This window comes from Stenotrophomonas mexicanensis, from assembly GCF_032911605.1.
In the GTDB taxonomy this organism is placed as follows: Bacteria; Pseudomonadota; Gammaproteobacteria; order Xanthomonadales; family Xanthomonadaceae; genus Stenotrophomonas; species Stenotrophomonas maltophilia_A.
This window is the reverse complement of record NZ_JAWJTG010000015.1, coordinates 1-82563: the sequence shown is the minus strand read 5'-3', so window position 1 is coordinate 82563 and position 82563 is coordinate 1. Positions and strand designations below refer to the sequence as shown.

Here is an 82563-nt window from a genome sequence, read left to right as displayed (position 1 = left end):
CGCCGTAAACCCGTCCCTGGGGGCTCGATGGCGCCATCCATGGCGCCAACGGTCCCGCGCCCCCACCCCGACCGACCCCTGACAGTTTTCGGGCACGTCCAGCCACGGAAAAGAAAAAAGAAGATCAAAAGCAAAAGCAGCCTGGCTGGCCGCTTTTTGTAGAGCCGAGCCCACGCTCGGCTGATTTCAGGCCCGTCCGCGAAGCCGACCGCAGGCTCGGCTCGCGAGCAAGCGCAGCGCGCGACCCGCTTCTGCTGTTCTTTTTCTTCTCCGTGGGTGGTGCAGACCACCGCCATCTGTCAGAGGACGGTCGGGTTGGGTTCGCGGGGGTGTCCGCGGCACGGATGCCGCGGCCAAGCCCCCATGGACGGGTTCACGGCGTCCCCCGCGAACCCAACCCGACCGTCCAGCGCGACGGTTTTGCATTTGGCGACCAAACATCGCCGGCCACGAGGGGCTGCGCCGTTGGCTGGATACTACGGCCACCAGCCACGCCCGAACCGGGCGAAATGATCGGCCGCGCGTTCGAACGGGTTACGCGCACTCACCCCGCCACACAGCAGGTACACCGGCAGGTACAGCGGCCCCAGCACCATGTACTGGTAGACGTGCGCGCGTTCGTGGTCATCCAGCCGGATCAGCGGCTCCACGCCCCACCCCGCCTGATGCGCATAGGTGCGGCAGGAAATGCCCAGGTCATGGCCGGTATGCAGGATCACGTTGCCCAGGGTGATCGCCCCGCCTGGTCCCCACGGCCAGCGATCGAACACCAACGCGCTGTCACGGCGGCTCCAGCGCAGCGTCGCGCCGCCGAGCATGCCGGCCAGTCCACCGATCAGGCCGAGCAGTGAATTGGGGGACGTCCACACCGCGCCCAGCACCTGCAGCGCGCGCAGCCAGACCGGCCAGGGCGTCACGGGAGTCTTCAATCGGCCTCGTTGGGAATCAGCAGCCACAGGATCAGGTAGACCAGGATGCCAGGAAAGGCCGCCGAGCCGATCGAGACCAGCACGAACACGATCCGCACCAGCGTGGGGTTCCAGCCGAAGCGGTGGGCGATGCCGCCCATCACGCCGGCAATCATGCGGTCGTTCAATGAACGCGACAGCGTGCGCGGCGTGGTGTTCATGGCGGTTCTCCTGGGCTACGGGAAAAGCAGTCGAGCAAGGCTCGACTCTACACCGCCCCCATGTCTACGGCGTGCGGTGGCGCAGGGCCTGCAGGCGTGCGCCGAACCAGGCTGCCGCGGTCTGTTCAGGCTGCCCCGGGCACTGGATGCGATAGGGCTTGCCGCTCATGCTGCTCTGGCTGGCGGCGCGCTCGATGAACTGCTCGGCGCTGTCCACCATGTCCTTCTTCAGCAGGTAGTCGTACTTGCGCTGCAGGTGCGACCGCGCATCGCTGCCGTCGTACCAGCTGCCATTGCGCTGGAACCGGCACTGGGAGCCGTCCAGGCTGGAGATCAGCTGGGCGATCTCCCGGCGTGCATCCGTACTGGGTGCGGCGTGGGCAACAGGTGCTGCCAGCAGCAGCGTGGCAAGCAGCAGCGTGAACCGTTGCAACATCATTATTCTCCAAGGCAGTCGAGCAAGCTCGACTCTACAAAAAGCGAAGCAAGCCTTACACGTCGCGCGCCTTCAACCAGCCATCGATCGTGGCCGGCACTTCGCGCTGCGCGCGACCGGACACGTAGATGCCGATATGGCCGCCGCGGAAACTGGACTCGGTGTAGTCCTCGGTGCCCAGACGCCCGCGCATCGCGCGCGAGGCATCCGGCGGCACCAGATGGTCCTGCTCGGCGTAGATGTTCAGTACCGGCAGGGTCACCTTCGACAGATCCACCGCCTCTTCGCCGATCCGCACCGTGCCGTTCATCAGCCCGTTGCCCTGGTAGAACTGCTTGATGAAGTCGCGGAACGCCTCGCCGGCCAGGTCCGGTGAATCGAAGATCCACTTCTCCATCCGCAGGAAATCCTCCAGCGCAGCCTTGTCATCGAGGATGTCGAGCAGGCCGACGTACTTCTGCACGTTCAGGCGGAACGGCTTGAGCATCAGGTAACTGGCATTCATCAGGTCGGCCGGGATGTTGCCCAGCGTGTCGACCAGCAGGTCCACATCTACCTGCCGCGCCCAGTGCGAGAGCATGTTGTCGGCGGTGTGGAAATCGACCGGGGTGACCATGGTGATCAGCTTGCCCAGCTTCTGCCGGCGCAGCGCGGCGTAGCACAGCGCGAACACGCCGCCCTGGCAGATGCCGAGCAGGTCGACCGGTCCACCACCGCGCGCGCGCAGCGCATCGACCGCGCCATCGATGTAGCGCAGCAGGTAGTCCTCCAGGGTCTGGAAGCGCTCCGAGCGATCCGGGTAGCCCCAGTCCAGCACGTAGACGTCCTGCCCCAGCGCCAGCAGCTTCTGCACCAGCGAACGGTCGGCCTGCAGGTCGACCATGTACGGCCGGTTGACCAGCGCGTAGACGATCAGCAGCGGCGTGCGCCTGGTCGGTGACTGTTCGCCGACGAAGCGGTACAGCACCACCTTGTCGTCGCGCCAGACTTCCTCGCGCGCGGTCACGCCGTAGTCCACGTCTTCCACCTGCGGCAGCAGCTTCAGCCCTTCCATCAGCTTGCGCTGCATGGCCAGGGTTTCCTGCATCAGGTCATCAGCGTTGAAGCCCAGCGGTCCTTTCATCGGTCACGCGTCCGCGTGGAAGTACGGGGCGCTGCCTTTGGTGCAGCCTTCTTCGCAGGCGCCTTTTTCGCAGCCGCCTTCTTTGCCGGCGCGGCCTTCTTCGCGGCCTTGCGCGCGACCGGCTTCACCTTCGCCGGCGCCGGCTGTGCCACCGGATCGACCTCGCCCGTACCGGCCATGGCCGCCACCTGTGCCTGCAGGCGGCGCAGACTGCGCTCCAGCTCGGCGATGCGGCGGTGCGCGGCGTCCATCTCACTGCGGGTCGGCAGGCCGATCCGTTCACTCATCTGTTCCACCTCGCGCTGCAGGCCGGCGCGCAGGCGCATCTGAGCGTTGCCCAGCGCGGCATACACCTGCTGGAACGGTTCGGACATGGCGACCTTGGCGTAGGCCTCCTCGGCCACTTCGATCCACAGGTCGAACATCGCGCGGGCGCTGGTCAGCTGGCTGCCCGGCTGCTCGTGCTCGGCCAGGCGCTGCTCGAACAGCGCGAAGGCCTCATCCAGCGCCTGCTTGATCTGATCGACATAGGCGCGCGAATGCTGCTGGTATTCCTCCTGCGCCCGCAGCAGCGCCTGCCAGCGCGCCTGGTGCTCGCGGCCGGGCCCGAACGCAGGGCTCTGCAGCCACGGACCGGCCTGCAGCTGGAACTGCTGCAGCCAGGCGGCAAACTCCGGTACAGCGGCGCCAGCGTGGGTGCTGCCACGGGCGCCCTGCAGCATCCACTGCAGCATGCCGTCGCCCTGCCCCTGCACCGCCTCGCGCCAGGCTTGGGCCACATCGGCACTGCTGGCGTCGCGGCCGGCGAAACGCGCGGCCACTTCCTGCATGGTGCCGTACCAGCTGCCCGCCTGTTCGCGGAAGCGGCGCACGGCATCTTCCGGCGCGCCCTGCCCCTGCTCGGGCAACAGCTGGCCCCACCAGTCGAACAACCGCTGCCAGCTGCCGGGATCGTCACCGGCCGGCGCGCCGGGCGTGCTCGCATGGCGCAGGGCATCGCCCCAGGCGCCGAAGTACTGCCGGGCCAGGGTTTCGAAATCACTGCTGCCGGCGTCGTGGGCCGAGCTGGTCATCGCAGGCCTCCGCAGGGCTGGCTCATGGCTTGGGGATACGCAGGGTCTTGCTGATCATCAGCGACCCGGACAGGGCGAACAACAGCACCATCGGGTGCAGCTGCCACGGGCCGATCTGCCACTGGCCGAACCAGATGTTCTGGCCGATGGCATCGGTACCGGCGGCGATCGCCAGCACGATCACCAGCACCAGGCTGGTCGGGATCGGGGTGCCCTCGAAATACGCGACCTTGCCCTCGTCGCCGGCCAGCGCCTCGGCGGTGACGTTGTAGCGCGCCAGGCGGCTGACGCCGCAGCAGACGAAATAGCTCAGCACCAGCCAGTCCCAGCCGCCCTGCATGCCGCAGGCGTAGGCCAGCGCCGCCGGGGCCACACCGAAGGAGATCACGTCGGAAAGCGAGTCCAGCTCGCGGCCCAGGGTGGAGCTGGACTTGCGCCAGCGCGCGATGCGCCCGTCGAGGGCGTCGAAAATGAAAGCCAGCGGGATCAACGCCATGCCGAACAGCAGGTAGCCGCGCTCGCCGTCCTGCAGGAAGCGCATTGCGGCAAAGACCGCACCGGTGCCGCAGAAAGCATTGGCCAGGGTGAACCAGTCGGCCAGCTGGAATTCGCGCAGCATCGAGAAGTGACGTTTCATGGGGTCTCACGGAGCATCAAGGCCCACAGGTTACCGCGAGCGCCGCCACTGGCGACAGCGCTGGCAGGCCCCAGCCTTCACCGCTCCCTCACCCGTCCTCACCGGCGGTGAATTTTTCGCCACCCATCTTGACAGCCTAGGGGGGTGGCGCCTGTCGCGGCTTATCCACAAAGTTGCCCACGCGTAATCCACACCCCCTGTGGACAACCAGATCTCACCGACTGCGACGCTGGACATTTCCTCATCACCCCGAAGCGGGGTTTCCCTACTTCCCAAGCCACAAGGTCGGCGCTATGGTCACCGGCGGACCCGCCGCCGCCACGTCCGAAACTCTGCAACGGACGATGATGATGCTGGATGCTCCCACTCTGGCCGCACAGCTGCGGCAGCCCCATGGCGAGGCCGCGCTGGCGGTGGCTGACTCGATGAACCGCAGCAACGGCGCACTCAACCTGGCCGCGATCGGGCTGCTGGCCGTCGGTACTGGCGAACGGGTCCTGGAGATCGGCCCCGGCAATGCGGCCTTCGCGCCGCTGATGCTGCGGGCCGCCGACAGCCACTATCTGGGTATTGAGCTGTCCACCGCCATGGTCGAGGCCGGCAACCAGCGCCTGGCCAGCGCCGGGTTGGCCGAGCGTGCCGCGATGCGACACGGCGACGCTCATGCGCTGCCGGTCGCCGATGCCGCGATGGATGCCGCGCTGGCGGTCAACACCCTGTACTTCTGGCCGAACCTGGCGCCGGTGCTGGACGAGATGGCGCGGGTGCTGCGCCGGGGCGGCCGCCTGTGCCTGGCCTTTGGCGACGCCAGCTTCATGCGAAACCTGCCATTTGCTGCCGACTTCCAACTGCATGAGCTGGACGCGGTGGAGCTGGCGCTGCGTGTGTCGGGCTTCCGTGTCTCGGCCTGGCGCAGCCACCGGGAATCCGCAGCCGGAAATGACAGCCAGATCCGCGAAAAGCACTTCCATCTGCTGCTGGCACAGCGGCGCTGAAGTGGTAGAGCCGGCCGCTGGCCGGCTGCCCCGGCATTCCGGATTGCCGGCCAGCGGCCGGCACTACCCAGCCTGCACCCGCCGCCGCCAATGCGCGAAGCAGAACACCTGCATCACCAGCATCGCCAGCAGCCCCAGTGGCCACGCCCACCACAGCCCGGCCAGACCATGCCGCGCCTGCAACCACATCGCCAACGGCAGCTCCAGCAGCAGTACCGCTGCCATGCCCAGCAACGCTGGCAGCAAAACCGTGCCGCTGCCGCGCATTACCCCGACCAGCACCGCGCTGCCTCCCATCGCCAGCACGCCCCATACCACCGTGCGCAGCTGCGATGCGGCCAATTCGCGCACCTCTGCGGCCGCCAGAATCAGCCCGGTCAGCCAGGGCGCCAGCGCCATCACCAGCAGCACCACCACGCTCAGCATCGCCAGCCCAAGCAGCACACCGGTGCGAGCGATGGCGGGCAGCCGTGCCGTACGCCCCGCGCCCATCGCATGCGCCGCGAGGATGGTGGCGGTGATCCCCAGCGACATCGCAGGCAGTTGCACCCAGCTCATCAACTGGTTGACCGCACCGTAGGCGGCCGTGGCCGTGTAGCCGTCGCGGTTGATCCAGCCCAGCAACACGATTTCGGCAATGGCCAGGCTGAGCATCTGCAGCGATGACGGTACGCCGATGCGCAGCATCGCGCGGATGAGCACGCCATCGAAACGGATGGCACGCAGCAGCTCACGTCCCGGCGCCAACGGGTGCCCCATCCTCTGCCACCGCCACATAAGCCAGGCCAGGGCCAGCAGCGAGGCAAATGCCGCCGAGACTGCCGCACTGGCCGAACCCAGCTGCGGCGGGCCGACCCAGCCGAGGATCAGCAGCGGCGTGCACAGCAGGCCGACCACCGTGGCCAGCAGCAGCGCATGCAGCGGTGTCTTCGCATCGCCCACCGCGCGGCTCAGCGCAGTGGCCAGCCACAGCAGGAAGAACACCGGTGCCGTCAGCAGCAGCACGCGTGCGTAGACAATGGACTCACTGAGGACCGCTGCCGGCGTGCCCAACGCCGCCAGCAGTTGTGGCGCGAAACCGCCGCCCAGGGCCATCACCAGCACCGACAACAGCAGGATCAGCGCCACCGCGCTGCCAGCCACGGCGCGTGCCTGCTGGGGGCGGCCCGCGCCCCAGGCCTGGCCGATCAGCACCATCGCACCGGTCGCCAGGCCCATTACCAAGGCCAACAGCAGGAAGAAGACCGGGAAGAACGCAGCCGCTGCAGCCACTGCCTGTGTGCCGAGCAGATGGCCGAGGTAAATGTTGTCCAGCGTGCCTGCGGCCAGCTGCAGCGCATTGGTCAGCAGCATCGGCAGCAGCAGGGTCAGATAGGTGCGCCACAGCGGGGGTGCTGCCGGAGGTATCGGATGTACAGGGGGGCTCATGGGGTTCTCTGGGCAAGGCGCCGCCCTGCCCGGCGTTTCCGCCAGCAAAGCACGCACAGGGGAAGCGGCCCTGGACCCGCGGTCAGGTGGGGCCGTCGCTCAGCAACGGCGCGATGGCTCAGCCGTCGGCGTGGTCCGCAGGATCGTCGAAGGCCAGGCGCAGAGCGTGGGCGCACACATCCGCGGGCCAACTCCGCAACGCCGCTTCCAGGCCCGCGCGGTCATGCGCGAACAGGACACGGATCGCCTCCTCGAAACCCGGCAGGTCACCGGCGATGGTCTGCAGGAAGTGATAGGCACGCTCGCTGTCACGACGCTGGCGGTCCTTGTCAGCACCGGCACGGCTGGCCGCCTCCACCAGCTTGCGCAGCACCACCGAGGCACCGCCAGGCTGCTCGGCCAGCCACGCCCAATGGCGCGGCAGCAAGGTCACTTCTCGGGCGACCACACCCAGCTTGGGGCGGCCACGGCCACGTGGGGTTGCGGGCGCCTCTTCGGCAGTGACGTCGGCATCCGTCCCCACGGCGGCGGGAAACGCTTCGTTTACCCGCGCCAGGAGTTCTGCGTCGCTGCCACGCGTATCGAAATCACGGGTGCGGCCGGTGGCGTTGTCGAACACCAGCAGCGGACCGGCAGCGTTGTCGGCACGCAGTTGCTTCAGCGCCAGCGCGGCCACTTCCGGCGTACCGGAAGCGACCAGGCGATGGCCGTCGAAACAACTGAAGGGAGGAAGTCGGGACGCAGGCATGGCAACGGCATCAGAGGCGATGCGCGAATATTGCCCGGGTAATTCTCTCTCGTCAATATTGCCCGGGTATTAATTAACCAGAAGAGCGTGCCGACCAAAGGTTGGCAGCTACCCGATTTCCCGCTTCACAGGCGGCTGAAGGACCAGCTCACCATGCGCCCGTCCTTGTACGGCATCACGCCGTGGAACGGGCGCGGGTCGGCGTCGAACACCAACGGCAGGAAGTTGCGGTCGCCCTCCCACATCGGCAGGGTGTCCAGCTTGTCCAGATCCACCCACTCCAGCGTGCCCTCGTGGTTGCCGCCGTGCGGGGTGCCCTCGAATCCATCGATGACGAACACGAAACCCAGCCAATCCTCGCCGTGCTTGCCGAAGCCTGGCCAGCTGATGGTGCCGCGCAGGCGCATGCCGGTGCAGTCGATCCCGGCTTCCTCGGCGATCTCGCGGCGCATGCCAGCCGCCACATCTTCGGTGGGTTCGATCTTGCCGCCCAGGCCGTTGTACTTGCCCAGGTGATGGTCACCGGGACGGGTGTTGCGGTGGATCATCAGCACCTGGCGACGATCGGGCGACAGCACATAGCCCAGGGTGGCGACGATCGGGGTGTACGGCATGGGGCAGCATCCAGCGGCAGGTCAGCCGTGGATTATGGCCGATCAGCGCACCAGCGACAGGCGACGCTCGGCAGGCGCACTGGCGCCGTCGGGATCGCGGCGCAGGGTGGCGACACCGTGGCCACGCTCGGCCAGGTATTCCAGCCACTTGCCGAGGAAGGTGTTCATCCGCATGCGGTGGCTGATCAGCTCCGCCGGCGGCGGGTACAGGCCCATGGTGTCCTGCCAGCGACGGCCGACGTAGCAGTGGGTGGTCTCGGCCTGGCGCGCGTCACGGTACAGACGCACATAGGCCGACGGATCCGGCTCACCGGTGACCGGGTCGGCCAGGTCGTAGGTCAGGCGCAGTTCCACCGTGTAGCGGTGGCACTCGATCACGTCCAGGCGGACATCCAGGCCGTCGCCGATCGAGGAAATGTAGCTGCCCGCCACCAGTCCGGCCGGTTCGAACAGACGCACCAGATGGCGGTAGTTTTCCGCGTACAGGCCCATGAGCCAGCTCAGCCGGCTCAGGCGGGGAATGCGTTCGGTGCGGGGCAAGGCTCGGGCCATGGGTCGATCCTACACGTTGGTGCTTCAACGTGGGGGCGCGCACGTGCAAGCCAACCCCTGGGTAGTGCCGGCCGCTGGCCGGCAGCCCCGCATCACGGCCGAGGGTGCATCGACCAGCCGGCCAGCGGCCGGCTCTACCAGACGAGGATCAATACAGCTCGCGCTGCAGCCCCAGCGTAGCCAGCACCTTGCTGGAAATCTCCTCGATCGAGGTATGGGTGGTGCTCAGGGTCGGGATCCGCTCCATCTGGAACATCACCTCGGCCGCAGCCACCTCGCGCTTGCAGGTGTCCAGGTTTGCGTAGCGCGAGTTCGGGCGGCGCTCCTGGCGGATCTGCTGCAGCCGGTCCGGGTCGATGGTCAGGCCGAACAGCTTGCGCCGGTAGTTGCGCAGGCGTGGCGGCAGGCGGTCGCTTTCCAGGTCTTCGTCGGTCAGCGGGTAATTGGCCGCGCGCACCCCGTAATGCAGGGCCAGGTAGATGCAGGTGGGCGTCTTGCCGGCGCGTGACACCGCCACCAGGATCACATCGGCATCGTCGTAGTTCACCGCGATGCCATCGTCATGGGTCAGGGCGAAGTTCATCGCGTTGATGCGGCGGTGGTAGGTGTCGAAATCGACCATGCCGTGGGCCTGGCCGACCCGGGCCAGGCGCGGACTGGCCAGTTCACGCTCCAGCGGCTCGATGAACGGCGCAAACACATCCAGCATCAGCGCGCCGCTGTCGGCCAGGATCAGGCTCAGGCTCTGGTCCACGCAGGAGTTCACCACGATCGGCCGGACCTGGTACCGCTCCCCTGCCGCCTGGATCCGGGCGCAGGCTTCACGCGCTTTTTCGGGGTCGTCGACAAACGACATGCGATCGGTAATGAAGCTGAACCCGGAGAACTGGGTGAGCAGGCTATGCCCAATGGTTTCAGCGGTGATACCGGTTCCATCGGAAACGTAGAACACCGGACGGATGGTCGACATGCGCGCTTTTACCCCCTACGAAGCCTAAAAAGGCCGCCAGCACAAGCTTGTGCCGACGGTACTCTGCCCGGCATCATATCGGCTTCTTCCTACGGACGCGGCCATTCCAGCCCGCCTCGGGCGATGGCCAAACGGAGCATCGCGCTTGAACGAGAACATCCTGTGGTTGCACGAACTGCGTCTGGCCGATTTGGCCCGCGTAGGCGGCAAGAATTCGTCGCTGGGCGAGATGATCGGCAACCTGGCCGGTCTGGGCGTTTCGGTGCCGGGCGGTTATGCCACCACCGCTGAAGCCTTCAAGGACTTCATCGCGCACAACGATCTGTCCAAGCGCATCTTCGACAAGCTGGCCACGCTGGACGTCGAGGACGTCAACGCGCTGACCGCAGCGGGCAAGGAAATCCGCACCTGGGTGATCGATGCCCCGCTGCAGCCGCAGCTGGACCAGGACATCCGCACTGCCTACGCCCAGCTGAGCGCCGACAACGGCGGCGGCGACGTGGCCGTGGCCGTGCGTTCGTCGGCCACCGCCGAGGATCTGCCGGATGCCTCCTTCGCCGGCCAGCAGGAAACCTTCCTCAACGTCACCGGTGCCGACGACGTCGTGCACAAGGTCAAGGAAGTGTTCGCCTCGCTGTACAACGATCGTGCCATCGCCTACCGCGTGCACCACGGCTTCAAGCATGAAGACGTGTTCCTGTCCGCCGGCGTGCAGCTGATGGTGCGTTCGGGCGTCGGTTCGTCCGGCGTGCTGTTCACCCTGGACACCGAGTCCGGCTTCCGCGATGTGGTGTTCGTCACCTCGTCCTTCGGCCTGGGCGAAATGGTCGTGCAGGGCGCGGTCAACCCGGACGAGTACTACGTCTACAAGCCCACCCTGCAGGCCGGCAAGCCGGCGATCCTGCGCCGCTCGCTCGGCAGCAAGGCGATCCGCATGGTGTATTCGGATGTTCCGGGTGAGCGCGTCCGGATCGAGGACACCCCGGTCGAACTGCGCAACACCTTCTCGATCAGCGACGAGGACGTGCAGGAACTGTCCAAGCAGGCGCTGGTCATCGAAAAGCACTACGGCCGCCCGATGGACATCGAGTGGGCCAAGGACGGTGTCAGCGGCAAGCTGTTCATCGTGCAGGCGCGCCCGGAAACGGTGAAGTCGCGCAGCCATGCCACCCAGATCGAGCGCTTCGCGCTGACCGAAAAGGGCGGCAACGTGCTGGCCGAAGGCCGTGCCGTCGGTGCCAAGATCGGCTCGGGCGTGGCCCGCGTGGTCAAGACGCTGGACGACATGAACCGCGTGCAGCCGGGCGACGTGCTGATTGCCGACATGACCGATCCCGATTGGGAACCGGTGATGAAGCGCGCTTCGGCCATCGTCACCAATCGCGGTGGCCGTACCTGCCATGCCGCGATCATCGCGCGCGAGCTGGGCGTGCCGGCCGTGGTCGGTTCGGGCAACGCCACCAAGGTCATCGAAGATGGCCAGCTGGTCACCGTCAGCTGCGCTGAAGGCGATACCGGCTTCATCTACGAAGGCAAGCTGGGCTTCGAGCGCACCACCACCGATCTGGGCAACATGCCGCCGGCACCGCTGAAGATCATGATGAACGTGGCCAACCCGGAACGTGCCTTCGACTTCGGCCAGCTGCCGAACGCCGGCATCGGCCTGGCCCGTCTGGAAATGATCATCGCCAGCCACATCGGCATCCACCCGAACGCGCTGCTGGAATACGACCGCCAGGATGCGGCAACCAAGAAGAAGATCGACGAGAAGATCGCCGGTTACGGTGATCCGGTCAGCTTCTACGTGGATCGCCTGGCCGAAGGCATCGCCACCCTCACCGCCTCGGTCGCACCGAACGCCGTGATCGTGCGCCTGTCGGACTTCAAGTCCAACGAGTACGCCAACCTGATCGGCGGCAGCAACTACGAGCCGCACGAAGAGAACCCGATGATCGGCTTCCGCGGCGCCAGCCGTTACGTCGACCCGAGCTTCTCGGCCGCCTTCGCGCTGGAGTGCAAGGCCGTGCTGCGCGTGCGCAACGAAATGGGCCTGGACAACCTGTGGGTCATGATTCCGTTCGTGCGCACCCTGGAAGAAGGCCGCAAGGTCATCGAGGTGCTGGAACAGAACGGCCTGAAGCAGGGCGAGAACGGCCTGAAGATCATCATGATGTGCGAAGTGCCGTCCAACGCACTGCTCGCCGATGAGTTCCTGGAGATCTTCGACGGCTTCTCGATCGGCTCCAACGACCTGACCCAGCTCAGCCTGGGCCTGGACCGCGATTCGTCGATCGTCGCGCACCTGTTCGACGAACGTAACCCGGCAGTGAAGAAGCTGCTGTCGATGGCGATCAAGTCGGCACGTGCCAAGGGCAAGTACGTCGGCATCTGCGGCCAGGGCCCGTCCGATCACCCGGATCTGGCCGAATGGCTGATGCAGGAAGGCATCGAGTCGGTGTCGCTGAACCCGGACACCGTGGTCGATACCTGGCTGCGCCTGGCCAAGCTGAAGGCGAACGGCTGAGACCGTGATTGCTGAGGGCTGACGTCGCTTTCATCGGCGCCGGCCCATACTTCAGCTGCATGCAAGCCCCGCCTCTGCGGGGCTTGTTGTTTCTGGCGTCTGCGCGCGCCACCTCCCCCGCTGCAAAGGAGCCCGCATGCTCGCCACTGCCCCACCCGCCCCCGCCGCAACACCCTGGTTCCACTCGCTCGATTGGGAACGCCTGCTGGAGACCTACGGCGTGCCATTGCTGGCCGCGATCGTGGTGCTGCTGGTCGGCATGTGGGTGGCACGACGCCTGTCCAATGCGATGCCACGCGCCACCGCGCGCATGGGCGTGGACCCGATGCTGGGCAACTTCCTGCGCAACGTGGTGTACGCCGCGTCGCTGGTGATCGTGGTGGTGCTGGCAATCGGCACGCTGGGCGTGCAGATCACCCCGCTGCTGGCCGTGCTTGGCACCGCCGGCCTGGCGGTAGGCCTGGCGCTGAAGGATTCGCTGTCCAACATCGCCTCGGGCGTGATGCTGGTGACGCTGCGCCCGTTCCGCGTCGGTGATGTGGTGACGGTGGCCGGGCAGACCGGCACGGTGCGCGAGGTACGCATCTTCCAGACCGTCATCACCGGTGCCGACAACCAGCACACCACCATTCCAAACACGCTGATCACCGCTGCGCCGATCATCAACCTGACCGCCGAGCCGACCCGCCGCGTCGAACTGGTGGTGGGCATCGGCTATGAAGACAACATCCAGCTGGCGCGCGACACCGCGCTGGCGCTGATGAAGGCCGACCCGCGCGTGTTGCAGACGCCGGCACCGGACGTAGTGGTGTACGAACTGGGCGCGCACGCGATCAATCTTGGCATCCGCTGCTACGTGAAGTCGGCCGACTGGTTCGGTACCAAGGTCACGCTGCTGGAACAGCTCAAGCTGGGCTTCGACAAGGCCGGCATCAACATCCCGTATCCGCAGCAGGACATGCACCTGTACCTGCACGGCAAGGATGGCGGCGTGGTCGAGGCCGACGCGCTGGTGCGCGACAAGCCCTGATCCCAAACAGAAATGCCGGCCAGCGGCCGGCACTACCCTGCCCCGCGCACCCTGGTAGTGGCGGCCGCTGGCCGGCAACCTCCAGGATCAGGCGGCGACGCTTTCTTCCAGCGTCGCGTAATCGGTGAACCCGACCGCACCACCGCCGAAGAACGTCGCCCGATCAGGCGGGTTCAATTCCGCCCCCAGACGCAGGCGCTCGGGCAGGTCCGGGTTGGCGATGAACGGGCGACCGAAGCCGATCAGGTCGGCCCAACCTTCAGCCAGTGCGTGCTCGGCGCGCTCGGCGGTGTACTTGCCGGCGTAGATCAGGGTGCCCGGGTAGACCATGCGCAGCGCCTGCTTGAACGCCACTGGCATCAGCGGTGCGTCATCCCAGTCGGCCTCGGCGATGTGCAGGTAGCCCACGCCCAGCTCGCCCAGCAGGTGTGCCGCCGCCAGGTAGGTGGCCTGCGGCGTATCGTCCACCGCGCCCTGCAACGTCGTCAGCGGCGCCAGGCGCACGCCAACGCGCTCACCACCGGCTTCTGCAGTCACCGCCTGCACGACCTCGCGCAGGAAACGCAGCCGGTTCTGCAGCGAGCCGCCATAGCCGTCGCTGCGCTGGTTGGCCTGCGAGTCGATGAACTGGTTGATCAGATAACCATTTGCACCGTGAAGCTCGACACCATCGAAGCCGGCGGCCAGCGCATTACGGGTGGCCTGCGCGTAGTCGGCGATGATGCCTGGAATCTCGGCCTCGGCCAGCGCGCGCGGCATCGAGTGCTGGATCATCTCGCCCACGCCCGCTTCCGGGCCGGCGCCGGTGGGGTCGACAAACACCTTCACGCCCTCGGCCAGCAGCGCCGACGACGACACTGGCGCGGCACCACCGGGCTGCAGGGCCACGTGCGAGACCCGACCCACGTGCCACAGCTGGGCGTAGATGCGGCCACCAGCGGCGTGCACGGCGTCGGTCACCTGACGCCAGCCCTGCACCTGCTCGCCACTGTGAATGCCCGGGGTCCAGGCATAGCCCTGGCCCTGCGGGCTGATCTGGGTACCTTCGCTGACGATCAGGCCCGCGCTGGCCCGCTGCGCGTAGTAGGCGGCCATTTCCGCGGTGGCAACGTTGCCGTCGGCAGCGCGCGAGCGGGTCATCGGCGGCATGACGATTCGGTTGGGCAGGGTCAAGGCGCCCAGGCGGTGGGAGGTGAACAACATGGCGGACATCTCTTGCGGGGGGAGTGCCAGCAAGAATGGGGACCGCCTGCGAAAGGCAACAGGCGTGTTGTGGCAAAACAGTTGTGCCCGGCAGGCAAGGATGGCCTGGCATGAAGGCTCATCAATGCATGGCGTGGATCTACTCCAGGCGGGGTTCCATCCTGATCGTGCCATGCGCTACGCGGTCATAGCAGGTGCGCACCACGTCTTCGCCGTACTTGAGCTCCAGCCGGCGCACGATGAAGTGGCCGCGCGCCATGTCCTGGTAGTAATCGGTGAACATCGTATTGAGCGTCGCACCGGCAGCGGCACCCACGATCGGCACCGCCTGTGCGGCGAATTTCTCGGTAACCACCACGCCGAAGCGCGCCGCTACCTTCTCCACCATCTTCGCCAGCAGCTTGCCAGCCTCCTTCGGCGCTACGCCCAGGGTGAGATCGCGGCCGGTCACCACGCGCCCGGCCAGCTCGGCCGACAGATGGCGCATCACATCGGTGGTGAAGCCGCGGGCCAGGTAATAGCCCGTCTCGCTGGCGTCATCGCGCGGCGAGTTGCCGCCCAGCGCGAACACCTCCAGGCAGGCCTGGCGGGTACTGAACTCGGACAGGTCGAAGCCTTCGCTGCGAGCCACGTCGGCCACGGCGCGCATCATGATGGTGGTCGACACCGGCAGTTCGATGAACAGCGCGGCAAAGCCAAAGGCGCCGCCCACCGCACCGGAGGTCGCTGCGGCCAACTTGTGCCAGCGGGTGGACGCCCCCTTGCCGGGGGTGTTGTCCATGCTCCAAAGCGCCGCCTGCGCCGACTTGGTCAGCGCCGCCTGCACGGCGCCATGGATGCGGTTGGAGACCGAGTTGGGCAGCGCCTTCACCGCGAACTCCAGCGGCGTGCCGACCAGATTGGCCATGCGCGCGGTCAGGGTCGGCGCTTCCAGCAGGGTCACCGCCTGCTGCAGGTCAGACCAGTCGCGGGCGTCATGGGCAATGTCGCGGGGAAGCAGGATGGGCTCGTTCATGGCGCTGATCTTAGCGCCAGGGAGTTGAACGGAGGGTAGTGCCGGCCGCTGGCCGGCAACCTGATACACGTCACGAAGGCCGCTGAATTGCCGGCCAGCGGCCGGCACTACCAGTTCGCGAGTCATCCGGTAGCGCCGGGCCATGCCCGGCGTCGCTGTTCAGACCGTGGGCAACCCCGACAGCGCGCCCATGAACTGGCGATAGTGACGCAGCTCGGCAATCGAATCGTGCACATCGCTCAGCGCGGTGTGGTTGCTGTTCTTGCCGACGCCGGCGGCCACGGTCGGCGCCCAGCGCTTGGCCAGTTCCTTCACCGTGGACACGTCCAGGTTGCGGTAGTGGAAGTACTTCTCCAGGCGCGGCATCTGGCGGTGCAGGAAGCGGCGGTCCTGGCAGATGGAGTTGCCGCACATCGGCGACAGGCCGGCCGGGATCCACTGCGCCAGGAAATTCACCGTCTGCGCCTCAGCCTGGGCAAGGGTCACCGTGCTGTCCACCACACGCTGCCACAGGCCCGAGCGGCGGTGCTGGTTGCGGTTCCACTCGTCCATCGCTTCCAGCGTTTCCAGCGGATGGTGGATGGCGAATTCTGGACCTTCAGCCAGCACGTTGAGCTGGGCGTCGGTGACCACGGTGGCGATCTCGATGATCGAATCGTTGTCGGTATCCAACCCGGTCATTTCCAGGTCGATCCAGATCAGTCGTTCGTTGGCCGCGCCGTTGTCCGCCATGTGTCGCCTCGTTGCTGGGCAGGCGCGCGGCCTACCGGTGATGGAAAGAGGCGCCCATCATACCCTTTAGCCCCTCAGCCCTCGCCGGCGTGGTCTTCCAGCAGCAGCGGAGGCTTGCCGCGCTTGGCGCGGAAATAGTTGGTCAGGCGCATGCTGGCTTCCTTGGCCAGTACCCCACCGTGGATCTCCACCCGGTGGTTGTGGCGGGTATCGCCAATGAGGTCGAACACGCTGCCGCAGGCACCGGTCTTGGGGTCGCTGGCACCGTAGACCAACCGTGCAACGCGCGCGTGCACGATCGCCATTGCGCACATCGCACACGGCTCCAGGGTCACATACAGCGTGCTGCCAAGCAGGCGATGGTTCGCCAGCAGTTTTCCGCCCGCCCGCATGGCCACGATCTCGGCGTGTGCGCTGGGGTCATGCGAGGCGATGTTGAGGTTCCAGCCCTCGCCCAGCAGTTGGCCGTCGGCACCGACCAGCACTGCACCCACCGGGATCTCGTCGAACTCGCGTTGTGCGCGCTCAGCCAGCGCCAGCGCGTGGCGCATCCAGTGTTCGTCGGTGTCGTGCACCGGCACACCCAGGGCGTCGGTCATGGCGGTTCTCGCGTGTCTGCAGGGCCAGGATGGCCGCCGGGGCCGCATTGTACGCCCGCAGCCGTGCAGGCGCCGCTAGCGCGCGTCGAAGCGCTCGCGGGCAGCGTCCAGGGCCGGGAAATTGTGCTCGGCCCAACGGTCCAACGCGGTCAGGGTGTCTACCAGACTGCGCGCAACCTCGGTCAACCGGTACTCCACGTGCAGTGGCTTGCCGCCCAGATCGCAGCGCTCGATCAGGCCGTTGCGCTCCAGCTGTCGCAGGGTCTGGGTCAGCACCTTCTGCGAGATGCCTTCGATCTTCCGCAGCAGCGCACCATTGCGTTGCGGGCCCTCGGCCAATGCCGGCAGCAGCAGCATCACCCACTTGCCGGAGATCAGTGCCAGCGCATCGCGCGCCGAGCAGTCGGCGGCATAGACATCTCCAGGAAAGGCCATGGTTACCTCAAGGTGCGTAATTGCCGGGGCATACCGGCACCGCGAGCATGGTCGCACACTCCACGAACACCTCGCCCCATGCGCGCCCTCATCCTGCTTGCCCACCCCGAACCCCGCTCCTTCAACGCCCACCTGGCCGTGCAGGCGGCTGAGCAGCTGCGGCACGACCACCTGCAGGTGGAGGTGGTCGACCTGTATGCAGAAGGCTTCGATCCGCTGGAAGCGGCCTGGCACCATCCACGGCGCCTGCAGCCCGAGCGCTTCGATGCCCAGCGCGAACAACGCTACAGCGCCGAACACGACCAGTTGCCCGCCGATGTGCGGCATCACCTGCAGCTGCTGCAGGCCGCGGACCTGGTGATCCTGCAGTTCCCACTGTGGTGGTTCGCGGCGCCGGCCATCCTCAAGGGCTGGCTGGACCGCGTGCTGGTCTACGGGCCGATGTACAACAGCCGGCAACGCCACGAGCGCGGCGTGATGCAGGGCAAGCGTGCGTTGCTGAGCGTCACCACCGGCTCTTCGGCGCGGGCATGCGCGGTTGACGGCCGCGAAGGCGATACCCGGCTGTTGCTGTGGCCGTTGATGTACAGCCTGCGCTACGTCGGCTTCGAGGTGATGGAGCCGCATATGGTGCACGGCGTGCGCTCAGGGCTTGCAGCGGAACGCGTGCAGGCCCACGACGAAGCATTGGTTGCAGCCACCCTTTCCTACCGCGAGCGACTGTCGCGATGGCGGCAGTGGCCGACCGTGCCCTTCAACAACAGTGAGGACTTCGAGGATGGTGTGGCGCTGCGCGCGGAAGCGACTGCCTACAGTCCCTTCATCCGCCATCGCAACGCCGGATGAACCCGCACCTGCAGGCACGGCCGGAAAGCTTCACAATGCGTATTCCTGTCAAGCACCTTGGTGAACACATGACCACCCTCCGTCCCTCTCGCGCCGACGACGGCGCCGCCCTTGTCGATCTCTGGCGCCGCGCCGTCGACGCCACCCACGACTTCCTCAGTACCGAAGACCGCCAGGCCATCGATGCCGAAGTGGCCGCTTTCCTGCCGCAGGCGCCGATGACCGTCGCCGTCGATGCACAGGACCAGCCGCAGGGATTCATGCTGATCGATGGCACCCACATGGAAGCGCTGTTCATCGATCCGGACGTGCGCGGGACCGGTATCGGCCGTCAACTGCTGCAGCACGCACTGGCCCTGCACCCGCAGCTGAGCACCGACGTCAACGCACAGAACGCGCAGGCCGTGGGCTTCTACCTGCGCATGGGCTTTGTCGAAACCGGTCGTTCGCCGCTGGATTCGCAGGGCCGCCCGTATCCGCTGATCCATCTTCGGCACAAGGCCTGACATCCGTCGGCAGCAGCTGCGTGCTAGCGTGGCTGCTTTCGATCAAGGAATGCCGTGCATGGATGGTGCAAAAGCCCTGCTGACCCTGTTTGCACTGGGCATCAGTCTGGTCTGGATCCTGGTGCCATTCGCCATCTTCGCCGTGCGCAACCTGTTGCGTGAGGTACTGGTCGAGCAGCGCCGTACCAATGAACTTCTCGAGCATATCGGCGGCTACCGCATTCCGAAGCCGCAACCCGAACCGACCGTCTGGCGCGCGCCTTGAGCAGGAACGCGCCAAACCTGGATCAACCCGTCGCCTCGAAGGCCGATGAGTACTGCACCTCGCCCTGTGCCAGCGGAGGCTGCAGGCAAAGCACCTGGAAGTACTCCGCCGGCACGCCCGGCAGCGCCAGGCCCGGCTCGGCACGGAAGCCGAAGCGCCCGTAATAGGCCGGCTCGCCCAGCAATACACAGCCATGTGCACCCTGCTGACGCAGTGCTTCAAGTGCGGCGCGCATCAGGGCCGCACCGATGCCCTGCCCCTGCCACGCGGGCACTACCGAGATCGGGCCCAGACCAAACCAGCCCGTGCTGCCATCGCTGACCGTCACCGGCGACAGGGCAATGTGGCCGACCACCTGGCCCTGAGTTTCGGCGACCAGCGAAATGCTCAACTCCCCGCGGGCGCGCAGGGCGTCGACGATGAACTGCTCGGTGTGGCTGCTGTGCGGGGCTTCGCGGAAGGCGGCCGAGGTGAGTGCATGGATGGCGGCGTGGTCGGCCGTGGTTTCGGTGCGGATCATGCAGTTCAAGAGAACGCCTTTGATAATGTGATGAATGCGTGAATTATTGATTTACGTCGCAGATTCAACCGCGAGCAGCCCCTGCCAGCAAGGCCAACGCGACGCCCGAATCCCCTGTGCTGCAATCGATTCGCCGGAATACACCGCATCGGGCGCGTCAATAAGCCGTCGCGGCGGTGGCGCAGCGTTCCTGACACGCTCCATAATCGAGAAACCTGTCACCCAGGAAGGATATATGGACATGGACGCACGATGCAGGATCAGGCCATGGGAGTAGCGCTCCCTGAAAGGAAAAGGCAGCCGCTGCTGGCGTTGCTCGCCCTTATCCCACTGGCCGCATGCTCGCCCTATGCTGATGCCGAGCGCGACGTCGCCGCTGGTGGGCGCGGCCTGGCCAAACTCAACCCTGCACCAAAGCAGGGCTACGAGCTGGTACTGACACTTAAGGATGCCCCTGGTCCATTCACGGTGGTCGAGGGCGTTGCCCAGTACGACGTCAGCAACCACAAGGACTGCGGCCGGGTCCTGAGGGCGACCGGTACCGCCAGCCGTATTACCAGCCAGGAGCTCGTCACGCTGCGCAAGGTCGGTGAGAACGAGTACCGCGGTACGTTCTACCTCGACCGCATGCAGGACCAAGACTATTACGATCGCGGCGTCTGTCATTGGACACTGACCGGAGTCGGTGCGATGTTGCGCGCCACGACCGACGAAGCGGACACTCGATTCCTGACGTTCGTCGACAAGGAACGCATGGACGCGAGGAGCCCATTGACTCTCTATTATCCGAGGGTTGCCTATCCTCGCGCCGAGCTTGCTGCCAACTATCCTGCCAGCGGCAAAGAGAATCCTTCGGAGTACAAGGGAGAGCTGCGCGACGCGCTGTTCTCGACCACCACCACTGTGCAGAAACTCGCGCCATGAGCTGCCAGTTCAACCATTCCTACCCCCAAGGAGGCCGACATTGCGCCACAAGATGATCCCGTGCCTTGCTCTGCTTCTATTGACCGCCTGCAATCCGGAGACCGCCATGAACCAGGAACGTGCCGCTGCTGAAGCCGATGTCGCCCAGGGTGGGCGTGGCCTCGCCAAGCTCAACCCCAGCCCGCGCAAGGCCTATGAACTGGTGCTGCGCCTGAAGGATGCCCCCGGTGATTTCGCGGTGGTTGAAGGTGTCGCGCAGTATGACGTGACCAACGAAGACCAGTGTGGGCACATCGAACCTGCCACCGGTACCGCCGCACGTATCACCAGCCAGGAACCGGTGGAGCTGCGCAAGGTCGCCGACGGCGAATACCGCGGCACGTTGTATGTGGACCGCATGCTGGATGAGGACTACTACGGCCGCGGCGTGTGCAAGTGGGAGTTCAGCGGCGCAGGAGCGATGCTAAAGGCCACGGGTGCCGAAGAGGAGACCCGCTTCCTGACCTTCGCTGACGCGGAACCGCTGACCGAAGGGAAAACGCACACACTCTTCTATCCTGATCTCGTTTATCCGCGGGCAGACCGAGTTCCCAATTTCCCGGCAAGTGGCGAGGCTGACCGCAGCGGCTATGCCGCCGATCTGCAGGACAAGTTGTTCACGATCAGTCTTTCCGCAAGTGAGGTGGCCCCGTGACCATCACCTCTCAAGACTACGCTGCGTTATCAGATGACGCATACAAGGACCGCGCCGTCGGTCGACGCGCCCCTGGCCAAGAAGAAAAGGTCGTACTGAACGGCCATGAGTACAAGATCCTTGAGCATGTCGACAATCGGCTCAATGGCTATCAAGGCACCGTCTATCAACGCGTAGATAGTAAAGAGATCGTCATTGCCCATCGTGGTACCGAGCAGATCGCCCGCGACGCGATTCTGACCGATGGTGGAATGGTGGTTGCACGAACAAATGTGCAGGCACCTGACGCGATTGCATTGACGCAGAGAACACTTGAATCCGCCGCACTGCAGTCCCGCTTGAACGGCGGACATACTCCTCAGGTCACCGTCACAGGCCATTCCCTCGGCGGCGCCCTGGCCCAGATCACCTCGCACCACTTCAACGTCAAGGGCGAGACCTTCAATGCCTACGGCGCGGTCAGCCTCAGCTACCGCATTCCGGAAGGCGGCAGCACCATGATCAACCACGTCATGGCTTCCGATCCGGTCAGCGCCGCCTCGCCGCACTTCGGCCAGGTCCGCATCTACGCCAAGCCCGATGAGATCAAGACGCTCGCGGCAAATGGCTTCAGCAATCATGCCCTGCGTGATCTGATTCCGGACCGCCCGATCATCGCGGCAACCAGCTCGTTCGGCGCACACAAGCTGGGCAACTTTCTCGACGAAGGGTCGGTGCTGAAGCACCCGGAAACGCAGAAGCTGGCGAAAGACAACGCCAAGATGATCGAGGAGTACCGCGACGACGTCGAATCACTGCGCCGCGGTGTTACCCGTGCAGCGCGTGGCATCCCGGGCGGTGCCGTCGATCTGTACGACCACATCCGTGGCCCGCTGCAGCCAGGTGAGCCGGCACGCCGCGAGGCGGAGAAGAACGGCCATCACACCAGCATGCTGCGCATGGACGACGCCAACCATCTGGGCAACCCGCTGTTCAACGACGCGATCCGCGGCGTGCACGCACAGGACGTGCGGGTCGGTCGCGTGCCGGACGTGATGAGCACGCAGCTGGCAGGAAGCCTGGCCGCCGAAATGCACGCAGCAGGTGGCAAGCGCATCGACGAGGTGGTCATGAATGCCGATGCCTCGCGCAGCTTCGCTGTGCAGGGCCAGGGTGGCGACCCCGCCCACCTTCGCGTGTCGGTGGATACGGCAGTGGCGATGAACACCCCACTGGAACAGAGCAGCCAGCGCATCGACCAGCAGGCCGCAGGCCAGCGGCTTGCACTGGAGCGCGACCAACAGCTGGAACAGCAACAGAATCAGACCCGCAGCATGCAGGCCTGATGACGGTGCGGGAGCCGGTCACCCCGGCTCCCGATTTACCTCGACACTCCAGCTCAGGGGCTGGAGGCTGCCATCGGCACGGATGTTCCGGCCGTCACGAACAGATCCGGCCCGGAATCCGGGAAGCCGCCACAAGCGCGATCCCCCGGCGCCACCGGGTCGCAGGGCCACTGGCTGCGCGATATCTTTTCGCGCAGCTCGAAGCGATCCCCGGTCCACACCACGAAGGCCAGGTGCTCGCGGCTCCAATCACTGAACGCGCGTGGACCGCCCTTCTGGGCTGTCTCCGGATATTGCACGAACCAGCGCATGGCCGGGCCGAACTGCAGCTTGCTGTGATCCAGCGTGATCCTGCCTTCGCGAGCCAGCTGGCGCACACGATCGGCGTCCGTCAACGGTGGCATGGCCGGCATGACCTCGGCCGTTACATCCCTCGGCGCGGCATCGCCGCGCACCTGGTATACGCGCTGAGCGATGTAAGCTTCGCGGCACTCACCGGCCGGCAGGCGCACCGGCTCCTGCACCTGCACTGTGGTCCCGGCCGCCGGATTGCTGCAGAGGAAAGGCGCCGAGACCAGATAGAACGTGCTTTCGGCGTCACGGCCCTCCAGCGAACGCACCCAGATATCCCCCATCCGCGCAATGAAGTCCGGACGCTGGCCAAAGCCCGGCACCGCCTTGAACCACACCTTCTGGCGCACCTCACGCTCGCGCCAGCTGCGCGGCAGGTGAATGTCCTGCTCGGGAAGTGCCACCAGCACGGCCGCCAGGTGCGCCGGCATCTGCCCCTCGCAGGCACCGATCAGCAGGTCGCCCTGGGCCGCCAGGCGACCGGCCAGATCCACCGGGCAGCGGGCGCCGAGCGCGCGCTCGGTGGCCTGTTCCGGCGGCAACGGCACGATGGCGAGTGCGGGAGGCGTCGGCGGATTGGGGGCGCCCACCACGGCGGGTGATTCGGGCGCCGCAGACGGCGCGGACGTGGGCGCTGCCGCTTGGGTCTGGGTTGGCTCGGATGCAGGGGCCGGTTCCTGCGCCGCAGCGGGTGCAGGAGAGCGCATCGCCGACTCCTGAGCCACCGGAGCCGGTGCATCCGGCACTCCGGCGGCATCAACCACCGTCGGTGCGGCCAACGCAGGCGCTGCTGCCAGCTCGGTCAACGGCGGAGCCTGCGGCAGCGGTGGTGGCGCGTCCTGGGCCTGCGCCAATGAAGCCACCAGACTCAATGACAGGAGCCAGACTGGCGACGGGCTCGGCCGGACAGACGCGAAGCTGGCAACGGCGTGCTGGAACACTGGAAGTACGGTTCGCATGTGGTGTCCTTACGTTGGGTTTCCCTATCGGCGCCGATAAGCGCCACGCGTCGTGCGTCCAGCGCCTGCGGGCCTCCACCCCGCAAGCGCCCCCTTGAATCATATTGAGCGCGAGCGCTGCTCCTGCTCACGGGCAACCGAAGCTGCCTGATCCTGTTGCGAAACACTGGCCGCCACCTGCTGGCTGCTTTGCGCCAACGGCTGCTGGGCGGCCTGTTCCCTGTCTATGGACGCGCGCAGCATCGCCGGATCACCCAACGTGCCCTGCACTGCAAACAACGTGCGTCCGTCGTTGCCCGCCAGCAGATGGTCAATGCGCGACATCCCCGCCTTCTGTGCACTCAGCGCCAGTGCGCCGGCCGCATTGTCCAGTTCCTGCGCACTGCGCAGCCCGCTCTGCGGCCCCATCTGCTGCAGGTGTTGGCGTGCGTCTTGGAACAGGACGTGTCCCGGCTCGCCCGGCTGCGACATGTCCCGTGCACCGGCCTGCTGCGCCGGCGCCCCGACTTCGCCCCTATCCAGCCGCGCCATCACGTCCGGCGTCAGCTTCTGCTGCCAGACCTCGAAGCGCTGCTGGCGGGCCTCGATGCCATTGAGTGCGCCATTGATCGCACGCGTGGCCTCGCGCACATCCTCGCGTGCCGCCTCCGGCACGCGTGTCTGCCATTGCCAGACCGCGATGCGGCCGGCGTGCTCGGGCTGCGCAGCCAGTTCCGGATGGTTCACAAGGTCCAGGTCCAGCGCCTTGCCGGCACGCTCGTAGTTCTCCTTGCCGACCAGCGGCAGATAGCCGCGGCCGTGATACTTCAGCGCGTCGCCCGGTGCGTCATTGCCCATCCGCCCGCCGTACATCAGCTCGGCCAGGTTCTCCGGGCGACCGCGCAACGCCTCTTGGCGGGCACTCTCCAGCGCACCATTGCCATTACGCCACGCGGCCTCGACCGGGATCTGCGAGATGCCCCGGGTGAAGTTGAAGCTTTCATTGAGCCGGCTCAGGCCACGCGACTCGTGCCCGGCCTGCGCCATGAAGTTGGCCAGTTCCCGGGACGAGGTGATGCCGGCCTCCGTGGCCTGTCGCAACAATTGCGACTCTCTATCCTGCGACACGGTCAAACTCCTGCTCGATCATCGTGGGGTCCTCCTGCCTCCTCACAGGCGCGGCACTCAAGGCAAGCTCACGTCGGCAACCACGGACGGGTCAAAGTCCTCAAACCGTACCCTGCCCAGCTCGGCCGCCGAGAAGTCACGGGTGTGGGTTGCCTCGGTCTCGGTGTCGACCACCCTGCGCTGCACGCCATGGACCCAACAGACCTGCTCGGACGGCGCGTAGCGGAACGTGTAGGTGCTGCTCCAGCGCTCGCGGCTGCCGCCGTTGGTGATCACGCTGAACGCGCCATCCTCGATCGTCACGTAGGCGAAGGGATCACCGGCAATGCCGCCGCGGGTAGAGCATGGCACCAGCTTGTCGTTGCGCGCCGCCAGCTGCCATCGGCCGGCAGCATCGCCCAGCAGCAACAACAGCACCCGGTTGGGACCGTGCTCGCCCGGCACCAGGCCATCGGGGGCGGGCTGATCGATCACCAGCAACTGGTCGTCGATGCCATTGCCGGTCAGATCACCGCGCACGGCTTCCAGCAGGTTCGCGCCGGACGGCACGAACGCCAACGCATTGTCCATGTTCGTGCCGCTCCCCTTCTGCATCCCCTGCCACTCCTTCGATCCCGTCTTGCCAGTACCCGTGCGCCGGCCGGGACACCGCGCAGTGCGCCGCAGGCCCCGGTGTCCGCCAGAGCGGATGATAGCCCCGGCCCTGCGGCGGTGGTGTCGTGGGTGGGCGTCACCCGCACCGCGGGTCGTCAGCGTCCTCATGGACGGGAAAGCTCCTGCGTTCGATGGCACCGATGCGCCGGAATTTTGACGCGCAGGCAGCTTACTTCGAGGAGCCTTCAGTCGTCGAAGGGGGAACGGAGCGAAAAGCGGACTTGATCACATAAAAGCGGGATTGGCTCTGCTGACCTATCTGACGCCTTATCAGTACTTCCGGAAGACGGGCAAGGAGCATTCGGAATAGACGACGGCGCACTTTCCGCCTCCGGTATCCCGACAATGACCAATTGCATTTCCAGCTACGGTCTCTGCATCCACCACCGTCTCCAAGGAGCCCTGCCCCTTTCCTGAGGACGGTACAGCGAATGCAACGCATTGGTTGTAATAGGTGACCGAAGACTTGCAGTCCTTTGCACCCTCTGCCGCGCACTTCTTGATCGCTACATCGAACGCACGCCGCTCGCTGGACTCATTGGCTGCGGTGCCGACGAGATTCGACGTAGGCGATTCAGCCACGGCTCCCCATCTCGTCAACCACTCCCCCAACGGCTGAGCAGGAAGGGGAGCAGAGGGTGAAGCCGTTCCAGCAACTGCACCGGGATTTGGCGCGCAGCCCTGTACTCCCTGCCCTCCAATCGGATACATACCGGGAGGGCAGTTCCCCTCCGCACTTGCGGATGAGAATACTAGAAGGAGCATTGTTGCGACGACGACTCGCATAAATCGTTTAGACATAGTCAGACCTCAGTTCCGATCGTTGTTCGCAGCACCCCGTTGGCCTGCATGAGGCGCCGCTTCGCCGGTGAATCCTGACCGCTGGGCCCCAGCAGCACCCGTTCGCATCTGCGTATCAGCAGGAGGCATCGCTGGCATAAAGAATCCTCCGCTATTGGACCCGCTGGAACCCGGCGGCTGCCCGTTCGGACCCGGCGAGGTCGGCACCGGGCTACCACCTATCTGCGAATATGCCATGAAGGTACCCAGGGTGCCCTGGAAGAACATCGCGGCCATTGGGGGCGCAGTCAGGATCAGCGTCGTCAGGATCAGGCCCATGCCGCCCTGCTGCAGCGCCATGCTGCTCATGCCCTCGGTCAGGTTCGACCCCAGCAGTGCACCCAGCGCGGACGCGCCCCAGAACGACGCCGCCACGCGTGCCACCATTTCCATGGCAATGCCGGTCATCGCCGCCAGCACGGCCATCGAGAACATGGTGCCGATGCCATAGAACAACCATCGTTGGAACAACGACTTTGTCTGCTCGAACAGCAGACACAGGATGAATAGCGGTCCGAATCCGATGAACAGCGCCAGCGCGATCTGGTACAGCAGCAACATCGCGCCCGCGGTAACAGCGGGACCTCCTGTTCCCAAGCCAATGAACCACATCGCTCGCGTCTTGGCGCTGTCCAGCGCGACGTCGCCGGCCACATCCAGCACGCTCACCGACGTAAGCGCCAGCTGCATATAGCCCAGGTTCTTGTCGATCAGCTCCTCGGCGGTCGACTTCTTGCCGGTCACAATATAAGTGATCTGGTCCTGCACATCGCCGGTCAGGAAGTTCTGCAGCTTGGTCCCGAACATGGCCATCGACGTGGCGACCGTCGCGATCTCCGAGTGGCCAGAATCAACCTGGTGATATTCTGCCGCCGCGCTACGCTGGATACGCCCTCGACTAGGTCAGACATAGCAGCGCAGATGGGGGTCGCCTCAACTACGCCCCCATTTCAGCTGTCGCGGTCAATGGTTTCGCGCGTCAATAGTGCAGGCACTGCCGAACACATACTTCCCAACCATTTGGGCGTCCTCTTCCTGCCTCATCGCTTTCGGACTTCAATAGCGATCAAATACCGGCTTCGTACAATCCGCGTACACTTCGTCACATGTTCCCTGCCGATCGTTCTTGCACAACGAACGCGCAGTCTGGAGTGCCGATTCCGGAGTCGGCCCCGAACCGATGCCCGACTGACCACCTCCCGAACGCCCACTGGGAATCGCCCATGATACGCATTGATTGAAGTACGTCATATTTATCGAGCAGTCACGAGCTCCGCTCATTCGGCATTTGGAAAGCGCATTTTTCTCAGCAGCGCTTTTGGATCTCAATCCAGTTGAAACGCCAGCATCAGAAGTAGCTCTCGAGACAGCAATAGCTCCCCACGTTTTCACCCACTCTCCAAGAGGGCGCGCGGGTGCTGGCGCGGCGGGGCTTGCCGCCGTTCCAGCGGCTCCGGGAATCGGCGCGCATCCCTGAACACCCTGCCCACCGATTGGGTAAAAACCGGAAGGGCAGTTTCCCTCAGCCATGACCGGCAACGACCAGAATGAAACCACCACAGCCAGAAATCCCACCCAATGTCGCATTGGACCTCCCCAGCACAACATCGACGAACGGTGACAGCGGTTGCGCTCCCGGCTGGTGAGCCATTGATCTGGAGGTGGTGACGGCGGCGTACCGACCTACTCCGACGTACGGTCCTCTAAAGCCATCAGGCATACGAGCATCGCCTGGATGCACCTTCAGCACTTCCGAAAGATCGGCGCTGAACATGCCGAGTAGATCACCTTGCAACGCGCCCCGCCTACTGCCTGACAGTCCCGCACCAGTCAAACTCAATATGTCCCAGACCCTATCATCAAATCGTCCGCACACAAAGCTGCTTCTTTCTCGAAGTATGAGATCTGACCCTTCATCTGAAGAATCGCGAGGCTCCAAGAACAGATCCAACTCTGTTGTGTCAGTACGCCTTGAAGACGGGTTTCGTGCAGTCGGTGTAGAAGACCTTGCAAGCGCCGGCTTGGTCATTTGTGCAGCCCTTCTGCGCTTCCCGCTCCGCTACCTCAGGTGTTGGCCCTCTTCCTATGCCAGACCCCCCCTGCCCGGTCTGCCCACTTGGCACCACCCACGCAGCACATTGATTGAAGTAGGCAAGCACTACTTGACAGTCCTTCGCGCCCGCCGAGGAACATTTGCCAAGCGCCTCTCTTTCCGCGCCACTTTTCTTTCGCTGACCAGTAGATACACCAGCATCGGAAGTGCGCTTGGATGTGGCAATCGCTCCCCAAGTGGTGATCCACTCACCGGAAGGTTGAGGCGGTGAAACAGGGGCGTTTGTACCGCCGCTATTTGCCCCGGGAATCGGCGCACAACCCTGCACCCCTTGGCCACCTATAGGATAGAAGCCAGGCGGGCAATTGCCCTCTGCCAGGGCGGAATCAATGCTCCAAGCAGCTCCAACCATCAGAACCATCAATGCAGGCAACACGGATTTCATGAGTACAGGATTCCATTGACAACGATTTGGATCACTCAGGTGTTGCCGGTGGGAGCATTGCCCCGCAAACCTGGGCCTGAAGTAGATTGTGCTTCGCCCTGACCTTGGAGCCTTGGTGTTGCGCCTTGGTTGGCCAACACACCGGTACTTGAATTCGAGACTGGCACCGGAGGCGTAAACATACCACCCGACCCACTAGAACCCGGCGGCTGCCCATTCGGACCCGGCGAAGTCGGCACAGCACTACCACCTATCTGCGAATATGCCATGAAGGTACCCAGGGTGCCCTGGAAGAACATCGCGGCCATTGGGGGCGCAGTCAGGATCAGCGTCGTCAGGATCAGGCCCATGCCGCCCTGCTGCAGCGCCATGCTGCTCATGCCCTCGGTCAGGTTCGACCCCAGCAGTGCACCCAGCGCGGACGCGCCCCAGAACGAAGCCGCCACGCGCGCCACCATTTCCATGGCAATGCCGGTCATCGCCGCCAGCACGGCCATCGAGAACATGGTGCCGATGCCATAGAACAACCATCGTTGGAACAGCGACTTTGTCTGCTCGAACAGCAGACACAGGATGAACAATGGTCCGAATCCGATGAACAGCGCCAGCGCAATCTGGTAGAGCAGCAACATCGCGCCAGCGGTCACGGCGGGACCGCCCGTTCCCAGGCCGATGAACCACATCGCGCGGGTCTTGGCACTATCCAGAGCCACGTCGCCGGCCACATCCAGCACGCTTACCGACGTGAGTGCCAGCTGCATGTAGCCCAGGTTCTTGTCGATCAGCTCCTCGGCGGTCGACTTCTTGCCGGTCACGATGTAGGTGATCTGGTCCTGCACATCGCCGGTCAGGAAGTTCTGCAGCTTGGTTCCGAACATCGCCATCGACGTTGCGACGGTGACGATCAGGGCGGCGCGCGCCATGTTCGTCATCAGCGCAGCCATCGAGTCACGGCTCCGTCCGGTCACGATGCGGAAGCCCTGGATGAGCACCCACAGCGTCATCAGCACCAGCGCCATCGTGCCGACCCAGGTCATCATCCGGCTCAGGATACCGTTGCCGAAATTGGTGATCTCGTCGCGCAGATAATCCAGGATCAGCCGGAAGAAGACGAAGTCGCCCACCGAGGCGAACAACGTGCCGTGCAACAGATCATTGAACACCATACTGTGCATCATTCCCTGACTCATCACATCACCCGCCCCGCATCGGGGCCCTGCTGGAGTGCGTTGCGCACGTGATTCACTTGGTGGAAAGCGCGGCCTTCAGCGCGCCGGCCTTGATGACGCTTCCGATCGGATTGCGCTCGCCGCGTAACGCACGTTCGGCCAGGTTCTTCTGTCGCCCCTGCAAAGCAGCGATCTGCTGGTCGTAGACCTTGATGGTGGTCTCCCATTTCTTGAAGGCCTTCTCAAGCTCGACCGAGGTTGCCGTGTTGTTCGAGATGTCTTCCTGCAACGCGCCTTCGTTCTTGAATGCGTTGCGGATCCGGCGCAGCTGCTGAAGCATCTGCTCCATCGCCGGCATGGACATCTGCACGACCTCGACAGTCTCGTTGTACTTCTTGTTCTCAAGCACCTGGATGTACGAGCAGATCGCGCGTTGCTGCGCGCCGATGTCGCCACCCGGACTCATGTTGAGCACTGCCATCAGGCCGTTCATGCTGATCATGGAATCGCCGCCGCACTTCTCGGCCACGTTCCAGTTCTCGGGAATCTTCGTCAGCGTGGGCGTCGGCGGCATCAGTGGCGAAGCGATGATCTGGGTCCAGTTCTGCAGCTTGGACAACCAGTTGTCGATGGTCTTGCCGTACTGCTCAGCCGTTTGGCTCCAGCGTGCCGCCGTCTCGAAGTACTCCTTGCCGGCCTTCATCTCCTGCAGGAAGTTCATGATCCAGTTGAACGGGTCATAGACGGTCATCGCCTGCGCGGGACTGGTGCCGGTACTGATGGTCATGCCCAGGGTCAATACTGCGGCCATCATCGGCGCGAAGCGCCGGCGACGCACCGGCGTGCGGCGGGTTTCAGTTGTCATGGCGGTTTCCTTGTTCGTATGAGCGAGCGTCTTCATGCCGTCTCCTCCTGATCCTTTTCGGCTCGCTTGCCCGAGCCCTTTCGATTCTTGTAGAACGCCTCGAGCCACTGATCGGGCGTCAACTCGTCCACCGTCACCCGGTTGCGCACCGCGGTCGTCTGCAGCACGCGATGCATGACTTCAATGTTGTCGGTCGATGCGGAGATCACCGAGAGGATGTCATCCATGCCGCGCAGGTTGAGCTGGCAGACGCTGGAGGCATGGCCCTGCTTGACCAGGAAGCAGCGCGATCGCTCGTCCAGCGCCGTGACTACCTTGAACTCGGCCTCGGTCAGCTTCAGGCCATCCATGTAATCGCTCTTGCTGGCATTGGGGTTCGGCAGCAGGATCAGCGTGGCGGTCTGCTCGATCAGTGCGGCGGAGATATCGCTCTTCAGCGCATCCTCCGGGCTCTGCGTGGCGAAGATGCCGAGACCATTCTGCTTACGAATGGTCTTCTGCTTGTTCTTGGCAAATTCCTTCAGGCCACCCTCGCCGTCCAGAATCTTCCAGAATTCGTCCATTACGTAGATCAGCGGGCGACCGTCGATCAGCGACTCGAGACGATGCAGCAGGTAATTGATCACCGGCACACGCACTTCGGGGTTGTCGATGATATCGGTGTAGTCGAAGCCAATGATGTTGGCCTTGCTCAGGTCAACGGTGTCGACCGGATTGTCGAAGACCCAGCCCAGCGAGTTGCCCGAGGTCCAGCGGCGCATGCGCGCGTACAGACCGTCGTCCCCCATGTTGGGCAGGCTCTTCTGGAAGTTGGTCATGCTGCGCAGATGCATCGGCGTATCGAGCATGCTCTCCACTGCGCGGTAGATGTCCTCCTCCTCGCGGGCGCTGTACTCGCGCTTTCCTGCCAGCACCTTGATCAGGTCAGCCAGGAACTGCACATTGGACTCGTTGCTCTCGCACTGGAACGGGTTGAAACCGGTCGGCGCACCGTTCTCCAGCGCCAGGTAGTTACCGCCGCAGGCACGCACGAAAATCTCGGCGCCGCGATCCTTGTCGAAGAAGAAGATGGTCGGCGACGGTTCGTATTTCTGCACCTGGCTCAGCAGGAAATTGATCAGCGCGGTCTTACCGGTACCGGACTTGCCGATCACCATGGTATTGGCGATGGCCTTCTCACCCAGCGAATTCTCCGAGGGATGCGTCGCATGGAAGTTGAAGTAGTACGGCTGGCCGTTGGTGGTCTGCAGCGTGGTCACGCAGTCGCCCCACGGGTTGTTGTGCTGCTTGCCAGTGGCGAAGTTGTGCAGTGGCGACAGGCCCAGGAAGTTCAGCGAACTGACATTGGCCAGGCGCGTACGGTAGCGCCAGTTGCCCGGCAGCTGGGAGTAGAACGACGAGGTGACTGCCAGGTCTTCCTTGGTCGACACGAAACCGGCGTTGGACAGCTCGGCGCGCGTCGTGGCCACGTTCTGCGAGAGCTTGGCCTGTGAATCGCCGTAGACCGCTATGATGAAGTGGTACTCGCCCAGAACGAAGTTGCCGGACGAGAGCTGGTCCATCGCCTGATCAAGCTCGATGATCTGGCTGACGGCCTTGTCGCCGGAGGAGATCATCATGCCCTTGGTACGGTCCAGCACCTTCAACGCGTCCTGGCGTCCCATCGGGCTGAACGAGTGAGTGATGACGTACTCGTAATCCAGGTACTTCAGACCGTTGAGGATGCCCGGGTAAGTTCCCTCGGCATACTCCTTGATGTTGAGGATGGCTCCGAAGTGGTTGGCGCCATTGGGCGTATTGATGACGAAGTCACCAGTCTTTGCCGAGAACATGTGCCGGCTGACCGGCAGGTAATCCTTGATCGGCGCAGCCAGCACCGGTACCGGCTCGTCAATGCGGTTGATCAGGTAGCCGAACAACTCCAGCGTTTCGGAAAACACCACCCCGTTCTTGGCCTCATACATGCCCAGACGGTATGGCGCGTAGTCACGGATGACCGCCTCGACGTTGCCGGCCAGCTCCATCAGCTTCTCGATGGCCTGCTCCTGCTCGGCCTGCAGGCGCTCCACATTCGCCGACTTTTCCACGAAGCGCTTACCGGCCACGACCGGGCGGTAGATCATGGTCAGGTACAGCTCGTTCTGCATGATGCGCTGGGCAGACAGCATGCCCATGTACTGGTCGGATACATCCTGGTTGAAGCGCTGGCTGTAGTGGCTCTTGCCTTTCAACGTACGGCGGCGGCGGATGTCATGCACCCAGAAGGCGACATTGACGAAATCCGGCGCCCGCAGCGTCTGCAGCAGGCGGTTGAAGGTGTTGTGCCGGTGCTCCAGCTCCCATTCCTCGCGGCCAACAAACGGCAGTCCTTCCAGGTACCAGGTCAACAGGTAGTCACCGCCTGTGGTCTTGACCACGTTCGGGGCGACATGCGTCGACAGGGGAATGAACTCACTGATGGAGGTGTCAGGACTGAACATACGACTGCTTCCAAAGAGGTGCTGCCAGGGAACTTCGAGGTGACCGGGCGGGCACAATGCGCCCGCCCGGCCATTCCGGACCTCAATCCATTCGGGCCGGCTTGTCACGGTAGCGATTCGGGTTGAATACCCACATCCCGTCGTGCTGCTGCACGTTGCGCACCCGGAGCTTGAACATCAGGCGAAGGCCCAGCAGACGGAAGATCATTTCGTCGCGCTTGGCCATCTGCCGCATGATGAAGACCGCCACCGGGATGGTGAGCAGGAACCAGAAGTTGGTGTACATGCTCAGCAGCAACAGCCCACCTGCCACCATGAAGAATGGCAGGTAGGGAACGCCCAGGAACATCGCCGGGCGCGTGCAGCCGCGGAAGACGACGTTCTTATGCACTGTAGTACTGGACAGCCTGCTGGATCAGCATGGCGGTCTTGCCCTCGCAGGTTCCGTAGTCGTCACCCAGCAGCATGCGCGCGATCTGGCCAGCGGCACCGATCAGCACGCCACCGATCAGGATCGGGGCCACGTCACCAATGCGCTTGTGCGCAAAAGCAATCTGATAGCCGGCGAAGATGACGGCAATGGTCACCACGGCGATCGAGGCCATGTTCAGCAGGCCATTGATGCTGTCGAAGAAGCCGCACACCTTCTTCTCAGTGCCGCCATAATTCACGCCGCCCTGGTTGGCGAAGACCTGCGGAGCGAACAGCGCACCAACGAAGATGGTGGCCATCAGCAGGGTTTTCAGCGTGCGCTGTGCCTGCACGAGGTCGAGATTGGATCGCTTCATGGATTGATTTCCTTGTTGATGGACTAACACAACTGAATCGACCAGCCGGGGGGGACTGGCCGCACCACGACTTCGTCAGAACACGAAGGCCGCATCCCCTGCGGGAATCTGTTGCACCGGCGCAGCCTGCACCGGCGCGTTGTAAGAATTTCCGTTTCCCGCCACCGGCAGGTCGCGTTCACCCCAGGGCCGCAGCATGACCGGGCCGTCGTCGGTGCCAGCAGTGGCGTTGGGCAACTGCTGCGGCATTGCCATCGGCGCACCCGCCTGCGCCGGCATGCGGGGAAACTGCGGTTGATCCGGCTGTACGGTGGCGCCGCTCTGAATCGATTGACCCTGTGGCTGCATCACCCGGTCCACCGAGCCCAGCACCACCTTCGACAGCGCCTGGTCGGCGAGGTTGAGCAGGCTGCCGCGCGCCATTGCTCCCGCTGACGGGTAAACCACGTAGGCACGCGCCGGATCTTCGGTCGGTACATACACTGAGCTGTTGGCCTGGGCGACGATACGAGCCTGCACCGGCGACGCCAGCTGCGGATGATGCTCGACCTTCACGCTGCGGCGCTCACCGCGGCTGACCACGTCGATCGGCGCAACGCCGTTGCTGGCCACGCGCTGGCCACGACGGATCGAGTCGTAGACCTTCTGCACATAGCCATGGCGGAAGCCGGTCTCGAAATTTCCCGAGTAGTAGCAGCTGAACGACTTGCCCCAGTCGCCACCGGAGCGCTTGTAGCATTCAGCAAGGATGCGCGAACCGGCCTGCAGGTTCGGGCACTGCTGGAAGGCCTTCTCGTAGGAGTCCAGGCCATACTTGCCGAGGTTGTAGCGGTTGACCTGGGCCAGGCCGATCGAGAAGTTGTAGCCCTTCTCTTCCAGCATGCGCACCGTCGCCAGCGCTTCATCCAGCGCTTTGGGCTGACGCGCCAACGCGCCGCCAACCACGCCGATGGCATAGGGATTGCGCGACGATTCAACGTTGATGACATGCTGCATCACGTCCATCGACACCGCCATCTCCGGGCACGCCATCATTTCAAGTCCTGGCAGCATCCTTCAGCCCTCCTGCCCCTGGGCACGCCCAGGATTGAAATCGATACCGGTGATGTAGCGCGAGCCAGCATGGGCCTTGATATGCACGACGATGTCGATCGTCATCATCAACAGTCGCTTGATCACGTTGAATTCCAGGCCAGAGCCTTCGCTGGACGCCTTCACCATCAGTGCCAGCTGGTCCCAGGTCTGCTCCGGGCTGCCGGCGTGGCAACTGGTGATGGAGCCGGGGTGGCCCGATGCGCAGTTGCGGATGAAGTAGAAGGCTTCATCGCCACGCAGCTCAGCCAGGATGATGCGCTCGGGCTTCATGCGCAGGCAGGCTTCCATGCAGGTCTTGGCAGTGACGTTGCTCGTGCTCTGCCCGCCTTTGGAGTACAGCAGGTGCACCACATTGGGTTGGGTCAGAAACAGCTCGCGTGCGTCCTCGATCGTGACCAGACGTTCGTTGTCCGGGATATGATTGACCAACGCTTTCATGAAAGTGGTCTTGCCGCTACCGGTGGCTCCGGATACCACGATGTTCTTGCGGTACATCACCGCGCGCCGGAAGAACTCAGCGTATTCGCGCGAATGGCGAAGCTCCAACAGCTCGCGATCATGTTCACTGATACTGCCGTCGCTCTCCAGGATCTGGTTGAAGAACCCGTCCTCGTGGTACTGGGTGAGCGACTTGGTGTGCTTGGACGGCAGGCGAATGGTGATCGACACCTTGCCTGCGTCGCATGCCGGCGGAATCACGAACTGGGCACGCTGGCCGGTGGGGAACGTCAGCGATACCACCGGGTCGGCATCGGTGATGCGCTGGCCGGTGTTGCTCTCGTTCACCACCGCCGTGCAGAACTGCCGGGCCCGCTCGAAGGTCAGGCCCGGTACGTCCACTCGTTGCCACCCGGCCCGGGTTTCCAGGTACAGCTCGCCGGGACGGTTGATGCAGATTTCCGTCACTTCCGGAGAAGTCATGTACTCGGCGACGCCCAGCACTTCGTACTGATAGCGCAGGAAATCGCTGGAGACGAGAGCAAGGGGTGACACTTCAGCGTCCATGGTCGTTCGTTGGGTTACCGGTGGGGTTGCAGTACGTTGGCGAAGTCGACGTCCTTGGCGACGTAGACATTGACCACGGTGCCCTGGTTGATGGTCACGGTCGGTGGGCGACGCTCGCTGAGCGCCTCGTTGGCAAGGCGCTCCATGGTGCGAGCGGTTGCACTCTCGTAAGGCGAGCGCACGGCAAAACCGTTGCTGGCGACCGTCGTCGACTCTGGGCCATGCTCGGCCGCGGCGTACTTGAAGGCATCGGCGATCAGGCTGATCATCAGCGCCGATGCGATACGGCTGCCCCAGTGCGCACTGTACTGACCTGGATGCCCTGCGCCGCCCAGGCCGTCGGTGCCCGGGCTGGACATGGCGACGTCGATGCCGTTCGGCGTGGTGATGCGATCCCAGATCACCTCCACGCGCTTGCCGATCGGGCCACCGCCATAGGAGCCATAGATCTTGGAGCCCTTGGGCAGCAGCAGGTTACGGCCGTTGATCGAGTACACCGGCTCGGTCAGCAGGCACGAGGTGTAGCCGGCCACGTCGGTGATGATCCGCGTTTCCAGCACGCAGCGCAGGTAGGTGCCCCGCACCAGCAGCGCATCAGGGCTGCGGATGTAAGCGGCGTTGGAGACATTCTCCACATCAGGACCACGACGGACCTTCTGCGGCTGGGCCTGCGGATTGGCCGCTGCCTGCATGGCAGCAATCATCGACTGGTTGTAGTCGGAGTTCTGGCTACCGGACGTTGCGCCCGCATCACTTCCCCCCACTCCGGAACCGCTGCCCATGCGACGGTCCATCAACGTCGGCCCGCGATCCTCGTCTGCCCTGCTGGCCGACGGGAATCCGGGCATGGGCACTTCCTGCTGGGGCGCAGGCGGAAGCATCGGAATCGGGTCGGCGACGGCCAACGGCGGCGCCGGCTCAGCCGCCGTACCCACGCTAGGCAGCTGTGGCGTCGTCGCACGTGCCTCTTCCTGCGGCTTCTTCTGCTCGGCAGCATCATCCTGTCCCTTGCGGAACAGCAGGAAGCCCATCGCCATCAGCAGCAGGACAATACCCCCCAGGAACAACAGCGCCTTGCGGTTGAGCCGCTGTTCTTCCGCCGAGCGCAACTGCGGTGCGGACGCATCAAGATCAGGGCTGGCCTGCGGCTCGGTGGCACTGTTGAAGTACGGATTGGACGGCGGCTCCTGGCCTGCGGCGCCCTGGGAATAGGGAGACGGGTTCGGGTCGTTGCCCGGAGTGTTCTGCTGACTCATTTCTTCACGTTCCTTCGCAGGCCGACGACGAAGTCGCCGTGGCGGATGACCAGGTACGGGTATGTCCCGTGCACGATCAGCGTATTGCCCTCAACCGTGGTGTTGACCACGAAGTCTTCACCGTACTCCGTTTCACGACCGAACACTGCGGGGAAGATGCCGGTCTTGTACTCCGGCGAGTTCGGCAGTTTCAGATAGGTGAAGCGACCATCGTCATAGGCGTTGACGGGAATCAGCCAGCCCATCTTCTTCGCCTTGCTGGTCGAATAGGAGTAATTGAAGTTGTACTGGCGGTCCTTGGCCAGTTCAGAGCTCAACAGCGGCTTGGCCTCTTCCTCGACCGCTTCCTGGGCAACGCCGAACACGGTGTCGTTGGGATAGACGAAGGCGATCTTGTACTGCACGCCTGCGCGACGGGCCTGTTCCAGCTGGCGCCAATCAGTGGCCACCACCTTCAACTCGAAGATGTAGGAATGGGTCTCGGTGCGCACCATCATGTTGGTGTCGACGTCGACGTTCTTCGGCTTGATGTAGAACACGTTCTCGCGGCGGGTCAGTTCCCAGCCGCTGCTGAAGCCGGTGCTGTAGTCGAGGATCTTCTCGTTCGGGCTCAGCTCGATCTGGGTGGTCAGGCCCAGGCCGGTGCGAACCGGATAGATGCGGTCCTTCTCGTACTCGTAGTGGTCCACCGCCTGCGCCATCGCCGCTGCTGAAAACAACAGCGACAACATCGACAGCAGCGCCAGCGCGCTTCCCCTGATATTTCGACTACTCATCGGTTGCTTGCTCCATCAGCAGTTCCGGTGGAATTGTTCTGCGCCGGCCTCATGGCCGGCTGGCCGGGAATGGCCTGCCCTGGTATTGCTTGGCCCTGTACCGGCTGCACCGGCATCGGCTGGCCCGGCACGGCCTGCCCAGGAACCGCCCCGCCCGGGACCGGCTGTCCCGGGACCTGACCATTGGCAGGCGCGGCGACCGGCTGTCCGGTTGCGGGATCGATCATGGTGGCCGCGGCCGGATTGTTCGGGTCATAGATCCCCTGTGCCTGTTGCGCGGCCTGCTGCGCCTGCGCCTGCATCGCACCGTCGTCCGGCACCGGTATGCCGCGCGAATAGTCGTTGTCTACACGGTACTCGGTGACCTGGAACGCCAGCGGATTGAGGACGCGGTCCTGCTCGGACAATGCCAGGTTCTGGTTGTACTCGAAGCGCATCGTCACCAACTGGTTGTCCAGATAGCTCGACGCACCCGAGCGCTTGTCCAGCAGACTGCGCTGGATGCGCACCGATGCGCCGCGGAAGCTGCCGTTCGGCTCAGCCCCCAGCGGCGTGATACTCAGGATCTTGACCCGGATGGCTTTTTCGCGGCCATACATCACGAAAGGATTCTGCGGGTTGCTGCCGGAATAGCGCATGCGCATGCTCTGGGCAACCGGACTGCTGGACATCACAAACACCAGTTCCCAATCGCGCAGGCCCATCACCGCCGAGTCGTACGACTCGCGCGCCAGCACGTACTGGGCGACGTTGCTGCGATTGATCGCCTCGTTGGTGGTGATGGTCTCGCCCTGGAACGTGCCACTCAGGCGCGCGACCGTCGCGGTACCGGTGTAGGCATCGGCCATCACCAGGAACGGCACCTTCTCCTTCAGCGGCAGCATGTAGTAGTAGCCACCGGCCAATGCCAGCGACATCAACAGCGAGCCCGTGGCGACCCACCAAGCACGGCGCTCGCTGCGACGCGCCATATCGGCCACGGTGATCTCGTAGCTGACCGCCTTGGCGACCGACTGCTCGACCTTGGGACTGTTGCCGGGATCCTTCTTGCGGAACATGGATTCTTCCGTACTGCTGAAACATCAATGGGCGTGAAGCCCCTGCGCCAGGCGCGGGGAGCGGCACGTTCGATGATTTCGATGTGGACTCAGGTGCCGCTGTTGGAATCAGCGCCCTGCGCCGACGCGGTCGGCGTCGCGCCAGCGCTCTGCACAACGATCTGGTTGCCAACGATGGAGACGGAGATTCCCTGCGTCGCATAGGCCGCGGTGAGATCGATCACGGCCTGCTGTGCATTGGTGGTGTCGATGTTCGAGACCGCGCCGTACAGCGTGAAGTCCGAGCTGAGGCGGTAGTCCAGCGTGCGCCCGGAATCCTTGGCCCAACGCTCAAGCATGGCTTTGAGCGTGCCATCCATCGGCGAAGCCTGGTAGACGTAACTGGAGTACAGCGGGATCTCGGTCGTCGCCGCAGCGAAACGGTTGACCGGCTTCCAGCGCCCTCCGAAATCGGGAGCGGACTTGGTGGCACACCCTGCCACCATCAACGCCGCCACTGCGGCGATGGATATTTTCGCGATAAACGCCTGATTCATACGGGCTTCACTTTGACGTACGAAAAAGCAGTCCCGAGCGTTGGTTCCCTGGCCGTCCGGCGCTGCATGGCGCACGCCCGAATCGGGGAGACGCGCTGGCATGCAGCACACCTGCCCCGGCTCCCCTGCAGCCCGAAAGCTGCCAACCAGGTCGCGGGGCCGCCAGACACTGCCGACGACACACCCGCACACCCTCACCAACGTCGAAACCATCCTTGTTTCCATGGCACAAACTCCTGGCCACCCTGCGTTACAACTTTTGCCATCCAGCACACACTTCTGGATGACGCACACAGAGTTACACAACCACGCGTCAATTCCATGTCAGACAAGTCTGAAAATCCATGAACAGATGCCGAATTTTTGACACAGCTCACGGTTTCACGTCAGTGAATATGAATCTACGTCACAAATTTAGCGACGTGAATTAGACGTTAAGCATCGGAACGTCGACCTTCGGCAGCAGCCGCGATGTGAAATAGCGATCCTTGTAATAGCGGATCTTGTCGCACTTCACCGGATGCGGTATGCCCTCGTAGAGGAATACTTCCTTGTCCGGCCCCATCGCCTTCAGCTCCTGCGGCAGCATCAGTGCACGCCGCTCTTCGGTGAAGTTGTGGGTCTTCTCACGGGCATGGGTGACGTTCTTCTTGCGGATGGTGGTGTAGCCCAGCATGTCCGAGTAGTCGTTGGCGTCCTGCTGCTCGCGCGGCGCGTACAGGATCTGCAGTGCGTGGTTGGTGATGATCGTGCGTGACACTTCCCGGCCGTAGGTGGCATCAAGCTGGGACATGCTCTGGATGATCGGCAGCAGGCGGATGTTGTAACCGGCCATGTAGGACACCGCCGAGGCGATGATCTCGACCTTGCCGATCGAGGTGAATTCGTCCATCAACAGCAGGCACTGGTACTTCAGGTCCGGGTTGGACTTGGGCAGTTCCTTGGTGTTGAGGTTGATCAACTGGCTGAAGAACAGGTTGATGATCAGCCGGCTCTCGGCCAGCTTGTTCGGCTGGATGCCGATGTAGATGGTCATCTTCTTCCTGCGCACGTCGGTCAGCAGGAAGTCGTTGCTGCTGGTGGCCTTGTCCAGCACCGGATTGATCCAGGGATTGAGCGGCTCCTTGAAGGTGCCCAGGATCGAGGCGAAGGTCTCATCGGCCTGGGACAGCATGTTGGCGAATGCCGAACGTGCGTTGCCACTGAGGAACGACCGCTCCGACAGGGCCTTGAGGTACTTCTTCAGATCGGTGCCGTCGCCCGATGACAACCGGTAGACAGCGCCCAGGGTGGGCGTGCCCGAGCCGCCCGGGAAGCCACTGCTGCGCTCGTCATCCCAGTTCTCGAACAGGTACAGGGTGAAGGCCATGAACGCATTGCGCGCCTGGCTGACCCAGAATTTCTGGTCCTCGGCACCATCCGGATACAGCATCGCGGCGATGCTCATCAGGTCCGAAACGCGGAACGCCGGGTCGTCGGAGACGTAGCTGAGCGGATTCCAGCGATGCGTGCGGCGGTCTTCGGCGAAGGGATTGAACAGGTAGATCTCCTGGCCCTGGCTGGCACGCCAGCCGCTGGTCAGGTCGAAGTTCTCCTGCTTGATGTCCAGCACCACCAGCGATTCGCCGTACTCCAGCAGGTTCGGAATGACCACGCCCACGCCCTTGCCCGAGCGGGTCGGCGCGGCCAGGATCACGAACTGCTGGCCGTCCAGCCGCACCAGCTTGCCACCATGACTGCCGACCACGATGCTCTGGCCGGTCTTCTTGAACATGCCGTGCTTGGACAGGTCGGCGCTGGTGGCAAAGCGTGCGTCGCCGTGCAGCGAGCGCTTGTCCTTCTTCAGCAGCAGCACCAGGCCGGTCACCAGCAGCACCAGCAGCGGCAGGCCGAAACCGAGATAACCGGCCCACTTGATCTTGCCCACGAAGGGCGCGACCTGTGGCTGGCCGAGCGCGTTGAAGTACTGGTAGTAGGTGTTCCAGGTGAACAGCTTGGTGTCCAGCCCCAGCAACAGCAGGGTCAGGTAACCGGAAAACACGAAACCAAGCAGCAGGGTCGCCAGCGTGATGATGGCGATGAGCAGATACTTCTTACTGGGCAACACCCGAATCCTCCATGATGCGCACAAGGGCGCGACGGCCTAGCGGCGGCGCCAGCGCGACGCCTTCTTCCGCAGGTGGTTTTCGTTCTCCAGCCCGGGCTCTTCGCCCTCTTCACGCACCAGTGCCTGCAGGCGTTGGCGCGCTTCGGCCAGCGACATCAGGTCGGTCAGACGATCCCCATCGTCGGCGACGACCGCATGGCCGACCACATCGCCCGGAGCGTACACCGGCGCGTAGGACACCGCTACCAGCTGATAGCGGCCGCGCGTCTCCAGCACATGCCTGAATTCCTGCATCGACATCCTCCTTGTTCCAGCACTCCGCAGCCCCTGTGTTTCGCATCATGCCGACGTCCATGTCGTCATTACATGCAGGACGCCGACAACAATGCGCCGAACCTGCTTTCGTACCGAGCCTGTGCCCGGCTTGCCGCAACCCCACGGATCAAACGCTGATTTACCCTCAGCATGGCTGCTGCTGTTGCGGTGCAGCAGTACAATGCACGGCTCCCCGCCCCCATCGCGCCCCCGCATGAGCCCCAACTCTTCCCTGGCTGCGCGGCTGACGCCCCGTCAGCGCACCCTGATCATCCTTGCCCTGTCCCTGGGCGGCTTCGCCATCGGTACCAGCGAGTTCGCCAGCATGGGCCTGATGCTGGAGATCAGCCGTGGCCTGTCGATCAGCGAAACCCAGGTCGGCCACCTGATCAGCGCCTACGCCATCGGCGTGGTGGTCGGTGCGCCGATCCTGGCCTTCGTCGGCGCCAGTTTCCCGCGCCGCAAGCTGCTGCTGGCGCTGATGGGCTTCTACGCCGTCGGCAACCTGGCCAGCGCCCTGGCCCCGAACTACGGCACGATGCTGATCGCACGTTTCGTTGCCGGCCTGCCGCATGGCGCCTACTTCGGCGTGGCGATGCTGGTGGCCGCCGCGAGCAGTCCGGCCGGCCAGCGCGGCCAGGCGATGTCGCGGGTGCTGCTGGGCCTGTCGATCGCGATCCTGGTCGGCAACCCGCTGACCACCTGGCTGGGCCAGCAGCTGAGCTGGCGCACCGCCTTCGCCCTGGTCAGCCTGCTGGCCATCGCCACCGTGGCGATGATCGCGCGCTTCCTGCTGCCGGACCCGGACGAGGTGCGCACCTCGCCGATGCGCGAACTGCGTGCCTTCAACACCACCCAGGTGTGGCTGGCACTGGCGATCGGCGCGGTCGGTTTCGCCGGCATGTTCTGCGTGTTCACCTACCTGGCGCCGACCCTGGTGCAGGTCACCGGCGTGGCCGAATCGTGGATGCCGCTGGCGGTGGGCGTGTTCGGCATCGGCGCGATCATCGGCAACATCGCCGGTGGCTGGCTGGTGGACAAGTTCCACTTCAAGGCCGCCGCAGTGGTGCTGCTGTGGTCGATCGTGATGCTGCTGCTGTATCCGCTGGCCGCACAGTCAGTGTGGACCATCGGCCCGATGATCATCACCGTCGGCACCATGGGTGCGCTGGCTGCGGTGCTGCAGACCCGCCTGATGGACGTGGCCGGCGAAGCCCAGACCCTGGCCGCCGCCTCCAACCATGCCGCCTTCAATACCGCCAACGCGCTCGGCCCGTGGCTGGGTGGCATGGCGATCAGCGCCGGCTTCAGTCCGGCCAGCACCGGCTATGTGGGCGCGGCCACAGCGATCGGCGGCCTGCTACTGTGGTGCGTGGCGGTGACGCTGGACAAGAAGCGCAAGAGCGCCGTCGCCGGCAGCCTCTGAACATCGCGCCGGATCGTCAGTCGCTGCCCGTGCGGCGGCGATCCGGCCGCAGCAACGCGGTATCGCCGGCCGCCAGCGTCGGCCGCGCCAGCTCACCACGCTTCACGCGGTCCAGCACCCGCCGCGAGTTGGCCGCGCAATCAATGCCCTCCGGCCGCGCCTGGATATCTTCGATCAGGGCCAGCAGGTGCGCACGGCTCTCTGCCAGCCGCAACTGCAGCGCTTCGATGTCGGCCACCTTCTGCTGCAGCATCGTGATCAGTGCCTCGTGCTGCCATTGGCCCATGTCCGGCGGCAACAGCGCGCGGATTTCTTCCAGGCTGAAACCGGCGCGCTGCGCACCGGTGATCAGTTCCAGCAGCAGCACCGCCTGCTCCGGATAATCGCGGTAGCCGTTGGCCTGGCGCTGGACCACCAACAACCCGGCCTCTTCGTAGAAGCGGATGCGCGACGCTGCCAGGCCCGTGCGGCGGGCCAGCTCACCGATCCTCATCTGCCTGAATCCTCGACATGAAAGCCTGTTGACCTTCAATCAAACTTGAAGGTTAGCGTAGCCCCATTCCCCTGTCCTGGAGCTGTCCGATGTCGCTGTTCTCGCCCCTAGCACTGCCCTCCGGTGCCGTCATCCGCAACCGCATCGCCAAGGCGGCGATGGAGGAAAACATGGCCGACGCCGACCACGCTCCCTCCGAAGCGCTGCTGCAGTTGTACCAGCGCTGGGCCGACGGCGGCGCCGGACTGATCATCACCGGCAACGTGATGGTCGATGGGCGCGCCATGACTGGGCCCGGCGGCGTGGTACTGGAGGATGATCGCCACCTCGACCGCTTCACTGCCTGGGCGGACACTGCCCGCTCGCGGGGTGCGCAGATGTGGATGCAGATCAATCACCCGGGGCGGCAGATGCCGGCCGCACTCGGTCAACCCGCGCTCGCGCCGTCGGCCGTTGCATTGCAGATGGGCGCGCTGTCCAAGCAGTTCGCACCGCCGAAGGCGATGACCGAGGACGACATCGACTCGGTGATCGCGCGCTTCATCCGCAGTGCCGAACTGGCGGAGCGCGCCGGTTTCAGTGGCGTGGAGATCCATGCCGCGCACGGCTACCTGCTCAGCCAGTTCCTGTCGCCGTTGTCGAACCGGCGCGAGGACCACTGGGGTGGCAGCCTGGAAAACCGTGCGCGCCTGCTGCTGGAGATCGTGCAGGGTGTACGCGCGGCGGTAGCGCCCACGTTCGTGGTGGCGGTGAAGCTCAACTCCGCCGATTTCCAGCGCGGCGGTTTCTCGCCCGAGGATGCGCGCGCCGTGGTGGAGATGCTGGCTCCCCTCGGCGTGGATCTGGTCGAACTGTCCGGCGGCAGCTATGAAGCACCGGCCATGACCGGCGCCGCACGCGACGATCGCAGCGTGGCCCGCGAAGCGTACTTTCTCGAATTCGCACGCGATATCGCCACGGTGGCAACGATGCCGTTGATGGTCACCGGCGGCATCCGCCGCCGCGAGGTGGCAGAACAGGTACTGGCCAGCGGCGTGGCCATGGTCGGCATCGCCACCGCGCTGGCGATCGAGCCGGATCTGCCACAGCACTGGCAGCAGGGCCGCGACCCGGTGCCGACGCTGCGCAACATCAACTGGCGCAGCAAGCCGCTGGCGGCCAGCGCGCACATGGCGGCAGTGAAGTATCAGCTGGGCCGGTTGAGCCGGCGCCGCCCCACCGCACCTACGGTTTCACCGGCATGGGCACTGCTGCTGGCACAGGCGGCCGCACAGTGTCGGACCCGCCGCTACCGGCGCTGGATCAGCGCCCGCGCAATCGCACATTGAGCCGCGCGGTCTTCTCATCGCTGCAGCGATGCGCCACCATCTGCAGGATCGGCGGCAGTCCGCCGCCGGTCGCAGCACGCAGAAGGAACCACCGTGGCAGCAGGATCAACCAGGAACCGCGAAAAGCTGCTCGATGACCTGCTCTCGCTGGGCCGCAACTGGGCACTTGCCATCGCCATCGCCGGTGCCGGGGCTGCCGTCCATTACAACGAATCGGTCTACGAGGCCGGGCTCTGGCGCGGCCTGTTGCCCACGCTCTGCTTCCTGGTCGCGATCATCTGGATTGTGCTCAGCATCATCCGCTTCGACCTGACCATCCAGCAGCACTTCGAGCGCAAGCTGTCACGCTGGCTCAGCCGCCTGCTCTACGTGGTGCTGCTCGGTACCGGCATCACCGCCGTGTTCTTCGTCACCGAGCTGGCAGAGAACAATCATATTGCGCGGATGTGCGACTCGGTAGCCAACGAACCCGGCAGCCGCATCTACAGGTCGGCCGAATGCCAGCGCCTGTATCAGCACCGCGCTGCCTACCGGCAACGGCTGGAATCGGCCGAGGGTGAGTTCGACTGAGCAGATGCGTGGGCGAAGGCGCACGAGGACTCACACAGAGGTCCAGCAAGGGTGGATTCAAAATAGTTGCATGGACTTCATTGCAACGCGACGCCACGCTCTCTTGCCGGAAAGCCGTGATCGAACACAGTCCATGAAGTTACCCATCGCCCACTCCCGCCTCCCCGCCCGGCCCCGGAAGATCGACAGTGAAGTGCGCATCTTCAGGCGCTATCACCAGTACGCCATGTTTGCCATCGGGGCCGTACCACTGGCAATACTCCTGTTCGCCCGCGCACCCGAACTTGGACTTCTCACCGCACTGGGTGCGGCAGCGGTTTTCACGCTGTCGGCGTTGATCCTCGCCTTCGTTGTCTATCCCCCTCGACGGGACCGGGTGGCACTGGAACATGATCGTCTGGTATTCCAGCACCGTGCTCCTCTACCGTTCAAGCAGATCCGGTCCTACAACCTGGACGATCATGTTGATCTGACCCTGATCGATGGACCGAGCGTGCTGCTCCAGCGCACACGGGCATCGACACATGAATTCTCAACCTTCCGGGACGCGCTGGCAGAGGCTCTCGCGAAGCGGCCCGCCAATGCTGCCGCCGCTCCGCAACGTCGCCACTTCTTCGGTGCCTGGCCCGCACGCGCTTGGGGTGCGGTCCTGTTGCTGGCGACGGCGGCACTGGTGATCACGGGCGTACTGCAGGGCTGGCCGTTGTACAAAGCACCGATGCTTGGAATCGTGCCCGTGGTGGGCATTGGGCTATTGCTGTCGCGCCGCCGTCACTGATTACGTCGTCGGCGAAGTACACATGGCGTGGATGTGCATTCGGGCACAGTACGCGCGCCGCTCACGCTTGGAACCATCCAGCCACCATGCTTCACGCGCCTGCCCCCGCACATCACGATGCCATTGCCCTGCAGGCGGGAGTGCTCGGCAGCGTGTTGGGCGTGGCTCTGTACAAGGCCATCGCGTTGTCGGCGCTGGCGACCGGATCCTTGATTGTGATCGGGCTGTGGCTGCTGGCCTGTGCGCTGCTGGCTGCCTGGGCACTGGCCGCCTGCCTGGCCTGCCTTGCGCTCAGCCGGCGCGTATTCGTGCTGATGCTGGCGCTGAGCATGATGCTGATGATCTGCGTCGCCTGACAGCAGCAGGCGCCGGACTATCGCGCATCTGTTACAGAATAACAAGTGTGATTGGTCGGATTGTCTGCGCCCGGTGTCACGGATTTGAATTCCATGGCCAGCCCGGCACCACCCGAGACCCTCCCATGAACCTGCAGCCCCTGCTCCGCACCACCCTCGCCGCCATCACCCTGGCCTCGCTCAGCGCCTGTGCAACCTATGACGACAGCAACATGCATCAGGCCTGCCAGGAGTCGCCGCATCTGAAGGACCTGCCGCGCGAAGTGGCTGCCCGCGAGAGCCGCTGCAACAAGAGCATGGAAGTGTGGTCGAGCGAGCGCAAGGGCAGTGACCGGCCGATCGACCTGAGCGGCAAGAAGAAGGATCTGTAACCGCACCCGGCGCAGCCCACATCGGCTGCGCCTCCGCCCTGTACGTCAGTCGGCCTCCGGCAGTCCGAACCCGCGCTGCAACGCTTGGCGCAACCCTGCCTGATCACCTCCCGCATCGCAAGCCCACGCGACAATTCCATCGGGCCTCACCAGTACCGCCCCCAGGCCGAGCGCATCGTCCACCGCCGAGGCAATGCGGGTGAACGGCTGTCGCCAACGGTCGACGGGGTTGTACGAAGCGCCGTTCTCATCGAGCACAAGCAACACCCCCTGCCCCGTCCTCAGCATCTCTCCCATGCGGCGGCCATCGGCCAGCAGGAAGTCCGGCACGCTGCGACCGGCCAATGGATGGCCATCGCCCAGATCGAGCTGTTGCGACACGCCCCAAACCCGTTCGGCCAGATAGGTGGCGCCATCGCGGGTGCCGGCCAGATCGGCCATGACCGCCGCCAACGCGCGCGAACCGGCTCCAGGACGCATCAGCGCAACCTGCGCGCGCGACCAGTCCAGTACGTTGGCGCCAATTGGATGCCGCTCCGCGTGATAGCTGTCCAGCAGCGCCACGCCAGCGTCACCGCGTATCACGCTGGCCAGTTTCCAGCCCAGGTTCATCGCATCGCCGATGCCCAGATTCAGGCCCTGCCCTCCCAACGGGGAATGCACGTGCGCAGCGTCGCCTGCCAGCAGCACGCGGCCGTTGCGATAGGCGCTGGCCTGGCGCGCACCATCGGTCCAGGTGCTGTGCAGATGCAGCGCGGTGATGGTCACGTCGCGGGCAGACACACGTCGCAGCAGGGATTGCGCTTCATCCAGCGCGAGAGGTTTTCGATGCCCGGCACCGCCATCGAAATCGGCAAGCGCGAGCACACCGGGGGGATTGAAATTACACATGCCCTGCGCGGTGTACTGACGGCCCGGGGTCAGCACGCCGGGATCTTCCAGATCGACCTGCAGCGAATGACCGGTGAATTCGGGATCCGTGCCGATGAAACTGAAACCGCATTGCTTGCGCACTGTGCTCCGGCCTCCATCGCAACCTACCAGCCAGCGACCACGTACCGCCCCGTCAGCGGTCTCGATCTCCACTTCGGTGCCACCGGCGCGCACCGCCTGTACCGCACGCCCGCGTTCGATGCGCACGCCCAGCGTGGTCGCACGTTCGGCCAACACCGTTTCCAGGGCCTGCAGCTCCACCGCCATCTGGGTGCCCACCGGCGACGGCAGGCGCCAGGTCCAGCGCGTGCGGTCGACGTCGTCCAAGGCAAACGGTATTCCGGCGAAGTGGCCGCCCAGCGCCCGCGGCTGCGCGAGCCAATGGGCGGTGCCGGGCGGCGGCGCCCCCTTCTCGGGCTTGAGCACCTGTGTCGCGGCGACCGCGTCCAACAGGCCGCGCCGATCCAATGCCTCCAGCGTAGGGGCGTTCAAGCCGCGGAGCCCGAATGGCAAGCGCTTCAACGGCGAACCAGCGGACCTGGCCTGTTCCAGCACCAGCACTGAACACCCGGCCTGGGCCAGTTCACAGGACAGGAACAGGCCGACCGGGCCGGCACCGGCAATGACGACGTCGTACAGCATGGGGAATCCTTGTGAGCGCCGGGTCGGCGCTCTGGCGGGTCAAATGTTACACTCGGTGTACGTTTCCACAAGTGAACCGCCCATGACCCCGCCTCCAGGTCGTCGCGAACAACGCAAGGCCGAGACCCGACAAGCGATTTCGGACGTCGCCACCGAGCTGATCATCCGGCGTGGCTTCGAGGCCGTCTCCATGTCCGAAATCGCCGAAGCCGCGGGCGTCTCACGCAAGACGGTCTTCAACTACTTCGCCAGCAAGGAAGACCTGGTGTTCGATCGCGATGAGGAGGCGCGCATGCTGCTGCGCGAGGGCATGATGGCGCGCAGCGGCATGACCCCGCTGGCGGCCTTCCAGTCGCTGGTGCGCGAGTTGCTGGAGGCTGGCCATCCGCTGCTGCGCATCAATGCCGGCGCTGCCGCGTTCTGGGGCACCGTGGCGGAGAGCCCGGTACTGGTCGCGCACGCGCGACGGCTGCAGGCGCAGTTGACTGACGACCTGGCGCGATTGATGGCCGACGCTGCCGGCCGGCCAGAACATGACGCCGAAGCGCGATTGGGCGCGGCCATGCTGCTGGCGTCGATGGTGGCGGCCTATGAGAAGGGATTGGCAAGCCAACTGCAGGGCGAGGACCCGCGTGAGGCCATGCTGCAGCTGATCGTGCGCGGCGCCAACGGGGTACTGGTGGCCTTGGCGGGCACCCCGTATACGGACCCCGGCGCGCGTCCATAACGCATTCGGGGGATAGGTCACGAAGTGTTGCAAATGCTAATCTTTCTCATTTGCAGACACGCCCCCTCTCCCGATGCCTTTTCCAATGCCCCTGAAACGCGCCTTGTGCCTGGCACTGATCCTGCCCCTGGCAACCCTTGCCCATGCTGTCGAGCCCTCCACTGCCGCGCCAAAGGACCTGGACAAGGTCGAAGTTCGCGGACGTGCACAGACCCTGTACCGGGTGGACGATGCTGCGGTCGGCACCCGCACGGATACACCGCTGGAGCTGGTCCCACAATCGATCCAGGTCATCCCGCGTGAACTGATCGACGATCAGGCCGCGCGTCAGGTGACCGACCTCTATCGCAGCATCAGCGGCATCAGCTACTTCAGCTATGCCGGGGTGACCCTGCGCGGCTTCCGCCAGGAGAACGTGCTGTATGACGGCCTGCGCGGCGACCCGTATGCAGGTTTCTCGGTCCCGCAGTTGTTCAACATCGAGCGCGTGGAAGTGCTGAAGGGACCGGCAGGTGCGCTGTATGGCGGTGGTGATGCAGGCGGCGTCATCAACTATGTAACCCGCAAACCGAAAGCCAGCGCCGGACGCAACATCGAGATCCAGCTGGGCGACAAGAACTTTCGTGCCGGATCGATCGAGGGTACCGGGCCGTTGAATGCCTCCGGCAGCGTGCGCTATCGCGCCGGGCTGTATGCCGACAGTGAAAAGGGCGTGCGCTGGAACACCGACAGCGAAAGCGTGATCGGCGACGCCTCGCTGGCCTTCGACATCGGCCAGACCGGCGAGCTGGTGCTGCAGTTCACCGACATCACCCAGAACCTCGGCGGCAACCGCCTGCGCGGCGTGCCGGTGAATGATGCGGGCACCTTCCTGACCGACCGCCGCTGGAACCACAACGAGGCCAGCGACTTCCTCGACATGCGCGCCAAAGTGGCGCTGGCGCAGTACCGCTTCGCACCACGTGACAATCTGGATGTGGACTTCGCCGCTCGCTGGTTCAGCAACAACGAGCACCAGATGTACCACGAGCCGATGGGCCTGATCGATCGTGACCGCGATGGCGTGGCCGAGTGGATGACCCGCCAGCTGCGCAACCAGATCCGCGACAACGAAGCATTCACTGCCAACGGCAATGCAGTCTGGCGGGTGACCACCGGCGCGGTTGAGCACAAGGTGTTGTTCGGTGCCGATGTGTACCAGCTGGATGCGGATTTCACTGCACAGACCGCCAACAGCGCCGACCTTGCCCGTGGAGCGGGGCCGGTGCGCGGTATCGACCTGTTCAATCCCGTGTACGGCGCCAGTACCTGGCACGACTACAACCTGGCGGCCCTGCCCTGGCGCAGCACGTCCACCCGCAGCAAGCGCTATGGCGGCTATCTGCAGGACGAGCTGGCACTGGGCACACGCTGGCATGTGCTGGCCGGGTTGCGCTGGGATGGCTTCAAGGACGACGACCGCATTGCCGGCAGCAGTGTGGACGGCAACGACCTCAGCTGGCGGCTGGGCAGCACGTTCACCGTGCGCGAGGGCCTGAATGTCTACGCCAACGTGGCCAGTGGTTTCGTGCCGCAGAGTGCCGCCAACCAGAATCCGGCCGCTGGCGGACCGTTCGATGCCGAGCGCAGCAAGCAGTGGGAAGTGGGCATGAAGTCCCTGCTGGCCGACCGTGTGACCTTGAACATGGCCGCCTACCGGATCGACCGCAGCAATATCGTGCAGGCCACCGGCGAAGTGATCGGTGGCGTGAACCAGTTGGCCGCGCTGGGCCTGGTGCGCAGTACCGGCATGGAGCTGGATCTGCTGGCCGACCTCACCGAGCGCTGGGTGCTGAATCTGACCTACGCCTACAACGATGCGCGGGTGAAGGATGCAGGCCCGAATGGCATCACCAACGCTTCCGGCGACCGATTCGCCAATGCGCCACGCAACAAGCTGGGGCTGTGGACGCGCTACGACCTGCCGTCGATCAATTCGGCCATCGGCTTTGGTGCTGACCATGTAGGTGAGCGCGTCAGTCTGGACGGGCAGACGGTCAAGGCCTACACCGTGTTCGACATGAGCTGGAAGACCACATGGAAGCAGTGGCAGTTCCAGGCCAACGTCAAGAACCTGTTCGACAAGGTATATGCAGCCAGCGGTTTCATCGCGCGCAACGGGCATTTCCCGGGTGAGCCGCGGCGGGTGTACGTGCAGGCCGCTTACAGCTTCTGACGCAGGGCTGGGGGCGGTGATGACGGGGAGGTGGCAACCCACCTCCCCTGTGGGTGTCAGTGCGAGCAGGCCACCAGCATCGAGCGGGTGGCCATCTGGGTGGAGGTGAAGCCGTTCTTGTTGCCCACCGCGATGGCGTTGCCGTCGTCGCCATCCTTGCTGAAGACTACATAGCCGCCTGGGCACATCTGTCCGGCCTTTTCGTAGCAGCCACTCCAGGCACTGGAGCCGCTGCAGTCGATGGAGACGCCGCGCCGGCCATCGGGTGTAACGGTCATCTTCGCGGTGGTACAGCCACCCAACGCGGCCACAAGCAACAACGGAACGAACAACTTCATGGGTACTCCAGGGATTGGGGGGGCAGCGAGTGGGCGCCAAGGCTGGAGTGCCTGGATTGCACGAACCTTGCGCCGACAGCGCTTTTCCTGCGTCACCACAGCCGTGCGGAAGATCGGGAAGGCACGCCATGTTCACGCAATGTTCCTGTAATACGGTGCCGACGCGTGCCGAACCGCCCTGCCACGCCCCTTCCTGCCCAAGCCCTGCCGATGCACATCCTGCTGATCGAAGACGAAGCCGAACTGGCCGCCACCCTGAAATCCGCCCTGCAGCGCGAGCGCTACGTGGTGGACCTGGCCAACACGCTGGCACTGGCCCGCGAAGCGGCCCTGTGCGGATCGCACGATCTGGTGCTGCTGGACCGCACCCTGCCCGACGGTGACGGGCTGGGATTGATTTCCCTGCTGCGTGAGCGCAAGCCCGGGGTGCCGATCATCGTGCTGAGCGCGCTGGGGCAGCTACCGGACCGCATCGCCGGCCTGGATGAGGGCGCGGACGACTATCTGACCAAGCCCTTCGCGCTTGAGGAACTGTTCGCCCGCATCCGCGCTGCAGGGCGCCGGCCGAGCGGCATGCAGGTGGAATTGGTCAGCATCGGCCGGTTGGTGTTCGACCCGGCATCGGGTGAAGCCAGTGTGGGCGGGCAACGGCTTGAGCTGCCGCGCCGCGAGATCCGTGTGCTGACCGCGTTGGCCCGGCGGCTGGGGCGCACCGTGCTGCGCGAGTCGATTGAGATGGCAGTGTATGGATTCGATGACGGCATCCATTCCAATACGCTCGACTCTCACGTCTCGCGCCTTCGCCGCAAGCTGGCCGATGCCGATGCAGGAGTAGAGATACACGCCATCCGCGGCGTCGGCTATCTGATGCGGGAAGCCAAGTAATGGCGCGTCGTCCCTCGCTGAAGCGCCCGTTGATCGTCAAAACGCTGATCTATCAGCTGCTGGCGTTGCTGGTGGCGTTCTTCGCGCTGCTGATGGTGCTGATACGTGCCGACAGCGGTGGCTACTACACCATCCAGACCTTCGCGCCGGTGGCGGCCGACGCGGTGCACCGCGACCGCAACGGCGACCTCTACGTGCAGAACACGCCGGAACTGGCCGAACTGCTGAAGGTCGTTCCCGGTGCATGGTTCATCGCCGAGGATGAGCACGGCCACCACGTTACGTTCGGGCCTGTGCCGCCGGCCTATGCCTCGCTGGTTGGCGCACTGGATGGCATCCCCTTTGGCGACCTGCGCGGGCGCGACCGCAGCGATGGCCTGGCCGTCGTGGTCCGCCAGCACAGCGGGCCGGCCGGCAAGCTGACCATCATGGCCCATGGCGAAACCGATACGCTGACCTGGCAGATGGCATTGGCGGCACACATCATCACCCTGCCGATCTTCCTGCTGCTGGGCCTGGCCACCATCGTCCTGACACCGATCATCGTAAGACGAGCTTTGGCCGGGGTGGAGCGCATCGCCCAGGAAGCCCGCAACATCTCCGCCAGTCGCCGCGGTGTCCGCCTGACAGAAACCGCGGTGCCGGTGGAGATCGCTCCGTTGGTGACGGCGGTGAATGAAGCACTGGAGCGGCTGGACGAGGGGCACGAGCGGCAACGCCGCTTCATCGCCGCCGCCGCGCATGAGCTGCGCACCCCCATTGCGATTCTGAGGGTGAAGGTCGATGCGGCCGACGACGCCACCACGCGCAACCTGGCCGTGGAAGTGGCACGGTTGGCGACGCTGGCAGAGCAGTTGCTGGATCTGCACCGCATGGACGAAGACGGGCCGAAGGAAACCATCAACCTGGCGCGGGTGGCCAAACGGGTGGCCGCCGATCTGGCGCCGCTGTTGATCCAGTCGGACAAGACCGTAGCCGTGGCGGTGGAATCGCACTTCCCGGTGTTCGGCGAGACCGGCGCAGTGGAGCGGGTAATCTCCAACCTGGTGCTGAATGCTGCCGAACATGGCGGACGCCAGATCATCGTGCGCGTTCAGGGCAGCTGCCTGGAGGTCGAGGACGACGGCCCCGGCATACCGGTCGACCAGCGCGAACGGGTTTTCGAACCCTTCCAGCGGCTGCGGCCGCGGCAGACAGGCGCAGGCCTGGGGTTGAACCTGGTGCGCCAGGTGATCGACCGCCACGGCGGCCACGTCACGATTCTGGATGCGCCTGGCGGTGGTGCATTGATCCGTGTTGAGTTTCCACTGCACCCGGGCGTAACCAGCGCGCCACCGCTGGAGCACTGAACACACCGCATGCACCTGTGTAACTGGCACCTGTCCGTGCGAAGCCGGTAGCGAGGACAGGCAAGGTTGCGGCAATGTTCGCTGCACAGCATCGGGGTGTGGCACCTACCGTGCCACCGCGTTCCGATCTGACAGGAAGCCTGCATGTGACCCAGGGAGCTCCTCCACCGTCCCCTTCCACGCGCACTGTGCCACCGCGGAATTCGCCGGGCCTTACCGCTGCCGCGTGGAATCGCCGCCCGCGTAGTGGCCGCGCGCTCGGCCTGGAACATTGGCCGCTCTGGCTGCGGGAAGTTCCCGAAGCCGAGCGCGCAGGTGTATTGATGCGGCTGTTCGGCGCCTTGTTCCTGCTGCTGCCCGGCATTGCACTGGTGGCTTCAACGTATCGGCACGCGAGCGCAGCGGCGGCCGCTGCTGTGCTCCTGTTCGTTGCCGTGCATGCCGCGCTGCATGGGTTGGCGGCATGGCGCGCGGCAACCTCGCGCCCGATGCCACCACTGCTGCGCGTCCTGGATGGTCATGCCGCTGGGATAATGATTGCCAGCGCGCTGCTGATCAGCATCGGTGCAGGGATGACGAAGCTGCCTGTTCCAGCATTCTTCTGGTTGTCGGCCGGCGCGGTGAGTCAACTCTTCGCTGCGCGATTGGCAGGTCACCGGCTGCGCAATGCACTGCTGGTTCTCGGTAGCGCCCTGCAGTTCATCGCCGTAGCATTGCTCGCCCTTCCTGCCGCACGCTGACACAGCGATAGCCCCGCAAGGTTCACGCAACCCAGCGCATCGAGACTCGACGGCCAACCACATCTGCCACGCCAGACGTGTGTCTCTACTGCCGCGAGGACCCGCGATGACCTGTCTCTACTGGATGCTGCGACGATGAGCGCCGCACCACGCAAGCGCCGCCGCGCGCTCATGATTGCTACCGCCCTGCTGTGCAGCGCGCTGATTCTGTTTGCATGGTTGCGGCCCGCACCACCTCCGCAACTGCAGGTTGCGCCGGTCGTTCGCGGCAACATCGAACAGGTGGTGGAAGCCACTGGCACGCTGAAGCCCTCGCGGCTGGTCAGCGTGGGTGCGCAGGTCTCCGGCCGCATCGACACCCTGCATGTGAAACTGGGCGACAAAGTGAAAGCCGGCGATCCCATCGCCGATATCGATTCGCGCACGCAGCGCAATGCATTGCTGAGCGCACAGGCCGCACAGCGCACCGCGCGCGCCAACCGCGATGCACTAGCGACCGACCTGCGCCAGTTCGAATTGACACTGCATCGGCAGCAGCAACTGGCTGCCGCGCAACTGGTGGCCCGCGCCGACTTCGATGCAGCCAAGGCCAAGGTCGACGCCACCCGTGAACAGATCGCCGCGTTGAACGGTGAAGTTGCGCGCCGACAGACCGACGTCGATGTCGCGCAGACCAATCTCGAGTACACCCGCATCACCGCCCCCACCGACGGCACCGTACTGGCCGTGGTCGCGCGCCAGGGGCAGACCGTGAATGCGGTGCAGAGCGCACCGACCATCGTGATGCTGGGCAATCAGGACGTGATGACGGTGTACGCCGAGATCTCCGAGGCTGACGTCGTACACACCGCTGTTGGGCAGGAGGCGTTCTTCACCATTCTTGGTGATGCCGGCCGCCGCTACAGCAGCAGGCTTCGGGATATAGCGCCAGCACCGGAATCGATCACCAACGAAGACAGTTCCAGCCTCGCCGCACCGGCGGTGTCGGGTGGCAGCCGCACGGCCATGTACTACAACGGCCAGTTCGACGTGGACAACGCCGATGGCCGCCTGCGCAGCTACATGACCGCGCAGGTTCGCATCGTGCTGGGCCGCGCCAACGACGTACTGACCATTCCCTCGGCCGCATTTGGTGCGCGCAACACCGATGGCAGCTACAGGGTGCAGGTCCGTGGTGCCGATGGCCGCGCCAGCACGCGGCGCATCACCACCGGGCTGGATGACCAGATCCAGGTGGAAGTACGCGACGGGCTGAAGGAAGGCGAACAGGTCGTGCTGGCGCAGGCCAACGTCGAAGCCGCCAGCGCACCCGCTCAGCCCAAATGAGTACGACCATGACCGAGCCACTGCTGCGCGTTCGCGGCGTACGCCGTGAATTTGCCGCGGGCGAGCAGACACTGGTGGTACTCGACGGCATCGACCTGGATATTCACGCAGGTGAACTGGTGGCCATCGTAGGCCAATCCGGTTCGGGCAAGTCCACGCTGATGAACATCCTGGGTTGCCTGGATCGCCCTTCCGCTGGCGTCTATCAGATCGCCGGGCGCGAGACCGCGCAGATGTCGCCTGATGAACTGGCCGAACTACGCCGCGAGCACTTCGGCTTCATCTTCCAGCGCTACCACCTGCTGACCGATCTGACTGCACTGAGCAATGTGGAGGTGCCTGCGATCTACGCCGGCATGCCTGCCGAAGCACGCCATGCAAGGGCAGCCACCCTGCTGTCGCGGCTGGGTCTGGGCGAGCGCATGCAGCATCTCCCTGGCGAGCTCTCGGGCGGCCAGCAGCAACGCGTTTCGATTGCGCGTGCGCTGATGAATGGTGGCGCGGTGATCTTCGCCGACGAACCCACGGGTGCGCTGGATACGCATTCCGGCAAAGAGGTGATGAAGATCCTCGGCGAGCTGCACGCGGAGGGTCATACCGTGGTGCTGGTCACGCATGACATGGCCGTGGCCGAGCATGCGCAGCGCATCATCGAAATCCGCGATGGGCGGATCGTGGATGATCGTGCAACCGGTACTGCTCTGGCAGCGGGCGTGGCGACGCCAGCCGTGCCCCAATCCGTGGGTAGCAGCGGCTGGCAGGTCTGGCGGGACCGGTTCGCTGAAGCCTTCCGCATGGCACTGCGCGCGATGAACGCCCACCGCATGCGCACCTTCCTGACCATGCTCGGGATCATCATCGGCATTGCTTCGGTCGTGGCGGTGGTAGCACTGGGCACCGGTGCACGGCAGGCCATCCTGTCCAACATCTCCTCGTTGGGTACCAACACCATCGAGATCTATCCCGGTTCCGGTTTTGGCGACCTGCACTCGGCGCGGGTGGAAACACTCACCCCCGGCGACAGCGTGGCCCTGGCCCGGCAGCCATTCGTGGACAGCGCCACCCCGGGTGTTGCCACCAGCGGCACCGCCCTGCGCGGCAATCGCTCTGCCAGTGTGCAGGTGCAGGGCGTCAGCGAGCAGTACTTCCGCGTGCATGGCCTGAAGCTCGGCGAGGGCGCCTTCTTCGGTCCACCCGGCGTGGCCGGCTACCAGCAGGTGGTGGTGATCGACGCCAATACCCGCGCACGCTTCTTCGCCGCGACCGACAACCCGATCGGGCAGACCCTGCTGCTGGGCAATGTTCCGGTGCGTGTGGTGGGTGTGGTGAAGAAGGACGCCGGTGCGGCCGGTGATGCATCGCTGCTGCGGGTATGGCTACCCTACACCACCGCAATGGCGCGCGTACTGGGGCAGAGCCACGTCTCCAGCATCACCGTGCGCGTCTCGGATGCGATCAGCATGGAAGCGGCTGAGCAGGCCATCGCGCGACTGCTGACTCGCCGCCACGGCAGCACCGATTTCTACATGAGCAACAACGCGCAGATCCGTAGATCCATTGAACAGACCACCGGCATCCTGACCATGATGATCAGCTCCATCGCTGCCATCGCACTGGTGGTGGGCGGAATCGGGGTCATGAACATCATGCTGGTGTCGGTGACCGAACGAACCCGCGAGATCGGCGTGCGCATGGCTGTGGGCGCGCGACGCAGCGACATCCTGCAGCAGTTCCTGATCGAATCGGTGCTGGTCTGCCTGCTCGGTGGCGTGCTCGGCATCGGCGTGGCGCTGGCGCTGGGCGCGGTGATGGAGCTGGCCGGTGCGGGCTTCAGCCTCGTGTTCTCCGTCAATTCGATTCTGGCTGCATTCGTGTGTTCCAGCCTGATCGGCGTTGGTTTCGGCTTCCTGCCGGCACGCCGTGCCGCACAGCTGGATCCTGTGGAGGCGCTGGTTCGATAGCCGCTGCAATTGCTCGCCCTGACGGCAGGTTCGCGCAATGTCTGCGGGGTGTACTACGGCTACCAACGATGTCCGCACAGGAGCTGGACGATGTTTCTGAAGACAGGAAGAACCGCGCTGATTGTAGCGGTCGCTGCGCAGCTGGTGTTGATGCCGTACGCCGGCGACGCCCATGCGCAGCGTGGCGACCGCTACAACCCGCACTGGAACCAGGACTACCGCGATCGGGAGCGCGATGCATGGGAACGACGCGAACGTGAGCGGAATCATGAGCGCGAACGCGAGCGCCGGCACGATGCCAAGACCGCCGGTGTCGTGGTGGGCGTGGTAGGTGCAGCGGTGGTGGCCGGCGTGATTGCCGCTGCCGCCAAACGCGAGCGCGAGACCCGCGAGCGCGCCAACTACTGCATGAACCGCTACGGCAACTACGACCGCCGCAACGACAGCTATCGCGGCGCCGACGGCTACACCTATCCCTGCCGCTGACTTGTATCTCTCAAGGAAAAACCACCCATGACCAGGATCACTCTATTGATCGCGCTGTGCGCTGCTCCGTTGCTGGCCCAGGCCTCACCGACCGACCCGAAGCAGGCCTACATCGACGCCACATTCACCGCCATGGATGCCAACAACGACGGACGCGTTGACAAGGTCGAGTACGCGAAATTTCAGCAGGAACGTTTCAGCAAGCAGGCCGATTCCATCGACGCCGCGTTTTCCGCGATGGACAGGAACAAAGACGGCAGGATCAGCAAGGAGGAAGCCAACGTGGTGCCGGAGATCGCGAAGTACTTCGCGGGCCTGGACATCGATGGTGATGGCTATCTGTCGCTGAAAGAGATGCAACAAGCCATGGTGGCCGCTCAGACTGCAGACGCGCCAACAAAGTAAATCCAGGGCGGGGCGCTGAAGATGGATACCCATCCGGGCGCGGTGCGGGTTGAATACACCCTCTTCCCACGTTAGCCTCCGAGGTGCCCAAGGAGGGCTATCAACGGAGTGAAGCATGAAGATTGGATTCAAGCTGTCTGTTGCTATTGCGGCTGCTGCACTGACCCTGGGAATCGGCAGTGCCTCCGCGCAGTCCCGCTGTACCCCGTGCTACACCGCCTACGAGGCCTGCCTCGCAGCGGGCAATGGCGAGAAGGTGTGCTACCCGGCTTTTGCCCGCTGCCTGCGGAACAGCGGCTGCACCATCCCGTAAGTCACGCACTGCCGTGATGTGTGCCGGCCCCCATTGCGGGGGCTGGCATTGGTGCTTCTCGAAAGGTGCTCCTCGCTCCTCACGGTATCAGTCTGCATTCCAGCTGGCCGGCCGAGCCGAGCATGCACGCAGAATACCCATCCGCCATATCGGTAGCACAATGCGTCCGGCGCATTTGCGCGACGGCGCGCGGACCCGGTGCTGAGCCCCTGGCACCCTTTTCCGTCCTTCGCAGCACCAATCCTGCCAGGTGACAGTACCAGGCAGATCGCCCCAATTCAGGTATCCTTGCGCGCAGTCAGCCACGCCTTCATGCGGCCGCTGCGGTGCAGCATCGTCGTTGCCGACGAACACACGATTCGCCATGGATGTTTCAACGTAGTCACAGGGGAAAATGGATGAAGAAGTTTCTGTTCGCAGCGATCATCGCCGTGTCGCTGGTAGGTTGCACCACCAATCCACCGCTCAATTTTTCGGTCCCGAATGTCGGGGTCAGCAGCAAGAAGATTGATGGCGAGTTGAAGTCATTGACGGTCACGCTGGCACGTCCGGATGAAGCCAAGGGCAAGATCCCCGCGCAGGCCCAGCACGAAGTGCCGCAGATGTGGCAGAACGCGTTGACCGAAGCGCTGAACAAGATGGCGGTGTTCCGCGACGACGCGCCGGTGAAGTTGAGCCTGTCGGTGAAGATCCTGGCGATCGACATTCCTAGCTTCGGTGCATCGATGACCACCAAGACGATCGCCCGCTACGAGCTGATCGATCGTGCAACGGGCAGCATCGTCTACACCCAGGATGTCAGCGCGTCCGGCGAAGTTCCATTCAACTACGCCTTCGCAGGCGTGATCCGTGCCCGTGAGTCGATCAGCCGCTCGGCCCAGAACAACATCGCCCAGTTCCTGCAGGCCCTGGAGACAGTGGATATCTCCAAGCCGATGTTCCCGAACAAGCAGGAAGCGCCGTGAAGCGCCTGCTGCTGGCCGCATCCGCTGCTGTGATGCTGACCGCATGCGCACCAAATGTGCGCACGGACAGCTACTCCATCGGTTCGGTGGGACAGGTCAATCGCACCGTCAGCGGCACGGTCATCAGCGTCCGTGCGGTCAGTATTGACGGCTCACAGGGCGGTGGTGCCGTTGCCGGCGCTGCGGCTGGCGGCGTGGCCGGCTCCACCATCGGTGGCAGCGACCAGGCGGCGGCCATCGGTGCCATTGGCGGCCTGGTGGTAGGCGCGATTGCCGGCGCAGCCTCCGAACGCGCACTTTCGCAGGCCAAGGGCCTGGAATACGTGGTGCAGACGGAGAACGGCAATCTGATGACAGTTGTACAAGGCCCCGATCCGGTATTCAGCACCGGCATGCGGGTGCTGGTGCTGTATGGGTCACCCTCGCGGATCATTGCCGATCCACGCCAGCCGAAGTCGGCCCCGTAAACGCGGCGATGCCCCTTTCATGGGGCATCGCTCTGCAGCGGTGCGATTTCAACCCATCCGCACCGCGTGACTCTCGCGAGCCTGCACTTCGATATCCTGCTGGCGCTGCATGACCGCCTGCTGCCGCTCCAGACTGGCGGCTTCCATCTGCTGCAGCGACTGCGCAACCGGCGTATGCACTGCTACATCTGTTGGCATTGAAACACGCAGGTGGGCGGGATCGTTCATCTCGCCCTGCACCACGAACACGTTCCGCCCTGCGGGAACGTCGGCCGTCTGGGCGCTCAGCAGCACGTGATCGGCGCGTTCAAGCTGGTTGCGGCGGGCCAAGGCCATCACGCTCGCCACAAGACGCTCGCTGTTCTCATCGTGGGTGCGCCCGGCGCTGGCATCGATCGCGGCAACGCCTTCGCGCACCTGCTGCATCAGTGCGTACTCGCGATGGCCTGGGCCGATGTCCGCCAGGCGGGTCAGCGCCTGTGAGGGATCCGGCACGTCGTCCACCGCTGCGGTCAGCGGGCTGCGGGTAATGGTCCGATACGGGTCGTCCGGGTGGAACTGGGTACGTTTTTCCTGGCGTTCCAGACGAACCTCGCGCGCGTCGTTGAGTTCAGCGATACGGGCGGGATCGGTGATCTCGCGCAGCGACATGTGACCGCCGCCCGCATTGACGCTGGCCCATTTTCTGTCCGCTTCGAAGTACATCGCGTAATAGCTGTTGCCACCGATGATGTTCGGATCGACCGCTGAGCGGCCCTCCAGTACCTGGGTGGCTTCCAGCACGCTCAACCGGGTCAGGTACTGGCCACCTTTCGCCCATCCCATCTGGCCGATGGCATCGACGCTGGTGTTGCCTACGCGCGGGCCCCCGGCGTAGTCGTTGTTGAGCATGTTGGTCCAGATCTGCTCCAGCTTCTCGGGGCCGCTCTTCTGCTCGGCAGCCTCCAGCAGCACGCGCGGCGTCCAGCAGTTGGGATCAAGCTCATGCCGTTCAAATGCCCGGTCGTGAGCCAGCATCACATCCTTGCCGGGAAGATTCAGTGCCATTTCGGGACGCCCCTGCTCCATTCAGTACAAGCGCCGCTCCAGGTCCTGGCGCAGAAGCGTCTGCCCAAACACATCCCATTGGCGCTCGCTCAGCTGCGCGTCGGGAAAGCCGGATCCCTTGCCCTCCTGCTGCCGTGCATAGTCCTGTGCGTAGCTGTTTGCAACGCGGCCTGGCAGGCTGTCGTTGCGAACAACACCCAGCGCCAGCGTCCCATAGCCATCCGCATCCGGCAGCTGCGACAGATAGTTCCAGTACAACTCGCGGTTTCCGGCCTTGGCATAGCTGGCCAGAATCTTGAGATTCTCTTGCGTCAACCCGCCCATTGCCTGCTCCTGAATGCACTCATTATCGGACTCGGGTGCGCGCGAGGACATCGCGCACCGCATCTTCCATCCGCTTCCAGTCAGCCAGGAAGGCCCGCTTGTAGTTCAACGAGATGGAAAGCTTGTTCTCCACATCCGAGAAGTAGTGGAAACACCCTGCCGCAGCTTGTCCTTGCTCACTGATGACCTGATCGCCCTGCAGGCGAACGCCATCCCCCCGGAATGCCGTGCTTTCGCATTTGATGAATGTGGTCAGGCTGCCGTTGGGAGCGCGCGCGATGTACCAGTCATCTTCATAGGCAGGATTTCGGATGGGCGGTTTTCCATAGCGCGCTTCGTACGCCTTCGAGAAAACCTCCATCCTCGTTTCATCGATGGCGTAAGGCGTCAGGCCCATGACGTCGGACCGCCCAATCCGCAGATCGAGCCGATCCCGAGGATCCCCTCGCTCCACCGATCCTTCCTCGGTGGATGCCTGGTTGGAGGACAATCGCTCCAATGATGTTTCGATTGGCGCACGATCGATGTAATCGATCGCCACAGCAATCTCCTTGCGGAAATCATTCGTACGCGGATTCGCCCGGGCACCCGGAGCAGTCGGCTTCATGTCCGGCCACTCGATGACCAGCGTCACGCCCTCGCCCGGCCACGGTGCGATCTGGCTGTCCAGGTAGTTGGCCGGAATGCGGAAGGTGTTCGGCCCCAGCTTCACGTCCACGGGGGCATCGGTATAGGTATGGCCGTTGATCGTGCGGCCGGTCTGGGTTGCGCCGGACATGACGGGATTCCTTTCGTGTTCGTTGGACGGTGGCCGCGCACATGCGCCGGCACTCACTGCAACGGCAAGTGCAAGCGTCAGACACCGGCTGGGGGGCATCACGTGCATGGGCATTCCATTGCAGGGTTCCAGCGCCACTATAGGGAACCGGGTGTCAACGGAACAGGAACCGCATCGCCGCCCTTCACGAAGCGAGGCAGCGCTCCACATGCACTGCCTGCAGCAATACCACTACCGCGATTGCTGTGGCCTCCGAAACGCTGCGGGGTGCGCGGGCCATGTCGACCACACTCGGCGCTACGCTTCAGACCTCAGCTGTCGCTGTCCGTGCTTCTATGGCCGCGATAGGTTTCGCCCCACTCGCGCATGGCCAGCAGCACCGGCACCAGCGTGCGCCCGAATTCGGACAGCTCGTACTCGACCCTCGGTGGCACCTCTGCATAGACATGGCGGATCACCACCCCGTCAGCTTCCAGTTCCCGCAGTTGGCTGGTCAGCATGGACTGGGTGGCGTTGGGCACCCGCCGCGTCAGCTCCATGAAGCGACGCTTGCCGGTCATCAGGTGGAAGAGGATGACAGGCTTCCACACGCCACCCATGACCGACAGCGTGACCTCCACGGCGCAACCGCTCTTGCCATCCCAACGCTTGCTACGCATGCATACTCCGGAAAACCATAGTACCTACGGAAAATCATCGTTCTTGTTGCAATAGCGGTGCGAGCCTAGCATGGCCCCATTCCTTGAATGTGAGCCCCTCCATGACGTTCAAAGCACTGCTCGCCCGCAAGACGAACAACCAGGTTTCGACCGAACTGATCGATTTCGATGAGGCCGACCTGATGGACGGTGACGTCCTGGTGCAGGTCGAGTACTCCACGCTCAACTACAAGGATGCGCTTGCCCTCACCGGCAAGAGCCCGGTCATCCGGACGTTCCCGCTCATTCCCGGCATCGATCTGGCAGGCGTAGTGCTGGAATCCAGCAGGGCCGACTTCAAGCCAGGCGACCGCGTTGTGCTCAATGGCTGGGGCCTGAGCATGAGTCACCACGGCGGCCTGGCACAGCGTGCGCGCGTGCGTAGCGAATGGCTCAACCGGATTCCCGGCAACCTGACCACCCGTGACGCCATGGCCATCGGCACCGCGGGCTATACCGCCATGCTGTGCGTGCTGGCCCTGGAACATGCCGGCGTGACGCCCGACAAGGGCGATGTGCTGGTCACCGGCGCCAACGGCGGTGTCGGCTCGATTGCGGTGGCGATCCTTTCAAAGCTGGGCTATCGCGTGGTGGCCGCCACCGGGCGCCCGGAGCATGCTGAGTATCTGCACAACCTGGGTGCGAGCGAAATCATCGACCGCGCGCAGCTTTCGGAACCACGCGACCGGCCGGTGAGCGCCGAACGCTGGGCCGGCGTGGTGGATGTGGCCGGCGGCCCTACCCTCGTCAACGCCATTGCCGAAACGAAATACCGGGGCGCCATCGCCGCCTGCGGCCTGGCGCAGAGCGATGCGCTGCATGGCTCGGTGCTGCCTTTCATCCTGCGCAACGTAACCCTCGCAGGCGTGGATTCGGTGAACGCGCCGCAGGACGTTCGCCAGCGCGCGTGGGAGCGGCTTGCCACCGACCTGTATCCGCAGAAGCTTGAAAGCACGGTGCAGCTGATTGGGCTTGCCGACGTGCTTGAGGTTTACGAGCAGATCATTCCGGGCAAGGTGCGTGGGCGGATAGTGGTGGATGTGAATGCCTGAGGAAGCCTCCCCAGCGGATTCCATCCGGCAACGAATGGTGAACATGCCGTGAAACCATGCGCGCAGCAATGGCCGCTTGCCACTGCTGCTCGCATACGCTCAGGTTTCCGCCGACTGTGGACACCGCCATGTCAATGACTGCACTCGCACTTGCGACCGCTCTTTCCGGCCTGCCCGACATTGCCTGGGAGCGCGAGCGCGGCGAAGACGCACATCAGCTGATGCTCTGCCAGATCCATCGCGATGAGCTGATGCAGGATGACGCGAAGAGCGATGCCTACCAGCGCGCCAAGGCGGTCTGCGATCTCCTGGCGCGTGAGTACAGGAACAAATGGGATTTCGATGCGCAGGAGGCATTGGCGGCATCGGCAGTGGATCTGGATGAGCTGATCCGGCGGGGAGACCTGGTTGAGGTGCCTCCAACTAGGCAGGACCGCGTCTACGAGTGATTCCGTGCCGGCAGGTGCTGGCACCTGGAGCTGCCGCAGGGCAACCAGGTCCAGTGCCGATCGGCGAGGCTAGCGGATGCGACTCCGCGCCAGTGCCAGGCGCCTGATCTCGTCTGGCAGAAACACGACGCCGTCCTCCATTTCGATGCGCATCTGCGAGGCATCACCTTCGTGCCCCTGCATTGCAGCGGTCACCAGAATCTTCAGTGCATCCGTGCGGATATCGTAGCCGCCGACGGTGTGCTTCAAGGTACCCACGCTGTTCCAGTCGATTTCCATGATCGGCGTCCACATCCACAGGCTTCATGCTGGCAACGGCCTTCGCCCACGTCAATGAAACCGGTCGCACGGCCGACCATGAAGCGAAAGGCCACGCGCGTGGTCAAGGCCCCTTATCATGGAGGGGTAAGGGCTCTGCAAGCCCAGTTGACGTACGCAAGGCAGTATCTGGATGTCTATGGAATGGCGCCCCTCGGGCTGGGGCCTACGTGTGACCCGCTCGCCGAACTGGTGGCTGCGACTTGACGGCGAACATGTTGAGCTTTTGATTGAAGGTCGCCAGTACCGGCAACACGTGGCTGACGACGAGCGCGTGCAGGTCATCCCTGGACTCGCCTGGGCCAAGGTCGTCCTGCAGACCCAGGGCGATGGCGTGCTGACCATGGATGGACTGTCCAACAGCCAGGCTTCCCGGCTTGCGGCAGCGCTGCAGCAGGTGCGCTTTGCGGGTACCACGCGCGGGCGCAAGGCACTGTTCGACACGATTCTGGAGCAGATCCAGTCGTGGCTGGCCGAGGCAGATGCCCTCATCGACCGGGGCAGCACCGGCCGCCGCTGGATCACGCACGAACAACAGCAGGCACTGCTGGCCGGTCGCCCCGCCCTGCCGCTCCCGCCGCGCGAGCTGGAACAATTGTTCCTGGATGAGGATGTGCACGAGGACCTGCATTCGCCCAGCCACCGTGCAGCACTGGACGCCCTGGGCGACTGGCAGCTGGACTGGCCCGAGGCGTGGGCCGACGCCAACGCAACCATGGCAGCGCGCGAACGGGTACTGGCCAAGGACTTCCTGGACCGGGTCGAGAGCAAGCCGCTGACCGACGAACAGGCCCGCGCCGTCATCTGTTTCGACAACCGCGTGCAGGTCGTCGCCTCCGCTGGCTCTGGCAAGACCTCCACCATGGTCGCCAAGGCCGCTTATGCCATTGATCGCGGCTTTGTCGAACCCGAACGGATCGTGATGCTCGCCTTCAACAAGGACGCCGCCAGGGAGCTTGAAGAGCGCGCGCAGCGATGCTTCGACCGGCTCGGCATGGGCGACACCGTGGTTGAAGCCCGGACCTTCCACGCCCTCGGCCTGGCCATCGTCGCCAAGGCCACCGGACGCAAGCCCGACATCCCCGAATGGACCACTGACGCCACTCTGGGCTTCAACAAGCTGGCCGAACTGGTAGACGATCTGAAGGATCGCTCGACCCACTTCCGCACCCAGTGGGATATGTTCCGCCTGGTATTCGGGCGCGACCTGCCGCCATTCGGCGCGGAAATGGAGGCCGACGGCTACGACCGCGATGGCACGCCCTACATCCGTACCCTGCAGGGGGAACGGGTGAAGAGCCTGGAAGAGTGCGTGATCGCCGACTGGCTCTTCTACAACGGCGTGACGTACGACTACGAGCGACGCTACGAGTTCGATACCGCGACAGACACCCATCGCCAGTATCGCCCGGACTTCTACTATCCGGACGCCGGGCTGTATCACGAGCACTTTGCGCTGGATGCCGATGGCCAGCCGCCGAAGCACTTTGCCAACTACAGCGAAGAGATGCACTGGAAGCGCCAGCAGCATGTGGCACGCGGCACGGCCCTTGTCGAGACGACATCCTTTGGCCTGCGCAGCGGGCATGCCCTGCTGGATCTCGCAGAGAAGCTTGGCGAGTGTGACATCGAGCTCGACCCGAACCCGGACCGCGAGCTGCCCGATCAGGGCGCCAGACCGATGCCCGATGCGGACCTGATCGGCTTGATGCGCACCTTCATTGCCCACGCCAAGAGCAACTGCCTGACGCTGGACGATATGGCCGCACGCCTGCGGCAGATGCCCGAGGATCAGTTCAAGGAGCGACACCGTCGCTTCCTGGAAATCGCAGGGCCGGTTTTCCAGGCCTGGGACAACGCACTGGCTGACGAGCGCGGCATCGACTTCGAGGACATGCTCAACATGGCGGCCGGGCTGCTGGAACAGGGCCGCTACGAATCGCCTTACGAGCTGGTGATGGCCGATGAATTCCAGGACGCTTCGCGCGCCCGCGCACGCCTCTGCCGTGCGCTGGTCAGCCAACCGGGCCGCCATCTGTTTGCGGTGGGCGATGACTGGCAATCGATCAACCGCTTCGCCGGGGCCGACGTTTCGGTGATGACCGGATTCCGCGAGTGGATGGGCCATGGCCAGGTGCTGAAACTGGAACAGACGTTCCGCTGCCCACAGGCGCTCTGCGATGTGTCCAGCCGCTTCATCAGCCGCAACCCCGCGCAGATCGCCAAAGCAGTTCGCTCAGCTGCAACGGCCATGGGCCCGGTGCTGCAGGCGTTCCAGATGAATCGGCGTGAGGAGGTGCAGGATGGCGTTCGCCAGTACCTCGCCAAGCTGCATCAGCAGTTGTTGTCCGGGGCGGTGCCGCAAGGGCGCAACGGACGCGTGACGGTCTTCATCCTGGGGCGCTATCGCGCCGATCGCAGCGCGATGCCTTCGGATTGGAAGACAGCCTTCGGCAGCACGATGGAGGTCGAATTCCTGACCGCACATCGATCGAAGGGGCGCGAAGCGGACTACGTGATCCTGCCGGGCATGATCAACCGCAGCTTCCCGAGCCTGCGCGCGGATGACCCGGTGCTTTCGCTGGCCATGCCGGATGGGGATACCTATCCGCTGAGCGAAGAACGGCGGTTGTTCTATGTCGCGCTGACGCGTGCGCGACGGTCGGTGGCGATGTTCACCCTGCAGGGCAAGCACTCGCCGTTCCTGGATGAGCTGGTGCGGGACGGTGCGGTGGAAGTGACCGCGATTTCAGGCGCGACCATCAATGAAGAACGCTGCCCAGTGTGCAAGGTGGGCGTGTTTGTGGACCGCAATGGGCCGCATGGGGCTTTCCGGTCGTGCTCCAGTTACCCGTTGTGCCACAACAAGCCGAAGGGTGGGCGTCGCGGGTAGCCGTCCAAGAAATGCCATCCGTTCGAGCACGCAGACACCACACCTCAGCGGTGAGCGGCCGGCTGTAGCGGGCGGCAGGACCACGGACTCCCACTTTCCCACAAAGAGAAAGCCGGCACTGGGCCGGCTTATGGATCCTTTTCCAGCACCTGCATCAACGCTTTGAGCACAGCTTTCTCAAGCTGAGCACGATGTCCGCAAAGCCATAGAGGAAAGGCGCAGCAAGAAGCGCGGAGACGCCTGATCCCAAAAGCCAGGGAACAATGCCAGTAAGCGCCAACACGATGCTGATGACGCCAACCGCGGCCGACAAACCTCCGACCGTCTGGATGACAAGCGGCAGCGTCTCACTCTCTACTCGTGACTGTTCTGCCGAAGCCGGGTCCACCGCATCCATTTCACTCATGATTAGTCCTGTCCGTGAAACCTGAATACTAGCTCAGTAAACGGCGTTTTGTGCTGGTGTCTCTCGGAACATCCCACCGCTCCAGTGGGGGCGCTTCTTATCCGCCGACTCAGCAAGAACACAGGGGTACCGCGCACCACTTCCTGCTTGAGCCGCAGCAGCGCCGTCGACATCAGACTCCGCGTGAAACAGCGGGATCACTTCCACTGCAGCAACGGTCTGAATCGATTTCTTGATTCTTTGCCGAGAGTTTTTTTGCATCCATCCCTGTCCTCAGTTGAGGACAGCTGCGCAGGTAGGGAAGCCTGAGAAAACAAAAAGGCCCCTATCACTAGGGGCCTTCTGGAATCCTGGCGGAGAGAGTGGGATTCGAACCCACGGAAGGTTTAACCCTTCGCCGGTTTTCAAGACCGGTGCCTTAAACCGCTCGGCCATCTCTCCAATCGGGTCCCGGTCGCCCGGGCAGCGGCGTATTCTCGCACGTGAAGAGCATTTGCCCAAGACCACCCTTGCCCCCGCCCTTCGCATCCGGCACGGTGGGGCCTTCACTGCAATCGGAGCCCCCATGGCCCACCTCGATCTGGCCAACCTGCGCACCACCCTGCTGGACGACACCCAGCTGGCCGCAGTGGCCCTGCACCGCACGTTCGCCGGGCACCTGCCGGTCAGCAGTGGGCATGTGGTGGTCTGCGATCCGCTGGTCCAGGCCGAGGCGCCGGCGCTGGCCGACTACACCGCGCCCCTAGGCCGGCATCCGGTCGAAATCATCGTGCACAGCGGCCGCCCGGCGCTGGCCGTGGTCTGGTTCAAGCCCCGCGAAGCCCTCACTGCGTCTGCCCTGCACTGGCAGATGGCACGCTGGACCACGCAGGACCTGACCGGCCTGGATGAGGACAGTTTCATTGGCTATCCGGTCGACGCCGGCATCGGCTGCTTCATGGATACCAACACTCAGCAGGCACTGCTGGCTCTGATCGAACAGACCGATGGCGACGAAGACAGCGAATGGTCGGATGCGCTGATCGACCATGACGGCCTGGATGAAGGCGCCGAGTACCGCCCCTGGGGCGAGGACTCTCCACACGGCCTGGTCGTATTCACCAGCGGCTGGGGCGACGGCGTCTATCCGAGCTACTGGGCGCTGGATACCTCCGGCATTCCGGTCGCCCTGGTCACCGACTTCCTGTGCATCCAGGGCGGTGACGGGCGCGACGAGCGCGAGATCGCCGACCAGGCCTATCGCGACAGTCTTCCACCCGAAGAAGCTGAAGCGCTGGCACGGCTGGTTGCCGCCGTGGACCGCGACGACCCGGATGCGCTGCGAGAGCTGTTGAAGGATGCGCCACAACGCGCCAACCAGATCGAACCCGGTTGCGGCGGCACCGCCCTGTTCGAGGCGATCCGCCTGGACCGCCCACAGGCACTGCAGGTGCTGCTGCAGGGCGGACCGTTGCCCGCAATGCCCGAGCGCCTGCACATGAGCAAGGTGACAAGCTATCTGGATTACGCGCGCTTCCTGAAGAAGCCACGCAGCGCGGAACTGATGGCGGTGCTGGAAGCGCCAGTCATTGCCGAGCCCAGGCCAGCCGCACCGCCGCGGCGCAGCTTCTGGGACCGGCTGTTCGGCCGGAACTGACCTGGGCCGGAAAGCAGCAACGCCGGGCATGGCCCGGCGCTACCGTTTCACAGATCGGCGGTGCAGTTGCGGCCAGGTGCCTCAGCCCGCATCCACTGCCAACGCGCCCAGCGCACTGGCCTTGATCCGCTCCTTGGCCTTTTCACAGGCGCCACCGCAATCCAGGCGCGAGGCCTCCAGCTGCGGCGGCAGGTGCTCGGCCAGGAAGTCGATGAACACGCGCACCGCCGGCAGCAGGCCGCGGCGCGAGGCGAACACGGCGTGACACACGCCCTGCGGCAGCGACCAGTCCGGCAGCACCACTTCCAGCTCGCCGTTGCGCACGGCATCGGCGCACACGGTTTCCGGCAGCATGGTGATGCCGAAGCCGTCCTTCACCATGCTCTGCAGCAGCGGGAAGTCGAAGCCGGCCACGCGCGGCTGCAGGTCGACCCGGCGCACTTCGCCTTCCGGGCCATGCAGCTCCCAGCGCTGGCGTGCTTCGTCTTCGCTGATGCTTAGGGTGACGTGCTGGGTCAGCTCTTCAGGATCCTTCGGCCGGCCGGCGCGATCCAGGTACTTCGGGCTGGCCACCAGCAGTTCCTGCACCTGTCCGAAGCTGCGCATCACCAGGCTGCCATCGTCGTCCAGGCGCGAGCGCACGCGCAGGGCCACGTCGTAGCCTTCGTTGATGATGTCCACGCGGCGGTTGCTGATGTTCAACTGCAGGCGCACCTTCGGGTACTGCTCAAGGAACTTGGGCAGCAGCTTGGGCAGCTGCATCTGCGCCAGCGATACCGGCACGCTGGCGCGCACCACGCCGCGCGGTTCCGCGCTGAGGCGGTCCACCACTTCGCGTGCGGCCTGTGCCTCGGCCAGCATCGTCTGCGCGTGGCGGTGCACGCTGGTGCCGACATCGGTGACGGCGAAACGACGCGTGGAGCGCTGCAGCAGGCGAACGCCCAGGTCGGTTTCCAGCTGGCTGATGCGGCGGCTCAGGCGCGACTTGGGGATACCCAGTGCGCGCTCGGCGGCGGCGAATCCGCCATGGTCGACCACCATCGCGAAGTAGTACAGATCATTCAGGTCATGCATGCCCGAGTTCCATATCTAGAACAATACGTGGCATTCAACCACCTTTATTCCGCCTTTGCAACAACCTATCGTTCTCTCCGTCGGCGGCAAGTCCGCCACCTCTCCCGAACATAGGTACTGCCATGAAGCTTCTGCACATCGACGCCAGCGTGCTTGGCGACAACTCCGTCTCCCGCCACCTGACCGCCGCCGTGGTGGCCCAGTTCACGCAGCAGATCGACGGCCTGCAGGTTGATTATCGCGATCTTGACGCCAATCCGGTACCGCATCTGCGCAGCGGATCGCTTGCCAGGACCGACGCTGCCGAAGCCGCCGATGCTGAACAGGTACTCGAGCAGTTCCTTTCGGCCGATATCGTGGTGATCGGCGCGCCGATGTACAACTTCAGCATTCCGTCCACCCTGAAGGCCTGGATCGACCGCGTGGCCGTGGCCGGGCGCACCTTCAAGTACACCGAGAACGGTCCGGTCGGCCTGGCCGGTGGCAAGCGGGTGATCATCGCCAGCAGCCGTGGCGGCATCTACACCGATTCGCCCGCGGACTTCCAGGAGCCGTTCCTGCGCCAGACGTTTGCCTTCTGGGGCATCAACGATGTCGAGTTCGTACGCGCCGAAGGCATCGCCTACTCGCCGCAGCACCGCGAAGACGCCATTGCTGGCGCACTGGCTGCGCTGCCGTCGCACGAAGCGGCCGCGGCCGCTGCTGCATAAGCGTTCCAGCGTTCGGCGCCGCTCTCTCCTCGTCTGGGCGCTGAACGCGGGCCGGGATCCCCTCCCCCATCCCGGCCCACCCTGGCGGCCCCGCTTTGCGGGGCCGTTTTTTTGTATCTGGCCTGAGCGGTGCGCCATCCACGCATGGCGTGGATCTACCGAAGCACATGCAGTAGATCCACGCCATGCGTGGATGCAGCGCAATGCATAACACTCATCAGAACGTTAGGCTGAGTCATGAACTACATCGTGACGACTGCGCACCGCAGCGAATTTCCGCACCCGATCACCCTGCGCCGTGGCCAGGCGCTGGTGGTGGGCGAACGTTATGAAGGGCCCGAAGGCTGGGAAGACTGGTTCCTGTGCGAGGCAGAGGGCCAGCAGCCGGGATTCGTGCCGGCGCCGGTAATCAGCCGCGACGCGCAGGGTGGCGCATTTGCCACGGAAGACTACTGCGCGCGGGAACTGGATGTGGATCCCGGGCAGCTGCTGCGTGGCGAGCGCACGCTCAATGGCTGGGCGTGGTGCGTGCCGGAAACCGGCGAACCGGGCTGGGTGCCGTTGGAGAAGCTGCGGGTTCTGGAGTGATCACGGTGGTTCATCCACGCATTGCGTGGATGTAGCCCGCATCGTAGATCCACGCCATGCGTGGATACGGTGCCATGCAAGCATGGCACCCACCAGAGCCAGAGCAGTGCCATGCAAGCATGGCACCCACCCCATCAGGCTATCAGCCGATGGTTTCCAGGCCGCCCATGTACGGGCGCAGGGCCTCCGGCACGGTGATGCTGCCGTCGGCGTTCTGGTAGTTCTCCATCACCGCGATCATCGCGCGGCCCACCGCCACGCCCGAACCGTTCAGGGTATGCGCCAGTTCCGGCTTGCCCGTGGCCGGGTTGCGCCAGCGGGCCTGCATGCGGCGGGCCTGGAAGTCACCACAGTTCGAGCACGAGGAGATCTCGCGGTAGGTTTCCTGCGACGGCAGCCAGACTTCCAGATCGTAGGTCTTCACCGCCGAGAAGCCCATGTCGCCGGTGCACAGCAGCACCTTGCGGTACGGCAGGCCCAGCTTCTCCAGCACCACTTCGGCGCAGCGGGTCATGCGCTGGTGTTCGGCATCGCTGTCTTCCGGGCGGCTGATCGAGACCAGCTCGACCTTCTCGAACTGGTGCTGGCGGATCATGCCGCGCACGTCGCGGCCGCCGCTGCCGGCTTCGGCGCGGAAGCACATCGAGTGGGCGGTCATGCGCAGCGGCAGGCGCTCGGCGTCGACGATCTCGTCGCGCACGATGTTGGTCAGCGGTACTTCCGAGGTCGGGATCAGGTAGCGCGTGGAATCGCCCACGGCGGTCTTGAACAGGTCGTCCTCGAACTTCGGCAGCTGGCTGGTGCCGCGCAGCGAATCGGCGTTGACCAGCAGCGGCACGTTGGTTTCCTCGTAGCCGTGCTCACCGGTGTGCAGGTCGACCATGAACTGGGCCAGCGCACGGTGCAGGCGCGCGATCGGGCCACGCAGCACGGTGAAGCGCGAGCCGGACAGCTTGGCGGCAGTCTCGCCGTCCAGCCAGCCGTTGCGGGCGCCCAGTTCGACGTGATCGAGCACCTTGAAGTCGAACTGGCGCGGGGCTCCCCAGCGCGCCTGCTCGACGTTGTCGTTCTCGTCGGCACCGGCCGGCACGTCATCGGCCGGCAGGTTCGGAATGCCCATCGAAATGGCATCGATCTTTTCGCGCAGCTCGTCCAGCGCCACTTCCGAAGCCTTCAGCTCGTCGGCGAAGGCAGCGACCTCGGCCATGATGGCCGAGACGTCCTCGCCCTTGGCCTTGGCCTGGCCGATGGCCTTGGAACGGCTGTTGCGCAGGCTCTGCAGCTCCTGGGTCCGCACCTGGATGCGCTTGCGATCAGCCTCCAGGGACTCCAGGGCAGACACGTCGAGCTCGAAGCCGCGGCTGGTGCGCAGGCGTTCGGCGAGGTCGGCGGGCTGGTGGCGGAGCAGGGCTGGATCAAGCATGGCAGGTGTCGTGGTGGGTATCAGGGATGGGATTATCGCTTGTTATACGGATTTCTGCCGCCCGGTTCATTCCCGCCGTGGCAGAATCGGGCTATTCCGTACTGGTCCGGTCCATGTCTGCACCCCGCTCGTCGTCCGCCAAGTCGTTCACTGTGCATATCCCGCGCAACGCCCTGAAGATCGCCGGCATCGCCTTCGGCGTGGGCGTGCTGCTGTTCGTGCTGGTCTGGCTGACCGGCCGTGACAAGGAGTTCTTCCGCGCCGACCCGGCCGCACAGACCCCGCAGGAAACCGCCCAGGTCGAGCCCCTGCCGGAACCCTTGGCCGCTGCAGCCGGTTCCAGCGACATGCCTGACGCCAAGCCGGCACCGGTGGAGGAGGAAGCGCCGAAGCTGGTCGAAACCGCTCCGCCGCCACCCGCCCCGATCGCCGAGCCGGCCCCGGCCGCCCCGGGCGCTGCGCCGGCTGCGACCAGCAACAGCCAGCCGATGCCGATTGCCGGCCAGTCGCCGCCGCCGTCGTACCCCGCCGCCGCCCTGCGCGCCGGGGAAACCGGCACCGTGGTGGTACGCGTAGACGTGGACGCCACCGGCTATCCCAACAACGCCACCGTGATCCAGCGCAGTGGTTCACGCGACCTCGACCGTGCCGCCACCGACGCGGTGCGCCGCTGGCGTTTCACCCCGGCGCAGAGCAATGGCCAGGCCGTGCCCGGCAGCATTGAAGTACCGTTCGACTTCAAGACGCAGTAACTGAACGCTTCCCGGCAGGCAAACTGAACCCTGCCGGTGGCGTTGACGCAGCGCTGACACTTCCCGTCCATGGCTCGGGCAACACTTCCCACGTCGTCAGTTGACGGAAGGAGTTTGCGATGACTGCCACCACCCACGAAGACCTTCATTCGCCGCAGCTGCAGCAGGATTCGAGCGTGCAGCACAAGCCCACGTCGCCCTGGATGTGGATCGCGCTGATTGTGGCGATGTTTGCGGCCGCCCTGCTGTGGCTGCGCCATTCCAACCAGGAGGATGTGGCGCCGGCACCGGTTGGTGAGCGCATGTTGCCCGCCCCTGAGCAAGCTGCGGTGACTGATGCAGCAACACCTGCAACGCGCCAGGCTGGCCCTGCCTCCAGCCAGCACAAGGCCGCACCGGCGACACGTAATCGCGAAGCACGCCCGCTGGCCAGCAACCGCATGCCCACCTACCCCGCTGCCGCACTGCGCAGTGGCGTGCAGGGCAGCGTGATCGCCAGCCTGAATGTTGATACCCGTGGCAATGTCGCCAACGCTGCGATTGTTTCGCGCAGCGGCGAGCGCAGCCGCGACTTGGATCGTGCGGTGCTGAACACCGTGCAGAACTGGAAGTTCCAGCCTGCGGTGCATGACGGCCGCGCAGTAGCAAGCGTGGTGCGGGTCCCGGTGGATTTCCGCACCGAGCAGCGTTGATCGCGGACGAGGGGTTCGTGATGTTTCGACGGAGGCTTCGGCCTCCGTCTTTTTATGCGGAAAGGCGTGCCAACCAAGGTTGGCACCTACCGGGTGATGTTAGCGTGCCAACCAAGGTTGGCACCCACCGGGTTACGTCATCTGCCGGGCGTGGCCGCTCAGGCCAGGTTGAACCCGGCGCTGCGCGCCAGGCCATCGAAGTCCGGGAAGGAGGTGGCGACGTTGGCGATATCGTTGATGCGCACTTCGCCGTCACTGATCTGGCCGGCGATGGCGAAGGCCATGGCGATGCGATGGTCACCGTGGCTTTCGATGGTGCCGCTGCCCAGGCGCACACCGCCGTGCAGGGTGGCGCCGTCTTCGGTTTCGTCCACCTGCATGCCCAGCGCGCGCAGGCCGGTCGCCATCGCGGCGAGACGATCGGATTCCTTTACCCGCAGTTCGGCGGCCCCGCTGACCACGGTCTGGCCTTCGGCGGCCGCAGCGGCCACGAACAGCGCCGGGAACTCGTCGATCATGTCCGGCACCAGTGCTTCCGGAATGCGTGCGCCCTTCAGCGGGGCGTAGCGCACCACCAGATCCGCCACCGGTTCACCGCCCTGCTCGGCCGGATTTTCTTCGGTGATGTCCGCCCCCATCAGGCGCAGCGCGTGCAGCAGGCCGGTGCGGCGTGGGTTCAGGCCGACCTGTTTCAGGCGCAGCTCGGAGCCCGGAATGATGCTGGCAGCCACCAGATAGAACGCAGCCGAAGAGAAGTCCGCCGGCACCACGATGTCAGTCGCGCGCAGGCGCTGGCCACCACGCAGGCGGGCCTTGCCGGGCGAGAATTCGATGTCCACGCCGAACGCGGACAGCATGCGCTCGGTGTAGTCACGGGTCGGGTGCGGTTCGGTCACCTGGGTTTCGCCCTGCGCGTACAGGCCGGCCAACAGCACCGCCGACTTGATCTGCGCGCTGGCCACCGGCGAGGCGAAGTCGATGCCGTGCAGCGTTTGGCCGCCATGCACGTGCAACGGCGGCGTGCCATCGCTTTCAGTGTCGATCTTCGCGCCCATCTGCGACAGCGGGCCGGTCACGCGGCGCATCGGGCGGCCGGACAGCGACTCATCGCCGATCAGCGTGCAGTCGAATGCCTGGCCCGCCAGCAGACCGGCCAACAGGCGCATGCCGGTGCCCGCGTTGCCGCAGTCCAGCGGCGCATCCGGCGCCTTCAGGCCGTCGATACCGACGCCGTGCACGATGCGCTGCGACGGGCTGGGGGTTTCGATGCGCACGCCCAGCTGGCCGAAGATGCGCGCAGTGGCGCGGGTGTCCTCGCCTTCCAGGAAACCCTCGATATGCGAGGTGCCATCGGCCAGCGCGGCGAACATCACCGAGCGGTGCGAGACCGACTTGTCTCCGGGAATGGTCAGGCTGCCCTGCAGCGGCTGGCCCTTGCGGGCAATCCAGTGTTGCGCGTTGCTCATCGTTCGATCATTCCGTAAACGCCGGCAGCACCGGCGATGCATCAGGGGGCAGCGGCCGCAGCCGCCACAGCAGCACTCAGGGCACGGCCACCGGATAGGAACCCAGCACCTTGATCTGTGCCGAGTGCGCTTCCAGTTCGGCCAGCGCGGCCTGCATCGGCGCGTCGTCGATATGGCCGGCCAGGTCGATGAAGAAGCCGTATTCCCACTTGCCGTGGTGCGACGGGCGCGACTCGATGCGGTTCATGCTGATGCCGTGGCGGGCGAACGGGCTGAGCACGTCGAACAGCGCACCGGGCTTGTCATGGATGAACACCAGCACCGAGGTGCGGTCATGGCCGGAGGTCGGGAAGATGTTGCGGCCCACCACCAGGAATCGCGTGGTGTTGTCGGCATCGTTCTGGATCGGCTTGGTGACCACCTTCTTCAGGCCGTACACATGGCCGGCACTCTCGCCACCGATGGCCGCTGCGTCGTCGGCGTTGCGCGCACGGCGCGCGCCTTCGGCGTTGCTCGACACCGGAATCTTCTCGGCCTTCGGCAGGTTGGCGCGCAGCCACGCCGAGGTCTGCATGAACGACTGCGGATGCGCGTAGATGCGCTCAATGTCCTCGATGCGGCCGCTGCGCGACATCAGGTACTGCTGCACGCGCAGTTCCACTTCGCCACAGATCTTCAGGTTGGAGGTCAGGAACATGTCCAGGGTGATCTGGATGGTGCCCTGCCCGGAATTCTCCACTGGCACCACGCCGAAATCGGCGTTGCCCGCTTCCACTTCCTGGAACACTTCTTCGATGCTGGCCATCGGCAGGCCCAGCGCCGAGCGGCCGAAGTGCTTGAGCACGGCCTGCTGGCTGAAGGTGCCTTCCGGGCCGAGGTAGCCGATCTTCAGTGGCTCCTGCTGGGCCAGGCAGGCCGACATGATCTCGCGGTAGACGTGCACCAGCAGCTCATCGCTGAGCGGGCCTTCGTTACGGTCCACCACCATGCGCAGCACCTGCGCTTCGCGCTCGGGGCGGTAGTAGTCGACGGCGGCGGCAAGCTTGCCCTTGGCCTTGCCGACCTGGTGGGCGAAGCGCGCGCGCTCGGCGATCAGGCTCTGGATGTCGCGGTCGATCTGGTCGATCTTCGAGCGCACATCGGCCAGCGCCAGCGGCGCCAGGGTGGGTGCCGGGTTCGACGCGGCCTTGGCCTTGCCCTTCGCCTTGGTGGGCGCGCTGTCCTTGGCCGGTTCAGCCTTCTTCGGCGCCTTCTTGCTGGATTTGCTGCTTGCCATCGGAGTTCCTTGTTGCGGGGCACGCACCCGACGGTGCGCGCCGTTCATTGCTCAACCGTGACGCTGCTGGAAATCGGCCATGAAGGCGACCAGCGCCTCGGCCCCGGCCAGCGGCATGGCGTTGTACAGCGAGGCGCGGATGCCCCCGACCACCTTGTGCCCCTTCAGCGCCAGCAGGCCGGCGGCCTTGGCTTCGGCGACGAAACGGGCATCAAGCTCGGCATTGGGCAGGAAGAACGGGATGTTCATCCGCGAGCGTGCCGGGTGTGCGACCTCGTTGCGGTAGAAGCCCCCGGAACCATCGATGGCGCCGTATACCAGCGCGGCCTTGGCGGCATTGCGCTTGGCGAACTCGGCCACGCCACCTTCGGCCAGCATCCACTTGAACACCAGGCCGGCCAGGTACCAGTTCCAGGTCGGCGGGGTGTTGAGCATCGAATCGCGGGCGACATGCGAGCGGTAGTCGAAGATGTCCGCGCGCGGCTGGCCGCTGCGCTCGAGCAGATCGCGGCGGATGATCATCACCGCGATGCCGACCGGGCCCAGGTTCTTCTGCGCGCCGGCGTAGATCACGCCATAACGGCGCACATCCAGCGGTTCGCTGGCGATGGACGAGCTGAAGTCGGCGATCAGCGGGACGCCGCCGGTGTCGGGCACATCACGGAACTCGACGCCGTGGATGGTTTCGTTGGCGGTGATGTGCACGTAGGCGGCATCGGGCGACAGCTGCCAGTCGGCGCGCGGCGGCAGCGTGCGGTAACCATCGGCCTCGCTGCTGGCGGCGATGTTGACGTCGACGTAGACACCGGCCTGCTTGACCGCCGTCTTGCCCCAGTGACCACTGACCACGTAATCGGCACGCTGGCCGGGGGTGGCGAAGTTGAGCGGGATCAGCGCCTGCTGGGTGGTGGCACCACCGGACAGGAACAGCACCGCATAGTCTTCGGGGATATCGAGCAGTCGACGCAGGTCGGCCTCGGCCTCGGCGGCCACGGACATGAACTCCGCACCGCGATGGCTCATTTCCACGATCGAGGCACCGGTACCGTGCCAGTCCAGCATTTCCGCCTGCGCCTGGCGCAGGACCGATTCCGGCAAGGTTGCAGGGCCGGCACTGAAGTTGAACGCGCGCGTCATGTCACACCTGTGGGGCAAGACCCCTAGTATGCCGCAGTGCACCAGCCTTGCGGCCTTGTGCGGCAAGGGAAATTTGGTTTCATTGGAATCCATTGGCCAGCAGCATTGCCCCGGTAGTCGCCGACCTTGGTCGGCGTACGCCGTCAGGCGTCATCCCCGCCGAAGGAGCGTGCCGACCAAGGTCGGCACCTACCAGAGCGGATACGGCCGGTTCAGATCAGCGCGCGCCGAACCAGAGCAGCAGGCTGAGCAGTGCAGCCAGCAGCAGCGCACTCACCAGCAGCCACGGCCAGCGCCGGACCTTCCGCGGCGCGGCCGGCAGCACCGGCGCCTGCTCGGCGTCCTGGCTGGACTCGTCTTCATCCGGCAGCGGGCGCCGGCGCGGGTCATGCGGCACTTCCAGCACGAACCGGTGCTGGCCATCGAACACCACCTGGTCGCCGGCCTGCAGCCAGCAGTGGCGCACGGCCACGCCATTGACCCGTGTGCCATCGGCACTGCCCAGGTCACGCAACAGCACGCGCTCGCCGTGCACTTCCACGCGGGCGTGCTGTTCGGCGAAGGCCGGTTCATTGATCTCGATGTCAGCGTCGCCACCGCGGCCGATCAGGCGGGACCGCGACAGCGTGAAGCTGCGGCCATGGTGCAGGCCACCGACACCGCGCAGCAGGCGCTGCTGCTCATTGGTGCCGTCACCGCCGTTCGGTGCGGGGGCCTGCAGCAGGCTCTCCACCTCGCCCTGCAGGACCATTTCCACGCCGTCCACATACACCGCATCGCCCGCACGCAGCAGCGCCATGCGCCGCACCGGGCGACCGTTCACATGAATGCCGCGGATACCGTTGCCGACCTGCAGCCAGAGGCCGCGATCATCCACGCAGAACTGCGCCAGCAGCAGGGCACCGTGGCCGGCGTCGCCGAGCCTCACACTGCCATTGGCCTGGCGCACGATGCGTTGCACCCCGGGCCGCAGCGGCTGGTCGGGCTGTTGTTGTTGGCTGAAGTGAACAAGCAGGTTCTGCACGCGGCGCAGCCTAGCAGGTTGGTCGCCAACGAAGAAGAACCCACGATGAGTGCTTGGCGCGAAGGCCCTCGATGCGCACAATGCTCGCCCTCATTGATCATCCCCGCTTTGCGCCAGGAGCCTGCATGTCCACCATCGATGTCCGCCACGCCCACGCCCTGCCCGATGCACAGGCGCGCGCCGCGATCGAACAGGTCGCCGCCAAGCTGTCCGAGCGCTTCGGCCTGAAGTCGTCCTGGACTGCCGACGTACTGAATTTCTCCGGCAGCGGCGTGGACGGTGCGATCGAACTGCAGCCGGGCGCCGTGCGCGTCACGGCCAAGCTGGGCTTCCTGCTGTCGGCGATGAAGGGCATGGTCGAAGGCGAGATCCAGCGCGTTCTGAAGGAAAAGCTGGGCTGAACCCCGGCGGCGGCCATCACGGCCGTGCAACGCCAACGCGCGCTACTCTCGGGGCAGGCCCAACTCCCACGGGAAGTGCGATGAACCACTACGAGAACGACGACCGCCGCAACGACGACGCCTCTTTCGGTGACCAGGCCGAGCGCTTCTCGCGCAAGCTGAGTGACTCGGCGCAGCAGGTCTGGTTGGCCGGCCTGGGCGCTCTTGGCCGTGCACAGGCCGAAGGCAGCCGATTCTTCGACGGCCTGGTGAAGGAAGGCGAAGCCTGGGAAGCCCGCCGCCGTGAACGCAACAGCGAACACGGCCCGGGCTGGCGCGACAACGTTGAAACGTCGCTGGACGAGGCCCGCGAGAAGGCTTCCGGTACCTGGAACAAGGTCGAAAAAGCGTTCGACGACCAGGTGCAGGGCGTACTCAAGCGCCTGCACGTGCCAACCGCCGACGAGGTGACTGCGCTGGAGGCGCGCATCGACGCACTGCAGGCACGCCTGGCCAAGCTGGAGAATCGCGACGCCTCGGGCACTGATGCACCTGCACCGGGCAGCCATCAGTCGCCAGGCAGCCTGCCCTGACCGGCAATTGTTGCAATGCAATAAATTTTGATTGACAATCGCGAGCAACCCGCCAATCGCTTCGGCTGCCGTTTGTTCCCTCCCCTCACGGCTTCAGGATTGGCGGGTTTTTCGTGCCCGCGGTGTTCCAAATTGCGTGCTCCATCACGCTTCATGTCAGGAACCTCCTGACTCAGCGGCACGGCGCGACCTTTACACTGTCGCCTTCGCATTCGCCCCTTCCGCGCACCTCCTGCATGCTCCCTTGGATCCTGGCCCTGCTGTCGGCCCTGCTTACCTGTTCCCTGGCTGTTGTCTATCTGTGGTGGATCAAGCGGCGGCAAAAGGAGATGCAACTCGGCCTGCAGGCCCTCGCGGGCATGCACTGGCGCGAGTTCTCGGTGCTGGTCAAGCGCATGCTGCGCGAGCAGCGCGGCCTGCGCGAACTGGATGACCCGGGCGAGGAGTGCCGTGAGCCAAGCAGCGATTTCCTGCTCAGCGACGGCCCCAACAGCTGGCTGGTCTCGTGCAAGCACGGCTTGGCCTATCGCATCGGCACCGCCGCGGTGAACGAACTGGGCGCTGCCGCGCGCTTGGCCGGCGCCCGCGGCG

88 protein-coding genes, 1 tRNA gene and 2 pseudogenes are annotated in these 82563 nt (G+C 64.7%); 38 read left to right on the top strand and 53 right to left on the bottom strand.

The features are described from left to right. Positions 1–476 precede the first annotated feature (476 nt). The 6 genes from R1L06_RS08875 to R1L06_RS08850 all read right to left on the bottom strand — a co-directional run bounded on the left by R1L06_RS08875 (position 477) and on the right by R1L06_RS08850 (position 4398). Positions 477–929, bottom strand: coding sequence for a hypothetical protein (locus R1L06_RS08875; RefSeq protein WP_317217484.1), 453 nt, complete (start codon positions 927–929; stop codon positions 477–479). Further along, on the bottom strand, positions 926–1129 hold the full coding sequence (locus R1L06_RS08870; RefSeq protein ID WP_006374017.1) for a PspC domain-containing protein: 204 nt from the start codon (positions 1127–1129) through the stop codon (positions 926–928). The genes R1L06_RS08875 and R1L06_RS08870 overlap by 4 nt, the downstream gene beginning before the upstream one ends. A gap of 64 nt (positions 1130–1193) precedes the next feature. Further along, a complete protein-coding gene (locus R1L06_RS08865; protein ID WP_107432472.1) occupies positions 1194–1565 on the bottom strand; it encodes a YfeK family protein in 372 nt (123 codons plus the stop codon). 55 nt (positions 1566–1620) lie between these two features. Beyond that, positions 1621–2688, bottom strand: a complete 1068-nt coding sequence (gene phaC, locus R1L06_RS08860; protein WP_049398209.1) for a class III poly(R)-hydroxyalkanoic acid synthase subunit PhaC — start codon at positions 2686–2688, stop codon at positions 1621–1623. Next, on the bottom strand, positions 2685–3761 hold the full coding sequence (gene phaE, locus R1L06_RS08855) for a class III poly(R)-hydroxyalkanoic acid synthase subunit PhaE (RefSeq protein ID WP_032130351.1): 1077 nt from the start codon (positions 3759–3761) through the stop codon (positions 2685–2687). The genes phaC and phaE overlap by 4 nt, the downstream gene beginning before the upstream one ends. Positions 3762–3783: 22 nt before the next feature. Then, positions 3784–4398, bottom strand: a complete 615-nt coding sequence (locus R1L06_RS08850) for a CDP-alcohol phosphatidyltransferase family protein (protein WP_032130352.1) — start codon at positions 4396–4398, stop codon at positions 3784–3786. A 344-nt stretch (positions 4399–4742) separates the two neighbouring features. Here R1L06_RS08850 and R1L06_RS08845 point away from each other — a divergent pair, with 344 nt between their 5' ends. Then, positions 4743–5393 (top strand): class I SAM-dependent methyltransferase, encoded by a 651-nt coding sequence (locus R1L06_RS08845; protein ID WP_317217483.1) that lies wholly within the window; start codon positions 4743–4745, stop codon positions 5391–5393. Positions 5394–5456: 63 nt separating this feature from the next. Here the strand turns inward: R1L06_RS08845 and R1L06_RS08840 are convergent, their stop codons facing one another. The 5 genes from R1L06_RS08840 to ppsR all read right to left on the bottom strand — a co-directional run bounded on the left by R1L06_RS08840 (position 5457) and on the right by ppsR (position 9705). Beyond that, a complete protein-coding gene (locus R1L06_RS08840) occupies positions 5457–6821 on the bottom strand; it encodes an MATE family efflux transporter (RefSeq protein ID WP_317217482.1) in 1365 nt (454 codons plus the stop codon). Between the two features lie 118 nt (positions 6822–6939). After that, positions 6940–7569 (bottom strand): DUF2239 family protein, encoded by a 630-nt coding sequence (locus tag R1L06_RS08835; protein WP_317217481.1) that lies wholly within the window; start codon positions 7567–7569, stop codon positions 6940–6942. 125 nt (positions 7570–7694) lie between these two features. Then, entirely contained in the window at positions 7695–8183 is a 489-nt protein-coding gene (locus R1L06_RS08830; protein WP_317217480.1) for an NUDIX hydrolase, read from the bottom strand. A gap of 42 nt (positions 8184–8225) precedes the next feature. Next, positions 8226–8735: a DUF1249 domain-containing protein gene (locus R1L06_RS08825; protein WP_032130357.1), complete on the bottom strand. Its 510-nt coding sequence runs from the start codon at positions 8733–8735 to the stop codon at positions 8226–8228. Between the two features lie 148 nt (positions 8736–8883). Continuing rightward, positions 8884–9705 carry a posphoenolpyruvate synthetase regulatory kinase/phosphorylase PpsR gene (ppsR, locus tag R1L06_RS08820; RefSeq protein WP_006452040.1) on the bottom strand — a complete coding sequence of 274 codons (822 nt, stop codon included), beginning with the start codon at positions 9703–9705 and terminating at the stop codon, positions 8884–8886. A 145-nt stretch (positions 9706–9850) separates the two neighbouring features. On the opposite strand from ppsR, the gene ppsA reads away from it, so the two are divergent. Then, the gene (gene ppsA / locus R1L06_RS08815; protein ID WP_014037623.1) at positions 9851–12229 is read left to right on the top strand and encodes a phosphoenolpyruvate synthase; all 2379 of its coding nucleotides are present in this window, start codon (positions 9851–9853) and stop codon (positions 12227–12229) included. Between the two features lie 136 nt (positions 12230–12365). Beyond that, positions 12366–13259 (top strand): mechanosensitive ion channel family protein, encoded by an 894-nt coding sequence (locus R1L06_RS08810; RefSeq protein ID WP_050509854.1) that lies wholly within the window; start codon positions 12366–12368, stop codon positions 13257–13259. 87 nt (positions 13260–13346) lie between these two features. On the opposite strand, the gene R1L06_RS08805 is transcribed toward R1L06_RS08810, so the two are convergent. The 5 genes from R1L06_RS08805 to R1L06_RS08785 form a co-directional block, all read right to left on the bottom strand. After that, a complete protein-coding gene (locus R1L06_RS08805) occupies positions 13347–14462 on the bottom strand; it encodes an alkene reductase (RefSeq protein WP_317217479.1) in 1116 nt (371 codons plus the stop codon). A 139-nt stretch (positions 14463–14601) separates the two neighbouring features. After that, a complete protein-coding gene (locus R1L06_RS08800; protein ID WP_317217478.1) occupies positions 14602–15477 on the bottom strand; it encodes an EcsC family protein in 876 nt (291 codons plus the stop codon). 159 nt (positions 15478–15636) lie between these two features. Beyond that, positions 15637–16209, bottom strand: a complete 573-nt coding sequence (gene orn, locus R1L06_RS08795) for an oligoribonuclease (RefSeq protein ID WP_317217477.1) — start codon at positions 16207–16209, stop codon at positions 15637–15639. A 74-nt stretch (positions 16210–16283) separates the two neighbouring features. Further along, complete coding sequence (gene tadA / locus R1L06_RS08790) at positions 16284–16808, bottom strand: tRNA adenosine(34) deaminase TadA (RefSeq protein ID WP_049398218.1); 525 nt, start codon at positions 16806–16808, stop codon at positions 16284–16286. 75 nt (positions 16809–16883) lie between these two features. Further along, positions 16884–17243 carry a winged helix-turn-helix transcriptional regulator gene (locus tag R1L06_RS08785; RefSeq protein WP_032129513.1) on the bottom strand — a complete coding sequence of 120 codons (360 nt, stop codon included), beginning with the start codon at positions 17241–17243 and terminating at the stop codon, positions 16884–16886. Between the two features lie 78 nt (positions 17244–17321). Between R1L06_RS08785 and R1L06_RS08780 the strand changes: the two genes are divergently transcribed. The 3 genes from R1L06_RS08780 to R1L06_RS08770 all read left to right on the top strand — a co-directional run bounded on the left by R1L06_RS08780 (position 17322) and on the right by R1L06_RS08770 (position 18860). After that, positions 17322–18089: an NAD(P)H-dependent oxidoreductase gene (locus tag R1L06_RS08780; RefSeq protein WP_317217476.1), complete on the top strand. Its 768-nt coding sequence runs from the start codon at positions 17322–17324 to the stop codon at positions 18087–18089. A gap of 68 nt (positions 18090–18157) precedes the next feature. Next, a complete protein-coding gene (locus tag R1L06_RS08775) occupies positions 18158–18595 on the top strand; it encodes an acetyltransferase (RefSeq protein ID WP_317217475.1) in 438 nt (145 codons plus the stop codon). Between the two features lie 58 nt (positions 18596–18653). Further along, positions 18654–18860: a hypothetical protein gene (locus tag R1L06_RS08770; protein WP_005410107.1), complete on the top strand. Its 207-nt coding sequence runs from the start codon at positions 18654–18656 to the stop codon at positions 18858–18860. Between the two features lie 22 nt (positions 18861–18882). On the opposite strand, the gene R1L06_RS08765 is transcribed toward R1L06_RS08770, so the two are convergent. After that, positions 18883–19389 carry a GNAT family N-acetyltransferase gene (locus tag R1L06_RS08765; protein WP_373695418.1) on the bottom strand — a complete coding sequence of 169 codons (507 nt, stop codon included), beginning with the start codon at positions 19387–19389 and terminating at the stop codon, positions 18883–18885. Positions 19390–19632: 243 nt separating this feature from the next. Here R1L06_RS08765 and R1L06_RS08760 point away from each other — a divergent pair, with 243 nt between their 5' ends. Genes R1L06_RS08760 through R1L06_RS08750 form a run of 3 tightly spaced genes read left to right on the top strand, consistent with a single transcriptional unit; the run spans position 19633 to position 22323 of the window. Continuing rightward, a complete protein-coding gene (locus R1L06_RS08760; RefSeq protein ID WP_317217473.1) occupies positions 19633–20304 on the top strand; it encodes a hypothetical protein in 672 nt (223 codons plus the stop codon). A 40-nt stretch (positions 20305–20344) separates the two neighbouring features. Then, positions 20345–20998 (top strand): hypothetical protein, encoded by a 654-nt coding sequence (locus tag R1L06_RS08755; protein WP_317217472.1) that lies wholly within the window; start codon positions 20345–20347, stop codon positions 20996–20998. Continuing rightward, positions 20995–22323, top strand: coding sequence for an XVIPCD domain-containing protein (locus R1L06_RS08750; protein WP_317217471.1), 1329 nt, complete (start codon positions 20995–20997; stop codon positions 22321–22323). Before R1L06_RS08755 ends, R1L06_RS08750 begins: the two co-directional genes overlap by 4 nt. Positions 22324–22376: 53 nt before the next feature. Here the strand turns inward: R1L06_RS08750 and R1L06_RS08745 are convergent, their stop codons facing one another. The 21 genes from R1L06_RS08745 to R1L06_RS08650 all read right to left on the bottom strand — a co-directional run bounded on the left by R1L06_RS08745 (position 22377) and on the right by R1L06_RS08650 (position 42161). After that, positions 22377–23633: a hypothetical protein gene (locus tag R1L06_RS08745; protein ID WP_317217470.1), complete on the bottom strand. Its 1257-nt coding sequence runs from the start codon at positions 23631–23633 to the stop codon at positions 22377–22379. Between the two features lie 99 nt (positions 23634–23732). Continuing rightward, positions 23733–24740, bottom strand: a complete 1008-nt coding sequence (locus R1L06_RS08740; RefSeq protein ID WP_154349303.1) for an XVIPCD domain-containing protein — start codon at positions 24738–24740, stop codon at positions 23733–23735. Between the two features lie 57 nt (positions 24741–24797). Then, positions 24798–25334: a hypothetical protein gene (locus R1L06_RS08735; protein ID WP_049455020.1), complete on the bottom strand. Its 537-nt coding sequence runs from the start codon at positions 25332–25334 to the stop codon at positions 24798–24800. Positions 25335–25664: 330 nt separating this feature from the next. After that, positions 25665–26105, bottom strand: a complete 441-nt coding sequence (locus R1L06_RS20480) for a DUF4189 domain-containing protein (RefSeq protein ID WP_373695417.1) — start codon at positions 26103–26105, stop codon at positions 25665–25667. 99 nt (positions 26106–26204) lie between these two features. Continuing rightward, complete coding sequence (locus R1L06_RS08730; RefSeq protein ID WP_373695416.1) at positions 26205–27047, bottom strand: type IV secretion system protein; 843 nt, start codon at positions 27045–27047, stop codon at positions 26205–26207. Positions 27048–27290: 243 nt separating this feature from the next. Then, positions 27291–27764 (bottom strand): DUF4189 domain-containing protein, encoded by a 474-nt coding sequence (locus R1L06_RS08725; protein WP_317217486.1) that lies wholly within the window; start codon positions 27762–27764, stop codon positions 27291–27293. Then, positions 27757–28008 (bottom strand): hypothetical protein, encoded by a 252-nt coding sequence (locus R1L06_RS08720; protein ID WP_317217488.1) that lies wholly within the window; start codon positions 28006–28008, stop codon positions 27757–27759. Before R1L06_RS08720 ends, R1L06_RS08725 begins: the two co-directional genes overlap by 8 nt. Positions 28009–28195: 187 nt before the next feature. Beyond that, on the bottom strand, positions 28196–28699 hold the full coding sequence (locus tag R1L06_RS08715; protein ID WP_253078543.1) for a DUF4189 domain-containing protein: 504 nt from the start codon (positions 28697–28699) through the stop codon (positions 28196–28198). A 68-nt stretch (positions 28700–28767) separates the two neighbouring features. After that, a complete protein-coding gene (locus R1L06_RS08710; RefSeq protein ID WP_317217469.1) occupies positions 28768–29910 on the bottom strand; it encodes a TrbL/VirB6 family protein in 1143 nt (380 codons plus the stop codon). A gap of 64 nt (positions 29911–29974) precedes the next feature. Continuing rightward, a complete protein-coding gene (locus R1L06_RS08705) occupies positions 29975–30766 on the bottom strand; it encodes a hypothetical protein (protein WP_317217468.1) in 792 nt (263 codons plus the stop codon). A 32-nt stretch (positions 30767–30798) separates the two neighbouring features. Then, positions 30799–33246: a VirB4 family type IV secretion/conjugal transfer ATPase gene (locus R1L06_RS08700; protein ID WP_317217467.1), complete on the bottom strand. Its 2448-nt coding sequence runs from the start codon at positions 33244–33246 to the stop codon at positions 30799–30801. Between the two features lie 82 nt (positions 33247–33328). After that, complete coding sequence (locus tag R1L06_RS08695) at positions 33329–33637, bottom strand: VirB3 family type IV secretion system protein (RefSeq protein WP_253078504.1); 309 nt, start codon at positions 33635–33637, stop codon at positions 33329–33331. Further along, positions 33630–34034 carry a TrbC/VirB2 family protein gene (locus R1L06_RS08690; RefSeq protein WP_253078505.1) on the bottom strand — a complete coding sequence of 135 codons (405 nt, stop codon included), beginning with the start codon at positions 34032–34034 and terminating at the stop codon, positions 33630–33632. The genes R1L06_RS08695 and R1L06_RS08690 overlap by 8 nt, the downstream gene beginning before the upstream one ends. 75 nt (positions 34035–34109) lie before the next feature. After that, positions 34110–35087, bottom strand: coding sequence for a lytic transglycosylase domain-containing protein (locus R1L06_RS20475; protein WP_373695415.1), 978 nt, complete (start codon positions 35085–35087; stop codon positions 34110–34112). A gap of 3 nt (positions 35088–35090) precedes the next feature. Then, on the bottom strand, positions 35091–36134 hold the full coding sequence (gene virB11, locus R1L06_RS08680; protein WP_253078507.1) for a P-type DNA transfer ATPase VirB11: 1044 nt from the start codon (positions 36132–36134) through the stop codon (positions 35091–35093). Between the two features lie 14 nt (positions 36135–36148). Beyond that, positions 36149–37390: a TrbI/VirB10 family protein gene (locus R1L06_RS08675; protein WP_317217466.1), complete on the bottom strand. Its 1242-nt coding sequence runs from the start codon at positions 37388–37390 to the stop codon at positions 36149–36151. Then, complete coding sequence (locus R1L06_RS08670) at positions 37387–38166, bottom strand: TrbG/VirB9 family P-type conjugative transfer protein (RefSeq protein WP_106549093.1); 780 nt, start codon at positions 38164–38166, stop codon at positions 37387–37389. The genes R1L06_RS08675 and R1L06_RS08670 overlap by 4 nt, the downstream gene beginning before the upstream one ends. After that, positions 38163–39224, bottom strand: a complete 1062-nt coding sequence (locus R1L06_RS08665; protein WP_253078509.1) for a VirB8 family type IV secretion system protein — start codon at positions 39222–39224, stop codon at positions 38163–38165. The genes R1L06_RS08670 and R1L06_RS08665 overlap by 4 nt, the downstream gene beginning before the upstream one ends. An 89-nt stretch (positions 39225–39313) precedes the next feature. Beyond that, the gene (locus R1L06_RS08660) at positions 39314–39760 is read right to left on the bottom strand and encodes a hypothetical protein (protein ID WP_046986265.1); all 447 of its coding nucleotides are present in this window, start codon (positions 39758–39760) and stop codon (positions 39314–39316) included. 427 nt (positions 39761–40187) lie between these two features. Next, on the bottom strand, positions 40188–41867 hold the full coding sequence (locus R1L06_RS08655) for a type IV secretory system conjugative DNA transfer family protein (protein WP_317217465.1): 1680 nt from the start codon (positions 41865–41867) through the stop codon (positions 40188–40190). A gap of 36 nt (positions 41868–41903) precedes the next feature. Further along, complete coding sequence (locus tag R1L06_RS08650; RefSeq protein WP_006374755.1) at positions 41904–42161, bottom strand: hypothetical protein; 258 nt, start codon at positions 42159–42161, stop codon at positions 41904–41906. 235 nt (positions 42162–42396) lie between these two features. Here R1L06_RS08650 and R1L06_RS08645 point away from each other — a divergent pair, with 235 nt between their 5' ends. Next, positions 42397–43608 carry an MFS transporter gene (locus R1L06_RS08645; RefSeq protein WP_317217464.1) on the top strand — a complete coding sequence of 404 codons (1212 nt, stop codon included), beginning with the start codon at positions 42397–42399 and terminating at the stop codon, positions 43606–43608. Between the two features lie 16 nt (positions 43609–43624). Here the strand turns inward: R1L06_RS08645 and R1L06_RS08640 are convergent, their stop codons facing one another. Beyond that, the gene (locus R1L06_RS08640) at positions 43625–44101 is read right to left on the bottom strand and encodes a MerR family transcriptional regulator (protein WP_317217463.1); all 477 of its coding nucleotides are present in this window, start codon (positions 44099–44101) and stop codon (positions 43625–43627) included. A gap of 89 nt (positions 44102–44190) precedes the next feature. On the opposite strand from R1L06_RS08640, the gene R1L06_RS08635 reads away from it, so the two are divergent. The 5 genes from R1L06_RS08635 (at position 44191) to R1L06_RS08615 (ending at position 47504) form a co-directional block, all read left to right on the top strand. Continuing rightward, positions 44191–45429: an NADH:flavin oxidoreductase/NADH oxidase family protein gene (locus R1L06_RS08635; RefSeq protein WP_317217462.1), complete on the top strand. Its 1239-nt coding sequence runs from the start codon at positions 44191–44193 to the stop codon at positions 45427–45429. A gap of 93 nt (positions 45430–45522) precedes the next feature. Then, positions 45523–45999 carry a hypothetical protein gene (locus R1L06_RS08630; RefSeq protein ID WP_032128600.1) on the top strand — a complete coding sequence of 159 codons (477 nt, stop codon included), beginning with the start codon at positions 45523–45525 and terminating at the stop codon, positions 45997–45999. 133 nt (positions 46000–46132) lie between these two features. Further along, positions 46133–46777: a hypothetical protein gene (locus R1L06_RS08625; protein WP_154352855.1), complete on the top strand. Its 645-nt coding sequence runs from the start codon at positions 46133–46135 to the stop codon at positions 46775–46777. A gap of 86 nt (positions 46778–46863) precedes the next feature. Beyond that, positions 46864–47133, top strand: a complete 270-nt coding sequence (locus R1L06_RS08620) for a hypothetical protein (RefSeq protein ID WP_049422469.1) — start codon at positions 46864–46866, stop codon at positions 47131–47133. Between the two features lie 125 nt (positions 47134–47258). Then, positions 47259–47504, top strand: a complete 246-nt coding sequence (locus R1L06_RS08615; protein ID WP_197615117.1) for a hypothetical protein — start codon at positions 47259–47261, stop codon at positions 47502–47504. A 45-nt stretch (positions 47505–47549) separates the two neighbouring features. Here R1L06_RS08615 and R1L06_RS08610 read toward each other — a convergent pair whose 3' ends face one another. Then, positions 47550–49079, bottom strand: a complete 1530-nt coding sequence (locus R1L06_RS08610) for an FAD-dependent monooxygenase (protein WP_317217461.1) — start codon at positions 49077–49079, stop codon at positions 47550–47552. Between the two features lie 82 nt (positions 49080–49161). Between R1L06_RS08610 and R1L06_RS08605 the strand changes: the two genes are divergently transcribed. Then, a complete protein-coding gene (locus tag R1L06_RS08605; RefSeq protein ID WP_317217460.1) occupies positions 49162–49806 on the top strand; it encodes a TetR/AcrR family transcriptional regulator in 645 nt (214 codons plus the stop codon). Positions 49807–49879: 73 nt separating this feature from the next. Further along, positions 49880–52021 (top strand): TonB-dependent siderophore receptor, encoded by a 2142-nt coding sequence (locus R1L06_RS08600; RefSeq protein WP_317217458.1) that lies wholly within the window; start codon positions 49880–49882, stop codon positions 52019–52021. Positions 52022–52077: 56 nt separating this feature from the next. On the opposite strand, the gene R1L06_RS08595 is transcribed toward R1L06_RS08600, so the two are convergent. Beyond that, on the bottom strand, positions 52078–52359 hold the full coding sequence (locus R1L06_RS08595; protein ID WP_107431655.1) for a hypothetical protein: 282 nt from the start codon (positions 52357–52359) through the stop codon (positions 52078–52080). 210 nt (positions 52360–52569) lie between these two features. Between R1L06_RS08595 and R1L06_RS08590 the strand changes: the two genes are divergently transcribed. The 10 genes from R1L06_RS08590 to R1L06_RS08545 all read left to right on the top strand — a co-directional run bounded on the left by R1L06_RS08590 (position 52570) and on the right by R1L06_RS08545 (position 61256). Beyond that, complete coding sequence (locus R1L06_RS08590; RefSeq protein WP_317217485.1) at positions 52570–53244, top strand: response regulator transcription factor; 675 nt, start codon at positions 52570–52572, stop codon at positions 53242–53244. Further along, positions 53244–54593, top strand: coding sequence for a sensor histidine kinase (locus tag R1L06_RS08585; RefSeq protein ID WP_317217456.1), 1350 nt, complete (start codon positions 53244–53246; stop codon positions 54591–54593). The genes R1L06_RS08590 and R1L06_RS08585 overlap by 1 nt, the downstream gene beginning before the upstream one ends. Before the next feature lie 323 nt (positions 54594–54916). After that, a complete protein-coding gene (locus tag R1L06_RS08580) occupies positions 54917–55333 on the top strand; it encodes a hypothetical protein (RefSeq protein WP_317217455.1) in 417 nt (138 codons plus the stop codon). A gap of 135 nt (positions 55334–55468) precedes the next feature. After that, entirely contained in the window at positions 55469–56659 is a 1191-nt protein-coding gene (locus R1L06_RS08575; RefSeq protein ID WP_317217454.1) for an efflux RND transporter periplasmic adaptor subunit, read from the top strand. Further along, a complete protein-coding gene (locus R1L06_RS08570; RefSeq protein ID WP_345784963.1) occupies positions 56656–58620 on the top strand; it encodes a MacB family efflux pump subunit in 1965 nt (654 codons plus the stop codon). Before R1L06_RS08575 ends, R1L06_RS08570 begins: the two co-directional genes overlap by 4 nt. 90 nt (positions 58621–58710) lie before the next feature. After that, complete coding sequence (locus R1L06_RS08565; protein WP_317217452.1) at positions 58711–59106, top strand: hypothetical protein; 396 nt, start codon at positions 58711–58713, stop codon at positions 59104–59106. A gap of 27 nt (positions 59107–59133) precedes the next feature. Then, positions 59134–59511: an EF-hand domain-containing protein gene (locus R1L06_RS08560; RefSeq protein WP_317217451.1), complete on the top strand. Its 378-nt coding sequence runs from the start codon at positions 59134–59136 to the stop codon at positions 59509–59511. Between the two features lie 115 nt (positions 59512–59626). Then, complete coding sequence (locus R1L06_RS08555) at positions 59627–59824, top strand: hypothetical protein (protein WP_032128612.1); 198 nt, start codon at positions 59627–59629, stop codon at positions 59822–59824. 398 nt (positions 59825–60222) lie between these two features. Further along, positions 60223–60789, top strand: a complete 567-nt coding sequence (locus tag R1L06_RS08550; RefSeq protein WP_071227578.1) for a putative periplasmic lipoprotein — start codon at positions 60223–60225, stop codon at positions 60787–60789. Further along, positions 60786–61256 (top strand): outer membrane lipoprotein, encoded by a 471-nt coding sequence (locus tag R1L06_RS08545; protein ID WP_256200885.1) that lies wholly within the window; start codon positions 60786–60788, stop codon positions 61254–61256. Before R1L06_RS08550 ends, R1L06_RS08545 begins: the two co-directional genes overlap by 4 nt. A gap of 48 nt (positions 61257–61304) precedes the next feature. Here R1L06_RS08545 and R1L06_RS08540 read toward each other — a convergent pair. From R1L06_RS08540 to R1L06_RS08530, 3 genes and pseudogenes are all read right to left on the bottom strand, one after another. Next, a pseudogene (locus R1L06_RS08540) lies at positions 61305–62627 on the bottom strand (Smlt3024 family type IV secretion system effector). 22 nt (positions 62628–62649) lie between these two features. Next, a complete protein-coding gene (locus R1L06_RS08535) occupies positions 62650–63513 on the bottom strand; it encodes a Smlt3025 familytype IV secretion system inhibitor (RefSeq protein WP_317217450.1) in 864 nt (287 codons plus the stop codon). Positions 63514–63716: 203 nt separating this feature from the next. Further along, positions 63717–64064 (bottom strand): winged helix-turn-helix transcriptional regulator, encoded by a 348-nt coding sequence (locus R1L06_RS08530; RefSeq protein ID WP_317217449.1) that lies wholly within the window; start codon positions 64062–64064, stop codon positions 63717–63719. Between the two features lie 101 nt (positions 64065–64165). Between R1L06_RS08530 and acuI the strand changes: the two genes are divergently transcribed. Then, the gene (gene acuI, locus R1L06_RS08525) at positions 64166–65155 is read left to right on the top strand and encodes an acrylyl-CoA reductase (NADPH) (RefSeq protein WP_317217448.1); all 990 of its coding nucleotides are present in this window, start codon (positions 64166–64168) and stop codon (positions 65153–65155) included. A gap of 128 nt (positions 65156–65283) precedes the next feature. Beyond that, entirely contained in the window at positions 65284–65604 is a 321-nt protein-coding gene (locus tag R1L06_RS08520; RefSeq protein ID WP_049463018.1) for a hypothetical protein, read from the top strand. Between the two features lie 69 nt (positions 65605–65673). On the opposite strand, the gene R1L06_RS08515 is transcribed toward R1L06_RS08520, so the two are convergent. Next, complete coding sequence (locus tag R1L06_RS08515; protein WP_238378272.1) at positions 65674–65883, bottom strand: hypothetical protein; 210 nt, start codon at positions 65881–65883, stop codon at positions 65674–65676. Positions 65884–66061: 178 nt separating this feature from the next. Here R1L06_RS08515 and R1L06_RS08510 point away from each other — a divergent pair, with 178 nt between their 5' ends. Next, entirely contained in the window at positions 66062–68815 is a 2754-nt protein-coding gene (locus R1L06_RS08510; protein WP_317217447.1) for a UvrD-helicase domain-containing protein, read from the top strand. A gap of 154 nt (positions 68816–68969) precedes the next feature. On the opposite strand, the gene R1L06_RS08505 is transcribed toward R1L06_RS08510, so the two are convergent. Both R1L06_RS08505 and R1L06_RS08500 read right to left on the bottom strand, forming a co-directional pair. Further along, positions 68970–69221, bottom strand: a complete 252-nt coding sequence (locus R1L06_RS08505; protein ID WP_046986722.1) for a hypothetical protein — start codon at positions 69219–69221, stop codon at positions 68970–68972. Between the two features lie 351 nt (positions 69222–69572). Beyond that, a tRNA-Ser gene (locus R1L06_RS08500) sits at positions 69573–69662 on the bottom strand. Between the two features lie 124 nt (positions 69663–69786). Between R1L06_RS08500 and R1L06_RS08495 the strand changes: the two genes are divergently transcribed. After that, on the top strand, positions 69787–70857 hold the full coding sequence (locus R1L06_RS08495; protein WP_317217446.1) for a DUF4241 domain-containing protein: 1071 nt from the start codon (positions 69787–69789) through the stop codon (positions 70855–70857). Between the two features lie 81 nt (positions 70858–70938). Here the strand turns inward: R1L06_RS08495 and R1L06_RS08490 are convergent, their stop codons facing one another. After that, positions 70939–71931 (bottom strand): LysR family transcriptional regulator, encoded by a 993-nt coding sequence (locus tag R1L06_RS08490; RefSeq protein ID WP_005410175.1) that lies wholly within the window; start codon positions 71929–71931, stop codon positions 70939–70941. Between the two features lie 122 nt (positions 71932–72053). On the opposite strand from R1L06_RS08490, the gene R1L06_RS08485 reads away from it, so the two are divergent. Next, on the top strand, positions 72054–72641 hold the full coding sequence (locus R1L06_RS08485; RefSeq protein WP_071227507.1) for an FMN-dependent NADH-azoreductase: 588 nt from the start codon (positions 72054–72056) through the stop codon (positions 72639–72641). 237 nt (positions 72642–72878) lie between these two features. Then, on the top strand, positions 72879–73229 hold the full coding sequence (locus R1L06_RS08480) for an SH3 domain-containing protein (RefSeq protein WP_032129792.1): 351 nt from the start codon (positions 72879–72881) through the stop codon (positions 73227–73229). A gap of 142 nt (positions 73230–73371) precedes the next feature. On the opposite strand, the gene serS is transcribed toward R1L06_RS08480, so the two are convergent. After that, positions 73372–74652: a serine--tRNA ligase gene (serS, locus tag R1L06_RS08475; protein WP_317217445.1), complete on the bottom strand. Its 1281-nt coding sequence runs from the start codon at positions 74650–74652 to the stop codon at positions 73372–73374. 113 nt (positions 74653–74765) lie between these two features. Between serS and R1L06_RS08470 the strand changes: the two genes are divergently transcribed. Both R1L06_RS08470 and R1L06_RS08465 read left to right on the top strand, forming a co-directional pair. Next, on the top strand, positions 74766–75404 hold the full coding sequence (locus R1L06_RS08470; RefSeq protein WP_049399657.1) for an energy transducer TonB: 639 nt from the start codon (positions 74766–74768) through the stop codon (positions 75402–75404). A 119-nt stretch (positions 75405–75523) separates the two neighbouring features. After that, positions 75524–76096 (top strand): energy transducer TonB, encoded by a 573-nt coding sequence (locus R1L06_RS08465; RefSeq protein WP_317217444.1) that lies wholly within the window; start codon positions 75524–75526, stop codon positions 76094–76096. A gap of 158 nt (positions 76097–76254) precedes the next feature. Here R1L06_RS08465 and aroA read toward each other — a convergent pair whose 3' ends face one another. The 4 genes from aroA to R1L06_RS08445 all read right to left on the bottom strand — a co-directional run bounded on the left by aroA (position 76255) and on the right by R1L06_RS08445 (position 80999). After that, the gene (aroA, locus tag R1L06_RS08460) at positions 76255–77562 is read right to left on the bottom strand and encodes a 3-phosphoshikimate 1-carboxyvinyltransferase (RefSeq protein ID WP_317217443.1); all 1308 of its coding nucleotides are present in this window, start codon (positions 77560–77562) and stop codon (positions 76255–76257) included. A gap of 76 nt (positions 77563–77638) precedes the next feature. After that, the gene (gene pheA, locus R1L06_RS08455) at positions 77639–78838 is read right to left on the bottom strand and encodes a prephenate dehydratase (protein WP_014037689.1); all 1200 of its coding nucleotides are present in this window, start codon (positions 78836–78838) and stop codon (positions 77639–77641) included. 51 nt (positions 78839–78889) lie between these two features. Next, on the bottom strand, positions 78890–79975 hold the full coding sequence (gene serC / locus R1L06_RS08450) for a 3-phosphoserine/phosphohydroxythreonine transaminase (RefSeq protein ID WP_317217442.1): 1086 nt from the start codon (positions 79973–79975) through the stop codon (positions 78890–78892). A 217-nt stretch (positions 79976–80192) separates the two neighbouring features. After that, the gene (locus tag R1L06_RS08445; RefSeq protein WP_121503610.1) at positions 80193–80999 is read right to left on the bottom strand and encodes an FHA domain-containing protein; all 807 of its coding nucleotides are present in this window, start codon (positions 80997–80999) and stop codon (positions 80193–80195) included. Positions 81000–81124: 125 nt separating this feature from the next. On the opposite strand from R1L06_RS08445, the gene R1L06_RS08440 reads away from it, so the two are divergent. The 3 genes and pseudogenes from R1L06_RS08440 to R1L06_RS08430 all read left to right on the top strand — a co-directional run. Beyond that, positions 81125–81400 (top strand): polyhydroxyalkanoic acid system family protein, encoded by a 276-nt coding sequence (locus tag R1L06_RS08440; RefSeq protein ID WP_005417302.1) that lies wholly within the window; start codon positions 81125–81127, stop codon positions 81398–81400. An 80-nt stretch (positions 81401–81480) separates the two neighbouring features. After that, positions 81481–81972: a phasin family protein gene (locus R1L06_RS08435; protein WP_317217441.1), complete on the top strand. Its 492-nt coding sequence runs from the start codon at positions 81481–81483 to the stop codon at positions 81970–81972. A 236-nt stretch (positions 81973–82208) separates the two neighbouring features. After that, positions 82209–82563: pseudogene (locus R1L06_RS08430) on the top strand (restriction endonuclease); the annotation flags it as partial.

What these genes read in the sequence shown, in the direction of transcription:
- R1L06_RS08505 (WP_046986722.1), bottom strand. Translation starts at nt 69,221, where the DNA reads ATGAGTGAAATGGATGCGGTGGACCCGGCTTCGGCAGAACAGTCACGA.
- R1L06_RS08650 (WP_006374755.1), bottom strand. Translation starts at nt 42,161, where the DNA reads ATGCAGGAATTCAGGCATGTGCTGGAGACGCGCGGCCGCTATCAGCTG.
- R1L06_RS20480 (WP_373695417.1), bottom strand. Translation starts at nt 26,105, where the DNA reads ATGTATCCGATTGGAGGGCAGGGAGTACAGGGCTGCGCGCCAAATCCC.
- R1L06_RS08440 (WP_005417302.1), top strand. Translation starts at nt 81,125, where the DNA reads ATGTCCACCATCGATGTCCGCCACGCCCACGCCCTGCCCGATGCACAG.
- R1L06_RS08510 (WP_317217447.1), top strand. Translation starts at nt 66,062, where the DNA reads ATGGAATGGCGCCCCTCGGGCTGGGGCCTACGTGTGACCCGCTCGCCG.
- R1L06_RS08480 (WP_032129792.1), top strand. Translation starts at nt 72,879, where the DNA reads ATGAACTACATCGTGACGACTGCGCACCGCAGCGAATTTCCGCACCCG.
- R1L06_RS08595 (WP_107431655.1), bottom strand. Translation starts at nt 52,359, where the DNA reads ATGAAGTTGTTCGTTCCGTTGTTGCTTGTGGCCGCGTTGGGTGGCTGT.
- phaE (WP_032130351.1), bottom strand. Translation starts at nt 3,761, where the DNA reads ATGACCAGCTCGGCCCACGACGCCGGCAGCAGTGATTTCGAAACCCTG.
- R1L06_RS08605 (WP_317217460.1), top strand. Translation starts at nt 49,162, where the DNA reads ATGACCCCGCCTCCAGGTCGTCGCGAACAACGCAAGGCCGAGACCCGA.
- R1L06_RS08535 (WP_317217450.1), bottom strand. Translation starts at nt 63,513, where the DNA reads ATGCACGTGATGCCCCCCAGCCGGTGTCTGACGCTTGCACTTGCCGTT.
- R1L06_RS08560 (WP_317217451.1), top strand. Translation starts at nt 59,134, where the DNA reads ATGACCAGGATCACTCTATTGATCGCGCTGTGCGCTGCTCCGTTGCTG.
- R1L06_RS08810 (WP_050509854.1), top strand. Translation starts at nt 12,366, where the DNA reads ATGCTCGCCACTGCCCCACCCGCCCCCGCCGCAACACCCTGGTTCCAC.
- R1L06_RS08520 (WP_049463018.1), top strand. Translation starts at nt 65,284, where the DNA reads ATGTCAATGACTGCACTCGCACTTGCGACCGCTCTTTCCGGCCTGCCC.
- R1L06_RS08590 (WP_317217485.1), top strand. Translation starts at nt 52,570, where the DNA reads ATGCACATCCTGCTGATCGAAGACGAAGCCGAACTGGCCGCCACCCTG.
- orn (WP_317217477.1), bottom strand. Translation starts at nt 16,209, where the DNA reads ATGGCGGACAACGGCGCGGCCAACGAACGACTGATCTGGATCGACCTG.
- R1L06_RS08675 (WP_317217466.1), bottom strand. Translation starts at nt 37,390, where the DNA reads ATGAGTCAGCAGAACACTCCGGGCAACGACCCGAACCCGTCTCCCTAT.
- R1L06_RS08635 (WP_317217462.1), top strand. Translation starts at nt 44,191, where the DNA reads ATGTCGCTGTTCTCGCCCCTAGCACTGCCCTCCGGTGCCGTCATCCGC.
- R1L06_RS08465 (WP_317217444.1), top strand. Translation starts at nt 75,524, where the DNA reads ATGACTGCCACCACCCACGAAGACCTTCATTCGCCGCAGCTGCAGCAG.
- virB11 (WP_253078507.1), bottom strand. Translation starts at nt 36,134, where the DNA reads ATGGACGCTGAAGTGTCACCCCTTGCTCTCGTCTCCAGCGATTTCCTG.
- R1L06_RS08490 (WP_005410175.1), bottom strand. Translation starts at nt 71,931, where the DNA reads ATGCATGACCTGAATGATCTGTACTACTTCGCGATGGTGGTCGACCAT.
- R1L06_RS08585 (WP_317217456.1), top strand. Translation starts at nt 53,244, where the DNA reads ATGGCGCGTCGTCCCTCGCTGAAGCGCCCGTTGATCGTCAAAACGCTG.
- R1L06_RS08730 (WP_373695416.1), bottom strand. Translation starts at nt 27,047, where the DNA reads ATGGCCATGTTCGGGACCAAGCTGCAGAACTTCCTGACCGGCGATGTG.
- R1L06_RS08485 (WP_071227507.1), top strand. Translation starts at nt 72,054, where the DNA reads ATGAAGCTTCTGCACATCGACGCCAGCGTGCTTGGCGACAACTCCGTC.
- R1L06_RS08615 (WP_197615117.1), top strand. Translation starts at nt 47,259, where the DNA reads ATGAACCTGCAGCCCCTGCTCCGCACCACCCTCGCCGCCATCACCCTG.
- R1L06_RS08575 (WP_317217454.1), top strand. Translation starts at nt 55,469, where the DNA reads ATGAGCGCCGCACCACGCAAGCGCCGCCGCGCGCTCATGATTGCTACC.
- R1L06_RS08715 (WP_253078543.1), bottom strand. Translation starts at nt 28,699, where the DNA reads ATGGTTGGAGCTGCTTGGAGCATTGATTCCGCCCTGGCAGAGGGCAAT.
- R1L06_RS08660 (WP_046986265.1), bottom strand. Translation starts at nt 39,760, where the DNA reads ATGAATCAGGCGTTTATCGCGAAAATATCCATCGCCGCAGTGGCGGCG.
- serC (WP_317217442.1), bottom strand. Translation starts at nt 79,975, where the DNA reads ATGACGCGCGCGTTCAACTTCAGTGCCGGCCCTGCAACCTTGCCGGAA.
- R1L06_RS08805 (WP_317217479.1), bottom strand. Translation starts at nt 14,462, where the DNA reads ATGTTGTTCACCTCCCACCGCCTGGGCGCCTTGACCCTGCCCAACCGA.
- R1L06_RS08720 (WP_317217488.1), bottom strand. Translation starts at nt 28,008, where the DNA reads ATGTTCAGCGCCGATCTTTCGGAAGTGCTGAAGGTGCATCCAGGCGAT.
- tadA (WP_049398218.1), bottom strand. Translation starts at nt 16,808, where the DNA reads ATGACCGACGCCCTGGGTGTGCCGGTGCACGACACCGACGAACACTGG.
- R1L06_RS08470 (WP_049399657.1), top strand. Translation starts at nt 74,766, where the DNA reads ATGTCTGCACCCCGCTCGTCGTCCGCCAAGTCGTTCACTGTGCATATC.
- R1L06_RS08870 (WP_006374017.1), bottom strand. Translation starts at nt 1,129, where the DNA reads ATGAACACCACGCCGCGCACGCTGTCGCGTTCATTGAACGACCGCATG.
- R1L06_RS08640 (WP_317217463.1), bottom strand. Translation starts at nt 44,101, where the DNA reads ATGAGGATCGGTGAGCTGGCCCGCCGCACGGGCCTGGCAGCGTCGCGC.
- R1L06_RS08830 (WP_317217480.1), bottom strand. Translation starts at nt 8,183, where the DNA reads ATGCCGTACACCCCGATCGTCGCCACCCTGGGCTATGTGCTGTCGCCC.
- R1L06_RS08840 (WP_317217482.1), bottom strand. Translation starts at nt 6,821, where the DNA reads ATGAGCCCCCCTGTACATCCGATACCTCCGGCAGCACCCCCGCTGTGG.
- R1L06_RS08735 (WP_049455020.1), bottom strand. Translation starts at nt 25,334, where the DNA reads ATGCAGAAGGGGAGCGGCACGAACATGGACAATGCGTTGGCGTTCGTG.
- R1L06_RS08665 (WP_253078509.1), bottom strand. Translation starts at nt 39,224, where the DNA reads ATGTTCCGCAAGAAGGATCCCGGCAACAGTCCCAAGGTCGAGCAGTCG.
- R1L06_RS08800 (WP_317217478.1), bottom strand. Translation starts at nt 15,477, where the DNA reads ATGAACGAGCCCATCCTGCTTCCCCGCGACATTGCCCATGACGCCCGC.
- R1L06_RS08645 (WP_317217464.1), top strand. Translation starts at nt 42,397, where the DNA reads ATGAGCCCCAACTCTTCCCTGGCTGCGCGGCTGACGCCCCGTCAGCGC.
- R1L06_RS08835 (WP_317217481.1), bottom strand. Translation starts at nt 7,569, where the DNA reads ATGCCTGCGTCCCGACTTCCTCCCTTCAGTTGTTTCGACGGCCATCGC.
- R1L06_RS08580 (WP_317217455.1), top strand. Translation starts at nt 54,917, where the DNA reads ATGCGGCTGTTCGGCGCCTTGTTCCTGCTGCTGCCCGGCATTGCACTG.
- R1L06_RS08555 (WP_032128612.1), top strand. Translation starts at nt 59,627, where the DNA reads ATGAAGATTGGATTCAAGCTGTCTGTTGCTATTGCGGCTGCTGCACTG.
- R1L06_RS08565 (WP_317217452.1), top strand. Translation starts at nt 58,711, where the DNA reads ATGTTTCTGAAGACAGGAAGAACCGCGCTGATTGTAGCGGTCGCTGCG.
- R1L06_RS08705 (WP_317217468.1), bottom strand. Translation starts at nt 30,766, where the DNA reads ATGACAACTGAAACCCGCCGCACGCCGGTGCGTCGCCGGCGCTTCGCG.
- R1L06_RS08770 (WP_005410107.1), top strand. Translation starts at nt 18,654, where the DNA reads ATGGATGGTGCAAAAGCCCTGCTGACCCTGTTTGCACTGGGCATCAGT.
- R1L06_RS08600 (WP_317217458.1), top strand. Translation starts at nt 49,880, where the DNA reads ATGCCTTTTCCAATGCCCCTGAAACGCGCCTTGTGCCTGGCACTGATC.
- R1L06_RS08785 (WP_032129513.1), bottom strand. Translation starts at nt 17,243, where the DNA reads ATGGCCTTTCCTGGAGATGTCTATGCCGCCGACTGCTCGGCGCGCGAT.
- R1L06_RS08845 (WP_317217483.1), top strand. Translation starts at nt 4,743, where the DNA reads ATGATGATGCTGGATGCTCCCACTCTGGCCGCACAGCTGCGGCAGCCC.
- R1L06_RS08825 (WP_032130357.1), bottom strand. Translation starts at nt 8,735, where the DNA reads ATGGCCCGAGCCTTGCCCCGCACCGAACGCATTCCCCGCCTGAGCCGG.
- R1L06_RS08435 (WP_317217441.1), top strand. Translation starts at nt 81,481, where the DNA reads ATGAACCACTACGAGAACGACGACCGCCGCAACGACGACGCCTCTTTC.
- R1L06_RS08775 (WP_317217475.1), top strand. Translation starts at nt 18,158, where the DNA reads ATGACCACCCTCCGTCCCTCTCGCGCCGACGACGGCGCCGCCCTTGTC.
- R1L06_RS08625 (WP_154352855.1), top strand. Translation starts at nt 46,133, where the DNA reads ATGAAGTTACCCATCGCCCACTCCCGCCTCCCCGCCCGGCCCCGGAAG.
- R1L06_RS08550 (WP_071227578.1), top strand. Translation starts at nt 60,223, where the DNA reads ATGAAGAAGTTTCTGTTCGCAGCGATCATCGCCGTGTCGCTGGTAGGT.
- ppsR (WP_006452040.1), bottom strand. Translation starts at nt 9,705, where the DNA reads ATGTCGACCATCCGTCCGGTGTTCTACGTTTCCGATGGAACCGGTATC.
- R1L06_RS08530 (WP_317217449.1), bottom strand. Translation starts at nt 64,064, where the DNA reads ATGCGTAGCAAGCGTTGGGATGGCAAGAGCGGTTGCGCCGTGGAGGTC.
- serS (WP_317217445.1), bottom strand. Translation starts at nt 74,652, where the DNA reads ATGCTTGATCCAGCCCTGCTCCGCCACCAGCCCGCCGACCTCGCCGAA.
- R1L06_RS20475 (WP_373695415.1), bottom strand. Translation starts at nt 35,087, where the DNA reads ATGCTGCCAGGACTTGAAATGATGGCGTGCCCGGAGATGGCGGTGTCG.
- acuI (WP_317217448.1), top strand. Translation starts at nt 64,166, where the DNA reads ATGACGTTCAAAGCACTGCTCGCCCGCAAGACGAACAACCAGGTTTCG.
- R1L06_RS08780 (WP_317217476.1), top strand. Translation starts at nt 17,322, where the DNA reads ATGCGCGCCCTCATCCTGCTTGCCCACCCCGAACCCCGCTCCTTCAAC.
- phaC (WP_049398209.1), bottom strand. Translation starts at nt 2,688, where the DNA reads ATGAAAGGACCGCTGGGCTTCAACGCTGATGACCTGATGCAGGAAACC.
- R1L06_RS08865 (WP_107432472.1), bottom strand. Translation starts at nt 1,565, where the DNA reads ATGTTGCAACGGTTCACGCTGCTGCTTGCCACGCTGCTGCTGGCAGCA.
- R1L06_RS08760 (WP_317217473.1), top strand. Translation starts at nt 19,633, where the DNA reads ATGCAGGATCAGGCCATGGGAGTAGCGCTCCCTGAAAGGAAAAGGCAG.
- R1L06_RS08495 (WP_317217446.1), top strand. Translation starts at nt 69,787, where the DNA reads ATGGCCCACCTCGATCTGGCCAACCTGCGCACCACCCTGCTGGACGAC.
- aroA (WP_317217443.1), bottom strand. Translation starts at nt 77,562, where the DNA reads ATGAGCAACGCGCAACACTGGATTGCCCGCAAGGGCCAGCCGCTGCAG.
- R1L06_RS08850 (WP_032130352.1), bottom strand. Translation starts at nt 4,398, where the DNA reads ATGAAACGTCACTTCTCGATGCTGCGCGAATTCCAGCTGGCCGACTGG.
- pheA (WP_014037689.1), bottom strand. Translation starts at nt 78,838, where the DNA reads ATGGCAAGCAGCAAATCCAGCAAGAAGGCGCCGAAGAAGGCTGAACCG.
- R1L06_RS08710 (WP_317217469.1), bottom strand. Translation starts at nt 29,910, where the DNA reads ATGATGCACAGTATGGTGTTCAATGATCTGTTGCACGGCACGTTGTTC.
- R1L06_RS08700 (WP_317217467.1), bottom strand. Translation starts at nt 33,246, where the DNA reads ATGTTCAGTCCTGACACCTCCATCAGTGAGTTCATTCCCCTGTCGACG.
- R1L06_RS08610 (WP_317217461.1), bottom strand. Translation starts at nt 49,079, where the DNA reads ATGCTGTACGACGTCGTCATTGCCGGTGCCGGCCCGGTCGGCCTGTTC.
- R1L06_RS08745 (WP_317217470.1), bottom strand. Translation starts at nt 23,633, where the DNA reads ATGCGAACCGTACTTCCAGTGTTCCAGCACGCCGTTGCCAGCTTCGCG.
- R1L06_RS08570 (WP_345784963.1), top strand. Translation starts at nt 56,656, where the DNA reads ATGAGTACGACCATGACCGAGCCACTGCTGCGCGTTCGCGGCGTACGC.
- R1L06_RS08620 (WP_049422469.1), top strand. Translation starts at nt 46,864, where the DNA reads ATGCTTCACGCGCCTGCCCCCGCACATCACGATGCCATTGCCCTGCAG.
- R1L06_RS08670 (WP_106549093.1), bottom strand. Translation starts at nt 38,166, where the DNA reads ATGAGTAGTCGAAATATCAGGGGAAGCGCGCTGGCGCTGCTGTCGATG.
- R1L06_RS08515 (WP_238378272.1), bottom strand. Translation starts at nt 65,883, where the DNA reads ATGGAAATCGACTGGAACAGCGTGGGTACCTTGAAGCACACCGTCGGC.
- R1L06_RS08690 (WP_253078505.1), bottom strand. Translation starts at nt 34,034, where the DNA reads ATGAAGCGATCCAATCTCGACCTCGTGCAGGCACAGCGCACGCTGAAA.
- R1L06_RS08725 (WP_317217486.1), bottom strand. Translation starts at nt 27,764, where the DNA reads ATGGCTGAGGGAAACTGCCCTTCCGGTTTTTACCCAATCGGTGGGCAG.